Here is a 115,343-nt window from a genome sequence, read left to right as displayed (position 1 = left end):
GAGCAGGATGTCAGGAGTTCGAATCCCCTTACCCCGACCATATTAAAAATCCTCGTATCGAAAGATACGGGGATTTTTTTTGCCTGCGATAGCGGTAGGGCAGCTGGCGAATACCCTTTGGCGGGCAAGCCCGCTCACCACGGAGTAATGTTAGGCGCTCCATTCCCTTAACTCACCGGCAATAAGGCAAGCCCGGCTCCCACAGAAGCCGGGCACTCCACATCAAACTGCGCTGTTAGTGCAACTTGAGCCTCGGCTCCGTACCGCGCCCAATCTTGCTGCCCAGCATCAACATCATTGTGCGGAAGAAGCCATACAGCGCCATCTGGTGCATGCGATACAGCGACACATAAAACATCCGCGCCAACCAGCCTTCCAGCATCACGCTGCCGGTCAGGTTGCCCATCAAGTTACCCACCGCTGAAAAACGCGACAACGAGATCAGCGATCCATAGTCGGTGTACTTGTAGGTGGGCAACGCCTTGCCTTCAATGCGCAATTTCAGCGATTTTGCCAGCAACGACGCCTGCTGGTGAGCCGCCTGCGCCCGTGGTGGCACGTTGTGGTCGGTGCCCGGTTGTGGGCAGGCCGCGCAATCACCGAAGGCGAAGATGTTTTCGTCACGGGTGGTTTGCAGGGTCGGCAAGACCTGCAGTTGGTTGATGCGGTTGGTTTCCAGCCCGGCAATGTCCTTGAGAAAACCTGGTGCGCGAATCCCAGCAGCCCAGACCTTCAGGCTGGCAGGAATTACCTGGCCGCTGCTGGTGATCAGGCTGTCGGCGGTCACTTCACTGACTGCTGCATTGGTCAGCACCGTAACCCCGAGTTTCTCCAGGGTTTTATGCACCGGCCCGCCAATGCGCTCTGGCAGGGCAGGCAACACCCGTGGCCCGGCTTCGATCAGGGTGATGTGCATGTTTTCCGGTTTGATCCGGCCCAGGCCATAGGCTGCCAGTTCGTGGGCGGCGTTATGTAACTCGGCAGCCAGTTCAACACCGGTCGCGCCGGCGCCGACGATAGCCACGCTGATCTGTTCCACTGCATCGGTCTGCCCGGCGTGGGCGCGCAAATAGTGATTGAGCAGTTGCTGATGGAAGCGCTCGGCCTGTTTGCGGGTGTCGAGGAACAGGCAGTGTTGCGCTGCGCCCGCGGTGCCGAAGTCATTGGTCGTGCTGCCGACGGCGATGACCAGGCTGTCATAGCTCAGCTCACGGGCGGGCACCAATTCCAGGCCTTGTTCGTCGAGGGTGGCGGCCAGTTGGATTTTTTTCTGCTCGCGATCAAGCCCACTCATGCGCCCCAGCTGGAACTCGAAGTGGTTCCATTTTGCCTGGGCGACATAGTTGAGTTCATCTTCCGAAGAATTCAGCGAGCCCGCTGCCACCTCGTGCAGTAATGGTTTCCAGATGTGGGTGAGGTTGGCGTCCACCAGCGTGATGCTGGCTGTGCCGCGCTTGCCCAAAGTCTTACCCAGGTGGGTAGCCAACTCCAGGCCGCCGGCGCCGCCGCCGACGATAATAATACGATGGGTCATGGGGATATCTCGCAAGGCTAAAAGAAATCGGTGCAGTTACCCGAGCGAGCGCCAGGCAGCTCATAGCGTCAGGTAACTCAAAAGGCGGCTCAGCAGACCCAGCCCGATCACTATCACCAGGACCACACCAAGGAGCAGCCACGGCCGGAAAGGCTTGCGCTCGACCTGGTTCTGGGACAGTTGCAGGTACTCTTCGACATGTTGTTGGTCGTCGGGGTTCAAGCGGCTGGTCATAAGGGCCTCGTCAGGTAGACGTTGCAAAAGGGAGCCACATTACAGCCGTGCGATTGGCGGCATTGCCAGCAGCATAGTCGTTGATCGATTCACAGGCTGATGCCGACATCAAACACTATGCTGCGCCCCAGGTTGTTGCGCAAGAAATCCGGGGCCTCGGGGTGGGCGAACAGCACCCTGGCAAACGTTGGCCCCACCAATGACAAGGAACGCCAACCCTGGCGCAGGTATTCGGTGGGTGGGGGGAAGTGGCTGTTGAGGTCCAGCACCTCACGCTTGAGGCTGGCGAAGGCGATGATATCCAGCTCCCCCAGGTCCATCCCGCGCTCCTTGTAGTTATGGGCTTTCTTGCGCAGGGTCGGTGCCAGGCGCAGCAGGAACTCATGGGCGGGAATACGTTTGGGCTTGGCCTCGCGCCGCACCAATTGGCTCAGGGAGAATGCGCTGCGCCGGCGCAACAGCTCGTCGCGCCATTCGTCATTGAGGCGCCGGCCCTCGTCGAGGACAAAAAACACTTCAAAACTGGCGTCGCGAAACAGCACGTCTGGGGGCTCTTGCCCGGCGGCATGAAACTCTTCGGCACGGTAGGGCACGTTCAAGCCTTGCAGCAGGCGCTGGCAGACCCAACGCTCACGCTCCCATTTGCGGGCATTGGACAGGAACGCGTTGGCTTGTTCGGCCGCTATGGTGAGCAGGCGCAAATAATCTGAGTCATCCATGGCTAAAGCTTAGCGTTCAAATGATGACCGCAGGAAGTCCCGCGTCAAAAGGTCGGTGTAGACTGGCCACTTGATGGCTATCCCTGGCATGAGGAGTATGTGGTGAAGTTTTTTGTCGTGGTGTTCTTGAGCCTTTTTCCCCTTTGGGCCCAGGCCGTCGAAGTGGGCGAACAAGTGGCGCCCTGGACCCTGCTCGATCAATTCGACGTGGCCTACACCCTCGATAACCAAGCGAAAATCTTGCTGGTGGCGCGCAGTATGGACGCCGCCAAACGGGTAGATACGGCGCTGCAAGGCCGGCCCCAAGGCTATCTGGAGGCGCGGCATGTGGTGTTTGTTGCCGACATTCAGCGTATGCCCAGGCTGGTCGCCAAGTTGTTCGCGGTTCCGGCGATGCAGGCTTACAACTACCGCGTCATGCTCGATCGCGACGCGCGGATCGTTCCCCGTTATCCGGCGCCTGTGGATAAAGTGCTGTGGCTGCAACTGGACAACGGCAAGCTGGTGGCGCGACACGAATACAGCTCTGCCTGCGAACTGCGCCAAGCCCTGGAGCAGGTGAAGCCGTGATCAGCGCAGCCGTGCTTGCGCCAGAAACCCTTATCATCGGCTGGCTGCTGTACGCCCCGGTGGTGATGTGGGCGGTCCTGCGTGCGCCCTGGGTCGAGCTGTTTGCTGACCGGCGACGTCAGCACCTGCTGTTTGGCACGATGTTCGCGCTATTCATGTTGTGGCTGGTACGGCGGGATTTCGACACTGGCGTGTCTTACCACTTTATCGGCATGACCGCCGTGACCCTGTTGCTCGACTGGCCCCTGGCAATCGTCGCGGGGCTGATCGCGCAAGTCGGCCTGGTGCTGCTCGGCCGCCAAGACTTGGCGGCGGTCGGGGTCAACGGCATGTTGCTGGTCCTGTTGCCGGTGTTGGTCACCGAAGCCTGCGCGTTGCTGGTGGAGCGAGCCCGGCCGCGCAATCCATTTGTGTACATCTTCTGTTCCGGCTTTTTTGCGGCGGCTCTGTCGGCATTGCTGTGTCTGTTGGTAGGGTTGGGGCTGTTGTGGTTTGACGGGCGCTTTGCGATGCCTGAATGGCTGGAGGATTTCGTCGGTTACCTGTGGCTGATCATTTTCCCCGAAGCCTTTATCAACGGCATGGTAATCAGTGCGCTGGTGGTGTTTCGCCCAGAATGGCTGGAAACCTTCAACCGCACACGGTACCTCTCGGCGCCCTGGAAGGACGACGATTCGCGGTCTTGATCCAGGTCAAATCCTGGGCAGGCAAGTGGTCTCATGCTCTGCGAAACTTCCAGGAGCACGATCATGAGTGTGTACGAGTGGGCACGGCAGGAGTTACGCAGAAGCCAGGATGCGGCACAGGAAATCGGTTTTGATCCGGGTTTGAGCCTGCGCGCCCTGCTCAGTGCGGTGGTGCAGCAGAGCAAGGGCGTGCGCAGCGTCGAGGACCTGGCCGACGAGTTGCAATTTCTCGCGGAGAACCTCGACGATCAGCAGGATTACGGCTTTATGCGGCCTTAGTGTTTTGGTTGAAGGTCTTCAGAGAACAGCTCGTCCTCGGCGTCCGGGCTGAGCGCAATCTTGTGTTCTTCCGACGCCCAGGCACCCAGGTCGATCAGTTTGCAGCGGTCCGAGCAGAACGGCCGGTTGGTGTTGGTCTCTTTCCATTCCACGGGCGCGCCGCAGGTTGGGCATTCGACTGTCAAGGGTTGGCTCATGATCGGCCTCCACGCAAAGTAAGGTAAAAGTGGTGCAGTCGCTCGACCTCGCTGTGCAGCCAGGCCAGGTCTTGGTCATTGACCAGCACATCGTCGGCATGGCGCAAGCGGTCTTCCCGAGTGGCCTGGGCCTTGAGAATCGCCTGCACCTGTTCTTCGCTGATGCCGTCGCGCTGAAGGGTACGCTGAATCTGTAGCGATTGCGGCACGTCGATCACCAGGACTCGCTGAGTCATGGTGTACTGACCGGATTCGATCAGCAGCGGCGACACTAGGATCGCATAAGGCGATTGGGCTCGCGCCAAATGGCTGCGAATCTCTTCGTCAATCAGCGGATGCAGCAAAGCTTCCAGCCAGCGGCGTTCTTCGGGGACTTCGAAGATCCGCTTGCGCAGGGCTGCGCGGTCCAATTGGCCATCGGGCAGCAGAACATCAGCGCCAAAATGCTCGGCAATACTCGCCAGTGCCGGCCTTCCGGGTTCGACCACCCAGCGGGCAGCGTGGTCGGCGTCAATCAGGTCCACGCCAAGGTCGACAAAGTGCTGGGCCGCCGCGCTTTTGCCACTGCCGATGCCGCCAGTGAGGCCAAGAATCCAGGGTGTTGCAACAGGAGTGGTCATCTGAAACCGACAGACTGCAAATAGAAGTCGGTTATTTGACCACCCCAGAGCAATGCAATCCAGCCGGCAATGGCCAGATAAGGACCAAAAGGCATAGGTGTCGACGTCTGGGCGTTACGTAGCCGTAGCAGGATCAGGCCCGTTATCGCCCCGACCAACGAGGCGAGCAACAGCGTCATCGGCAGGATTTGCCAGCCGCCCCAGGCGCCGAGCATGGCCAGCAGCTTGAAATCGCCATGGCCCATGCCGTCCTTGCCGGTGATCAGTTTGAACAGCCAGAACACCGACCACAGGCTCATGTAGCCAGCAACCGCGCCCCATAGCGCGTCAGGCGGCGACACAAGCAGGCCAAACTGATTGACGATCAACCCGAGCCAGAGCAGGGGCAATACCAGCACATCTGGCAACAATTGATGATCAGCATCGATCAAGGTCATCGCAATCAGGCCCCAGCTCAACAGCAATACCCCACCGGCCTGCCAACCGAAGCCGTAATGCCAGGCAATGAACGCCGAGATTAGCCCGCATGCCAACTCGACGAGGGGGTAGCGTGCACTAATGGGGTTATGGCACCCCGCGCAGCGGCCTCTGAGCAGCAGGTAACTGAGCAGTGGAATGTTTTCCCAGGGGCGAATTGGCCGCGAGCAGTGCGGGCAACAGGAGTTGGGGTGCAGCAGGTTGTAGGTTGGGCCGCTTGGCTCCGGGGGCAGGCCCAGTACTTCATGGGCCTGCCCCCGCCATTCCCGCTCCAGCATCTTTGGCAGGCGCCACACCAGCACGTTGAGGAAACTTCCGATGATCAGGCCAAGCACCAGCGCGATCCATACGAACACCCATGGCTGATCGGTCAGCACTTCGTTCAGTGGCATGCTCAAAACGCCGCGCCGAGTTGGAAGATTGGCAGGTACATGGCCACCACCAGCGCCCCGACAATGCCGCCGAGCACTACCATTATCAGCGGCTCCATGAGGCTGGTGAGGCTGTCCACCATATTGTCGACGTCCGCTTCGTAATGGTTGGCAACTTTTTCCAGCATGCTGTCCAGGGTGCCCGACTCCTCACCGATGGCGGTCATCTGAATAGCCATGCCCGCAAATAGGCCACTGCAAGCCATGGTCTGGTTCAACTGCATCCCTGTTGATACATCCTGGCGCATACGATTGATTGCCTGTCTGAATAGTCCGTTGCCGGCGGTCCCTGCCACCGAATCCAATGCCTGCGCCAGCGGTACCCCGGCCGCGAAAGTGGTGGAGAGCGTACGGGCATAGCGGGCGACGGCCGACTTTTTCAGCAGTGTGCCTGTCAGTGGGATTTTCAACAAACTGGCATCCAGCCAGTGGCGAAAGCCGGGTGATCGGCGATGGATGTGGCGCAGGCCGAAAACACTGGTACCCAAGGCCAGTACGAGCATCCACCAGGCTTGTTGCATGAATTCGGACATCGCAATGACCATCAAGGTAAAAGCCGGCAACTGTGCATCAACCCCGGCAAAAAGCCCCTGGAACTGCGGCACGACATGGATCAACAGGATGGCGCTGACGACAGTGGCGACAACCAGCACTGCCAGCGGGTAGGTCATTGCCTTCTTGATCCTGGCCTTGAGTTGTTGGCTTTTTTCCAGATGGATTGCCACGCGCTCCAGAAGGGTTTCCAGGGCGCCAGCCTGTTCACCTGCTGCGATCAGGTTGCAGTACAGCTCGTCGAAATACTGCGGTTTTTTAAAAAGGGCGACGGCCAGGCTGCTGCCAGCGGCGATCTCTTGCTTCAGTCCATGCACCAGCGAGCGCATATGCCGATTGTCGAAGCCTTCGCAGATGATGTCGAAGGCCTGCAACATTGGAATGCCTGCTTTCAACAGAGTCGCCAGTTGGCGGGTGAACAGGGCGATGTCGGCGGGGCTGATGGGGTGTCGGATGTTCGCAAGAATGCGGGACCTTTTCCATACCCTACCGGGGCGGATTCCTTGCCGGCGCAGCTGCGCCTTGATCAGGGCGCGATTGTGGCCACTGGTTTCGCCGGACACCTTGCGGCCGTTCTGGTGGGTGCCTTCCCAAGCGTAGATCACGGATACATCATTCATTTCGCACTACCTCACTCGGACAGGTGAAGATCTACAGCTTAGTCACCAGTGTGTGTCCGGCAGGAAGGCGGTAACTGAAAAAATGTCAGATTGTGCGTCTTGTGCGCGATTGGCCGGACGCGGGTGAGTACACTGGCGCGGTTGCTGAGGACAGGGCACAGGATGTGCTTTGCTATGGGGGCGTGAGCCCCGTCTTATTCTGGAGAGTGAGTGTGATGCGTCAGAAAGGCTTTACCTTGATCGAGTTGTTGATCGTCGTGGCGATCATCGGCATCTTGGCCACTATCGGGCTGCCCATTTATACCAAGCACCAGGCCAAGGCCAAGTTCACGGCGGGCCTGGCGGAAATTTCCGCATTGAAAGCAGGCTTTGAGGACACCCTCAACCAGGGGGCTGCTCCGACCTTGGCATTGATCGGCGGCACCAGCCCGACGGCCAATTGCACGATCACCGTAACGGGTGACGTCGCCACGGGCGCCGGCTCGATGGCCTGTGAAATTATCAATGCTCCCGCGCCAGTCCTGGGCAAGACCATCACCTTGACCCGCGGTGCCACTACCGGCTGGAAATGTTCCACCACGTCCGATGATCAATACGCTGCAAAAGGTTGCACGGCTGGCGGTGCGTGACCATTAAGCCGGGCAGCATTTACACGGCAATATAGATCCAGTGCGGGAGCCCTGCTCCCACACAATCCACAAGGACGTAGAGGTTGCCCATGACGTTATCCGTGCAGCAACGAGGAAGCGTTTTCCTGGTGGTGGCGCTGTGTCTTCTGGCGCTGGGTATCTATCCCTCGTTCAGCACCCATGACTTGCAGCGTACGATACAAATTGTCGTGGGTTTTTGCGCGTTGATTTATGGGCTGTCGGTTTCCTCGCTGGCTTGCAGGCAACGACTGGTCGACAGGCCCGCCGCTATCGGTCTGGCGGTGATTGTTGGGCTTGGCCTGGTCTCGTCGTTGTTGGCCCATCAGCCGTCCTGGGCGCTGACTGAGCTGGCGCTGGTAATCACCTGTGGCGCCATTGCTGCTGCTCTCGCCACGCTTAGGCGCAATGGCGACGAGTCCCTTGATCGGGCATTGGTCCTCTTCGTGGTGCTGCTGTGCCTGATCAAAAGCAGTCAGTATCTATATGCTGGCGCTATCGCCTTTACCAGCGGCGAACCGGTGTTGAACACGGACCTGCTGCTGTCAGGATTTTCCAACAAGCGCTTTTATGGCCAGTTCCAGACGTTTACCTTGCCGTTGCTGGCACTTCCTCTGCTGGCCTCGGCTACCAGTCGTGCGGTACGAAGTTGTGTGTTCGCCTTGTTGTGTGTCTGGTGGCTGATCGCGATCAGTGGCGGCACCCGCGGAACCTGGCTCGGTTTGGGAACTGCCGGGATAGTCCTGGCGTTTTTGGGCCCTTGGGGGCGTCGCTGGCTGGCTTGGCAATTGGCTGCCCTGTGTTGCGCATTGCTGCTGTACTGGTTGTTGTTCGTCGCACTGACGGGGTATCTGGGGATTGAAATCGACAATATCGCCGGCGACCGCCTGACCACCTCTCTTTCCGGGCGTGGCCCCATCTGGTGGCAGGCTTGGGACATGATCCGCGAGCGCCCGTTGCTGGGCTTCGGGCCGATGCATTTTGCCGATATCGCCAACGACATTGCCGCTCACCCGCACCAGGCGATTCTGCAATGGGCCAGCGAGTGGGGCGTGCTGTCGACCTTGTGCGTGGCCGGGTTGGCTTTGCGGGGGATCTGGCCGACCTTGAATGTGCTGCGTCAGCAGCGCAGCGTTATTGCACCCGTAGACCTGCTGCGCCTGTGTCTATTTGCCGCGTTGATCGGCGCATTGACCCAAGCCATGGTTGACGGCGTGATAGTGATGCCAAACTCGCAACTGTGGCTGGCGCTGGTGGTTGGTTGGCTGATGGCCTTGCACCCGTGGCGAACGTGCCCAAGCGCCACGATGCCGCTGCTGTACTGGATGTGGACGGTGCTGATTGTCCTGTCTGTTGCATTGCTGGTGTTCGTCGCAATTAGAGACGTGCCTCACATCAATGAGCGTAACCAGCATTACGTGGGCGCCAGCAAAGTACATCTGCAGCCACGCTTCTGGGCCCAAGGGGTTATTGCACTCCCAAAGCAGTGAGTTGCCGGACGTCCAAGGCAGTGCTAGCTTTAGCCTACCGCCCGTGTAGCTCAGTTGGTAGAGCAGCGCACTCGTAACGCGAAGGTTACTTAAGAGGTCTAGAAAAATGCGATGATATAAATCATTGATTTTCTAGGAATTCCTTATCTTGTTCTACCGCATTTTTCAGAATGAAAAAATGCGTGACTGATTTTCCTATGTCCATCAGCAAGTCTTTATTATTTTGCTCTAAGGTGAGTAGCTAATTTTCTGGCTGGGCTTTTTCCTTTGCGGATGCTCATCCCGTGTGACTCAGCAGCCGTAAGTTGGCGGGCGTGATAAGCCATTCATCATTCAAGATGATTCAGGCGCAATTTTGACTTCATTATCTCGACTCAACGCACGTTTCCTCCACGTTCGCCTTTGTACTGCTCACCTATTCGTAATCAGTTGAGTGCAAAGAATCTCGCGCGAAATTGGAATTGCGAAAGCGCCAGCAACGTCACGCTCCCGCTCGCCGAAGCTGTGTTTGATGTTCTGACAGCTTTAAACGAGGTTTGGCAGCTCTGTCAGCTCTGTCAGCGCTGTCTTCAGCAGTTCAGCTGGCGTGACACCGTCTTTCAGCTCATAGCATGCTACTAGCAAGGTCAACGGATGAACGCCCATTCGCACAGCAATGCTGTCTATCTTTGCGAGCGAAGGATTTTTGACAGCCCTTTCAAGTTCGGAAATATATGTTCGACCACTGATACCCACAAAATCCTCTTGTGTCATGTTGCGTGCCAAGCGAATTTGTCTGATTGCTACGGCGAGCGCTTCTGAGATATCCATAAAATTCCCTCTAGACAACAAAAGGGAGATAGGGCAACAATGCACGCTAAAGCACTACACGCTATAGCGTGCAAGCGGTCGAGAATTTCCATGATCTTTATAGATTTTGGCGGACTCAGCTTTCCAAATTTTGATGATTTAATTTAACTAAAATATATAAGTGTCAATATAAATGACGTGATAGGTGAATAACTTGAAGCCAGAGCTGGAGCGAGACCTGCTGAAAAGGTTCCCAGAAATCTTCGGGGTGACTGAGAGTGATCCAGAGGATTATTTGTGGGGGATCGACTGCGGTGACGGGTGGTGGTTTTTGATCTATTCACTTTGCCGAGAGTTGCAAGTTCATGTTGCTCGGGCAGGTGTCGGTCAGATCGTGGCATGCCAGATAAAACAAAAAATGGGGATCCTCAGATGCACATTTTCCATAACAGACGAGTATTCACAGGGTGTGATCGCCGCAGTTGTAGCTATGTCTTACGGAGTATGTGAACTGTGCGGCAGCAGAGGGCAGTTAGCGCGAGGAAAGAAGGGATATATTCGAGTGTTGTGCCCAAGTTGCCGTGCCGCGAATCCTGATTGAATGCTGTTGGCCCGTCTACCAATGAGAGATACCTATGTTCCAGACTGATTACGATGACGCTATGAGCAGGGCAGAACGTTACGAAGACCGAAAGAGAAATTGGCATTGTGTCTCACATCCGATAGGTATGCCTTGGTTTTATGTAAGGGAGCACTTACCGGCCGAGCATTTTTTGGCTAAATCCACCTCCCAGATGATCATGACTTCCAGTATTGCGGGGCTCGACCGGACATTGAGTGGAAAAAATAAAGGTCGACGGATTGAGAAAATCCAGTTGATCACCGCTTGCATTAATAAGTCTCCACTTAAGCCCGATAGTGAGCTAGGGATCGTCACGCGAATAACACGCTTTAATAGTGGCCGCAAAGAAAAACCCAGGTATTTGGTAGAAAGTACGGAGGGGATCGTGTTAGAAGGTCCACTTGATGGTGCCTGGGGACGCTGTAAGCAAAAAGTGCTTATGGATGTCTTTAATTCGGGGTGCGATGCTACAGCCCCTACTGATGAGTGTCGTACCACACGAGAAATCCAGAGAAAAGTCATAATTAAGACAGTTGACCTTTTTCAAGACAACGTCGCGGCGGCTTCTGAATGGTGGGCGCGCAAAAATCCTCTGTTGGGTAATAAGGCACCCAAAGACCTCATAACTGAGGAAGAATATCTACTTCTCGCTGATCTCGTCGGTTGAATCGAATACAACGCATTTATCTAAGAGGACGGATTTACATGGTAGATTTTTCGACGCTGATCATGGCTAACCATCCCGATCTGATTTCGCGAATAAAACGACATTTTGAGGAAGAGTACGCACTAAACGACGGGCGTATTCCCATGCGAGTATTGAAAGCCTTGGTTTCGTCCCCCAGATTGGCAGACTTTTATGTGCGTGATTTTAGTAGCGATGGCTACATCTATGTTGGCGATAGCTTCCTCGACAGATTCACTATGCTTGCCGACATGCCGCAAAAGACTTATGGATTATCGTTGCATCGCTGGAATGAAATTTCATCCGAGTTAATAATCGTGTCGGATTACGATTTTCGAGACCCGACGATTACGCGGATTCAAGTATGGCCCTTTGATCCACGTGACTTACATTTAGACTCTTTAACGGTGGCGGTAGCAGTGTCGTATACGGCGCTGGAACTAGTACGTGAGCCTAGGATTGTCGGAGCGCTTAATGAGCTGCTACGGTTATATAACGTTCAAGCAGATCCGGACGAGCTACGTTGACTGTAAACGAGTCTAGTTTTATTTCGCGTGGACACTAGTTCTTGCCGCATGTGCCCTTTTTACTTAACGGGCGTAGCTCTACAGGCGCGGGTTGACAACGGTCCCAAACACTCAGTACTCCTAGATCATCTTCCTGATTGAAGGTAATGTGCAGATTTTGCACATTGCTCATCCGACAACCCTAAGTAAGCGTTCGGCCAGGTCATCTTCCAAACCTCCACGTCGCTCTCGCATTCGAGCTAATCAAGTGATAGACACTATATATATCCAAAGCCACAGCAAGCATTAGGCGATCAGATGGAGCGATTTTCGATTTATAGCGGATTGATTTTGGTTGGTTACTCGTCGCTGGAGAGGCAGCGGGCAACAGAGGTGTTTTCATCCATCATATTCGAGTGTTTGGGAAAAGCGACTTTTCAGCACAGTCGGCTAAAAGCAGTCTCAGGACTGCGTGTCAGTATCACGAATTGGCTTTAGCACTATCGATCCTTCGACCAACTCGATGCTCAGAGAATCACCAAGGCCGACGTTCGTTGCTGCTAGGACATCCGGAGGGAGGTCGATGATGATGTCCTTGCTGCCATCGGCTGGGTCCTGACAAATCACGGTCGTTTGCAATGAATCACTCATTAGACTCTAGCCCCACTCTCGATTGAAGTATTTAGACCATATCCTACGCCGACTAATGTGCGACTGGCAGCTATCGGCCGATTTCTGCCTGTCATGACTGGTAAAAATCGGCCAAGAGCGGACAGTTATAGAAAAATAATCTGTCCCCTTTTAGATGTTAATTTTCTGAACATCTCATGCAGGCATAAGATTAGAGAGGATTGAAACTATCCCACTCCACCAAAATGCGGTTTACAGTTTGAAATACTTGGGAAAGTTGATGCGGATCGATCGTTTCATTTGCGCCGTGGGCCAGACGGTTTCGCCTGTTCATGAAGTCTAGGAAAAGATCAACATCGTTAACGGATACTTCACCTTGTGAATACATGTGTTTTATCAGCATCGAAGCAGGGAGTCTCTCAACGGGAATACTTTGAATAATTGCCCTCTTGCGAAGTGCAGCTTCAAATATGCTCCAGAGGTACAATGTCGCGGGTTCGATGGCTCCAGATGCTATGAGGGCTTGAGCTTGCAACAACTTGCTTTGAAGCTGTGACCACGTAGGCAAGTCGTCTTCCGTAGTTGGAGTCATTGAGGAATCAACATCATCTAATGTAACAAGCAAGAACCTCCAGCCATCATGCTTTGAAATTTCTTGGGCAAGGGATTGAAACTTATCAACGGAGATGCGCGATGCCTTTGTCTTGACTTCAATTATTAAGTTCTTATCTCCTTTGCTGACTAGCAAATCCGGCCTATACCCACTTAGGTCAAAAGGAATTAATTCGACAGCCGGCTCCTTTACTACGGTAAATCCTTGCTGCAAATAGTCATGGGCCAATGAATCTATTTTTTTTTCGTGTGTGAATTTGGTCGGAATGTTCATAAATAACTCCTAAGGTCCTGCGCATCACTAACTCTAACGTAAACACATTCGTTGCCTTCAGCAACCCCACTCCTTAGAAGTGGTGGCAGGTTCGTTACGTCAATAGGTTCTTGTAGAAAACGACGATGACTGTCGACATCAGAAACCAAGAAATCATCCTCAAAGACAAGCCCGACAAGCGCATCCTGTATTGGCTTAATAATATTGTCTATGTCGGCTGGGGAATCGTCGCATAAATAGACAATCGTAAATCGGAGTGCAGGTGACGCCACTGGGGGCGAGCCACTGATCCATAGCTTGGACGCTTCTCCTCGCACAAAAGCTTTCCATGCTTGAAGATTCACCCTGTTTTTTGTTTGGAGGGACACAGGTCGCTTATGAATAATAAATTCAAAGGTTTGCATAGCCGCTTCTTATGGATTTTCAATTATTAGCTAACACTTTAGCTCAGGTCGTCGCCCTTCAGCGAATGGTTTGCATCTAGTAGCTGCTTTAATTCATGTCTTTCTAGCCATGGCCTGCACCGATGCAACATTCTATGGCAGTTGGAACACACCATGGCTAGATCATCAATCTGTGTCTTCTCGCCATCCTTGTGCAGTGTGCTAATGGGTTTTGTGTGATGTGCCTCAATAAAACCAACGCCAATACTCCCATAAACACTTTGGAAGTCCATGCCGCAGCACTCACATAACAAACAACCATACGTCTTCAAGGCGAGCAGTTTTGCTTGTCGAACAAGTTCCGAATTCCGCTCTCTCACCAAGTGCATCTTTTGCTTCATCTTTCCTTCAGGAAAACCATCACGGGCGCTTGGTCTGTTTGGGTCAAGGGAGTCTGCCTTTTGCCTGCTATTGGCGAGGGTGAACAGTTCATCAATAAAGTCATCAACCTCATCGGATCCAAATGGAATGGATATTGTGACGGAATCTGACAGCAGCGCTTCTATGAAGTATCGTTTCCTCTCCAAGTTCCTACCGTCTCTCTTAGTTGGGGCGTATTTCCAACTCAAAGAAATCTCGTCGCCTTCACCATGGATCTCATGTATTTCCGCTACAGGACCAACTCTAGACTGAGGAAAAATAACAACATAGAAATTATCGTCCTCTTTCCAATCTATAAGCAGTATCCATATCCCAACAGTCTGTTGGTCTATGAACAGAAAGGCGCCTTCACACGGCTTGCCGTCTGCCCACTGGTGGAAACCAGTCAAGCTTCCTGAGGCATACCAGCGCTCTAGCTTATATCTATTTCCACTTCCGACGACAGACAAAAGAGTAGAAATATTTTGCGCAATACTTTGCTCCACCGATCTCTCCCTGATAGCTAACGACATAATGTAACGAGGCCCGCGAAATGCTTTGGAATAATGTGCGCAAGACTAATCCCCGGAAGTTTCGCTCACAACCCCCGTGGCGCCAAGCAATCGCTACTGACTGCATTGACCGATTGCTGACTGTAACAAAGGGCAGCAAGCGGCCGATTGCGTTGAAAAAGTCGGTTTTCCCAAAACACTCGAATATTGATGGATGAAAACACTTCTGTTGCACGCTGCGTGAAATCCGAGTCCTGAACAGTCTGTCAGAAATTCAGATTTCAATCTCAGGAGTGTACTTTTCTGGCGTGAAATTCGAAGTCGAATTTTTCAACAGAATCGGCCAAAAGCGGCCTACCATTGAGGGTGGTTCCTCACTCGTTGAGCACCAGCGGATCGCTACAACCGTTAGGCCCTCGAAGGCTCGCCGCGTTGCTACTCTACCCTAAGCCCTGGCATCCTGAGTAGCCCGCGCAGGGATGCCAACCAGTCTCGAGCTAACATGCTAAATAGGACGAAGGGCACTCCTTTATTACCAAATCCTATCATGAATAACGGAAGTTCAACCATGAATGAAGAGTGGATTCTCCGAACCAAGGAAACTCGCGAGTATTTTCTAACTCGACATGGGTTCCTTTAAGAGCGTCTGTAGGAAACAAGAAAGGAGATTTGAAAGGGATAGGCCATGTCAATCGCCGTAATCGCAGAAGGGAGCTTGAAATTGACAAAAAGTTTTGGGTTGCACAACAAGCTGGGGCGCCAGACGCCATATAAGTATGTCTATTAGCTCCCCGAGGAAGTCTACTGGCATTAGTTTGCAATGACAGGAGCTAGACTATAAGATATCTAGAGTCCGTGACAATGCAAAGAGCTTGCAACAAGTAATCTCTATAAAATGAGGATTCAAGTAAAATGATATACGTTGACTCAACAGATGACATTCTCGATAAAAAAGTCAAAACTGTTTGCGCACCTATTTTTGCTAGCGACCAATTCTTGCAAAGTGGCCATAGTGTGCACACTACCAATGCAACAGTAACATTCATCCAGTTAGAGACACGTGTATATGCTGTCACCTGCCATCATGTCCTTGCTGCATTTTTGAGTGAAGCCTTAAAAACGGGGCATCGAATCGTCCCTTCGATTCATTCGGGGCGCGCCATCCATCAGTTCCATACCTATGGACCACAGGGGCAATACCGATGGTCATTTGCGAGCTGCCGCGACTTCCCATCGTTCGACATGATCAATGACGAGCAAGCGCTCGCCAATCTCGAAAGCCAGAATTCGGAACGACCTGACATTGCGATAGCGGATTTGAGCGATATCTGGCCAGTATTACGGGATGTTCGAGGTGCAGAAGCTATTAACTTGGATAATTGGGTGGATCCGGACTGGTCTGCTTCCCAACCTGTATGGCTCGCATTCGGATTTCCCGATGGGCACAAGTACAATGTAAACGACATGCTAGCCGCGCCGATGCCGCGTGTGGCCGTTGAACTTGCGTCCTCAGTTCCTTCACCAGAGAAGCCTACATACACACTATGCTCTACACTGGCGATTGAACACGGTTGGGGGTTTAGCGGACTTAGCGGAGGGCCTGTATTAGTTGCCCATGCAACCGAAGATCGTTATGCGTATGTAGGAATTACTTTTGAAGGAAGTCCGAGTGCAAAAGAGCTAGAAATTAATCCGGAATCCTTTCTGGGGAAGAGTGATATCCTCCTGATGGGCTATTATCTGACGCCGACTATTTTTCGTGACTGGCTCTCGCAACTTAAATTTGGTGTCGAGCTTCCCTAATATCAAACGTGCGTTCTCAGCTGCTGGAGAATGGCTACTTTTGGTCTTGATTGTGTAAAAATGCTTCGCCAAAATTGAGGTGTGTGCGCCTCCGATAAATCTGAAATTTATTGGCACGTCAGCAGATATGGATTTTGCTTAGAAGCGCGATTTTCAATCCGGTTTGAATCCCTGCCGCACTGAGTAACGTTTTTACACTGCCTCGGCCCTCTTCAGCCGGTCGCGACAGGCAGACATCGGCCAATTGCTGCCTGTCGCAGAGAGGCAGTATCCGCCCCATAAGCGACGTTGGTCGATTGAACAACGGCATCGATGGCGGGGCCTTTGAACGTCAGGTACCTGAAACCTGGGTCTAGAGCTACCCGCTATGATAGTTAGCTCTAGACCATAGCGGCATTTGTAACGGAAACCACTACCCCTCAACGGACGCAAACGGTGACTGCGCTTACCGCATTTAATGGTTTAACCCAAAACGACCTCAGAACCGAATGGCCTTTTTTCGCAGCCCGGAGCATGCACGCGTAGTTTAGAGATCTCTACGCTAGTGATTTTCCGCATGTACTCCCTTGGGGCCTAGTCAAGGTTCGCTACTGCTCATTCTAACAAAAAAGTGAGTGCCGCCCAGGCGCGCCGCTAACTCTCTGCTACGCTTGGTTGCGAAGGAAAAGGAGAGGGTAGTAACTTCCAGTGCACGGTCAGGAATCTTTCTAAAATGCTGAAGACTTGAAGTGCTTCTAGCCACAAAAACCATCCACATGAAGGAATTTGGCTATGAATAAACGGATATTAATTGCCGCGTCAACAATGCTCGTGCTTCAAGCCTGCGGAACTACAGATCCTGGAACTGCCGCTGCCATTTCATACACAATGCCTAAGACCACGGTAAAGACATCAGTAGCGATAGACATACTAACCTGCACTCCAGAGGTGGTCAGTGACTCGTTATTCACTGTCAACGCTGAAGCTGGAAGCCAGAACCAACCGTACGAGCTTTCAGGCTCATTACTATATGGCGGGATGGCTAAGCGGAATCTAACTATTACAACATTTGAAAACGGTGTTATCAGCGGGGTGAACTCAACAAATACGGATCAATCTTCTGTGGCGCTTGGATCAGTGATCAAGATTGTCGGTTCAGCCCTACCCTTTTTTGGAACGGAGGGAAGTAGAAAAGCTGTAACGCTAAGATGTCGACCAGAAATATTAGAAATTGCCAAATCTGTCAAAGTTTTAAAACAGCTAAATATTGCGGATCAAAAATCCATACTTACACAAGAAGCAGCCGCAGCAGATGGCATTCAGCAGTTACGCGACAATCTAACTAAACAAAATGCCAAGTCACCCAGCACTGATATTGCCAACTTACAGAAAAACATCGACGCAAGGGCGCTAAAAATTGCAAGCCTTAAGACAAGTCTTCATGCTGTATTAAATGCTGATATCAAACTAGAAGACAAGCAGCTGCGCACGGGAGGCTACCAAGTTTCATGGGATATTAAAGAAATAAAAAAATATTTCGATGTCGATTACGTTGGCCCAGGTGCCGCCCCACCTCAAGATCAGAGAGACAGCGATCTCTTACGTTTTTTTGAAACCACAGCGACTATTTCTGAAGCATCAGCCGTACCTGCGACGCTCGACAATACGTCAAAACAGCTTGCAGAGTGTAAGCAATCTATACTTATACCTAATGCAAAACCGATAAGTCTTGGCTTGACCGCAACAGGAAAACTTTTTTCCCCTATCGTGGGAGCGCCCCCCAAAACCTCCTCACAAATAATCTACGCTGCTCAGCTGTCGGAACCAACGACCTTATGCCTCTCAACAAGATTTGGAGAGTCAAGAACTGTAAACTTGAAATTCGATAAGTTTGGTAGAACCTCTGAATTTACTTGGAACGCTGAGTCCAAGGTAGCGAATTCACTATCCGCTGTCGCAGGCTATTCCACAGATACAACTGCTTCCGTGAAGGCATTCCGTGGTGCGGATTTAGCGAAAGACAAAATTGAACTTGACGAACTCACTACGAAGCGTGCATTACAAAAAGCAAAAATTTGTGACGCGGTGATTGAGGCAGGGGGCACAACATGCCCAAATTGACCAATACGGCAATTTCGTCTGTGCTTCCTTCTTCAAAAGGGCGAACATTCGGGTGGTTGCCACCTGAGCCGGTTATTAACAAGCAATTGGACATTGAATTTGACTTAGAACTAGGCGCGCTCCCGGAGTCTGTAGATCTCCGCTCTTTCGCTCCGCCCATATATAGCCAGGGCCCCTATAATACTTGCACCTCCAACGCCGTGGCCGCCTTAATTGAAATGTTAAGGAGAAAATTAACTTATCATAAAGTTAGCCCATCAAGGATGTTTATTTATTGGTACTCTCGGGTTATCTCGAACACTCAAAGTGGAGATAACGGCACCAGTGTCTCAGCAGCCATTCAGGCAATAGCTGAACGCGGATATTGTGATGAGCAACTTTGGCAGTATACTCGTAGCCATATTAACGAACCGCCTACAGCAGGTGTCATCGCAGAAGCAGATAGTTATAAAGCTAATACATCAAAGAGCCTCCAGACACTTGGAGGTATCAGGTCTTCGTTAGCTGACGGTTACGCCGTTGCATTTGGCCTCAGAATACATAATTCATTTTTTGATGCAGATTTAAATGGCGGTTTTGTACCAGTACCTGACCCAGATACGGCGAGCATTGGTCATGCCGGGTTGCTGGTAGGGTACGATGATATTTCAAGCCTTCTCATTATGAGAAACTCGTGGGGAACTCAAACGGCAGATGGGAATCCTTGCGGGGATGGAGGTTATTATTATCTACCCTATGAGTTTGTTACCAATGCTATTGCGTCTGATTTTTGGTCGATAGTATCCACTGAAAATGGCGCACCAAAAAATTGAGGCTGCAAAGTTTCACGGTTTGCTCATGGCCAAAATAGTCAATTAGCGAACACCAATAATGTCGTGCAGTCATTATCGATGTAATATTCCACTAGCAAATGGCAGGCCGTCTGTAGTGCAGACTCGGCTATCGCTTTTGCGAGTGATTATTTTGTGCTATTCATATTTCTCTTTCTTTATGGTTATCTGCTTTGCTAGAGCGCTGACTGGCCGACTTTGAGTTTGCCCATGGTCTGGTCACCTGCCACATATGGGCATCCGTGATCACACTCAGCACTCCAAGGCCCAAGTACGCGAAAGTCACCCCTCAGTCGTACCTGCATCACTTTGGGGATAGTATTCCATGCCGCCTGCTTAAACCTAGGGGAAAGCATTCCAGTCTTGGCCGAAAGCGACCTATCTAGAATGGCCGGTTTGGGTCGATTCTGTTGAAAAAGTCGGCTTCGAATTCCGCGCCAGAAAAGTACGCGCCTGAGATTGAAATCTGAATTTTTGGCAGAAAGCTCATGACTCGGATTTCGCGTACCCGCGTGCAACTGAGGTGTTTTCATCCCTCAATATTCGAGTGTTTCGGGAACGCCAACTTTTTCAACACAATCGGTCGATAGCTGCCGGTCGTAGATGGCTGCACCGCTCCGAAGCATGCAAGGTGTTTGCGATGCCCCCGCGTCGAAACGTGATGTGGGTCAGCAAGCAGCTTTTTTTAGCAAGCTGAACGAGACTACTGGCGGGTTGAAGGGGCGCGAAAGAGAACCCGCCCTCAGCACCACTAGGGCCGAGACGCGATTCAGTTGTGATCGAGACGCGGTTCAGGCGTGACCTAACTGAGCTGGCGCCTCTCCTCCTTTAAACAATGCTTCCTTCAGTGCTGTTACTTCGGGAGAGTCCAGCAGGTCAATAAACTCAAGGGAGGTCGACCGAGCTTTTAGATTGCCAATTTCTTCAAGGAGCCCCACTACATCATAAATTGAATCCAGCCGATCTACGTCACGATCGTCTCGTGAAATTTTACCGTATGAGCGACGTATCAATTCCTGGACAGTGTCAGAACCTTGGATGCTCTGAATGCGAATAACGTCCACCTTGTAATATTTACTAGCTTCGTCCACGCTATACATCATGCTGTAAATATCACCTTCTTGTTCAAGCCCATCGATCAGCTTGTTGAGAATATCCCTAAGCGCACGCTCTAATATTTCGAGATTTTCTTCATAGCGGGCATGAATCTTCCCGTTAAAGATGATGGATAAAACGTTCAGTCCGTTCAAAACCTCAAGGAAAGCGTAGGAAATAGCATGAGCATGAGACTTGCTGAAGCGCTTGAATTTTGACTTGGTGACCGGGAGGCTAAGCCTAGGGTTTCGTTCACGCAGACAGCTTTCGTATGTCACAGACTCATACCCACTCCCGTACCAGACTTCGGTGAGGTTTAAGTACTCTTTGAAGTAACTATTCAAATTTGACGCTAGGCTAGAGGCAGCTTTAACCCCTGAAGCAAAGGTTATCTTCTCGTCGACGAGAAGACTTCTTTCGCTAAGACTTTGAAAGTTTTCACTGAACGCACTGACATCAGCAAATAGCCCAGAAGTTTGTCGCTCAAGTACTTTGTCGAGTTTGCTATCTAGCGCAGACAAGGCCTGCATTCTCTCGTCGATATAGCTCCGAAGCTCGATAGAAACAGCAGTCATCGAAACAAATGAGTATTGCTGGAAGCTGACGAATATTTGAGGAGAGAAAAAGTTCTCTGGCGGGGTTTCTAGAGACTTAAGATTACCAACAATCCTTCCACGCCGGTCGCGTAGCTCTGAACCTCTGAGCTTGTAATCTCCACTTTCGATTTTCTGCTGTATTGCAGCAGGAATCTTAACCGTGATTTTCCTTTCGGCATCCATTCTGTAAGCTTCTCCGGTCGTGAGTCCAGCAAACGGCGCAGGCCATACGATCAGCATACCAGCACGGCGTGACAGATTGATACCGCACGCAACAGCTCGCCTGGAGCCTAAAGGTGCTGGGCCGAAAGGCGCCAAGCTGGTCGTCGTATCTACCGGATGGCGGCGGACTCTTCGCCAACCCTACTGTGGCCTTGGTGGGATCAAATCAGCACCATCCATGGGCGTATTAGACGTCTCAGTTTCTGGACGGTTGGACCCGTTCGCGGACGAAGCCAAAGCAGACGCGAGTTCATCTCCGCACAAGGTTTGCAACTGGCAGCTATCGGCCCAGAGTGTGTAAAAACGCTCAAGGCCTCATCGTCTTGGATCATTGACGTTCGTGGCTGAACGATCGCATGGCAAATGCTGCGTATTGCATCAGTCGCGACCTGGAACACTTCAACGCTGTTTTTACAGCCTCTGGGATGGGCCAAAATCAGCTTTTTTATGCCGATAGCGCCTTCATCAAACCGTGAGCACCGATGATTTTCATGACTCGTTTCATGTTGTAGGCGAGCACATTTAAACTCATCTCCGCGCCCACCCCGGCCAGCTTTCGCGTGAGGAAGTGCGTCGCACCCATCCATTGTTTGAGCGTCCCGAAGGGATGCTCAACCGTCCGCTTTCGGACTCGCATCATCTCCGGTGCTTTGCTCAGCCGAAGCTGCATCTCCTCCAATACGGCTTCATGCTCCCAGCGTCGAACCCGCCGTTGCGTGCTCGGTGTGCACTGCGGCTTCATTGCGCAGCCCCGGCATTTCGAACTCCAGTAACGGTGCAACGTCAGGCCTTTTTCAACGTTGGTATAGCGCCAGATCAGCGCCTCTCCAGCCGGGCAAATGTATTCGTTTTTTGCCGCGTCATAGATGAAGGCATCGTTATTTAAACGCCCGTCAGCCTTGGCTCCAGAGGTCATCGGCTTGGGCACATAGGCGGTGATACCTGCATCGTGACAAGCCAGGATTTGTTCGCTTTTGAAGTAACCTCGGTCAGCCACTACCGACAACTTATCTGACGTCATCGCCTCGCGGGCCTGCTTGGCCATTGAGCTGAGTTGATCCCGGTCGGAACCGACGTTGGTCACCTCATGTGCAACGATCAAATGGTGCTGAGTATCGACCGCTGTCTGCACGTTGTAGCTGACGATTCCTGTGCCGCGCGTCATCATGGAACGGGCGTCTGGTTCGGTCAGTGAGACCTGTTTATCCGGCGATTCATTGAGCTGGATTTCGATCGCTTGAAGCTCCTTCATTTGAGTTTTGAGCTTGGCGATTTTCTCTTCCAGCCGCCCGGCACTGGGCTCGGAAGCTATGGGTTCTTGCCGATCGGCAGCATCGAGTGCCGCTAGGTAACGGTTGATACTCGATTCAATTTCTTCCATGCGCCGCTTCAGTTTGGCGCTGGTGAAATTGCGGTCGCGGTTGTTGGCTGCTTTGAATTTACTGCCATCAATGGCGACCAGATGTTCTCCGAATAATCCCAACTGCTGACACAGCACAAAGAACTGGCGACAGACGCCTCGGATGGCCTTGCTGTTGTCTTTTCGGAAGTTGGCGATGGTCTTGAAGTCCGGCATCAAACGCCCGGTCAACCACATCAGTTCGACGTTGCGCTGGGCTTCTCGCTCCAAACGTCGGCTCGACTGGATGCGGTTGAGATAGCCGTAGATGTAGATCTTCAGCAGGATCGCGGGGTGGTAAGCCGGCCGGCCAGTATCAGCTGGAATGGCACCTTCAAAACCCAGATTGACCAGGTCGAGTTCGTCGACGAAGACGTCGACTACCCGCACCGGATTGGTATCGCTGACGTAGTCGTCGAGGCTCTCGGGAAGTAAGGTGCCTTGGCCTCGATGTTCACCTTGGATAAAGCGCTTCATGGGCGATCCCTGCGATGAAATCCTCAGAAATCATAGCAAGAGTTCGCGAAGGCGTTTTTACACACTCGGGGCCAAAAGCAGTCGTACCCGTTACCCGTGTCGCGTCAGCATCCAGGACCAGCGGTACGCTTCGAGAGCAGGCAATGACAATGTCAACTCCCTGACTACCCGGGATTATCAAGCTTACTAACCCACGATGAACTAACCTGATCGCAGATAGCCTCCACAAATTAGCCGTTATAGACCCAGAGAGCGAATATCGATGATCGAACTGCTGAATACGTTACGCTACAAGAGCGAAGGCCCTGACATTGACTTTAAGTCTGCGCAGTATCGCTTCAATGGTGCAACTGAACTCGATAAATCGGAGATGCTGAAAGACATACTAGCGATTGCCAATTCGTGGCGTGATAGCACAGGTTACATCCTTCTAGGGTTCAAGGATCAACGCCCCCACCCGGCAGAAGTCGTCGGTATTCTGGACAGTATCGATGATGCGCAGATACAGCAGTTCATTAACGCTAAAGTAAAACCGAAGTTGACATTTCGCTACGAAGAACACCTGTATGAAGGGAAGACCGTAGGTGCTATAACCATTCCGAAGCAAAAGCGTCCCTTCTATCTCGCCAATGCTTACGGGAAAATAAAGAGCAACGTTGTGTACGTGCGGCGGGGCAGCAGCACTGACGAAGCGGAGCCTACAGAAATCGCCGCGATGGTAAACGACGACAGCGGACGCGGTGATATACGAATAGGCCTTTCATTGATAGCGCCTAATAACGAGGCCCTACCCAGCACTTTCGCCCGAACATACTTGGAGTTTTCCGAGGAATTTCCAGACTATAAGAAATCCCGAAAACCCTCAACTCCATTTGAGTTCCGGACTGAATCCATCATGGAGCGAGATAATAGTTATTTCTGGAGAGAATACGCTGAGTACATGAAAGTAGATGAAGCGGTTATCGCTGTTCAGTTTTTACTGTTGAATCAATCTGGTGTTCAACTTACAAACGCGAAGCTTGAGGTAGTAATTGATGCGCTTGATGACCAGCGCTTTCGGTTGCTTGAAGCGAGTGAGGTGCCGACTATGCCGAAGCCACAATGGAATTTCGCCGATAGACTAGCCACTCCCCCGTATGTGTTGACAAGGCAGAACTCAAGCTTGTTGGTAGATGACGAGAACGAATCAAAACCTGTAGTTCACATACGTTTTGGCTCTTTATTGCCTGGTGAGCAAGGCAGATCCGAGACTTTAGCTATCGTCCCGCAGGGCATCGGCAGGCTCCGCCTACGCATGCGTATCTTGGGAAGCGAGATAGCCACACCGATTGCAGAAGAGCATTTTCTTGAAGCAACAGGCGAATCTCAATCGCTTGACTTCGAAGGATTTCGACAGTTCGTGCAAAAGAAGCTTGCGGGTTCCAAAGTGCGCACGACCGAGTAACGGCTGGCATATTCGTGGCAGAGCAGAAATTCGCTGCTACCGGCCAATAGCTGACCTTTAAGTTATCTACAAAATCAGTAGCGATTCAGATCAGACGGTGACAGACGCCATCGCTTGCCTCACTCCCGATGACAGCCGGATGTCACTACGACGGAGGCCCCACGATTCGACAGAAAATTTTAGCCTCAATGATTCTTTTTATTCCTGTGGCAATACGCCAGCGGACATGCTACCAAGTAGACTTCGCCGGGACATTCGGATAAACGCTATCTCGCAGCATTTTTACGCATCGTCGCAAGAGTCAACAAAAGGTCTAATTCGCGGCATGGAAAAAAGCAATATAGATGGGTGATTTGGCTGCGCTACCTAAACTATCAAGGATTGAAGAATGGAAACAGAAATTGCTTCCGAAAACAGTGGCGAAATCACCGTCACCTGTGAAAGCGATTCACTTCATATTGCGCTAGACTTATTGTTGTCAGAGATACAAAACAACAAAGCACTGCTTAAAGATAATATCTTTCGAAAAAAACTAAACATCCTATTAAAAGAATCAAACTCCAAAAAGCTCATAACCTTAGATGGTAAAGATCCCCTTGAGCTATTAGCATTCCCAATTGATATCGATGCAGTATTACAGCACTTAAACCAAGATATGCGCGATGACTGGTTCGTTGACGTACTACAGCACCAAGACTTATTTTCTAATAAGTTACAACTGCACGACACGTTAAAATCTCTATTGCTTGAAGAAAATGGACGTTACTTAGGATGTGAAAGACAGGCGTACGACATCCCAAAGAAAGGTCTAGGGATTCGTTATTCATTAGAAACGGACTTCTATGATCGCTTCATATATCAAGCTATTTGCTCTTATTTGATGCCATTTTATGATCCGCTATTATCTCATCGGGTGCTAGGTCATCGATATAACAAAAAGCGACTGTCCGAGAAATACATATTCAAAAGCCGAATCGACTTATGGAAAACCTTCGAGGGCGTAACGAAAACAGCACTTTCTAATGACCAATCGCTGCTAGTCACCGATCTAATTAACTATTTTGAAAATATTTCCCTATCGGCCATAAGTACATCGTTTGAAACAATGCTTGAACAAGTGAGCGCATCAGGACCTGAGAAGACTTTAATTCGAAATGCGATACATACGCTATGTACGCTTCTGGCAAGATGGGGATACAACGAGAGACATGGCCTCCCTCAAAATAGAGATGCTTCTTCCTTCATTGCCAACGTAGTACTCAACTCAGTTGACCAGAACATGGTTGCATTGGGATACGACTACTATCGGTATGTGGACGACATCAGGATCATTTGCTCTTCACCGCGAACAGCCAAAAAAGCGCTTACAGATTTAATAAATCAGCTCCGGAAACTCGGAATGAATATTAACTCAGGAAAAACCGCGATCCTTACAAAGGATACTCCAGACTCCGAAATCGCCGAAAATTTCCCGACTACCGACGATAGGACACTTACAATCGACAGCATGTGGCGCTCCAGGAGTAGGAGAGTTATAGCCCGATCAGCAAAGTACATATATCAGTTACTTAAAGACTGCATAGACAACAAACAAACTCAGTCACGACAGTTTCGATTTGCAGTGAACCGTCTAATTCAACTAAGTGAAGCGAAGATCTTTGATATCCATACAGAGATTTCAGACGATCTTAAAATTCTAATAATAGAAACTTTAGAAGATCACGCTGCCTCTACAGACCAGTACTGCCGCCTTCTTTCAGCCCTAAACTTAACAGAAGATGACCACGGAAAAATCACTCAATATTTGATGGATGATGAGAAATCCATTCATTCCTGGCAAAATTTTCATCTTTGGTTGTTGCTTGCAAAGAACCGCTACAAAAGTGAAAGAATTCTTCAGTATGCATCCGCCAAAATACAGGCGGACGTTCTTCAAGCAGAGGCATCCGCGATCTTCATATACCTCCGCTGCGTTGATGAAAGTGCTGCATTAATTCCAGTCATACCGCAATTCAAAAGTACATGGCCTTTTTACCACCAAAGAAATTTTTTACTTGCCACTAGCGAATTTGGCAGGGAAGACTTACGGCCTTTAATATCAGAGTTGAAAACAAAGATAAAAGGTACTGCAACGCGAGCAAGATCTCATTTCAAAGACGGACGGCCTCTTACAGAGCGCGAATCAAGAAGCCCAATGGAACTATACGAAGAGATAAGCCCATATGACTAAGAAGGCTATAATTTTCATTAGGGATTACACGGATCAAGGAAAAGACAGATTTTTTATTTGGTCTGAAAAAGTTCTGAAAGAGGCATCTGCTGAAGATATATCCTCCCAAACAGAAGAGCTGGTTTGCCATGATTACTGGCTTATAGCCCCAATACTTTTCAGGCTAACTGGGAGGCTTCCAAAACTAATTACAGACGTCGAAGAGCTAAGGATTTCCATCTCTGGAAAGAGATCTGAGAGAGAGAAAAAAGAAAAGATAGACATCACCAATTCGCTTCAAGGCCTTATACCCAAAGAGACCATACAAAAGTATCTCGCGATATTTAACAGAAAAGAAGAAATCTGCGAAGAAACTCTTTCCATGTTTGCCGATGCTCTCGTATCGTATTCTAACCAAGTTGAAGCTGAAGCAAAACACGAGCAGGAATGGGATAGACTAGTCCAAGTAGAACAGCCTGTCGCGCGCTACCTGATAAGTTCTGCTGCGGCTGGAATAAATATAAGCACGGAACTGCTCAGAGGCCACAAGGATAAAATAGAATTCGATTTTTACATGGCCCTAAAGCACTTTTCGTCCAAATACAGTGTTCCTCTAGAGGTTCCGTCGGATGAAGATGTCGTGGAATATTTAGAGCCTCGCGGCTTTGATTTTTCTGGCGTAAATGTAGATTACGTACTCAATTTCGTCCCAATGCAGGACGAATATGCTGACGACTTACTAAATCTAAGAAAAATTCATAAATCTAGGATGGTATTGGCGGCAATACCGCTCAGCCAGAAAAAAATCTTCCCGATAGTAGACTCGTTCGGTTCGATTACCTCGCGCATTTACTTCAAAGACCCATCATTGCAAAATCTTGCTAAGCAGCACCGAAACATACTGATCCCAGATGAAGGAAAACTCTTCTCCTACGTCGATTACGATCAGTATGAGGCTGGAATAATGGCCGCGCTATCCGGCGATTCATTACTTACGAAACTTTATGCAGAAGGTGATCTCTATGAAATAGCGGCGGAATCTATTTTTCGGGATGTAACAAAGCGAAAAGAGGCGAAGCGACTATTCCTATCTTACGCGTATGGAATGAGGCATCGTGATTTAATTGATGCGGCTTACGGGTACGGCGCAGACAGACAACATGCAAAAGTTTTTTTTAAACAGTTCTCTGAATTTGAGGGTTGGAAATCCAAAGTTTATACTCAGTTTGAAACAGACGGCAAAATCGGAACCGCTCTTGGCAACCACATTAAGCGAGAGCGAACGGGAACTCTAAGTGAAAAGGAGAAGAGGTCTTCAATCAGTCAGCAAGTCCAAGGTACCGCATCACTTATTTTTAAAAAGGCTTTAATCACGATGAGCGGCGATCCACGAATCGAACTAAAAGTGCCGATGCATGATGCCGTGCTTTTCCAGCACCAGGCAGGTTTTGACCCGCAAGTCGTAGTCAAAATTTTTGCAGAGGCTATGTCCAACCACTTTGAACACAAGGTGACAGGGAAAGCATCGTTGGCGCCGTTTTGTCCTCCTCCAGAAGCAGTCCAGATTGCCTAACGAATGAAAATAACTAAGCCTATGCTAGCCCCGATTTTTTTTGTGGCGCCAACAATCGACGTTTCTGGTTACTAGCGGTGTCAATCTCCCGTGTTTCGGAGACACTTCTGTTAGTCCGCTTATGGCCGATAACTGCTTGTCGTGAAGGGCTGCAATTGGCAGATCTCTGCCTGTTGCGAGGGCCGTAGTGGACCCAGAGCGGATGCCCAGACATTCAAACCAAACGAGTAGATAATCGACTGCTATTCCAGCCATTTCTAGCGCGTATGAACAACGAATCTTCCCAACGCGAATCTACCGGCAGTACAGCATATAACCTTGCGCAGGCCCACGGTGCCCGGCCCCTGTCCGTTGATGGCTATCATCAAACGGTAGAACTGTGCGGTCGCGTCGCCTGCGGCTGGCTGTTCCGCTACAGAATCATTTGCAGCCTGGACATCCCAGCGCATGACCAAGAGTCATTCGCTGGCACTGTAGGTTGTTTGGTTGCTGACGACGGAGAGATACGTGATCTCTCAGGTCGGATGTCCATGGACATGTTTCATATGCTGGCATAGCTCGAGGGACACCTTGGCCGACCTCTGCCGGTGACGATGGGCGGGAGTCGGCCAACAGCAGCCTGGCTTGGCGCCTGCTGGGAAACATGGTTTACATCGACTTGACCGATACCACTTCTACATACCGGAATTTTTTCCTGGCTGTTTTGGTGGCTTCCTGCTCTGCCAGCAGCGTACTCAGAGTATCGGCTTCATGGACGATCTCGAGCGTCCTTCCTTCAAACTCATTGCTCACACGGAGAGTCACCAGAAGCCGCGGGGTAAAGGTTTTGGGGACCTTCTTTTTCGCCACTTTTGAGACGGACACGGCAGCGACGTCCGGCTGGATTTCTTCTAGGAGCGCGGTGCTCACCGGCGCAGATATTTCAGCGTTGCCAAACAAAGCTTGGCGCATCTCTTCTTCGGTCCATTCTTCGTTCATGCTGCTTCTCAAGGGCCTGATTACTAAACCAGCGCAATTCTAACAGCTAGTCATGGCAAGATAGTTTCCAGCACCGGAATGTGTTCTTAGCGCTACTCTCCGGTGGGGAATAAGGCTGGTCAATTCGCATCGGTACTCTCCACATCTCAAACGATCAGATCCAGCGAATCGGGTGAAAGATTACAGGTTGATTCAGCAGAATCATTTCGGTACCTGTGCAAGGGCGCAGCGGGCGTGAGATGAGGCCTATAAATGGCGTAGGCGCATAATCGCATCGGTGATGGCTCGTGCATTGCTGTCCAGCGTTTCCATGGCCCCCATTGCGTTAGAGGCGACACTTTCCACTCCATTCTCTGAGATCCATTTGGCCACTTCTTCAAGGGCCGCTGCTAGGGCGTGCTGGTTGTGCAGTAGGAGTGTGAGAGCGTCCGCTGTGGCTACGTTGGCTTCAGAGTTATCTGGCATGGGGATCGTCCTTGAGTAACTGGTATGGGAAGACTAGCTGAACACGCTGCTAGTTGAAGTCACTTCCTAGACCCGCTGGCACCTGGGTATTAGCACTGATTTGAAGACTCATTTGCAATTGACCTAACCAACCATTTGCAACGGATTCCCCCTCTAGCAACCATAACCGGCAGTGAACGGCCAAAAGCGTTCTTTGAGTGGCTACGAAATTAGGGGCTATTCACTTAGGCTAGATATTGATCAATCTACACCAGATTTTTTGCCCTCTGTTGGGGTACAAACTATTGAAAAGAATCAATCTGTGAGGGAAATATGGATCCTGAATGTGCTGACCAAGGCGAGCTGTCTGAAAAGTTGATTTGCCATGGATGTGTCGGTGAAGCCTACCTCTCACCTGTGATTTTCAGAGATGGTCGATCAGGGCCATGCTCATATTGCAGCGATCAAGAGGCTGTCTGTATCACGATTTTCGATTTAGCCAATCGCGTCGAAAAAACGTTTTCCGAACACTATTCTCGTACCTCAGACGAACCCGATGACTATCAATACGCGATGCTCCGTGATCGGGAGTCGGACTATGACTGGGAGCGCGATGGTGAGCCAATTCATGATCTGCTCTGCGAGTTGCTTGTTGTTGAAATGGATGTAGCTTCGGACATCGTCGAAGTTCTTGCTGATCGGTTCGATTGCCGAGGGCCGGGAGATCCAGATGAAGGAGAATCTGATTTTTCACCAACCACCTACTACGAGTTGAATTCGCTCTCGCTCGGCTTTTGGAATCAAAAGTGGGAACGTCTTGAAGATGCTTTGAAGAATGAGTCGCGGTTCTTCAACCGAGAGGTCTTAGAGGTGCTGAAGTCAGTTTTTGCAGACCTTCATGATGTGCGGTCCAGGAGCCATGGCCTGGCAGTGGTGACTGTGGGGCCTGACACATTCCTTCCTGCATTATTTAGAGCAAGGGAATTTCAAAGCGAGGAGGGGCTGCAAGCTGCACTTTCGGATCCGGTCAGAGAGCTTGGTCCCCCTCCAGGGAAGTTTGCCCGTGCAGGGCGCATGAATGCGTCAGGGATATCTGTCTTCTATGGTGCCGAACAACCTCAAGCTGCGTTATCTGAAGTCCGGCCGGTTGTGGGCAGTAACGTCGTTGTGGCGAAGTTTTCGATTGTCCGTCCACTGAGTCTCCTGGACCTACGTGCACTGGAGACTGTTGTATTCACGCGTAGTGTATTTGATCCGATCTCCGCCGAGGAAAGAGTGCGCATGGGATTTTTACGTACCCTAACGAAACGACTTACCGTTCCCGTGATGCCCGGTGCTCAAGATAGAGAATATCTGACCACACAGGCTGTCGCCGATTACCTGTCGGGCTTTACTGAACCACAGTTGGATGGGATTCTTTTTCCATCCGTACAAAACGGTAGCGGCGTGAATGTTGTGCTCTTTCATAAAGCTTCGTGGGTGGAGCCGTTGGACAAACCCGAGGGTACGGAACTCTGCGCATCCATCAAAGAATATGACTACGAATCTGGCAGTGAATACGACTGGTACCAGATTTCATTACGGGCAGCACCGGAAGGTAATGATGAAAGGTCTGCGAACGCTTCGTCGTCAGATATTCATAGCTTCCTGATTCCACAGCATGAAGCAACTGAGCGAAGGCCGGCGCTTCGCCTCGAAATGAATTCTATAGATGTCCACAAAGTCGATGCTGTAAAGGTTAAGACCACTCCACATTCGGTGTATGTGTCCTTCCGGAAACCGAATTCATAGCAATGCAAGGGATCTATGACTAGCGACGATTTCTGAACACTGCCGTGAACGCATTTTCTGAGAGATGAAACAGTGAAATTTGATAAGCCTTTTCATTTAAATACAGGTAACCAATCTGTGATGATTGGAGGCAAACCTCCTGCAATAGTTAAGAGTGACCTTGAGGCAGGTGTGGCTCGATTAGGGGGCCTTGGGCGCCACCCCAGCTATTTCGAGTCTTACCTATATTCTGCGTCGGTATTGATCGAACGAGGTCGGGTAACGGGAAGCTTGGATGAAGTTGGGCTGCCCGGTTTCTACCTTCAGCGCCATTCCATTGAACTCCTACTGAAAGAGTTATTGGGTTGGTTAACCAGCATTTCAGAGCTTCGTAATCAGTTAGGTCGATCTGTCAGTAAGCCGAGTGACGAATTACTACGGGATATGCGTACCAGTCACGACCTAACTGAACTCTACGATCACGTGATTGAGCTTGCTAGTATGCTCAGTCTTTCACTCCCGCCCGACGAGCTTGGAAGCTTGATCAGGGATATGGAAATATTAGAGATAGCTGAAACCTGGTCTCGATATCGTTCGTCATCGAAAAAGCAAAAAAACAGCGGCGCTCGATTACATGTGGATCACATCCCAGACGAAGTCGTAATTCCCATTGTCGAATTTCAAGAGCGATTAGATGCAATTGCCTGCCTCACATCCTCGCGTGAAGCTTTCGGGGCCACCTACGAGGACGAGTTCGTAGAGGTTTGGTCAGAGCTGAACGCCGCAATCGAAAATTATTAAAAGAGTATTCTCCTAGGGGGCGGTATTTGCATGTTGCGGGTGCGATTAGCATAGCCCCTATGCGAACGGCTGACTATGTTTTGGCCATTAAACATGGCATGGATACGGTCACGCTGAGTTTTTCCAAGTGATGTGCTTCACTGGTAAGCGTCTGGTGAACACGCCTTGCGTAGTTAAACGAACGCCCACCTGTGCGGCAGCAACTGCGTAAGCCAGCCGCACATCATGGACGCAGCGCGAAGACTGCAATTTTAAAAGCGCGCGCTAAATTGCTTAGATAATGGCACTCTGCTAGCGTCTCCTTACTTATAATCAGAAGGGAATCTTATGGACGCGCAGGGACAGGTACGCATCTGGCTACTTGAGCAGCCGGACTGGCTTCAGGAGGCTGCTGATCGGCTGCTTAAAAATGGTGATCTCACCCAGGATGATATTTCCCAGATTGCCGCACTGTTAAAAACGCCGTCAGGGCAGGCCGTTTCGAAACATCGAACATTCGATGAGCTAACGCACGCTCCAGCTGGCTCTGTGCTCCGATTGCGAAGCATTGCAGACGTCACAGGGATTGAGAGCCTTGGTCCCAGGGCGCCTTTAGACTTTGGCACCGGCAATTTAACGGTTATCTACGGGCACAATGGCTCCGGCAAGTCCTGTTACACGAGGATTCTGAAAAAAGCGACAGGCAAAGCTCGCGCCAGTGATCTGAAACCAAACGTTTTCCAAGCGGCTCCAGCTTCCAGCAAATGCACCCTCAGCTTTGAACTGGATCAGTCATCGGAAAGCGTTGAATGGCATATCACCCACCCCGCGATTGAACAATTGCGGGAGATAGACATCTTCGATAGTGAAGAGGCGCTCCATTACCTGAAAAGCGAAAGCGCGGCCACGTACAGCCCGCCCATCATGGGGTTGTTTGAGAAGCTGGCCAATGCGACTGATTCGGTTAGGGACGCCTTGCAGGCTGAACAAGATCAGCTTGTGAGCCAGCTCCCGGCTATCCCCGCTACCCTCAAAGACACGAGCGTCGGTAGGAGCTATCAAGGCCTTGGCACGCTGGCACCATCTGCTGTCGATAATCTTTTACGCTGGACTCCAGATAACGCAGGTAGCTTAGAAGCGCTCAATGAACGACTGAAGACCAGTGATCCCTCATCGCTTGCGAAACAGAAGCGCGACACCTGCGTCCAAGTAAACAATATCGTCAAAGGCATCAAGATAGCCGTGGCGGCGTTCGGCGCTGAGCAGATCCAAACTATCCGCACTCAACGATCAAACGCCCGTGACAAACGACGTATTGCGATCGAAGGCGCGCAGGCAAAATCAGCGATTCTAGAAGGCGTCGGTACGCCGACATGGAAAGCAATGTGGGAGGCGGCTCGCGCATATTCCCAAACGCCGTATCCGGAGCAGCATTATCCAGTGACCGTGGACGGGCGCTGCGTCCTCTGCCATCAAGAACTATCGGCTGAAGCCCAAGATCGACTCAACGATTTCGAGCTGTTTGTACAAAGCCGCCTGGAAACAGATGCAAAGTCTGCCGAGCAAACGTACAGCGAAACTCTCCGTACGCTTCCTAACAGCCCGACGGAGGCCGAGGTACAGACTCAGTGCACTGCGGCAGCTTTGACCACGCCTGAGTGGATGGCAGCAGTGTGGGGCTTTTGGAGAGGTGTCGGAGAATCTAGGAAAGCCCTACTGGATCACGAGCAGTCAGGCTTGGCGGGTACGGTCCCCGATGTAGCCGCGAATCTCCTTGTACTTGAACAATTCGCGCAGCAGCTGACTTTGGAAGCAGACCAATTCGATCAAGATGCGCTTCAGTTCGACAGGCCGAAAGCTGTCGCTGATAAAACGGCATTGGAAGCTAGCCAATGGGTTTCGCAGCAAAGTGAAGCAGTCAGGAAGGAACAACAGAGGCTCAAGGACCACAAGCTGCTCGACAAGCTGAAGACTAGTGCAAGCTCTCGTCGTATCTCTAACAAGGCAACCGAAATCTCCGAAAGCGTGGTTACCGAGTTGTACGTCAAGCGCTTCAATGATGAGCTGCGTGCCCTAGGTGCCACCCGAATTCAGGTTGAGTTGATAAAGACCAGAACCACTCGGGGTAGAGTGCTTCATCAGCTCAAACTCAAAGCTCTCAAAAATGGTGATCACTCGCCTGACAAAGTGTTGAGCGAAGGTGAGCGTAGGATCATATCCCTTGCAGCTTTCCTGGCGGACGTTACCGACAAACCAGGTGTCGCCCCTTTCATTTTCGATGACCCAATCTCGTCGCTAGATCATGATTTTGAATGGAAAGTCGCATGCCGCTTAGCTGAATTGGCTAAAGAACGGCAGGTCCTTATTTTTACGCACAGGCTTTCGCTTTACGGAGCGATGGATGACGTTGCCAAGAAAGTTGGTGATTCTTGGAAGAAGGATAACTTCCAGCAAATGTGCATCGAGTCCTTTGGTGGAGCATCAGGACACCCTGCTGATCAAGCTGTGTGGAATAGCTCGACGAAGACCGCAAACAACATCCTGCTGACTCGCGTCAGGGACGCCAAGAAAGCGGGCGAAGATTCAGGTGCAGCTGCTTACTATGCGTTAGCTCAAGGTATCTGTAGCGATTTCAGGAAATTAATCGAAAGGTCGGTTGAAGATGACCTTCTATTTAAAATCGTCGTACGCCATCGGCGCGGCATTTCCACAGATGGTCGTCTGCCTGCCCTTCTCGGGATCACCCGTGAAGATCTTCAAAAAATTGACGAGTTGATGACCAAATACAGCTGCTTTGAGCACAGCCAGTCTGATGAGATGCCGGTACAAGCTCCAGAAGAGCCCGAACTGAAAGCCGACATTGAATCGCTCAAGCATTGGCGAGATGACTTGGAAGGCCGAAGGAAAAAGACAGCTTAAATTCAGAAACCACGCAGAACAATCATCTGATTGCGCCGCTTGGCGAGCGGCGCAATCAACACGATTAGCGGATTAACCGTTCGCAGATGAAGACTTGGCGTACCCAAGGCTAGATCTTTGGGTCTATTCCGAATTGTCTGGTTAAGGGGCGTGGTATCTCTGGACCCCCTCTGTTGACATATGATGCCAAAGCAATGGCGTTGCCCCGGTTTTTGGCGAATGATAGCGTCTTCACCACGTGGGGATACGCCGACAACTGGAGGGGTGCCCATAGCGATTTTCCTCGTATGACCGCTGGCAGGGAGGCCTATATGTGGGCTGACGTCGATACAAAACAAGATTTCCTAAACTACTCTGAGGTCGCAGATCTCGTCATCGATGTGATCCGTGATCCCAACATGAGGCCGGTGACGGTTGGTGTATTTGGGTCATGGGGCACCGGAAAGTCGACGCTATTGAACTTGATCGAAGATGGACTTAACCCTGACGAGGAACATCCTGAGTTCGTCATCGTTCGATTCGATGCTTGGTTGTATCAAGGATTTGATGATTCACGTGCGGCGCTTATGGAAGTGATCGCGTCCACGTTGATGGATGCTACTCGGTCATCTGAGTCGTTATTCGAGAAGGCTGGAAAGCTTTTTTCCCGAGTAAGGAAAATGCGGTTGCTGGGCCTCATGGTGGAAGGCGGGGCGCTTGCGGCAGGTGTGCCCGCTTTTGGGGTCGGCATGAAAGGTATGGAAGCTCTTGGTAAGCTTGTTTCAGGCGACGTTGATAGTGATTCTGTAACGGCATTGAAGGAGGGAGGGGCGAAGGCCAAAGAGCACTTTTCCGGTCTTCTAGAGGACGAAAAGCAAAATACGCCGCCCAAGCAGATCGCCGCTTTTAGGGCAGAGTTTGCGGATGTGCTCGAAGGACTCGACAAGACTTTGGTGGTATTCGTCGATAACTTGGATCGGTGCTTGCCCGCCCAAACCATTCACACCTTGGAGGCGCTTCGGCTATTTCTCTTCATGGGGCACACCGCTTTTGTGGTCGCTGCTGACGAGGACATGGTTCGGCATTCTGTAAGTCAGCACTTCAAAGATCCTGGTGATAGACATGTTACTGACTATCTCGACAAGCTAATTCAAGTACCGGTTCGAGTACCCAAACTCGGCGTTCAGGAGGTGCGAGCTTACCTTTTTCTGCTCTTTGCGTCTGCCGGTGGTCAAACCAACTCCGAAAGCCTTGAAAGGCTGAGAGCGGGGCTTGAGGCGAACCTTCGTGAGGCTTGGAAAGACGAACCGATCAGCACGGAAAAAGCCCTAAGCCTCCTCGGCTCTGATGTTCCTAAAGACGTTGCAGAGGCGTTTCCAATTGCAGATCGAATAGCTTCTATGCTCGCCAACTCGACTTCAATTTCGGGAAACCCTCGAATCGTAAAACGCATGCTCAACGTGATTCGTATGCGTTCTCGTGTTGCGAAAGTCAGAAAAATGCCTGTCAACGAAGCATTGATCGCAAAAGTTGCTTTGTTTGAGAGGTGCATGGAGGAAAAAGCGATTGCTCACCTTTACTCCATTATAAATACCGCAGCGGGCGGGAAGCCTGAGACTCTGGCTTTGTTGGAAACTCTTCTTGAAGATCCTGAAAAATTCAAGGCAGCCTGTCCTGACGTATGGAGAGAAAAGAGCGAGCTGTTGCGGGAGTGGCTGACTCTGGAACCTCCCCTAACGTCGAAAGATCTTCGTCCAATCGTCTACTTGAGCCGTGAAACGACTCCACTGAGGGTCTTGCGCGCAGGCTTGTCGGCGGACGCCGCAAATGCCCTTGGCGTTTTGAAACGAGCAACCAATACTTCGTCTCCAGTGGCAACCTCGGCCGTTAAATCTATACCCGCGCCGGAGCGCAGTCTTGTTATGGCCCAGCTTATTGAGTCGATGCGCTCCCATTCTGATTGGTCCTTGAGGGCACCAGGTTTTGAGGGCGCACAATTGCTCGCAGAGAACTCAGCGGATGCGGGAGGCCTTTTATCTGAATTCATTCATACGGTTATGCCAGGAAAACTCAAACCATGGCTAAGCGCCAAGGTAAAGGGCGCGACCTGGTTTAAACAAAAAGAGTCCAAGTAACATGGGCACATCGACTTCAAGTAAAGGGCCTGGGGGGAATTCGCCTTATGTTCCTGGCTGGGTAGACACAAACGGACTACCTCCAATACCCCCGGTCCCACCACAGCGATTCAAGGACTTCCGCACGAGCCTAGGAAAATTCGTCGCCAGTGGTGATGGTGATTACCTTCGTTCAGCAGTGAGCAGCTATGCAGGTGCTGCAACCGGTGGCAGCGTTGTCGGTTCCGCCAGATTTGGGTCAATGGCAGGGGCGGGCGGAGCGCTATTCGGAGCAATGGCGGCGATCCGTGAAGGGCAGTCGATTCCGGGCCTTGATTTGGCATCTCTGAACGGACAAGACACTGATCTTGCAATTAGCATTATCGTGCAGGCTCTGGCAATCGAGGACGGCGATTCTGATCGTGTACGCGTAGCAATGAACGAGGCACTTTCTGAGTGCCTTCAAGGTTACGACGAATTTGATTTTTCGAGAATCACGGACGAGATGCTTGTGCAAATGATGCTGATCTACGTGACGAACTGTGTGTTCGGTCAGGTTGTTCTGGATTCGAATGATGCCTTTGCTAAAGCCAAGTCGGCTGGTCAAGTGGAACAAGCGGAGAAGGACCTGCACTCGCTGGTTGAGTCAGTTACAGATAAACATATGCGCCCACTGTTGAGTGGCAGCCTGAAGTCGTTCACCTCCGCCAGAGTTGAGCAGGTTCAGCTACTCGCTATCAAGGAAGTGTGGAGTGAATGGGAGAGCTACGAACAGTGACTAATCTTATTTTTCAGCATGAACCCCATTTGCTACCACCACCGTCGAAGAATGTTATTCCTGTACTGATGTACGGCACCCGGCCTCCAGCTCGTGGTACTTGTTCTATAGGGGGGCCGGTCAGGGCTGAAGTACGGCGACTGGGGGCGCCGGTCAGTAGAGTTGGGTTCGATTTGTTGACCATCGCGATGGCTATCACCGCCGCAGACACGTTCGTTGATAAGGCGGAAGCCGACGATGGGTGGGCTCGGGATCTACGCTTGTCGATTCCCATTGCCGATCCAGATCTTTGGAAGCCTGCCATCCCGCTACTCCAGAGGACGCTGCATTTTCTGAGTGGGGACACTTGGGATATTACGCTGTTGCCAGATGGACCCCGTCAGCTACCGTCGCAGAAACGCGGTCATATAACGGTTATGGCAGGCCATGACTGTGTAAGCCTTTTCTCTGGCGGCATGGACAGCGGGATCGGTGCGCTAGACCTGTTAGCCAGTGGACGGCGCCCTCTGCTGATCAGTCATTCCTATAGAGGTGACTCAGAAAAGCAGATCGCGATTCGTGGCCAGCTTCCTATCAATGTCTCTAGATTTGCCGCCGTAGCGAATCCGATTTCTTGGCTGGGGACCCAGACCGATGTGCAAATGCGTACGCGTAGTTTTAACTTTCTCGCATACGGCACGCTTGTGGCATCGACACTTGCTCAACTCCGCGTCGCAGGCCCCCCTGTGGAGCTGTTCGTTCCAGAGAACGGGCTGATCGCGTTGAACCCTCCAATGACTCGAAGGCGTATCGGAGCACTGAGCACACGAACCACCCATCCTTACTATCTGGGGTTGTTTCAGCAGATTCTAGATATGGTTGGTCTTCCAGTAAAAATCGCTAATCCGTACTCGCTAAAGACTAAAGGTGAGATGCTGCTTGAATGTTTGGATCAAGCTACTCTTGGAAAGTTAGTCTCAGATACAGTCTCATGTGGTAAGTGGAAACGAACGCACGTGCAGTGCGGAAAGTGCGTTCCATGCATTATCCGCCGAGCTTCATTCCACGCAGCGAGAATGGTCGACGCGACCACTTATGGCTCTAAAGGACAGGATCTCGCTTCTGTTATGAGCGACAGAGCGGCGCGAGATGACCTCATGGCAATGATTTTAGCCGCAAAGAGGCTTCCACATGTAGATGTTAGGAGATGGGTTCCTCAAGCTGGGCCTCTCCCTACAGAGAGAAAAGAACGTGACGCTCTGATCTCTGTAGCGGATAGGGGAATGAAAGAGGTTGGAGCGTATTTAGCTACCCTTGGACTTCTTTGATGATTTTCAACGGCCAATATTAAGCTTGAACTCTCTATGCAGGAACAGAGTTTGCTTTATGTACGCCTCCATGTCCTGAAAAATGAGTATATACGCATGAATTTATGGGGTTGGAACTCCTTAGAATTGCCAAGCTTTAGTGGCCCGATTACGCTTAAGTCACACTCTTTATTGATGGCTGATATTAGTAACGTGGTCGTTGCAAGGGACGATAGTCACAGGATAATGCTCAGGGTTTTTGCTAAGCCGAGTGTACATATTCCAGAACAATTGCGTACTCTTGGTGATCCAAGAAAAAGTTGTGATCGGATCCTGTTTAGCAGTCCTCTCGGCGCTGGTGAATTGGGTGGTGTCCTTATGGGTGATAGCAAAACATCGTGGGGGTATGAAGAAAATCATTCAATCGTCGAATATGAAGTTGCGGAAGTGAAATTTCAAGCTTCAAACGAGTATCAACCCGCGTATATTGTTGAATATCTAGATAATCTACCTACAGAATTTGAGTGGCCAACAGGGTTTGACGACAACATTACCACCCGTGGAATGCGCACTTTTGATGGGGATGAACTATATCAGTTTCCTATAAAAAGTTTGCGCGAAAGAGCTTTGTGCTCAAGTTTAAAGCTGGATGTCGGTGAGTATACCTGCATTTTGACTGCTATCGAGGATGAAGGAGATGAGGGAAATAAGGAGCGCCGTGGATATTTAGTTTATACCGGCCTGCCAGATGCTTCGACACGTGAAAAAATACGTCATAGCTTATCCTATGCTATTGGTTTGCCATTGATTTATTGTGGCCATACTAATTATTCGGCAGCTGGAGAGCTTTGTGAATTTGTCGCGGTTACTCCTGAAATGATCAACGGCCGTGCTTGGAATATCACTAAAATGCCACCTGCACCTTTAACTATTACACGGCATGAAGATGATAAGTATATTGACCCAGATAAGGTTTCTAGAGTTGCAAGTGGTATATACAAAAATATGGGAAGTTATGGCTTAGATTCATTGCCTTGGCGGTTATGGTATGCCGATACGGCCCCGTATTTTATGCGCCCAGCATATTACGGAGCTATGATTGAAGGTTTACAAAAAAGCTATCTAAAAAACAATTCGAAAAAAATTGATGGCCTGATTATTTCAAAGCTGGAGTTCAAAAGGCACCGGGAAACTTTGCAGAAATATATAAAAAAACAAGGCTTCGAGCATTCAGTTGAGGAGATTTATCTCAAGGTATTAAGTAACTGTAACTCTGCGTCACAGGCAGTAAAGGCTAAGAGGTTTTATGAGGGGTTAGGTTTAAAACTTGGAGATCTGGAAGTTTCTGCCTGGCAAAGACGAAATGATGCGGCGCATGGTAATGAGATCCCTGCTTCGGAAATTGACAATTTTATTAGAGTTACCTGCATACTAAGGACTATGCTTAATCGAATCGTATTAAGTTTGACTGGCGGCAGTGAAAGGTATGTGGACTACTATAGTTATACACATCCTGATCGTGCGTTAACGGATCCTATAATTTAATGGGGTGGTGTTCTTGATTATTAAACTACTGATAACTAAAGATTTAGTTGGCTCCTATGAAGGTTGGTGCGCAGTGACTTTGAACAAGATGCAAGAGGCAGTCGCAGCGCGCACGCATACCTCATCCTAGCTACCATCAGTTGACCTGACTTGAAATAGGTCACTGACTGACTCCGCAAATTCCTTACGCTTTCAGCTGGTAGCCCTTCGTTGAAGGCTTCAAGGTAAGTTATATCCCTGTCCAATCGTTTAAACTCTACTGCGTTTTATAGCCCTCGTTACAGGTTCTTGGAGCTTGAGAGCAGCTCATTCGGATTTGCAAAAATGGTCCCGTGCAGCAATGTGCAAATTTTGCATTTTGCTTACCACGAATAAAGGCGACAGAGCCCTCATTTTTACGTTCATGTAAGTTGACGGCCAGTAGTCGAAGTAGGTATCGTGACACGTAATGGGAGAGGTACGCCGCTTTAGCTCAGTTGGTAGAGCAGTTCATTCGTAATGAAAAGGTCACCAGTTCGAATCCGGTAAGCGGCACCAGTCCTGTCCAGCAATAAAAGGCAGAAGTCAGTTCTGAAAGCCGACCGATTTGCCTTTACCTGTCAGCGTTTAGGGAAGTCGATAATATTTGACCGCTTGGCTAATATCTTTTCAAGTTCATTTAAGCGTTGAGCTAGCAAAACCTCGCGAGCCCAGGCCTCATTCAATTGCATCTGCAAACGTTTGTTTTTTTTGGTAAGTGACTCGCATTTGGATTTCCATTCAGTGATGTCGGGGCGCGGCTTCCATGAAAGTTGGCACTTCTTGATCGCTTCAAGTATTTCATGGTGCTCTCGTTTCTCTTTGCGAATAAATCCCTTTTTCGCTCCGGCTTCTATCGCTACCGAGTCATTGTTTATCCGGTATTCCCCTTTTTTAAGGATGATAGGAGCATTATTTTCGAGACGAGAAAGAGCTTCGAAGAGTGACATAATGGTGGTCATTGAATTACTCCGTCGGCACTGATCTTTGAAAAGTATTTTTCAGCCTGAGAAAGAATTAATTCGGCGGTTAATCGCTCAGGAGAGTTCAAAGTAAGCTCTGTAGTAAATTGTTCATATATGAATAGTGCTTTCCGCATTTTCAATGGGTTAATCACAGAGTTTGCGCAACCTTTAAATGAGCATGCTGCAATTGGGTCTATAATCCACAAGTTACATGATGGCTTCGTACAGCCTCCCGTGGGACGGGATACGAAGAAAATCTCACCACGTTTGAAACTTTCCAAAGTTTCTTCTTTTTTCGCTGCCACTTTTACCGGTCCCTGCGATTTAATAAAGTTTTCGATCCAGGTGCCATGGCCCCCTGATAAGTTAACTGTAGATTGGAATACGTCGCGAAAATAAGTTAGCGCTTGTACGGTAGGTTTGCATTCATGGTATTCGTACCTGAAGTGATCGGGATCGTCGCCAAAAAAAGAACCGTATTGTGTGAATCCTTTGGCGTAGTAAATTGTCATCAACAAAGATAAGTGTTGCAGTTGACGCTTCAGAGACGTTAATTGAACGAGGCCTCCGTCGATAGCATAGTAAGCAAGTGATCTTCTGAATTGATGACTGGTGAAATGCCAATGTTTTCCGACTGCTAACTTACGTTCATTTGCCCAATCACGACCGATTTCCGTTAGGTAAAGATCTTGCAAGTCTGCTTCGCTGATAACTGTTTCATCAGACCTCAAGAACTTAGCGAATTTGACATGGACTAGGTCGGCAGGAACGATTCTCGAATCACTATTTTTCGCAAATTTGCCATGTGATAGGGCGCTTACGTTGGGGAAAAGCATTTTTTCCTCAGTTGCAGAAACTATCGCGCTGTAGGTATAAATAAATTCAGAAATATCTGCCGCAATTTTGCAAGCTTTTACTCCCGGCGCTCCTATGATCCATTGCGTCTTTTTTCGTCCCTTTTCTAGTTTTGTAGTTGTACCAATGACCCAAGTAACATTATTCCCATCAATAAGTTCATAGGAAATAGGATTGATGCCAAGACTGTAGGCTTCATCATCACGCATACCAGAGTAAGCATGTATGAGAAGCTTGCAAGAGTACTGAATCTCACTTAAAAGCCTGCCCAATTGATTTGTTGATTTAACTCCGCAATTTAAAAGGTATTCTCGCAGACCATGTGCGGTAGCTTCTGCCTCAAAGTTAGAAAGGTCACTTTGCTTATTGCGAGACCTGCTTCGTGATGTGGCAAAGCTGGGAGTTTCCTGACGCTTAGACATGAAGCTTCGAATCAAACTCCATCGGCTTTCGAACTCACTAGTCTTGCGGACAAGTTCAGTAAGAATGTCAGTGTAAATTCGTTGAGGAATAACTGGTGTCTGCGAGTAAGTACTTCTGTTTTTGCGTTTCGTTATTTTCTTTGGTGGCTTTACAGATGTAAATGGGAGGATGTTGCCGAGCTTATACAGCCATCTTCCCAGCGCATACAACTCTTCTTTAAGACGCTTTGACAGAGTTATTGCGAAAGGAACGAACCACTCATGCGATGAGAAAATGTTATATATTGAGATGTCATGGAGTAGGGAGTATTTAGCGGCTTTGCTGAGTAGTGAGTGACGACGAATAATAGTATTAACACTCAGGTTGTTATTGAACCCCTGAGGTGGATGAAGGATCAGAAGTAGAAGAAGTCGGTGTTGATCAATTAGTTCACTATTGAGGTTTTTGATATTTGTATCAAAATTTATAGAAGTATAGGACCTTGTAGTTTGGGCGTAGGAGCCCAATTCCCAAGTCATATCTGTAAGGCGTGATGTAATGTTCCCTTGCTCGTCTCTTGAAATTACAAAGTCCTCACCGGGGAGGCGAATTTTGAGATCGGCTGTATTTGTTTTGAAAGGATGTGAGTCAGGTTCCGAAAATTGGTTGAACGTCGGCAGCGAAAAGGTGCGAGTCATTGAACTAGTCCCAACTTTATAAGGAGGTCGAGGTACTGTTGCCAATAGTCGCTTAAATAACCTTCCTCGATTAATGAACTGCACTCGTCGACAATTACTTTTGTTGTCATATCCGTTGCTAGCTCCGTTATTAGTGAGTCAATAGCAATTATAACGAGCCTGATTGTTTCTTCGTTGCCTAGCTGTGCAGACTTGGTAAGATCACTACAGATATGCTTAATGCTTAACAGTTTCCAAATATCTTCTTTGTTTCGGTGTACAAGGAAGTGTTCACAAAAAATACAGCATATGTGAGTTGAACAGGATGGGGGGATTTCATTAATAATCTTTATGGGGTTATTGATTTCTGCACATTCGCCAGCTGGGATTTTTGATGAAGGACGAGTATTCTCGATAACTCGGTTAGCAAGTGCAGTAAAATAGTCTGTAATTTCAGTTGCTTGAATCAACCTGTTTCCGCGTGAATACTTCTCAGAAAATACTTGCTCGGTGTTTTGCGCGAGCTTCGCGCCTTCTTCAATATTTAGATTGTTTGCGGACCATTCAGTCTTGTATTTTCTAAATTCACTGGCGTTTATTGGTTCAAGTTCAGGGTCAAGAATATCTCGTGCTAGCTTGAAATACACATATATAAAATCCTCAGTAATTTGGGTGGGGATTCCTTTTTTTATTGTAAAAAACAGAAATGGATAATCTTCTCCTTGTAGCAAAAAAGTCCTAAGCTCGATAAATTTTCGAAAGTAAGGTATGAATTTCGATTTTATTTCATAGCTAACGATATGTCCTGCTCTGTTTTTAAAGGCTCGAAATCCTTGGCGTATGGGTTGTAGAGTGATGTTATTGTTCCATGGTAGGTCGATGAAAACAGAAAGATTGGCCCCAGTTACTGCGAATAGCATTACCATGAAAGAGTTATAGGCCCAGCTTGCCAGTTTCAGTCGACGCGGGTGGTATGCATCATTGTTAGCTATGAGCAGACGATTCGCTACTTTGAAATGCTCAGATTTAGCTTTTGAAGGTTGATACCCATAAAAGTCCTGTATCCATTCTGAGTGTTGGATTTGTCCGTTTGAATAATCCCATATCCAATTGGCATTATGGTGGTTATACCTATCTAGTAGCCTGTGTTTAGTATAAATCCAGCGAGTTGCGGGTATAACCCACGCGCTTTCGTTTGGTAGTTTTAATAAAAAAGGGTAATCTAGGTTTTGGGTGACGAAATTTCCTAGCTGATTAAAAAGATGTAAGGCGAGATTGAGCGCTCTATCCACATTCTTTTTTAGCGGGGCTTCGCAGGAGCTTTGCGGCCGTGACAGCATGAATGCTCCCCTGCCAACATTCGTTTCAGTATCACCTGATGCCCATATAAGTAGCGCCTGCGCGGATAATTGCCTATTACATCCTGCTACTGGACCGAGTTGGCCGTTAGTAACGCAATAATGTAGGTAGAAGCTATATTCTCTGAATAGCAGTTCAAAGTCATTTTTTTTAAGGGTGAGTGGTGATTTTTTTTCATCATACCAATCAAAAAAGTAAATGCCTTCGTATATGCGAGTTCTTACTGATGCTGGTTTGACTACTTTTCTGGTAAGCAAGGAAGCCAAGTGCAAAATAATTTCTTTCGTAAGTAGCGCTCTCTCCGGACACAGAGAGCTAAGATTTACTTCATATCTTCTCCTGTGTCTTGTTCTTTTGATGTAAGAAATTCCGCCAATATCTATTATGGATTTCTTTTTTTCACTGTAAATTACTATGTTTTCAGGGGCGTTATTTTCTAACAGCCAATTTAAGTCGTTGGAGTTTTTGATTTCTTCTAAGTCTACGTATTGCAGGTTGCGCAGGCTCATTTAAAATCGTCCCATTCCTTAAATAAAAAAGTTTCCCACGCATCCTGAGTTTTTGACTCGATTTTGTGGTTGCAATTGTAGCCAAGGTACTGAAGTGCGACATTTATGCTGTTCAGATTGAGCTTTTTTCTGACCATGTTCAGTAGTCTATCTCTCGAGATTTCCCCGCTTTCTACCAGATGCAAATTTGCATTGATCATATTTATGCCACAGGTCGCACGGAGGTCATGGAAGCTGAATGAGCGATAAAAGCCTCTTTTATTCAAAAGCGGTTTTAAGGTCTCTCCAATAAATTTTCTAATCGTTCCGCCATTAAAGTTATGGAGCATACGATGGTCGCTACTTGAGTAGTAGGGATTCCCTTGGTCAGTCAGAAACACGTACTGCTCCCTAGCATCTTTGTAAATGGGGGCCTTAGATTCAAGCTCCTTATAGTCAGGAGAGTCTAGGTAAGTTTTAATTTTGTTGTATACAAGGCCAGATACCTCAAGTATTTGAGGTTTATCTCTTTTGGTATCTATCCCTGTTCCTGGCCCAGCAGCAATATGTACGTACTCGCCGTTATCCACTGCTTTCTTTTCAAAATGTTTTTTCTTCAGTGTAAATGTGGATTCGATCCGTGCACCACTAGATATGGAAAATTGGAAAGAAAGTCCTATCGAGTAGCGATTCGACTCTCTCAAGCTTTCAAACATTTGTATTTGCTCAGTAGGCTCTAATGGAGTTAGACGGCCACCGTCAATAATAGTAGTGTCATTTGAGCTGCCTTCATTTTCAGCTTGTAATAAAAGGGATTTAGACCTTTTGCGAAAATCCCAAATCAGATCAAATCGTTTTTTTTCAAGATAAATGGTTCTCCCAATGTCGTCGTCAATTGGAATAGTTATCTCTGTCTCTTTCCACAAAGGGTATTTAAAAGTGGCGTGCTTATTTTCTTGTAGCCACTCATAAAAGCTTATCGTATTTCGGATTATCCGAATGCAAGAATCTTTGGACCTCCCTAAGCCTAGTCTTTCCCCTAGACGTTCGCAAAGTACGTATGTCGGGCGTAGGACTTTGTGAAGCGAGTCCGATAGATAACTTGTTTCATCTTCGTCTAGAATATTCCGCATTTCTGCTAAGTCTTTTGACTTTGAGAGGATTGTCTCGGGTTCTAGTTCCGGCATGTTTACATTGAATGTTATATCGAAGAGGTAAAGATTAGCCTCCTTCCATAGTTCCCCAGTATCTTTGTTCGTAATAATGGGGTATGCATGGATGTCTGTCCTTTGTACCTCTGAGTTTTGGTGCCAGCAGAGCGTTGGGACGCCACCAACCATAGAAGGATTTGTAGTCTCGCCTAAAGATACTTCAGGACGAAGTGGAATAAAGTTTTTGATTATGGTGGTGTTCCACATGGGATAAATCTCACGAACAAGTTTCATGAGGTTTGCATGTAGCCTGTTTTTAAGTCAAGTGGGTGATTTTTATACTTGGTTGATTCTTTATATATTATATAGAATGGTTTAACAGTATCTATAATTTAACTAAGTTCTGTGCCGGCATTGGTTGTTGTTTCTTGTCTCTTTTGTATATTCTGTATTGGCGTATTTCAGATTTTTCTATTGTTTTGTGCGATCTGTAAGATCAGTGAACGTGTTTTTGTCCAATTGAACGTTTTTTTGTAAGAAAATACCGTTCGTCGGTTTTTTTAGACTTTATCTCTGACACATTTTTGACTACGCTCTCTGGTAGGAAAAAAGGTATCAAGCTCGCAGGTAGAAGGTCGCAGGTTCGATTCCTGTCTCGGGCAAAAAGGCAACACAGTTTTCAGATGATCCCAGAATGGTTCTGAAGGCCAGACGAACCGGTATTCATGCCTGTTCTTTTGTATCTGCGCAACCTTGATGACCCAGATGCATCCCCATTCCTAGATCAAAGAGAACGACATGACCATAAAAGAAGTGACCCAGGAAGTGCGGCACGAACAAGCTCTCAAAAAGTACGTCGCAGAGTCTCCGGAACTCCTTGATGAGATCAAGGACCTGAGTGCCGATGATCAGAAGGACCAGATCCAATGGTCATTTGAGGATGAGGCCGAGGCCCAGGGGCTCCAACCGTGGGAGTTGACCCTCAAGTACACCTCCACTCCTGAAGAGTTCGAAGTGGCGCGCCTGGCCCTGCACAAAGAGGCTGCCGAAGTGCTGGGCGTCGACTGGAACGAGTACTGCGGGATGAATAACCTGGCGATTTGAGACGCAGTGGTAGGAGCGAGCTTGCTCGCGAGAAACCTGAGCGCTACGCGGGGTGCCAAGCTTCCCGCGTCATCGTTAACGCCCATCGCGAGCAAGCTCGCTCCTACATTTTAAAGCGACTCAGAGACTGAGGCGCATCGACAAATCCACGGCCTTCACATCCTTGGTCATTGCGCCAATGGAAATGTAGTCCACCCCGGTTTTGGCGATGGGCAGCAATGTGCTTTCGTTGATCCCGCCGCTGGCTTCCAGTTTCGCCTTTCCGTCATTCAGGCGCACCGCTTCGCGCATGTCGTCTAGGCTCAATTCATCAAGCATGATGATATCGGCGCCAGCCGCCAGTGCTTCGCGCAACTCCTCCAGACTTTCCACTTCGATTTCCACCCGTTTGCCCGGGGCGATCTTGTGGGCGGCGCTGATGGCCTGGGCAATGCCACCGCAGGCGGCGATATGGTTTTCCTTGATCAGGAAGGCGTCATACAAACCGATGCGGTGATTGTGACAACCGCCGCAGGTCACGGCATATTTTTGCGCCAGGCGCAGCCCCGGCAGGGTCTTGCGGGTATCCAGCAGCTTGACCTGGGTGGTGGCGACAAAGTCCGCCAAGTATTGCGCACGGGTGGCAACGCCTGACAGCAGTTGCAGGAAATTCAGTGCGCAACGTTCACCGCTGAGCAGTGAACGGGCCGGGCCTTCGAGGTGAAACAGTACCTGGTTGGGGCTCACGCGCTCACCGTCGCGCACCTGCCAATGCACGGCGACACGCGGGTCCAACTGGCGGAACACCGCATCGACCCAGGCTGTGCCGCTGATGACTGCGGCATCGCGGGTGATGATCGTAGCCTTGGCCAGCCGTTCGGCCGGGATCAGTTGCGCGGTGATGTCGCCGCTGCCGATATCTTCCAGCAATGCGCGGCGCACGTTGGCTTCGATTTCGGCGGTCAGGTCGGCAAGACGAAGATTGGGCATAACGGGCTCCACAAACAAAGTGGCTCGATTATAGGGGTATGGCAGCGCCTAACCCAAGGTGCCAAACCGCTGTGCCACCGTTGCTGCCCTGCCTTATTACAAGGCAAGTACAGAGTTCGCTGGCGCAATAGTCCCCATTTGCAAGATAATCTTGCGCCTTTCAATTGGCGTCATAGCTTTGACGTCTCGGTGATGTCCCGATAATTGTAGTGCCCATGGGTCTTGATGCCCTTGGCTGTATCGATTTTTCACAAAACCGAACCCACCGTTTCAGGAGGCCAGGATGCACAATGACGGAAAGGTGGTGCCGATCAACAAGATCGCTGCGCAGGCGAAGCCTTCGCCGCTTGCCCGCCTGCCAGTGATTTTGCTTCAGGTTCGTGACAAGGCGGTCCAGCAACTCAAGCAGGGTTTGCAGGAACTGTTCGATAACGCCGACGACACCCTGTTCGAAATGGCCGACAAGGCCCGCAACAATGTTGACCAGAACATTTTCTTTGAAGCCATGCGAGACCTGCGCCTCAAGCGCAAGAACTTCGAGCGTGGCTTTGTGGAGCAGCTCTTTGCAGCATTCATCAACCTGGGGCAAGCCGGGCGGGGCGAGTTGCAATTGCTGCCGACGGTTTCCTACGATGCGGTGCCCGGTGTGTCTGCGGACGATCTGGAAAAAGCCGTGGCCCTGGAGGCCATGCTCGGCAGGGTCCAGCACCGTGACGGTTTGGCCCTTGGCCAATTGACTGCACGCCTGGGTGCGCTGTTGGGCAAGCATCTGGATGATCGTGAAAACCCCCTCGGCCCGGCGATGCTCTGCGAGTACTTCCTGCAGGCCGGGCGTAGTATGGGGGTGGAAATTCGGGTCAAGCTGATCATTCTCAAGCTGTTTGAAAAATACGTACTCAGTGATGCCGATCAGTTGTATGGCGAAGCCAATCAACTGCTGCTGGCAACGGGTGTGCTGCCCGAACTCAAGGCGGTGCCATCCCGGCGTCTTGGTGAGCGCACTGCTCGGGTCCTCCCGCCAGCGGACGCCACGCCTGCTGGCGATTTCCAGGCCGACGAAGGCGAGCAGCAGGCCTTCGTTGCGCTGCAAAAATTGCTATTCGCGGTGCGTGGCAGCGTCGCCCCGACCCTTGAAGCCAGCGCCCAGGCCCAACCGATTTCAACCCGTGACTTACTGCGCCTGCTCTCCCATTTGCAGCAATACGTTCCGGAGCCGGCGGTCGAGGACGATTTCGACCTGCGCAGCCAGTTGGAAGAGTTGCTGACCCGCGTCAGCGTCAAAAGTGGCAAATCGCGAGTGGTCGACGTCGCCGACGAGGACGTGATCAACCTGATCGCGATGCTCTTCGAGTTCATTCTCGACGACCGCACCTTACCCGACTCCCTCAAGGCATTGATTGCCCGCTTGCAGATTCCCATGCTTAAAGTGGCGGTGCTGGACAAGAGTTTTTTCAGTCGTGGCAGCCACCCGGCGCGACGGCTGCTCAATGAAATCGGCACGGCCGCCATGGGCTGGGGCAAGCGCGACGACTATCAGCGCGACAGCTTGTACTTGCGCATCGAACAAGTGGTGCAGCGGCTGTTGAATGATTTTGTCGATGACCCAGCGATTTTTTCCGAGTTGTTGCTGGAGTTCACCACCTTTACCAGCGATGAGCGACGTCGCAGCGAATTGCTCGAACAGCGTACCCGCGACGCCGAAGAAGGCCGGGCCCGCACCGAACAGGCCCGCCAGCGGGTGGCCTATGCCCTCAACCGCAGGCTGCTGGGCAAAGTCTTGCCGCAAGTAGTGGTGCAGTTCCTGCAACAGGCCTGGAGCCAGGTCCTGTTGCTGGCGTGCCTCAAGCACGGTGAACAGTCGCCGCAATGGCAGGCCGGGTTGCAGACCATGGACGAATTGATCTGGAGTGCTGGCCTTAGCGAAGACACCGAGGCCGGGCGCCATCTGCTGGAGCAATTGCCGGCGCTGCTCAAGGCCCTGCGCGATGGCTTGAGCGGGGCGGCGTTCGATCCCTTTATTACCCGTGAATTCTTCACTCAGTTGCAAGCGCTGCATGTGCAATCGTTCCAGGGCGTCGGGGCGGGGCAATCGCCGCAGCCGATTGGGACCCTGGTCGAGGTACGCGAAAAAGTTGTGCTGAGCCCTGTCTTGCCGATCGATACGGTGAGCCTGCCGGATGATGATCCCGATATGCTCAAGGTTCGCCAATTGCGCATCGGCAGTTGGGTCGAGTTCCAGGAAGATGAAGAAAACACCCTGAGTTGCAAGCTGACGGCGATTATTGCGCCTGCCAACAGCTACATTTTTGTCAATCGCGCGGGCCTCAAAGTGTTTGAGAAAACCTGCACGCAGTTGGCCCTGGAGTTCAAGCGTGGTGGGGTGCGGACCCTTGACGACGCGCTGTTGTTCGACCGGGCACTCGCCTCGGTGATTGGCAACCTGCGCCAACTCAATCGCGCCAAGTGATCGCAACCACAGGGTGGATCGCGGCATACTGGTCCATCCCAGCCTTGCTCAAGGAACCTGTATGCAGTTGGACCCCACCAGCGGTTGGTGCCAGGGTATTCGCCATTGCCCATCGCCCAACTTTAATGAGCGCCCCAGCGGCGAGATTTCCCTGTTGGTGGTGCATAACATCAGCTTGCCGCCGGCGCAGTTTGCCACCGGCAAAGTGCAGGAGTTTTTCCAGAATCGCCTAGATGTCACGGAACATCCCTACTTTGAAGGGATCGCCGATCTACGGGTTTCTGCGCACTTTCTGATTGAGCGCGATGGTGCGGTGACGCAGTTTGTCTCGTGTCTGGACCGTGCCTGGCATGCCGGGGTGTCGAGCTTCGAGGGGCGCGAGATTTGCAATGATTTTTCCCTGGGAATTGAACTGGAGGGGACGGACGATCTGCCCTTTAGCGATGCCCAGTACCAATCCTTGATCGAGCTGAGCCGTCAATTGCTGGTTGCCTACACGGGCATTACGCGCCAGCGCATTTGTGGTCACAGCGATATCGCCCCGGGACGCAAGACAGATCCAGGACCGGCTTTTGATTGGGCGCGTTTTCGCAGCGCCTTGCAGGATGGAGGACAAGCACAATGAGTTTTCTGGTGTTGGTGTTGGCTGTATGGATTGAGAAGTTCTCGGCCTTGCGCCAGCGAGTACAGCGTGACGGCGGTTGGTTGCGAGAGTTGGCCAAGCTGGAATCCAGTGCGCGATTGGGCAAACAGCCTTGGTTGATCCTGGCGTTGTTGGTGCTGTTACCCGTAGCGCTGCTGGGTTTGTTGCTGCTGATGCTGGAGCCGGTGGCCTATGGTTTGCTGGCGTTGCCGGTGCACCTGCTGGTGGTGATCTACAGCCTGGGGCGGGGCGACTTGCTCGCCGGGCTGGGGCCGTTTCGCGATGCCTGGCGCCGTGGCGACCTGCAAGCGGCTGAACATGTTGCCGAGCGTGACATGGGTGTTGGCGCGGACAGTGGCGAACAACTGCTGGAGCAGGTCCAGGGCCATTTGTTGTGGCAGGCCTATCAGAGTTTCTTCGCTGTTATTCTCTGGTACTTCCTTCTCGGCCCAGTGGCGGCGCTGGCCTATCGTTTGTTGGCGCTGACGACTGAGCACGGGAAAAATCCCCTGGTAGTGGAGCGTGCCGGGCAGTTGCGTCATGCCTTCGACTGGTTGCCGGTGCGCTTGCTGGCGGCGAGTTTCGCCCTGGTAGGCAATTTTGTCGCGGTCAGCAGGGTCATGCTCCATGAGCTGCTGAACTGGGACATCAGCGCCGCCCAACTGGTGGAGAAGGTCGGCCTGGTAGCCGGCGAAATCCCGCCGCCGGTGGTGGGCGCTGACGGCATCAACAGCCTGGACCGTATCTGGGAGCTGCTGCTACGCGCTGCCGTACTGTGGTATGCCGGGTTTGCCATCTGGATCGTGTTGCCCTGAGTTGATATTGAAGCGGGCAAGGTCAGTGTGAGAGCTGGCTTGCCTGCGATGGTCGTTAACCTTAAGTTACAAAACTCCCCTTCAAATTGAGCTATACAGATTGAGCGCCAAATAGTGGCTATCTGCCGCCGCCCTGCGCCTCAATAAAAATAAAAGAAAAGGGAGTTCACCTGTGAATAGCTTGCTCTATCCCGCCATCGCGTTGATGAACCGTTTGAGCTTCGGCATGAAGTTCAGCTTGATCAGCGTGCTGTTTTTCCTGCCCATGCTGGTGACCAACTATTACCTGGTGCGCGATTCCTGGCGCGAGTTTCAGGGCACGCAGATTGAGCTGCAAAGCCTGGACCTGTTGGGCAGCAGTCTGACCCTGCGCCGCGACCTGGAGACGCTGAACAACCAAGTGCAGATCAACGCGACGCTGGGTCAATCAGGCAAGGCCGGTGATATCGAAGGCAAAATCAGCGCCCTGGAACAGAGCGTGCTGGAACGCCTGCAAGGCTTTAAGGCCATGGCGGCCGATCCCGAGCAAGTCGCGGTGTTTGAAGGCAAGCGCGACGAGATGATCGCCGCTTTCAAGGCCCAGCAAACGGAATCCTCTCTGCTGAGCAAAAGCGCGCTGATCGGCAAACTCCTCAACAAGGCGCAGATGCTCAGCCAGATCATTGCCAGCCAGTCAGGCTTGAGTCGTGATCCGCAAAGCGACCTGCGCCAACTCAGCGAATTGATCACCAGCGTTACCCCGCAAGTCACCCAGACCCTGGGCGAAGGCCGGGCGATGGGCGCTTATTCCCTGGGCCAGGGCTTTCTCAATTCATCTTCCAGCACCCGCTTTGACGAGTTGTTGCAGCAGTTGGAAAAGCTCCAGGCCGAATACGGTTTGAAGCTGCAAGATGCCCTCGGTTCGAGCAAGGCCGCCCACGGTGCGCTGGATGCCTTGGCTAATGCCAGCCAGGCCAGCCTCAAGCAAGGCAGCGAACTGTTCGAAGAGCAGGTAGTGATGGCCGAAACCCTAGACGCGCCATGGCAGGGCTTTTATGACGAGGTCAGCAGCCTGATGGCCAAGACTTACCAGTTCGATGACGCAACCCTGACCTTCCTCGACCAGCAGTTGCAGGCGCGTCTTTCGCAGAACCGCACGCACATGGTGGTGCTGGTGTCAGCCCTGGCGGCGGTGTTTTTGCTGATTGTCTATTTGTATGGAGGTTTCTACGCTTCCACCCGCACTACATTGCGCCGCCTTGGGGCGATGATGGACAAGGTCGCGGCTGGCGACATGACGGTCACGTTTGTCGCCCAAAGCCGCGATGAGTTGGGGGATCTGGGCCAAGTGTTCAATGGCACGGTAGCGAAAATCCATGACCTGATCGAACGGGTAGGGCAGACCGTCAGTGAAGTTGAGCGCCAGGCCGGGCAAGTGGAATCGGTATCGGCCCGCAGCAACCAGGCCGTTTCCGGCCAACGCAGCCAGATCGAACAGGTGGCGACGGCCATGAACCAGATGTCCGCCACTGCTCAGGAAGTGGCCCGCAGCGCAGCGGCTGCGGTCAGCAGCGCCCACAGCGTTAACGATGAAACTCTCAGCGGCCGTGGCCTGGTGCAATCCCAGCAGGGCAGCATTGCACTGTTGGCGTCCGAGATCGATCAGTCAGTGCTGGTGATCAATCAACTGGCCATCGACAGCCAATCCATCAGCCGCGTGCTGGAAGTGATCAAAAGCATTGCCGAACAAACCAACCTGCTGGCACTGAACGCGGCCATCGAAGCGGCGCGGGCAGGTGAGCAAGGCCGCGGTTTCGCGGTGGTGGCCGATGAAGTGCGCACCCTGGCAAAGCGCACCCAGCACTCCACCGAAGAAATCGAACAGATGATTGCCAAGCTGCACAGCGGCGTCGGCGCGGCGGTGAAGGCTATGGGCAGCAGTCATCAGATGGCCAATGGCACGGTCGGGCAGTCGGAAAAGGTCCAGCAGGCCCTGGAAAATATCCTGGGTGCCGTGGGCATGATTGTCGATCAAAACCAACAGATCGCCGCCGCCGTGGAGCAGCAGACAGCCGTGGCCCATAATATCGACCAGAACATCGTCGAAATTAACCGTGCCGGTGAGCATGCGGCGCAGGGGGCGCATCAGACCGAAGAGGCTAGCCGACACTTGTCATTGCAGGTGATCGAGTTGAAGCAGTTGATCGGTGCGTTTCGGGTGTGAGATGAGGCAGTAGGAACTGTCCGTTGTAAGTGTGGTGTATGTCTTGCGCCACGCCCGCCACCGGCATCGCATGACCCTGAAGTTTCAGGCGGTCAATCCCGTCAGGGTGTTACCAATTGAAGAGTTCGCAGGCATTGCGGGTGCTCGCTTGCGCCAGTGTTGACGGGCTGATGGCCATTCGCTCGGCCAGGGCTGCGCAGATATCGGGCAGATGTTCGGGGCTGTTGCGCTGGCCGGGATACATGACGGGAGCCATGTCCGGTGAGTCGGTTTCCAGTACGACCGAATCCAGAGGCAGTTGGGCGATCACTTTGTGCATGCGCAACGCCTGGGGCCAGGTCGCCGCGCCGCCCAGGCCCAGCTTGAAACCGAGCTTGATGTACTCGCGGGCTTCTTCCAGGCTGCCGGCGAAGGCGTGGATGATGCCGCCCCGTGGCAAGCGAATACGTTTGAGGGTGGCAATCACCATGGCATGGCTGCGCCTTACATGCAGCAGCGCCGGGAGTTGGAAGTCTGCCGCCAGTTGCAATTGGGCTTCAAACAGCGATTGCTGGCGTTCACGGTCCAGTTGTTCAAGGAAATAATCCAGACCGATTTCGCCGACGGCACACAGCTGGCGGTGGCCCTTCAAGCGAGTCAACCAGTCGCCCATCTCGGTCAGGTCAGCGGGGCGATGCTCGTCCAGGTAAACCGGGTGCAGCCCGAAGGCTGCGTACAACTGCAAATCCTGTTGCACCAGATCCCACACCCGCTGCCAATTCTGCTGATAAACCCCCAACACCACCATTCGTCGCACGCCCAATTGGCGGCAGCGGTTCAGGACCTCAACGCGGTCTGCGTCGAAGTCCGCAAAGTCGAGGTGGGTATGGCTGTCGATCAGCTCCACGCTCAGGCCTCGTGAATGCGCTGCTTGAAGGTCCGGCCAATGGCGTGGACGCCCGGCTGATACTGCTGCTGCTCAATGGCCGCCAGTGCCAGGCGTAAGGCGGTGTCGGCAATCAGTTGGTGTTGTTGGGCCATGGCGTTTACCGGCAACGGCAGGAAGTCCAGCAACTGGGTGTCGCCAAAGGTGCCAAGGCGCAGCGGGCGGGACTTGAGCGGAAAGTCATGCAGTGCGTCGAACACCCCTTGCAGCAGGACGTAGGACGTTGTCACCAGCGCGTCAGGCAAATGCACCAGGCGCTGCAGCAATTCTTCCATCAGTTGTCGGCCACAGTCCCGACTGAAGGCTTCGCCGTGTTCGATGAGCACTTCACCGTCGAATCCTTTCAGCGCTTGCTTGAAACCGGCAGCTCGTTCCTGGCTGATGCTCAGCTCTGGCCGGGCGCCAATCAGCACGATTTGCCGAGGCACGGGTTGCAGCAGGCTGCTGGTTAATTGCTGGCAAGCCTGGCGGTCGTCGCTGACCACCGAGCAAAACTGCGTAGACTCCATTACCCGGTCGATGGCAATGACCGGCAAGCCTTTGGTTTGCAGTTCGCGGTAACTGTCGTCGCTGGCCGGTAGGCAACTGGCGACGAACAACGCATCACAGCGCCGGGCGCGGAACAGTTTCAGCAACTGGCGCTCGCTGTTGGCGTCGTCGTCGGAGCTGGCGATCAGCAGTTGGTAGCCGCGAGCTCGTGCGCCTTGTTCCAGCAGCTTGGCGATCCGCGCGTAACTGGGGTTTTCCAGGTCCGGCAGGATAAAGCCCAGGGTACGGGTGTGCCGGCTGCGCAGCCCGGCGGCCTGAGGGTTGGGTGTAAAGCCGTGTTCTTCAACCACAGCGCGCACTCGTTCGACGGTTGCGCTGCTGATCCGTTGCTGTGCGGCCTTGCCGTTGATGACGTAGCTGGCGGTGGTGACTGACACACCGGCCAGGCGAGCAATATCACTGAGTTTCAAACCGGGATTTCCTTGTTTTTTAGAGCTTGCCCCGACACTTTGTCCAATCGTAACCGATTCCAGCAGGTGACCATTGTCGCAGCTCATGCGCCGAGTGGCGCTTCAAGGATGCAGAATTAATGCGTAATCTGCCATAAATTCTAGATTAAACGTTTCAGCAGGCGTATTTTTACGATGTTCGCCGCTGAGTTGTCTCTGCTAACTGACAACTCAGTCAATTTTTTCGAACGCTTTTTCGCTGATTTATTCAAAACAATACCTAGTGCGCCTGATGCACTAACTAGGAGAAAGGCATGCTTGAGCTCACCGTAGAGCAGATATCCATGGGCCAGAGGGCTGTGGATAAGTCTGTTGCCTTGCAACTGCTCGCCGACAAACTGGTGGCCGACGGCCTGGTTGCCGAGGGTTACCTGAGCGGTTTGCAAGCCCGCGAAGCCCAGGGCTCGACCTTTCTCGGCCAAGGTATTGCGATCCCCCACGGTACTCCTGAAACCCGAGACCTGGTGTTCGCCACTGGCGTGCGTCTGCTGCAATTTCCCGATGGGGTGGATTGGGGTGATGGCCAGAGCGTCTACCTGGCGATTGGCATTGCCGCCAAGTCCGATGAACATCTGCGCCTGTTGCAACTGCTGACCCGCGCCCTCGGCGAAACCGATCTGGGCCAGGCACTGTGCCGCGCCAGTTCCGCTGAGGCCTTGCTGAAGCTGCTGCAAGGCGCACCGCAAGAACTGGCCTTGGATGCGCAAATGATTGGCCTCGGCGTGTCCGCCGACGATTTTGAAGAGCTGGTCTGGAGAGGCGCCCGTCTGTTGCGCCAGGCTGATTGCGTGAGCAACGGCTTTGCCGCCGTGCTGCAGCAAGTCGATGCACTGCCCCTGGGCGATGGCCTGTGGTGGCTGCACAGCGAGCAGACGGTCAAGCGTCCGGGCCTGGCCTTTGTCACCCCGGACAAACCCATGCGTTACCTCGGCCAACCGTTGAGTGGGCTGTTTTGCCTGGCCAGCCTCGGCGAAGCTCATCAAGCCTTGCTCGAACGCCTGTGCGCCTTGCTGATCGAGGGTCGTGGCCAGGAACTGGGCCGCGCCACCAGCAGCCGTGCAGTGCTGGAAGTGCTCGGCGGCGAACTGCCGGCCGATTGGCCGAGTGCGCACATCGCCCTGGCTAATGCCCACGGTCTGCACGCGCGGCCAGCAAAGATTCTTGCGCAACTGGCAAAAAGTTTTGACGGCGAAATCCGCGTACGTATTGTCGACGGGCAGGGCGGCGCGGTGTCGGTAAAAAGCCTGAGCAAACTACTCAGCCTCGGCGCCCGTCGTGGGCAAATGCTGGAATTTGTCGCCGAACCCGGTATCGCGTCCGATGCCTTGCCCGCCTTGTTGGCTGCGGTGGAAGAAGGTCTTGGCGAAGAAGTCGAACCGTTGCCCGCCGTGAGCGCTCTGCGTGAAGTCGTAGAGGTCGAACCGCTGATCAGCGCGCCCTTGTCCGGCAGCCTGATCCAGGCCATCGCCGCCGCACCTGGTATCGCCATCGGCCCGGCGCACATTCAAGTGCTGAAGCCCTTCGACTACCCGTTGCGAGGCGAGTCTGCCGCCATCGAGCGCGTACGCCTGCAAGCGGCGCTGACTGACGTGCGCCGGGATATCCAGGGCTTGATCGAGCGCAGCAAGTCCAAGGCCATTCGCGAGATTTTCATCACCCACCAGGAAATGCTCGACGACCCGGAACTGAGTGACGAAGTCGACACGCGCCTCAAGCAAGGCGAAAGCGCCGAAGCCGCGTGGATGAGCGTGATCGAAGCTGCGGCCAAACAGCAGGAATCCTTGCAGGACGCCTTGCTCGCCGAACGCGCCGCCGACCTGCGAGATATCGGTCGCCGGGTTCTGGCGCAACTGTGCGGCGTTGAAACTCCACAAGAGCCGGACGAACCCTACATCCTGGTGATGGACGAAGTTGGCCCCTCGGACGTGGCCCGCCTCGATCCTGCACGAGTTGCCGGAATTCTCACCGCCCGCGGCGGCGCCACCGCCCACAGCGCTATCGTCGCCCGCGCCTTGGGGATTCCGGCGTTGGTGGGCGCAGGCGCGGCGGTGTTGCTGCTGACCTCGGGTACCCCCTTGTTGCTCGACGGCCAGCGCGGCCGTTTGCATGTCGACGCCGATGCCGCCACCTTGCAGCGCGCCACCCAAGAGCGCGACACCCGCGAGCAACGCCTGCAAGCTGCAGCCGCCCAGCGCCACGAGCCGGCCCTGACCAAAGATGGCCATGGCGTCGAAGTGTTCGCCAACATCGGCGAAAGTGCCGGTGTCGCAGCAGCGGTGGAGCAGGGCGCCGAAGGCATTGGTCTTTTGCGTACCGAACTGATTTTCATGGCCCATCAGCAAGCGCCTGACGAAGCCACCCAAGAGGCTGAATACCGTCGCGTACTCGACGGCCTGGCGGGTCGGCCGCTGGTGGTGCGCACCCTCGATGTTGGCGGCGACAAACCGCTGCCGTACTGGCCGATCGCCAAGGAAGAAAACCCGTTCCTCGGTGTACGTGGCATTCGTCTGACCCTGCAACGCCCGCAGATCATGGAAGCGCAATTGCGCGCGTTGCTGCGTTCGGCAGATAACCGGCCGCTGCGCATCATGTTCCCCATGGTCGGCAGCGTTGATGAGTGGCACCAGGCTCGGGACATGACCGAGCGTCTGCGCCTGGAAATCCCGGTGGCCGACTTGCAACTGGGCATCATGATCGAAGTGCCGTCGGCTGCCTTGCTGGCGCCAGTGCTGGCCAAGGAAGTGGACTTTTTCAGCGTCGGCACCAATGACCTGACCCAATACACCCTGGCCATCGACCGTGGGCATCCGACCCTTTCGGCCCAGGCCGATGGCCTGCATCCGGCGGTGTTGCAACTGATCGACATCACCGTGCGTGCAGCCCATGCCCACGGCAAATGGGTAGGTGTGTGCGGTGAACTGGCCGCCGACCCGTTGGCGGTGCCGGTGTTGATCGGCCTGGGTGTCGATGAGCTGAGCGTCTCAGCCCGCAGCATCCCCGAGGTCAAGGCGCGGGTACGAGAATTTAGCATGAGCGAGGCCCGAGTCCTCGCGCAAAAGGCGCTGGCGTTGGGTTCTCCCGAGCAAGTGCGAGCCCTAGTGGAGGCCATGTAAATGGCAAGGATTTTAAGCCTGACGCTGAACCCGGCGTTGGACCTGACGGTGCAATTGGCGCGCCTGGAACCGGGTGAGGTCAATCGCAGCGAAGCCATGATTACCCATGCGGCGGGCAAGGGCGTCAACGTCGCTCAGGTGCTGGCGGACCTGGGGCATCAGGTGACGGTGGGCGGTTTTCTCGGGGAGGACAATCCCCAGGCCTTCGAGGCGCTGATCGCCCGACGTGGTTTTGTCGACGCGTTTATCCGCGTACCGGGGGAGACCCGCAGCAATATCAAGATTGCCGAACAGGACGGGCGCGTCACCGACGTCAATGGGCCGGGGCCGCTAGTCAGCGAGCAGGCGCAACAGGCGTTGCTCGATCAACTGCAGCGAATTGCCCCCGGCCATGATGCCGTGGTGGTAGCCGGTAGCCTGCCCCGTGGCATCAGCCCGCAGTGGTTGCAGGGTCTGTTGGTGCAGCTGAAAACGCTCGGTTTGAAAGTCGCCCTCGACACCAGCGGCGACGCTTTGCGTGCTGGGCTCAACGCCGGGCCGTGGTTGATCAAGCCCAATACCGAAGAGCTGGCCGATGCCCTGGATTGCCCGACAGACTCTGTCGCTCAACAGGCGCAAGTGGCCACTCGGCTGCACGCGCAAGGTGTCGAGCATGTGGTGATTTCCCACGGTGCTGATGGCGTTAACTGGTTCAGCCCCGGCACGGCGCTGCACGCCACGCCGCCCAAGGTCAGCGTCGCCAGCACGGTCGGTGCCGGGGATTCGCTGCTGGCCGGGATGCTCCACGGCTTGCTCTGCTTCGATACACCCGAGAAAACCCTGCGCCGGGCCACTGCCATTGCGGCGATGGCGGTGACGCAGATTGGTTTCGGTATCAGCGATGACGCGCAGTTGGCGCGCCTGCAAAGCGGCGTCCATGTACGCACGCTGACAGAAGAATAAGAGGGTTTGTCATGAAGTTAGCCATTGTTACCGCCTGCCCGAACGGCATGGTCACCAGTGTGCTGTGCGCCCGTTTGTTGGACGCCGCCGCGCAGCGCCAAGGCTGGAGCACCAGCGTCGAGGTGGTGGATAAGCAACACCCGGAGCGCCAGTTGTCGCAGTCGACCATTGAAGCTGCCGAATGGGTATTGCTGGTCAGCAGCACGGCCGTGGACATGCAGCGCTTCGTCGGCAAGCGGGTGTTCCAGAGCACTCCGGCCCAGGCGTTGCAGGATGTCGAAGCGGTGTTGCGCCGGGGCGCTGAAGAGGCCGAAGTGTATGTCGCGACCGACGTGCCAGTGGCGGCCAACAAGGTGCCACGCATCGTCGCCATCACCGCGTGCCCGACCGGCGTGGCTCATACCTTTATGGCCGCCGAGGCTTTGCAACAGGCAGCCAAGCGCCTGGGTTATGACCTGCACGTTGAAACCCAGGGCTCGGTGGGCGCCCGTACGCCGCTGAACCCAGCGGCCATTGCCGATGCCGACGTGGTGCTGCTGGCGGCGGATATCGAAGTGGCCACCGAGCGTTTCGCGGGCAAGAAAATCTACCGCTGCGGCACCGGCATCGCCTTGAAGCAGGCCGAAGCGACCCTCAACAAGGCGCTGGCCGAAGGCAAGCAGGAAAGTGCGGCCAGCGGCGCAACGGCCAAGTCCGAGAAAACCGGGGTCTACAAGCATCTGCTGACCGGAGTGTCGTTCATGTTGCCGATGGTGGTGGCAGGTGGTTTGTTGATCGCCTTGTCGTTCGTCTTCGGCATCCATGCCTTCGAGGAAAAGGGCACCCTGGCGGCGGCGTTGAAAACCGTCGGCGACCAGGCATTCATGCTGATGGTGCCGCTGCTGGCGGGCTACATCGCCTACTCGATTGCCGACCGTCCTGGCCTTGCCCCCGGTATGATCGGCGGCCTGCTGGCCAGCACCTTGGGCGCGGGCTTTATCGGCGGGATACTCGCTGGTTTCCTGGCCGGTTACTGCGTGAAGCTGATCAGCAATGCAGTGCGTTTGCCGCAAAGCCTTGAAGCCCTCAAGCCGATCTTGATCATTCCCTTGCTGGCGAGCCTGTTTACCGGCCTTGCGATGATTTACCTGGTGGGTCCGCCAGTGGCGCAAATGCTCACGGGCCTGACTGATTTCCTCAGCAACATGGGCACCGCCAATGCCGTGATGCTGGGCATCCTGCTAGGCGCCATGATGTGTGTTGACCTCGGCGGGCCGATCAACAAGGCGGCCTACGCCTTTTCGGTCGGACTGCTGGCCGCGCAAAGCGGCGCACCAATGGCTGCGACCATGGCCGCCGGCATGGTGCCGCCGATTGGCATGGGCATCGCCACCCTCCTGGCGCGGCGCAAGTTTGCCCAGACCGAGCGCGAGGCGGGCAAGGCCGCGTTGATCCTGGGGATGTGCTTTATCTCCGAAGGTGCGATTCCGTTTGCCGCCAAGGACCCGCTACGGGTGATCCCGGCGAGCATCGCCGGTGGTGCGCTGACAGGTGCCTTGTCGATGTACTTCGGTTGCAAGCTGATGGCGCCCCATGGCGGGTTTTTTGTGATGTTGATCCCCAATGCGATCAATCATGCGTTGCTGTATTTACTGGCGATTGTTGCCGGGAGCTTGCTGACCGGTCTGGTGTATGCGCTGATCAAACGTCCTGAGACGGTGGAGCTGACAGTCGCAGCAGCTAAAGCCTAAGGCGGTTCACATTTGAACTGTCACATCCCTTTCATGGCACCGTGCTTAAGTTTCCCTTTTGATCTTCGAGGGAACCTGCATGAGCCACTTCAATCTCGGTCGCCGTCGTGTGATGCAGGCTGTCGGTGCCGGTCTGTTGCTGCCCGGCCTGGCACCTGCGGTAATTGCGTCGGTCAAGGACCGTCCGCAGTTGACCGACGGCGTGCAGTCCGGCGACTTGCTGGGCGACCGGGCGATGATCTGGAGTCGCAGCGACCGCCCGGCGAGGATGGTGGTGGAGTGGGACACGCGCAGCCTGTTCAGTAACCCGCGCCGCTTCGTCTCGCCCCTGGCCGACAGCCGCACTGACTTCACCGCCCGCGTCGAGCTGAGCGGTTTACCTGCCGACCAGGCGATTTTCTACCGCGTGTACTTCGAAGATGCCCAGACCGGTGTCGCCAGCGAACCCTGGTTTGGCCACCTGCGCAGCGTGCCGCAACAGCGTCGCGATATTCGCTTCGTCTGGAGCGGTGACACCGTCGGCCAGGGCTTTGGCATCAACCCGGACATTGGCGGCATGCGCATCTACGAAGCCATGCGTCTGCGTTTGCCGGACTTCTTTATCCACAGCGGCGACACCATCTACGCCGACGGCCCGGTACCGGCGCAATTACCCACCGAAGGCGGGCGCATCTGGCGCAACCTCACCACCGAAGCAAAAAGCAAAGTCGCTGAAACCCTGGATGAGTATCGCGGCAACTACCGCTACAACTTGATGGACGAAAACATCCGCCGCTTCAACGCCGAGGTGCCGCAGATCTGGCAGTGGGACGATCACGAAGTGGTCAACAACTGGTCGCCAGGCAAGCAACTGGACGAGCGCTATAAAACCAAAGACATCAACACTCTCGTCGGCCGTGCGCGTCAGGCCTGGCTGGAATATGCGCCGATGCGCCTGCAAGGCGCCGACCAGGGCGGGCGCATCTATCGCAAGCTCAGCTACGGGCCGCTGCTGGATGTATTTGTGCTCGACATGCGCAGCTACCGCGAGGCCAACGATGACAACCTGGGGGGCGAGAAACCCTTCTTGGGGCGTGAGCAACTGGACTGGCTCAAACGTGAACTCAAGGCCTCGAAAGCCCAATGGAAAGTCATCGCCGCCGACATGCCCATCGGCCTCGGCGTGCCAGATGGCGAAGTCAGCCCCGGCGTACCGCGCTGGGAAGCCATCGCCAACGGTGATCCGGGGCAGGCCCAGGGCCGCGAGTTGGAAATCGCCGAACTGCTGGCGTTTCTGCGCGCGCAACAGGTGCGCAACTATGTGTGGCTGACGGCGGATGTGCATTACTGCGCGGCGCACCATTACCACCCGGACCGGGCGGCGTTTCAGGATTTCGAGCCGTTCTGGGAGTTTGTCGCTGGCCCCCTGAATGCCGGCAGTTTTGGTCCCAACCCGCTGGATAAAACCTTCGGTCCTGAAGTGGTGTTCGAAAAGGCGCCGCCGGCGCAAAACACCTCACCGTTCGCCGGGTTTCAGTTCTTCGGTGAAGTGCAGATTGATGGGCAGACGGCGGAGCTGACGGTCATCTTGCGGGACCTGGATGGGGTGTCGGTATTTGAGCAGAAGTTGCAGCCGGTTTAGCGGATTGCTCCCACGCACCCACGTGGGAGCATTCAGCTAGTAGACATCCCGGCGATAGCGGCCCTGTTCAATGAGCCGCTCTACTGCCTCACTGCCCAACACTTGCACCAACACCTGATCCACCCCGGCCGCCATCCCCTGCAAACTCCCACACACATAAATCGCCGCGCCGTCCGCCAGCCACTGGCGTAATACATTCGCCGATTCCCGCAGACGATCCTGAACGTAGATCTTCTCTTCCTGGTCCCGGCTAAACGCCAGGTCCAGCAAGGCCAGGTCACCGCTGGCCAGCCAGCCTTGCAGCTCTTTCTGGCAGAGGTAGTCGTGGGCGATATTGCGTTCGCCGAACAGCAGCCAGTTACGCTGTTGGCCGTCGGCGATCCGAGCCTTGAGCAGGCTGCGTAGCCCGGCCAGGCCGGTGCCGTTGCCCAACAGAATTAGCGGCACAGGTTCGCTCGGCAGGTGGAACCCACTGTTGCGCCGTAGACGCAGGCAGATGGCCGCCCCCAGCGGCGCGTGCTCCGTGAGCCAGCCGGAACCCAGGCTCAGGCGGCCATTGGGATGGTATTCCTGACGCACGATCAGCTCCAGCACGCCGTCGCTGGCAATCGAGGCAATGGAATACTCACGCATGCCCAGTGGCACCAGCGCATCCACCAGAGCCTGGGCATGCATGCCCACCAGATGGGCACGATTGTCCGGTAATTGACGGCTGGCCAGGGCGTGGTCGAGAGGTTGCGCCAGACCGTCCACCAACACGCTGCCGCTGCCGGCAAGTCCCAAGCCCTCAAGGAAATGTTCGATGGCCCATGGGCCGTTGCGCGGCAGCACCTCTACCAGATCGCCCGCCCGCCAGTCCCTTTGCTGCGGTGGGGTCAGTTCCAGCAAATAGACACCCGCGCCGCTGCTGTCAGGATTGAGCAGTGTGCGATCGCTCAAGCTCCAGTTTTCATAGCTGGCGGTGGGCCAGGCTGCGGTCGGTGCATGGCCGGTCAGTTCACCCAATTGGTGTTGCCAGCGCAGCAAGGCGTCCTGGTCGCCGCTGTCGACTTCAATCGGCGCGAACATCGGGGTGCCGCCCTGGTTGGTCAGCCAGAAGTGCAGGCGTCGGGCAAAGCCACAGAAATGTTCATATTGGCGGTCCCCAAGGGCCAGGACCGAGTATTTCAAGCCGTTGAGGGGCAGGTCCCGGCCCAGCACGATACGTTCAAAGCCACGGGCGTTGTCGGGCGCTTCGCCGTCGCCGAAGGTGCTGACGACAAACAGCGCATGCTCTGACTGGCGCAAGTCGTCTTCGCTGACGTTGCCAAGGGCCTGGACCTTCACCGGCAATCCGGCGGCTTGCAGTTGGCTGGCGGTTTGCCAGGCCAGTTGCTCGGCAAAGCCACTCTGGCTGGCAAAACCAATCAGCCAGGTCGGCGCGTCACTGCGGTTTTCTCCCAGGCCTTGACGGGCATCGCGCACTTGGCGTTTTTTGCGGCGACGGTCCAGGTACAACAGCCAGCCGGTGATAAAGAACAGCGGCATGCACAGCGCGGTAATGGTCAGGATGATCCGCCCCACCAGGCCAAAGTAACTGCCGACGTGCAGCGCATAAATGCTGGTCAGCAATTGAGCCTTGAAGCTTTTGCTGGCGTAGCGTTCGTGGCGCTGGACCTCGCCGGTGGCCGGGTTCAGGGTGATTTGGTTCAACGCGCGGTCATGGGGCGATGTGTTTAACAGGTAGTAGACAGTGGCCGGTTGGCCCGCAACGGCTGGCATTCGGATGTTGTAGGCGCTCAAGGCGGGGCCAGCGTTGCTGTAGATGCTGCTCCACATGGCCTCGTAGTTGGCCGTTGGTGCGGGACCTGCCGGCGCTGGGCCACGATTGCGCACCCGCTCGTTTTGCGGGGCGTCGGACAGCAGTTTGTTCAGGCCCTGGCTGTACCACTCGTAGGACCAGGACAAGCCGGTCAGCGCCGCCAATAAATAGAACAGCAAGCACCAGGTGCCGAACACCGAGTGCAGGTCCCAGTTAAAACTGCGACCCTTTTTTCGCCAGTCCAGGGTCAACCAGGCGCGCCAACTGGCTACCTGGCGCGGCCAGCGCAAGTACAGGCCTGAAAGGCAGAAGAAAATCAGGATCAGGGTGCAGGCGCCGGTGATTTGCCGACCGGTGTCGCCGATGGCCAGGAAACGGTGCAGTTGCAGCACAAAGCCGAAGAAGCCCTGGCCGACGGCGTCACCCATGTAGGCGCCGGTGTACGGGTCGAAGTAGCGCATTTGGCCACGGCGTTCGCCCGGCGGTGGCGTGAAGAACACTCGCGCGGCATTGCCGCTTTCGCTCTCCACCCAGAGCATGGACACGGTCTTGTTTTCAGTGGCTTCCAGCGTGCGCACCAGTTCAGCTGGTGGTAGCACCCCGGCTGGGCGCATCTCCACGGTCAGTACGGTCGGGTTGAGCGCCCGCAGGATTTCATCCTGGAACGACACCGTAGCGCCGGTGATCCCCATCAACGCCAACACCAGCCCGGCGGTAATGCCGAAGAACCAATGCAACTGGAACAGGGTTTTCTTCAACACGTGGGACTGCCTCGTTCATCTGAATAGGTTCATCACGGCGCGCATTATGCCGTGGGTTGTCGAGAAACATTCTGTTTCACACGCAAAAGCCCCACGCATCCGATGCGTGGGGCTCTGTGCAGATAGCTCTACCGGTTTAGAAGTGGAAGCTGGTGCTCAACAGCGCCGTACGCCCGGCCGCCTGGTTGGCGAAGTGCGAGCCATAAGCCTTGTCGTAGTAGGTCTTGTCGGTCAGGTTCTGCACGTTCAACTGCAGGTCGACGTTCTTGGTCAGCTTGTAGCTGGCCATGGCGTCGTAGCGGGTGTAGGACGGCACGTACACGGTGTTGCCCGCGTCGCCGTAGACTTCGTCGACATAAAACGCGCCGCCGCCGATGGTCAGCTTTGGCGTCAGGTCGTAAGTGGTCCACAGGCTGAAGGAGTTCTTCGGCGTGTTGGGCATCTGGTTGCCTTTGTTGGAACCGGCCGTTACCACACCCAGGCGGTTGCCGTTCTTGCCGGGGTCAACCAGCTCGCTTTTCAGATAGCTGTAGCCGGCGAACACTTGCCATTGATCGGTGAGCTTGCCGCTGGCCGACAATTCCAGGCCGTCGACCCGGGACTCACCTGCGGTTTCATAGGTATTGGAGTCCATCAGGATGCGGGTGTTTTGCTTCTCGGTACGGAACACGGCGGCCGTCAGGGACAGGCGGTTGTGGAACAGGTCCCACTTGGTGCCCAGCTCGTAGTTGACGGTTTCTTCGGGTTTCAGGTCGCTGGTGTTGATGCCGGTAGGGATCGCGTTGTTATCCACACCTTCGCCCACCAGGCCGCCCGCTGGCGATGCCGAGGTGGCGTAGGAGGCATAGATGCTGCCGTTATCCAGGGGCTTCCAGACCAGGCCGGCCTGCCAGTTGAAGAACTGGCTGTCGTCCTTGATCTTGCTGCGGGCCTGTACGGTGGCGCTTGGCACGGCGTTGGTGTTGGCAACTGTGTCAAAGGTGTCGTAGCGCAGGCCGACGTTGAGCAGCCACTTCGGGTCCAGCTCGATGGTGTCGAACACATACGCGGCGCGGCTGGTGGCCTTGGTGTTGGTGCCGTTGTAATTGCGCGCGATGCTGCCGGTCCAGGCGTCGTCCGGGTTCGGATTGCCCAGGGAGGTGCACTGGCCACCCTTGCTGCCACCGGCCACGGTGCAGGTCGGGTTGCTGTTGGGGCTGATGGTGTAGCCGCTGACGCGGGTTTCTTCACCGGTGAATTCCAGCCCGGTGGAGTAAGAGTGCTTAAAGCCCAGGGCCTGGAAGCTGCCAAACAGATCAGTCTGGTTGGTGGTGGTTTCGGTAGTGGACACTCGTGCGTTGGCGCGGCGCCACACGGTACCGAAGCGGTTGACGTTGCGCTGGCTGTCGTCAGGCTGCGTGAGGACGTAATCCTGCCCGGTGTTGCCATGACGCAGGGTGTTTTTCAGCGTCATGTTGTCGTTCAGGTCGTGCTCGATGGAGAACGTGCTGATGTCGGCGCGGGTTTTGCGGAAGTCGCGATCCTTCAAACCGTAGAAATTGTTGCTGTCACCGCCGTCGGTGGGCTTGTCATGGCCGTGGGCGGTTGCCGTGGGCGAGCTGTAGCCATACGGAATCCCCGAATCAGGCAGATCGTTGCTTTCCATGTGGTAGTAGCTGAAGTTGACACGGGTTGGCGTGCCCAGGCCGAAGGTCAGCGAGGGTGCCACGCCCCAACGGTCATAGTTGATGGTGTCGCGGCCGGCCACGTTCTGGTCGTGGGTCATCAGGTTCAGGCGGAACGCTGCGTTGTCGAGGAACTGACGGTTGACGTCGAGTACATAACGACGGGTCTGGTCGGAACCGTAGGTGAAGCCACCGTTGGTGAAGTCCCGCGCCTGTGGAGTCTTGCTCACCAGATTGAGGCTGCCACCGGCCGAACCGCGTCCCCCAAAGGACGAGTTGGGGCCTTTACTGACTTCGATGGACTCGATGTCGAAGATCTCGCGGCTCTGGCCGCCGGTATCGCGCACGCCATCGAGGTAGGTGTCGCCCTGGGCGTCAAAGCCGCGAATGAACGGACGGTCGCCCTGGGGATTACCGCCTTCACCAGCGCCGAAAGTAATTCCTGGCACGGTGCGCAAGGCATCCTGCAACGAGGTGGCGGCGGTGTCCTTGAGTACTTGCTGTGGCACCACGGTGACCGAGCGCGGGGTGTCCACCAGCGGCGCGGTGTACTTTTGCGAAGAGGCTTTTTCAACCTGGTAGGACGTCGCGTCCTGTTCCTGCCCGGTGATGCTGGTTGCACCCAGGGAGATGCTGTTGCGCTCGCCTTTCTGCTCGGTGTTTTCAGCCGCTTGCGCCAGATGGGCGACAGAGCTGGCACTGATGGCGACGCCGATGGCCGAGGCCAGTAAACGCGGTGAACTGGCAGGTATTTTTATAGACGTGCGGGACATGACGTGTCCTTTCCCCAAGGATGTGAGGTCGCGGAATATAATGCGAAAAAGACTTTCTATCAATTGCGATACATTACTATTCGCACTTAATTTACATTCTTTACACTTTATTTTTACGGTTTTTGCGATCTCGTTCGTCCCTGGGGTTGGAGTGGGGTTGTACATGGACAATAAGAATCACTACCATTGGTGATCCTCTGCTTTCAGGTATTGCCCCATGTTGCTGCACATTCCCGGCTTGTTCTCTCGCGAGGAAGTGCTGCGCATCCGCGAAGCCCTGGCACAAGCTGATTGGGCCGACGGGAAAGTCACTGCCGGGCATCAGTCGGCCAAGGCCAAACACAACCTGCAACTGCCGGAAGGCCACCCACTGGCGCAGGAAATCGGCGCGGCGATACTCGATCGTCTATGGAAAAATCCGCTGTTTATGTCTGCGGCGTTACCTCACAAAGTCTTCCCCCCGTTGCTCAACTGCTACACAGCTGGTGGCAGTTTCGACTTTCATATCGATAACGCCGTGCGCCAGCCCAAGGGCAGCCATGAGCGGGTGCGTACCGACCTGTCCTCCACAGTATTTTTCAGCGACCCTGACGAATACGACGGTGGGGAGTTGGAAATCCAGGACACCTTCGGTCTGCAGCGGGTCAAGCTGCCAGCCGGAGACATGGTGCTGTACCCCGGCTCCAGCCTGCACAAGGTCAACGCCGTGACCCGTGGCGCCCGCTACGCCTCGTTTTTCTGGACCCAAAGCCTGGTGCGCGAAGACAGCCAGCGCACCTTGCTGTTCGAAATGGACGGTGCGATCCAGCAACTGACCACGGATGTGCCCGATCACCCGGCGCTGATACAACTCACCGGTACCTATCACAATCTGTTGCGCCGCTGGGTTGAGGTATGACTATGGATTTTCAATTGCGCCGTGAAGAGGTCCTCGACGGTGAACAACTGCGGGCCATGCTCTACGAATCCCCGGTGCGCGCCGCCCAGGCGATTTTGATGGCGGCGAAGGAGGGCGTGGTGGATGCCCAGGCGTTGCTGGGGCAGATTCTCCTGGAAGGACGCGGCATTGAGCGCGATGAGGCACTGGCATTGCGCTGGTTTCAGATCGCGGCCCAAGGTGGGCATTTGATGGCGCACAATATGCTCGGTCGCTGTTTTGAGCATGGCTGGGGCTGCACGGCTGATGCCGTGGCGGCTGCGCGGGAATATCGCCAGGCCGCAGACGCCGGGCTTGATTGGGGTTTGTATAACTATGCCAACCTGCTGGCGACGGGTCGCGGTGAGGCCGAGGATCAGCAGCAAGCACTGGTGTGTTATCGACAGGCAGCGCAGTTGGGTCATGCCAAATCGATGAACCTACTTGGGCGTTATCTGGAAGAAGGGCAGTTCTGCCCCCGAGATTTGGATGCGGCGGTTGAGTGGTATCGACGATCAGCGCAAGGTGGGGATTTTCGTGGGCAGTTCAGTTACGCAGCGGTGTTGGCTGACCGAGGCCAGATCGATGCAGCGCTGGAATGGTTGCGCAAGGCACTGGCGGGCGGGAATCTGAAGTTTTTGCGGGTGGCTTACAAAGCATTGTCGGCCGCCAATGATCCGCAGATTCGGGCAATGGCTGTGGATTACCAGCGACGTTCGACAGAGCTTTCCTAGGCCCACAAAAAAGCCCATGACACGCATGGGCTTCCTCTTGCAGCTTAAAACTTGCCGCTGCTTCTCTTACAGGTAGAACGATTTCAACGGCGGGAACCCATTGAATTCCACTGCGCTGTAGCTGGTGGTGTACGCACCGGTCGACAACCAGTACATCCGATCACCAATCGCCAGGTTCAGCGGCAAACCGTACTTGTAGTTTTCGTACATGATGTCGGCGCTGTCGCAGGTAGGCCCGGCGATGACCACTTCTTCCATCTCGCCGTTCTTCTCGGTCCAGATCGGGAACTTGATGGCTTCGTCCATGGTTTCGATCAGGCCGGAGAACTTGCCCACATCCGTGTACACCCAACGCTCGACGGCGGTACGGGATTTACGGGCGACCAGTACCACTTCACTGACCAGGATCCCGGCGTTGGCGATCAACGAACGGCCTGGTTCCAGGATGATTTCCGGCAGTTCATCACCGAAGTCTTCCTTGAGGAAGCGGATGATTTCTTCTGCGTAGGTTTCCAGGCTGTTGGTGCGGGTGATGTAGTTGGCTGGGAAGCCACCGCCCATGTTGATCAGCTTCAGGTGGATGCCGTCTTCTTCCTTCAGGCGTTCGAAGATCACTTTGACCTTGGCGATCGCCGCGTCCCACACGCTGATGTCGCGCTGCTGCGAGCCGACGTGGAAAGAGATGCCGTACGGCACCAGGCCCAGGTCGCGGGCCAGGATCAGCAGGTCCATGGCCATGTCGGTCTGGCAGCCGAACTTGCGCGACAACGGCCAGTCAGCGGTGGTCGAGCCTTCGGTAAGGATACGCACATAGACTTTCGAACCCGGCGCGGCTTTGGCGATGTTGCGCAGGTCGGCTTCGGAATCGGTGGAAAACAGGCGCACGCCCTTCTCGTAGAAGTAGCGGATGTCCTTGGATTTCTTGATGGTGTTGCCATAGCTGATACGGTCGGCGCTGACGCCACGGGCGAGCACTTTATCCAGCTCGTAGATCGAAGCGATGTCGAAGCTGGAGCCTTTCTCTTTCAGCAGGTCGATGATTTCGACAGCCGGGTTGGCCTTGACTGCATAGTAGATCTTGGCGAACTCGAAGCCGGCGCGCAGGTTATCGTAGGCCTGGCTGATCATCGCGGTGTCGATCACCACGAACGGGGTTTCTTGCGTATCGGCGAAGGCCTTCATTTTCTGGAAGGTTTCGCGCGCGTAATAGTCTTCGACCTTAATCGACATGCTGGGAACTCCTACTGGCAAACTAGATTGATCAATGGGTGCAAATGAACGTCCTCCGTATCCCCACTTTGGTTCGCCTACTTCCCAAGGCATGTCGCCGAAAGCAAAAAAGGCCATGAGATCAACCGCTTCCCTTGGCCTTGCTGTCTCGTCGTCAGTACTTGAGCCGGATGGATCGTTTCCAGCATGGACGTTCGGCGCGAACTTTAGGACTTGAGGGGCTTGAGATCAACTAAAAATGTCGCGTTTTTACACGCGCTCGTCGTGTGGGCATGTGCAGCTACTTATGTAACCGACAGGCATGACGGATTGATGTTCCCCGGGAAGGGAGATTTGAAGGGGGAACCGCTGGCGAAAGGGCTGCTCCCCTGTGGCGAGGGGGCAAGCCCCCTCGCCACAGGGGAGCAGCCCCACCAAACTGGTTTCGGTCAGGCCAACGCAGCCTCGGCTGGCGAAACAATGCTGGTCTTGCCGCCACGAGACTTGCCGGAACTCAGGTACTCGGCAATCGACTCCTGAGTCACCTCACCAAGGAACACCCGCTCGGCATCCATCACCGGCAACCACGAGCGGTTGAACTCGTACATGCGCGACAGCAGGATGCGCAAATGCTCGTCGTACGCTGCGGTGGCGTTGAATTCCTGCAGGAATTGCGCGCAGGTGCCGGTCTTGCGGTGCAGGTCGCGACGACGCACAAAGCCCAGGGCTTTATTCTCGCCATCGGTCACCACCACGTAGCGACGGTCGTGTTCGTCCATCAATTCCAGGGCGTCGGCCACTGGCGTTTCCGGGCTTACCGACGGTGCGTTATCCGCTGCATCCTCGGCCTTCACCAGCAACAGGCGCTTGAGGGTGCTGTCCTGGCCGACAAAGCTGCTGACGAATTCGTCGGCAGGGTGGGCCAGCAGGGTGTCCGGGTGATCGATCTGCAACAGCTTGCCAGCGCGGAAGATGGCGATTTTGTCGCCCAGCTTGATGGCTTCGTCGATGTCGTGGCTGACCATGATCACGGTTTTGTTCAGCGCGCGTTGCATCTCGAAGAATTCGTTCTGGATCATCTCGCGGTTGATCGGGTCGACCGCGCCGAACGGCTCATCCATCAGCAGCAACGGCGCATCGGCCGCCAGGGCGCGGATCACGCCGATTCGCTGCTGCTGGCCTCCGGACAATTCACGCGGGTAGCGGTGCAGATACTGCTTGGGTTCGAGCTTGATCATGCTCATCAACTCGCGGGCGCGGTCATGGCATTTCTGCTTGTCCCAACCCAGGAGCTTGGGCACCACCACGATGTTTTCTTCGATGGTCATGTTGGGGAACAAGCCGATCTGCTGGATCACATAGCCGATGTTGCGACGCAGGGTCACTTCGTCCAGGTCGGTGGTGTCTTCGCCGTTGATCAAAATCTTGCCGGATGTGGGCTTGATCAGGCGGTTGATCATCTTCAACGTGGTGCTCTTGCCGCAGCCCGACGGGCCGAGGAATACGCAAATTTCGCCTTCGTTGACGGTCAGGCTCACGGAATCAACGGCGGTGATGGTCTTGCCGTTGCTTTGAAAGGTCTTGGTCAGGTTTTGAAGTTCGATCATTTGAGCAGTCCTTTTGGAGTCAGCGTGCGTTGCAGCCATTGCAGAAGCAGGTCGGCGAAGATGGCCAGGAGACTGACCAGTACGGCGCCAACGATCAGCATCGACATGTCGCTGCGGCTGATGGAAGCCAGAATAAGTACACCCAGGCCACCGGCGCCGATGGTGGCGGCAATGGTCATGACGCCAATGTTCATCACCACGGCGGTGCGCACGCCGGCGAGGATCACTGGCACGGCGATGGGCAGTTCGACCATGCGCAGGCGCTGGCTGAAGGTCATGCCGATGCCTTTGGCCGCCTCGCGGATGCCTGGCTCGACGCCGGTCAGGGCCAGGTAGGTGTTACGCATGATCGGCAGCAGGGAATAGAGGAACACGGCGGTGATCGCCGGCATCGGCCCCAGGCCCTGGCCGAACTTGGAGTAGAACGGCAGCAGCAGGCCGAACAGGGCGATGGACGGCACGGTCAGCAGCACCGTGGCGCTGGCTTGCAGTGGGCCGGCCAGTGTCGGGAAGCGGGTCATCAGCACGCCCAGGGGCACGCCCACGACGATCGCGAGAATGACCGCGATGCCGACTAGGGTGATGTGCTGCCAGGTCAGGTGCAGGACCTGTGTCCAATCAAGGTGGGAAAAGGCGTTCAGAAATTCCATATCTTCTCCTCAGTTGATGGGATGTTGGCGCAGGAAATCTGCGGCGACAGCGGACGGGCTTTCATGATCGACGTCGACCCGCGCATTCAACTGGCGCATGGTCTGGTCGTCGAACAGCGCTGCCAGCGGCTTGAGGTCTGCGGCCAGTTGCGGGTGGGCATCGAGATAAACCTGACGCACCACGGGCGCTGCTGTGTAGTCTGGGAAGTAATGCAGGTCGTCTTCCAGCAGCTTCAATTTGAAGGCATTGAGGCGACCATCGGTGGTGTAGACCAAACCGGCAAACACCTGGCCGTTACGCAGGGCGGTGTAAACCAGGCCCGCGTCCATCTGCCGGGTGTTTTTGCGGGTCAGGTTCATGCCGTAGAGCTTGACCATGCCGGCCATGCCGTCGGAACGGTTGGTGAACTCGGTGTCCAGGGCCACCAGGCGGTTTTCCCTGGTTTTTTCGGCGAGGGCTTTGGTCAGGTCGCTGATGGTGTTGATCTGCGGGTATTGCTTGGCCACGTTTTCTGGCAGCGACAGCGCATAGGTGTTGCTGAATTTCGACGGCGATAGCCAGACCAGGCCTTTTTTCGCATCGAGTTCTTTCACTCTGGCGTAGGACTGTTCGCTGTCGAGTTTCTCGTCAACGTGGTTGTAGGCTACGAGCGACACGCCGGTGTATTCCCATATCAGGTCCAGTTGCCCGCTTTCCTGGGCACTGCGTGCCAGGTTGCTGCCCAGGCCTCCGGTCACTCGGGTGTCGTAACCCTTGGTGCGCAGGTACTGGGAAGTTATTTCCGCAAGCAGGGTCTGTTCGGTGAACACCCGGGCGCCGATGCGGATCACTGGTTTTTCAGCGGCTTGCGCAATCCCTGCAAACAGCAGGAGGCAGCCTAGTATCAAAGTCAGTTTTTTCATGTTGGTTCCTTTGCCAAGCCTTAAGACGCACGCACTCCGCGTTCCAGCCAGAGGCGGCTAGCCATGGTCACCAGACCGTCGAGCAGCAATGCCAGTAGCGCGGTGCAGGCGGCGCCGAGCAGCAGTTGCGGCTGATTGTTCAAGGCGATGCCGGGGAAAATCAGGCTACCCAGGCTGTTGGCACCAATCAGGAAGGCCAGGGGCGCGGTACCGACGTTGATCGCCAGCGCTACGCGCACGCCGCCGATGATGATCGGCACGGCGTTGGGCAACTCGACGCGAAACAGCACCTGGCGCGGGGTCATGCCGATGCCGACGGCAGCTTCTTTCAGGGAGCCCTGGACGTTTTTCAGGCCTTCATAGGTGTTGCGCACAATGGGCAGCAATGAGGCGAGGAACAGGGCGAAGATAGCAGGACCGCTGCCGATGCCCAGCACGCCCAGGGCAATGGCCAGTACGGCGAGGGGTGGGACGGTGTTGCCGATGTTGAAGATCTGCATGAAGCGTTCTGCGCGCCCGACCATGTTCGGTCGGCTGAGCAGGATACCGGCGGGAATCCCTACAATCAGGGCGGCCAGCATGGAAACAAGGACGAGAATCAGGTGAGCTTGCAGATAAAACAACAAATCGTCGCGGTACAGTTCGATCGTGTTGATGCCAATCCAGTGGACCAGCAGGGCCAGGAGAGCGACGACAACCGCTCCTCCTATCAGCCCTTTGCCATAGCGAATAGCCACAGGCGGACTCCTTTATTTCAGTCGGCGCGCACATTACCGTGCGGCAATGCCATTCCTGGCTGCCGGTAATGTGCTCGCGAAAAGCAGCTCGCCAACGCCGGCAAAACGGCGTGAGGTCGAGCCATGAGCGCAGCCTCGTCAGGCTAACTTGATGATTTTTCAGGCCCTGGTAACGAGTGCGGTACAGGGGAGTGGACGTCTCTACCTTTTAAAAGGTTCCATATTTAGCAGTAATTAGCCACCCTTGAAGTCACTGCAACCGGGTGAGCGGTGGTCCGTGGGCCTAGGTTTGCGCTATACTCGCCGCCCTTTTTTGACTCACCTGCCAGGCGATTTCCCATGACCCACCAGGCCGCCGAAGTCGCGAAACGCCGCACTTTCGCTATTATTTCCCACCCCGATGCCGGTAAAACCACCATCACCGAGAAGCTGTTGCTGATGGGCAAGGCAATCGCAGTGGCCGGCACGGTGAAATCCCGCAAATCCGACCGCCATGCCACCTCAGACTGGATGGAAATGGAGAAGCAGCGTGGTATTTCCATTACCACGTCGGTCATGCAGTTCCCGTATCGCGACCACATGATCAACCTGCTCGACACCCCGGGCCACGAAGACTTCTCCGAAGACACCTACCGTACCCTGACCGCGGTCGACTCGGCACTGATGGTCCTCGACGGTGGTAAAGGTGTCGAGCCACGGACCATCGCCCTGATGGATGTCTGCCGTCTGCGTGATACGCCGATTATCAGCTTCATCAACAAACTCGACCGCGACATCCGCGACCCCATCGAGCTGCTGGACGAGATCGAAGCCGTCCTGAAGATCAAGGCTGCGCCGATCACCTGGCCGATTGGTTGCTACCGCGACTTCAAGGGCGTGTACCACCTGGCTGACGACTACATCCTTGTCTACACCGCCGGCCACGGCCACGAGCGCACCGATGTGAAAATCATCGAGAAGCTCGACTCCGATGAGGCCCGCGCCCACCTGGGTGACGAGTACGACCGCTTTGTCGATCAGTTGGAACTGGTGCAGGGCGCCTGCCATGAGTTCAACCAGCAGGAATTCCTCGACGGTCAGATGACCCCGGTGTTCTTTGGCACCGCCCTGGGCAACTTCGGCGTCGACCACGTGCTCGACGCTGTGGTCAACTGGGCGCCGTTGCCGCTGGCCCGAGTGGCCAACGAGCGCACCGTGGAACCGGTGGAAGAGAAGTTCGCCGGCTTCGTGTTCAAGATCCAGGCGAACATGGACCCAAAACACCGCGACCGTATTGCCTTTATGCGCATCTGCTCCGGCAAATACGAAAAAGGCATGAAGATGCGCCACGTGCGCACCGGCAAGGACGTGCGCATCGGCGACGCCCTGACGTTCTTCTCCTCCGAGCGTGAGCAACTGGAAGAAGCGTTCGCTGGCGACATCATCGGCTTGCACAACCACGGCACCATCCAGATCGGCGACACCTTCACCGAAGGCGAAGCGCTGAGCTTTACCGGCATCCCGCACTTTGCGCCGGAACTGTTCCGCCGCGTGCGCCTGCGCGACCCGCTCAAGTCCAAGCAACTGCGTCAGGGCTTGCAGCAGTTGGCGGAAGAAGGCGCGACCCAGGTGTTCTTCCCCGAGCGCAGCAACGACATCATTCTTGGCGCCGTCGGTGTGCTGCAGTTCGATGTGGTCGCCAGCCGCTTGAAAGAGGAATACAAGGTCGAGTGCTCCTACGAGCCAATCACCGTGTACTCGGCGCGCTGGATCGATTGCAGCGATAAGAAGAAGCTCGAAGAGTTCAGGATCAAGGCTGTGGAAAACCTCGCCATCGATGGCGGCGGTCACCTGACCTACCTGGCTCCGACCCGGGTCAACCTGGCGCTGATGGAAGAGCGCTGGCCGGATGTGAAATTCCGTGCGACCCGCGAACACCATTAAGGTCTGAGCGGTAAATGAAAGGGCGAAGCTGTCATGGCTTCGCCCTTTTTTTGCGCGCCTGCCGGGGCTCAATTATCTGGCGAAAACCTCATATTGGGACTAGCGTCAAAGCTTGCGGCGGTAAACGACTGTCGTGCGGGATTTACCTACTGACTGGACGGAATCGACCATGAGTATTTTTCAACGATTCGTGTTGTTGATCAAAGTGCTGGTGTTGTTGTGCCTCGGGATGTCGACGGCTTGGGCGCACAACCCGGTGCATGGAGGCAATGGAGGCTTCTCGGCGGTGCAGAATGAGCAGGGCAGTGGCTTGCAACTGGCCAAATCGGAGTCTGAAGGCGGAGATCAGGGCCAAGGTGGCAGTGCCGACGATGATGACACCACCACCGAAGAGCCGGATACCGATGACAGTTATGAGGGCGATAGCCAGACGTAGACGGCAGGCAAAAGAAAGCCCCCTCTCGCCGGGCTGATGCGCAATCCGACGAGAAGGGCTGTAAAATTCAAGCAATGCTCTGGACTGAACCCCAGGGCATGATCGTTCCCACGCCGGAGCGTGGGAACGATCAACATCTACCGGCTAGGCCACAAACTGCTCCGCGTAGTGGCAAGCCACCTGGCGATTATCGAGTTCGCGCAAGGCGGGCTCGTCGGTGCTGCACAGTTCGGTGGCGTACGGGCAGCGCTTGTGAAACGCGCAGCCGGACGGCGGGTTGAGCGGGTTGGGCAACTCGCCGACGATCTTGATCTTCGGCTTGTTCGGGTCCGGGTGGATGGTCGGTGTGGCCGACAACAGCGCCTGGGTGTAGGGGTGCAGCGGGCGCTCATAGATGTCGTTCTTCGCGCCCATTTCCACCGGGCGGCCGAGGTACATCACCATCACGTCGTCGGCGACGTGCTGCACCACCGCCAGGTTGTGGGAGATGAACACGTAGGCGGTGTTGAATTCCTGCTGCAGGTCCATGAACAGGTTAAGCACCTGGGCCTGGATCGACACGTCCAGTGCCGAGGTCGGTTCATCCGCCACCAGCACCTTGGGTTGCAGCATCATCGCCCGGGCCAGGGCGATCCGCTGGCGCTGACCACCAGAAAACATGTGTGGGTAGCGCTGATAGTGCTCAGGGCGCAGGCCCACTTGCTTCATCATTGCCTGGACTTTTTCACGACGCTCGGCGGCCGACAGGTTGGTGTTGATCAGCAGTGGCTCGCCGAGCTGATCACCGACCTTCTGCCGTGGGTTCAACGAGGCGTAAGGGCTCTGGAACACCATCTGCACGTCTTTGCGCAGCTGCTTGCGCTGGGCCTTGTCGGCGCCAGTGACTTCCTGGCCGGCAATTTTCAAGGAGCCGGAGGATGGTTCTTCAATCAACGTTAGGGCGCGAGCGAGGGTGGATTTGCCGCAACCGGATTCGCCCACTACGGCGAGAGTCTTGCCGGCTTCCAGCTCAAACGACACACCATTAAGGGCGCGCACCAGGGCGTGGCCCTTGAACAGGCCACGGGACACTTCGTAGTGACGGGTCAGGTCGCGGGCGGTAAGAACGACGGCCATTACGCCACCTCCTGGTTCAAGGGGTAGAAGCAGCGCGCAAGGCTGTGGGCTTTAGGGTCCAGACCTGGACGCGTCTGACGGCAGCTGTCCTGAACGTAAGGGCAGCGCGGCGACAGCAGGCAACCTTGGGGACGGTCATAACGACCGGGCACGATGCCCGGCAAGGTCGACAGCCGGGCGGCGCCCATGCTGTGTTCCGGAATCGCCGCCAGCAATGCTTCGCTGTACGGGTGGCCGGGTACGTCGAACAGGCCAGGCACTTGCCCGACTTCCACGGCTTGGCCGGCATACATCACACACACGCGCTGGGCGGTTTCGGCCACGACTGCGAGGTCGTGGGTGATCAGCACCAGGCCCATGTTCCTTTCTTTTTGCAGGGCCAGCAGCAGCTCCATGATCTGCGCCTGGATGGTCACGTCCAGCGCGGTGGTCGGCTCATCGGCGATCAGCAGTTTCGGCTCGCCGGCAATGGCCATGGCAATCGCCACACGCTGGCTCATGCCGCCGGACAGTTGGTGCGGGTAGGCGTTCATACGGCTGGCGGCGCCAGGGATTTCCACCTTTTCCAGCAGTTCGATGGCGCGCTTGCGGGCTTGTTTGCGGGACATCTTGAGGTGCAGACGCAGCACTTCTTCGATCTGGAAACCCACGGTGTAGCTGGGGTTCAGGGCGGTCATCGGGTCCTGGAACACCATGGCCAGATCTTTACCGACGATTTGCCGACGCTGGCGGTTGCTCAGCTTGAGCATGTCCTTGCCGTCGAAGTTCAGGGCGTCAGCGGTGACGATGCCAGGGTGCTCGATCAGGCCCATCAGCGCCATCATGGTCACGGATTTACCCGAACCCGACTCGCCAACGATGGCCAATACCTCACCTTTGTCGACGCTAATATCGAGGCCGTCGACCACTGGGACTGCGCTCTTGTCGCCGAAGCGGACATTGAGATTCTTGATTTCTAGCAGTGACATGGGAATCTCCTCAGGCGGCATTCTTGAGTTTCGGGTCCAGCGCATCGCGCAGGCCGTCGCCCATCAGGTTGATTGCCAGCACGCTGAGCAAAATGGTCAAGCCAGGCAGGCTCACGACCCACCAGGCGCGTTCGATGTAGTCGCGAGCCGAAGCCAGCATGGTGCCCCACTCAGGGGTTGGCGGTTGTACACCAAGGCCGAGGAAGCCTAACGCTGCGGCATCGAGAATCGCCGAGGAAAAGCTCAAGGTCGCCTGGACGATCAACGGTGCCATGCAGTTAGGCAGCACGGTGATGAACATCAGGCGTGGCAGGCCGGCGCCAGCGAGGCGGGCGGCGGTCACGTAGTCGCGGTGCAGTTCGCCCATCACTGCGGCGCGAGTCAGGCGGACATAGGACGGCAGGGACACGATGGCAATGGCGATCACGGTGTTGATCAAGCCAGGGCCAAGGATGGCGACAATGGCTACGGCCAGCAGCAGCGACGGCAGGGCGAGCATGATGTCCATCAAACGCATGATGGTCGGGCCCAGCAGGCGCGGGAAGAACCCGGCGAACAGCCCCATCAGGATCCCTGGGATCAGCGACATCACGACCGACGACAAGCCGATCAGCAAGGACAGGCGCGAACCCTGGATCAAGCGGGACAGCAAGTCACGGCCCAGTTCGTCGGTGCCCAGCAGGAACTGGATCTGCCCACCTTCGAGCCACGATGGCGGGGTCAGCAGGAAGTCGCGGTACTGCTCGCTCGGGTTGTGCGGTGCGACCCAAGGGGCGAACAGCGCGCAGAACACGATCACGATCATGAACATCAGGCCGGCGACGGCGCCCTTGTTCTGGGAGAAGGCTTGCCAGAATTCTTTGTACGGGGACGGATACAGCAGGCTTTGATCGACTGCTACCGATGGAGTTGGTGTGCTCATGGTCATGATCTCAGCGCTGGTGACGGATGCGTGGGTTGGCGAAGCCGTAGAGGATGTCCACTACGAAGTTCACCATAATCACCAGGCAGGCGATTAACAGGATGCCGTTTTGCACCACGGGATAGTCCCGTGCGCCAATGGCTTCGATCAGCCATTTGCCGATGCCGGGCCAGGAAAAGATGGTTTCGGTCAGGACCGCACCGGCCAGCAGGGTGCCGACTTGCAGGCCGACCACCGTCAGTACCGGGATCAGCGCGTTGCGCAGGCCGTGGACGAACACTACGCGCGCCGGCGACAGGCCTTTGGCCCTGGCGGTACGGATGTAGTCTTCGCGCAGAACTTCGAGCATCGAGGAGCGAGTCATCCGCGCGATCACCGCCAGCGGGATGGTGCCGAGCACGATGGCCGGCAGGATCAGGTGGTGCAGGGCGTCCCAGAACGCATCCGGTTCGTCCGCCAGCAGGGTGTCGATCAGCATGAAACCGGTGCGCGGCTCGATGTCGTAGAGCAGGTCGATACGCCCGGAAACCGGGGTCCAGCCCAGGCTCACCGAGAAGAACATGATCAGGATCAGGCCCCACCAGAAGATTGGCATCGAATATCCCGCGAGGGAGATGCCCATCACCCCGTGGTCGAACAGGGACCCTCGCTTCAAGGCCGCGATCACCCCGGCTAAAAGCCCAAGGATGCCGGCGAACAACAGGGCGGCCAGGGACAGTTCCAGGGTCGCAGGGAATAGGGCGGAGAACTCGGTCCACACGCTGGTACGGGTGCGCAGGGATTCGCCAAGGTCGCCTTGGGCGAGTTTGCCGACGTAGTCCAGGTATTGCGCATACAGCGGTTTATTCAAACCAAGGCGTTCCATTGCCTGAGCGTGCATTTCGGGGTCGACTCGTCGCTCGCCCATCATGACTTCCACGGGATCGCCAGGAATCATGCGAATCAACGCGAAAGTCAGCAAGGTGATGCCGAAGAACGTGGGGATCAACAACCCCAATCGGCGGGCAATAAAACTAAACATCTTGTTGTGTACCTCAATCAGCCGGTTAGGCAGGTTCGGCACCGTTAATATCGACGGTGCCGAGCGTTTCTCTTATTTACTTCACCAGGGTGGTGGCGAAGTTATTTGTAGTCAGAGGGCTTTGAACAAAACCTTCGACGTTCTTGCGCATGGCGGTGAACATTTTCGGGTAAGCCATGGGAAGCCATGGTTGGTCCTTGGCGAAAACGTCCAGTGCTTGTTCATAGAGTGCAGCCCGTGCCGCCGGCTCAGTGCCTGCGCGGGCCTTGTCGATCAAGTCTTGAAACTCCTGGTTACACCAGCGTGCGTAGTTTTCGCCGTTTTTCGCTGCTTCGCAACTCAGGTTTGGAGTGAGGAAGTTGTCCGGGTCGCCGTTATCACCTGCCCAGCCGGCCGACATCAGGTCATGTTCGCCGGCTTTGGAGCGTTTGAGCATCTCGCCCCACTCAAAAACGCGGATGTCGATCTTCAGGCCGATACGCGCCAGGTCCGACTGCATCATCTGCGCGCCGAGCAATGGGTTGGGATTGGTCGGGCCGCCGCCGTTGCGGGTGAACAGTGTCAGCACGGTGCCTTCAGGCACGCCAGCTTCCTTGAGTAAGGCGCGGGCCTTATCCAGCTCTGCGGGCGTGCGGGGAGGGTTTTTCAGTTTGTCGCTGAAGCCCAGCAGCGTGTTTGGGTAAGGCCCCGTGCCGACCACGGCGTTGCCTTTGCCATACAGCGCGTCGGTGTAGGCCTCTTTATCGAACGCAATGTTGATTGCGTGACGCACGCGCGCGTCGCTCAGGTATTTGTGGGTAGTGTTCATGGCGGTGTAGCTGGTGGTCATGGCCGCCAGTTCCGCGACTTTCAGGTTCGGGTCGGCCTTGGCATTCGGGACGTCATCGGGCTTGGGGTACAGCGCGATCTGGCACTCGTTGGCCTTGAGCTTTTGCAGGCGCACGTTGCTGTCGGTGGTGATGGCCAGGATCAGCGGGTCGGCCGGTGGCTTGCCACGGAAGTACTCCGGGTTGGCTTTGAAGCGCACCTGGGCGTCCTTGGCGTAGCGAGTAAAGATGAACGGCCCGGTGCCGATCGGCTTGCTGTTGAGGTCGGCGGTCTTGTCGGCCTTGAGCAGTTGGTCGGCGTATTCGGCGGAGTGAATCGAAGAGAAGGCCATGGCAATGTCAGCCAGGAACGGTGCTTCACGGCGGGTCAGGGTGAAGACCACGGTATGGTCGTCAGTCTTCTCTACGCTTTTGAGCAGATCCTTGAAACCCATGCTTTCGAAGTACGGATAACCCACGTTGGACTTGTTATGCCAAGGGTGTTTCGGGTCCAGCTGACGCTGGAAGCTCCAAAGCACGTCGTCGGCATTCATGTTGCGCGTGGGTTTGAAGTAGTCGGTGGTGTGGAACTTGATGTCGTCACGCAGGTGGAACGTGTAGGTCAGCCCATCAGCGCTGATTTCCGGCAGGTCTTTGGCGAGCGCCGGTATCACTTCGGTGGTGCCGGGCTTGAAGTCCACCAGGCGGTTGAACATGGTTTCAGCCGCGGCGTCAGCGGTGACGGCCGTGGTGTACAGGACCGGGTCGAAACCTTCCGGGCTGGCTTCGGTGCAGACCACCAGCGGTTTGGCCGAAACGCCGATCGCAACGCTCAACAGCGCAGCGGCAACGGCGGCTTGTAGCGGGAGCATTTTCATTCAGAGCCCTCCTGCAATCGATGGGACCAGACAAGCGTAAACGGCGGGCTCTTCGTGAGCCCGCCGTCGACCTGGTGCTAATTAGAGAATGTTGAACGGGATGGTGGTGACCAGACGGAACTCTTTGATGCTGCCGTCGGACTGGAACTCGCTGCCGCGGTGCTCAACGTAGGTCGCACGCACAGTAGTGGCCTTGAGCGCGCCGCTCTGAATGGCGTAAGAGGCGCCTACACCGTATTCCTGGTGTTTCTCGCCGTCTTGCTTCTGGATACCGTCGTAGGCGAATTTGGCCCGGCCACCGTTGCCGGTGTAGTGGGTGCCGTCGATGTCCCAGCCGCGTGCTGAGTAGGCGTTGAATTTCAGGCCTGGCACGCCGTATTCGGCCATGTTGATACCGTAGGCAATCTGGAAGGATTTCTCGTTCGGACCGTTGAAGTCGGACGTCAGGGAGTTGGCCAGGTAGATGCCGTTGGTTTCGTGCAGGTAGTCGAAGTACTCGTTACCGTTCACTTGCTGGTAGGAGAAGGTCAGGCTGTGAGCCTGGTGAGCCAGGCCCAGGGACAGGGAGAAGGTATCGTTGTCGATTTCCCCCATCTCTTTTTTGCCTTCATCGACGGTTTTGTAGTAATTGAAACCGGTGGTCAGCGCCAGTTGCTGAGCGTCCCCCAACTCGTGGGTTGCGCCGAAGTAGTACTGGTTCCAGAAGTCCTTCACGTTGGCGGCGAAGAAGCTGGTTTTCAGGCTTTTCAGTGGCTGGTAGTTGGCACCCAAGGTGTAGACCTTGTCGCTTTCTGCGCCATTGCCGTATTCGGTACGGAATTTCGACAGGCTCTGTTCGGTACGTGGCGATACGCGGTCAAACACGCCGCCCTGGAACGACAGGTTGCTGAACTCTTCGCTGTTGAAGCTCACACCTTCGAAGCTCGAAGGCAGCGCACGGTTGCCGATGGTGTCGACGATGCCGCTGCTGAAGTTCTGGCGACCGGCGGTCAGCGTGGTGTTGGACACACGGAACTGCACGTTGGCCAGGCCCAGTTTGCTCCACTGGTCTACGGCGTTGCCGTCGGAGTCAGCCAGGGTACGGTTGGAACCGCCCTTGATGTCACGCTTGCTGCGGTCCAAGACCAGCGCGTTGTAGACGGCCAATTCGGTTTTGACGCCTACAGTGCCCTGGGTGAAACCCGAGCTGGCGTTGATGATGGTGCCCTGTACCCAGTTAGTACGGTTACGGTCGGTCAGGGTTTGACCATGCTTCTGGTATTCGAAGATGCCCCCACGGTATTTGTGCTCGTTGGAGTACCAGTTGCGCGTGCTGCCGCCCAGGCTGAAGTCTTCGACAAAGCCTTTGGCCTCGCTTTGGGCGCTGGTGCCGGCCAGTGTGGTTGGAACGAAGTCCTGGCTTACAGGTTCAGCGTAGGCCGTGGCCGTGGCCGTGATGCTGCTGATGGCCAGGGCCAGTAGCGCGGTGCTGCTCAGTTTCATGGGTGAAGCTCCTTTGGTTCTCTTTTTTTGATGCCGGTCTTTTTAGGTGAACCGGCTATTGGGTGTGGAACTCGTTCAAGCCTTGCAAACGTTTGCCGAAGGGAAAAACCCGAATTCAGGCTGCACGTTTGCTGGAGAGCCACTTTCGCTCTCCACAATCCGGTTAGTTTCTTATGGGGTAATGCTGACGCCCGAGAACACGTTGCGGCCGAAGGGGCTCACCTTGAAACCTTCAACTTTGGCGCTTAACGGCTGGTTGACCGTCGAGTGGGCGACTGGCGTGATCGGCACCTGTGCTTTAAGCAGTTGCTGCGCCTGTTTGTACAGAACAGTCCTTTGTTCGCGGTCGGTAACGACCTTGGCTTGCTTGATCAGCTTGTCGTACGCCGGGTCACACCACATGGAGTAGTTGTTCCCGCCGATGGCGTCACAGCTGTAGAGGGTGCCCAGCCAGTTGTCCGGGTCACCGTTGTCGCCGGTCCAGCCAATCAGGCTGACATCGTGTTCGCCATTCTTGGTGCGCTTGATGTACTCGCCCCATTCATAGCTGACGATCTTGACCTTGAGGCCGATCTTCGCCCAGTCACTCTGCAGCATTTCTGCCATCAGCTTGGCGTTGGGGTTGTACGGGCGTTGCACTGGCATCGCCCATAGGGTGATCTCGGTGCCTTCCTTGACGCCGGCGGCCTTGAGCAACTCCTTGGCTTTTTCCGGGTTGTAGGCGGCGTCCTTGATGGTGTCGTCGTAGGACCATTGGGTCGGCGGCATGGCATTGACGGCCAGTTGGCCTGCGCCCTGGTACACCGCATTGAGAATGCTCTGCTTGTTCACCGCCATGTCCATGGCCTGGCGTACTTCGAGTTGGTCGAAAGGCTTGTGCTGCACGTTATAGGCGATGTAGCCGAGGTTGAAGCCAGGTTTGGTCAGCAGTTGCAGTTTCGGGTCGGCCTTGAGGGCGTCTACGTCGGCTGGCCGCGGATGCAGAGTGATCTGGCATTCGTTGGCCTTGAGTTTTTGCACCCGCACCGACGCATCGGTGTTGATGGCGAAAATCAGTTGGTCGAGCTTGACCCGGCTCGGGTCCCAGTACTGTTTGTTGCCGGTGTAGCGGATCTGCGAGTCTTTTTGATAGCGCTGGAACACGAACGGCCCGGTGCCGATCGGCTTCTGGTTGATCTCGCTGGGCTTGCCGATCTTGAGCAAATGGTCGGCGTATTCGGCCGAGAGGATCGAGGCGAAACTCATGGCGATGTTCTGGATAAACGCGGCGTCTACCGTATTCAGGGTCATGACCACGGTCAGCGGGTCGGTTTTCTCGACCTTGGCGATGTTCTTGTTCAGGCTCATCCCGTTGAAGTACGGAAACTCGGTGGGGTAGGCCTTGCGGAACGGGTATTCGGGGTCAAGCATGCGATTGAAGGTGAACAGCACGTCGTCGGCGTTGAAGTCACGCGTCGGCTTGAAGTCCTTGTTGCTGTGGAACTTGACGCCTTCACGCAGATGGAAGGTGTAGGTAAGGCCGTCCGGCGAAATATCCCACTTGGTTGCCAGCCCCGGTACTACGTTGGTGGCGCCTTTCTCGAACTCGGCCAAGCGGTTGTAAAGCGGTTCGGCGGCATCGTTGTCCGTGGCGGTGGTGTATTGCGCGGTATCAAACCCGGCCGGGCTGCCTTCGGAGCAAAACACTAGGCTCTTCTTGTCGGCGGCCTGGCCCATCGAGGCGATGGCCAACAGGCTGGTACCCAATATTGCGGATAGAACGGTTGTATGGCGCATGACGGTCCCTAATCCTTGTTTATTGTTGTCGTCAGTGAGCAATTGCCGTGCCCGTCAGGACATGGAAACAACACTGATCTTCGTTCAGCAGCTGCCCTACAGGTACTACGCCTCTGCCCTTGCGCGACGTTATGGGTCGGCAGTTGAGCAGTAAATGCGGCAAACCTGACAGACCTTGTAGGAATGGGACGGTACATTCGCAGTTCGATGCCGTAGGACGGCGGCGAGTGCGTTTGTAGTTCCATTTCAGCGGTCTTGGCGGATGCAATAACGGCGACGTTATGCAACGTCGCCGCCAGAGCTCCTTACTTGCTGATGCTCACCCCGTAGAAGGAATTCAAGCCAAATGGGCTGATCTTGAAATCCTGCACGGTGGTGCGCATGGGTTGATACACCGTCGAGTGCGCGATAGGTGTCATCGGGACTGCATCTTTGAGGATGTGCTGCGCCTGCTTGTACAGTTCGGTGCGCTTGGCGACGTCGGAAGTGGACTTGGCTTCCTTGACGATGCCGTCAAATTTCTTGTCGCACCATTTGGAGAAGTTGTTGCCGGCCAGGGAATCGCAGCCGAACAGCACGTTCAGCCAGTTGTCCGGGTCACCATTGTCGCCGCTCCAGCCAATGATCATGGCCTGGTTCTCGCCGCCTTTGGAACGCTTGATGTACTCGCCCCATTCGTAGCTGACGATGTTGACCTTCAGGCCGATCTTGGCCCAGTCGCTCTGTAGCATTTCAGCCATCAGCTTGGCGTTCGGGTTGTACGGACGCTGGACCGGCATGGCCCACAGGGTAATGGCGGTGCCTTCCTTGACGCCGGCTTCCTTGAGCAGCGCCTTGGCTTTCTCAGGGTCGTACTTGGCGTCCTTGATGGTGTCGTCATAGGACCATTGGGTTGGCGGCATGGCGTTGACCGCCAGTTGGCCTGCGCCCTGGTACACGGAGTCGATGATTTGCTGCTTGTTGACCGACATGTCCATGGCCTGACGGACTTTCAGGTTGGCCAGTGGGTTCTGGTCAGTCTGGCCCTTGAGCACCGGCATGACGTTGTAGGCGATGTAGCCCAGGTTGAAACCGGCCTGGTGCGGCAGTTTCAAGAACTTGTCTTCGCCCAGAGCCTTGAGGTCGGCCGGACGCGGGAAGAGGGTGACCTGGCATTCATTTTTCTTGAGCTTCTGGATGCGCACCGACGGGTCGGTGGTGATGGCGAAGATCAGGTTGTCGATCTTGACGTCTTCAGGCTTCCAGTAGTCCTTGTTGCCGGTGTAGCGGATGTTGGAGTCTTTCTGGTAACTCTTGAACACGAACGGACCAGTGCCGACTGGCTTCTGGTTGATGTCCTGGGCCTTGCCTTCCTTCAATAGTTGGGCGGCGTATTCTGCCGACTGTACGGAGGCGAAGCTCATGGCCAGGTTCTGGATGAAAGCCGCGTCCACGGTGCCAAGGGTGAACTTGACGGTGTGGTCATCGACTTTCTCGATGTTCTTGATGTTGGTGTCCATCCCCATGTCCGTGAAGTACGGGAACTCGGTGGGGTAGGCTTTACGGAACGGATCATCCTTGTTGATCATCCGGTTGAACGTGAACAGTACGTCGTCAGCCGTGAACTCACGAGTTGGCTTGAAGTACGAGGTGGTATGGAACTTGACGCCTTCGCGAAGGTGGAAGGTATAAGTCAGACCATCCGGGGAAACGTCCCAAGTGGTGGCCAGACCAGGAACAACGGCGGTGCCGCCGCGCTCAAACTGGGTCAGGCGGTTGAACATGGTTTCGGCCGAGGCATCGAAGTCTGTTCCGGTGGTGTACTGGCCTGGATCAAAACCGGCCGGGCTCCCTTCGGAGCAGAACACCAGGTTAGTCGCCGCTTGGGCGAAAGGTGCAGCGGCCATTAAACCGGCGCTGACTAAAAACGGAATGACTGCGTGTTTAAGCATGTTGGCCTCATGATTTGTTGTCATTTTTGGTAGTGAGGGCGACCTCGTGAGTCGACCTGCGGATACTTACGCAGGGCCCATACCCAATGCAAGATGCAGAGAGGCTACAAGGGCTAAAGAGTGGTACGAGCGTACAGGAATGTCGCATTGATGTAAGTCTTGACACGTTTCGGCATGTTGGAGGGGTTTTTTCGGTGCGTTAGGCGCACCAAATAGGCCCAATCGAGGCGTCTGGCGCACCCGATTGGAGCATGGCTGTTACTTATTTAAACCCACACCGTAGAAAGGCGTCAGGCCAAACGGACTGATCTTGAAATCCAGGACTTCCTTTCGAAGGGGCTGGAAAACCGTCGAGTTTGCGATAGGTGTTATAGGTACTTGTTCTTTAAGTATTTTCTGCGCTTGTTGATACCACTTGATGCGCTCGTCACGGTCACTGCTGACCTTGGCCTTCTGCACCAGTTTGTCGTACTGCGGGTTACACCATTTTGCGTAGTTGCTTCCCTTGACCGCAGCACAACTGTAGAGCACGCCGAGCCAGTTATCCGGGTCACCATTGTCGCCGGTCCAGCCGTAGATCATCACGTCGTGCTCGCCGTTTTTTGCCCGTTTGATGTACTCGCCCCATTCATAGCTGACGATATTGGCGGTGATCCCGACCTTGGCCCAATCCTGTTGGATCATCTGTGCCGACATCCGCGCATTCGGGTTGGAGGCTCGCTGTACAGTCATCGCCCACAAATTGATGGTGGTACCAGGTGCAACCCCTGCTTCTTTTAGTAGCGCGCGAGCCTTGGCTGGATCGTAGGGCGCGTCCTTGATAGACGGGTCATAAGACCACTGGGCAGGCGGCAGGGCGTTCTGCGCCAATTGTCCGGCGCTTTGGTAGACGGCCTTGATAATCGCTGGTTTATCGATGGCCATGTCCAGTGCCTGGCGCACCTTGAGCTGGTCCAGGGGCGGATGGGTCACGTTGTAGGCAAGAAAACCCAGGTTGAAGCCCGCTTGTTGAAGTACCCGCAAGCTGGGGTCTTGTTTCATCACTTCGATATCGGAGGGGCGTGGATAACCGCTGACCTGGCATTCGCCGGCCTTGAGTTTCTGCAGGCGCACGGCGGCATCCGGGGTAATGGAGAACACCAGATTGTCGAGCTTCACATCCTCGGGCTTCCAATATTGCTTATTGGCGCTGTAGCGAATCTGCGAATCCTTCTGGTAGCGCTTGAACACAAACGGCCCAGTACCGATGGGCTTCTGGTTGATGTCGGCGGCCTTGCCTTGCTTGAGCAACTGCGCCGCGTATTCGGCGGACTGCACCGAGGCGAAGCTCATGGCCAGGTTCTGCACGAACGAGGCATCAACGTTGTTGAGGCTGAAGCGCACGGTGTGCTCATCGAGCTTTTCGACACTTTTGATGGTGGTGTTCAGGCCCATGTCGGTGAAGTAAGGCGACTCAGACGGATAGGCTTTGCGAAACGGGCTGCCGGCATCCAGCAACCGCTGGAAGGTAAACAGCACATCGTCAGCGTTGAAGTCGCGGGTTGGGGTGAAGTAGTCGGTGGTATGGAACTTGACTCCTTCGCGCAGGTGGAAGGTGTAGGTCAGCCCGTCCGGGGACACGTCCCAGCGTGTGGCCAGGCCTGGCTCGACTTGCGTACCCCCGCGCTTGAACTGGGTAAGCCGGTTGAACACGGTTTCGGCGGAGGCATCGAAATCGGTGCCGCTGGTGTATTGGCTGGGGTCGAAGCCGGCGGGGCTGGCTTCGGAGCAGTACACCAGGGTGGTTGCAGCTTGGGCCATTGGCATAAACGCCAGCAGGCCGGCAGCGAGGAGCAGCGGTTTAAAGGCGATTCTTTCCATGGAGACCCCTGAAATGGCAGGTACAAACTGCCCAAACGAAAATGGCGGTCACCGAGGTTACCGCCGTTCAGGTTCATCAGGTAGGGGTCAAGGCATCGAGACTTCGATCACGCCATCCGCGCTCATGCTGACCTGGCTGGTGCCGGCCTCGACTTCAGGTGTAGGCGCCGAATCCATGGCCGCTGCTTTCATCATCATGCCGCCACGCGCATACGGTTGTGGATAACCATTGGTGTTGAAGTTCAGGTTGACGATCTTGTAGCCCTTGCCACCCAGTGCGTCGGTGGCCAGTTGGGCACGGGCCTTGAACGCGGCAACGGCTTCTTTCAGAAGGGCGTCTTCGCTGGCCTTGCGGGTCGGGTTGGCGATGGCGAAGTCCATGCTGTCCATTTTCAGGTTGGTCAGCATCTCGCCGGTCAGCTTCGACAAGGCAGCAAAGTCCGAACTTTCCATGCGCAGTTCGGCGCGTTCACGCCAGCCGGTGATCTTCTGGTTCTTGTTGTCGTAGATTGGGTAGCTGTTGCGGCTGCCCTGACGCAGGGTGACGCCTTTGACTTCGCGCGCCTGGGCCAGCGCCTTGTTCATGGTGGTGGTGATTTCGGCGGCCAACTTGCCCGGGTCGGTGTTCTGCGACTCGGTGTAGAGCGTGACGATCATCTGGTCACGGGCCACTTCCTGGCTGACTTCGGCACGCAGGGAAATCTGGTTGTAATGCAGCTCATCGGCGGCCAGTACGGGCAGGCTGGCAAGGGTGCTGGCGCTGAGGGTAATAGCGGCGGCACTGCGAGTGAAACGTGACATGGAAGCTCCTTGGGGGGTGATCGTATTCGGTAAGACTGTAGACGGTCCGTTCGGGTTCAGCGGGTTACACATTCTCTACAACTTTCAGGGGCGCCGACGAACGGTCAACTCACCCGGCTCGTTCGTTAAAGATGATCTGCGTCAAAGGGCCACACGCTCGCTGACTGTACTGTTGCTTCGTTTATACTCGATCCGATCCGCCTGGAGCGCTCATCAGGAGAGCTCATGCTCGCCCCCGTACAACTAACTTCCGCCACTCGCCAGAACCTCTGGCGCCTGACGTTTATCCGCACTCTGGTGCTGGCCGCACAGGCCGGTTCGGTGGGGCTCGCCTATTGGTTCGACCTGCTGGTGCTGCCTTGGCTGCAACTGGCGGTGACCCTGGGTGTCTCCACGGTGCTGTGCGTCTTTACCGCTATTCGCCTGCGCACCACGTGGCCGGTGACCGAGCTGGAATACGCCCTGCAACTGGCGTGTGATCTGTTTATCCACAGTGTGCTGCTGTATTTCTCCGGCGGTTCCACCAACCCCTTTGTCTCTTATTACCTGGTGCCGCTGACCATCGCCGCCGTGACCTTGCCGTGGCGTTATTCGGTAGTTTTGTCTGGCATTGCGTTGACGCTTTACACCCTGCTGCTGGCGCGGTTCTACCCGTTGCAGACGTTCCCCATCGCCCGGGAAAACCTGCAGGTCTACGGCATGTGGCTGAGCTTTGCCTTGGCGGCGGCGGTGATTACGTTCTTCGCCGCGCGCATGGCCGAAGAGTTGCGCCGTCAGGAAGAGCTGCGGGCCATTCGCCGCGAAGAAGGCCTGCGTGACCAGCAGTTGCTGGCAGTTGCCACCCAGGCGGCCGGCGCGGCCCATGAGTTGGGCACGCCGTTGGCCACCATGAGCGTATTGATCAAGGAGATGCGCCAGGATCATCACGACCCGGCGTTGCAGGATGATCTGAGCGTGCTGCAGGACCAGGTCAAACTGTGCAAGCAAACCTTGCAGCAGTTGGTGCGCGCTGCCGAAGCCAACCGTCGCCTGGCGGTGGAGATGCAAGACGTCACCCAGTGGCTGGACGAAGCGCTGAACCGCTGGCACTTGATGCGTCCCGAAGCCAGTTATCGCTTCCACTTGCTGGGGCAGGGCACGGTGCCACGCATGGCGCCACCGCCAGACCTGACCCAAGCGTTATTGAACTTGCTGAACAATGCCGCCGACGCCTGCCCGGAAGGGCTGGAAGTGCAGTTGGACTGGGATTATGAAAACCTCACCATCAGCATTCGCGATCACGGCGCCGGTGTGCCGCTGGCCATTGCCGAGCAGATTGGCAAGCCATTCTTTACCACCAAGGGCAAAGGTTTCGGCCTGGGCCTATTTTTGAGCAAGGCCAGCGTGACCCGCGCTGGTGGCTCAGTGAAACTCTACAGTCATGAGGAAGGTGGCACGCTCACCGAGCTGCGCCTGCCCCGTGTCGCACGAGGAGACACCAATGAGTGACGAGATTCAAGTCGAAGGCGAAGAACTGCCGCATCTGTTGCTGGTAGATGATGACGCTACCTTTACCCGCGTGATGGCCCGCGCCATGAGCCGGCGCGGTTTTCGCGTCAGCACCGCGGGGTCGGCCGAAGAAGGCCTGGCCATCGCCGCGGCGGACCTGCCGGACTATGCCGCTCTGGACCTGAAAATGGACGGTGACTCCGGCTTGGTGCTGTTGCCCAAGCTGCTGGAACTGGACCCGGAAATGCGCGTGCTGATACTCACCGGGTATTCCAGCATCGCCACCGCCGTGGAGGCCATCAAGCGCGGGGCCTGCAATTATCTGTGCAAACCAGCGGATGCTGACGACGTGCTGGCCGCCTTGCTTTCCGAGCACGCCGACCTCGACACGTTGGTGCCGGAAAATCCGATGTCGGTGGACCGCTTGCAGTGGGAACACATCCAGCGGGTACTGACCGAGCACGAAGGCAATATCTCCGCCACGGCCCGCGCCTTGGGCATGCATCGGCGCACCCTGCAACGCAAACTGCAAAAGCGTCCGGTACGACGCTGAACGGCGGCTGAACAACTCGCTTCAGGCAGCACGGAGTCCTGGGCCGATCCTCTATGATCGGTTCAACGCCTGTCCTCTCTCTCCAGTCGAGCCTGAACGATGAATCAGAACGCTGAGTATTCTGCGGTCAACGATGCGGTGCTTGGGCAATTCTTGCGGCGGGTATGGCGACTGATCACCCCTTACTGGCGCAGTGAGGAGAAGGGCAAGGCCTGGCTCTTGTTGCTGGTGGTGTTGGGGTTATCGCTGTTCAGCGTGGCGGTCTCAGTGTGGTTCAACAGTTGGAACCGCGACTTCTACAATGCCCTGGAAAAGAAAGACTACGACGCCTTCACCCATCTGCTGATGTACTTCAGCGTGATCGCTGTAGTGGCAATTGTCACCGGCGTATTTACTTCCTATCTGCAGCAAATGCTCACCATCCGCTGGCGGCGCTGGCTTACCGAAACCTATTTCGCCAAATGGTTGAGCCAGAAGAATTACTATCACCTGGAATACGGCGGTTACACCGATAACCCCGACCAGCGTATCTCCGAAGACCTCAACGCCTTTACCAGCAGCACCCTGAGCCTGGGGCTGGGTTTTATCAGCAACCTGGTGAGCCTGGTGTCGTTTTCGGTGATTTTGTGGGGCGTGTCCGGCAGCATCGAGGTGTGGGGTATCACCATTCCCGGTTACATGTTTTGGGCGGCCTTGGTGTACGCGGTGGTAGGCAGTTGGTTGACCCACCTGATCGGTCGACGGCTGATTGGCTTGAGCAACCGGCAGCAGCGCTTCGAGGCTGACCTGCGTTTCAGTTTGGTACGTGTGCGCGAGAACGCCGAAAGCATTGCCTTGTTCAATGGCGAGCCCAATGAGCACCAGCAACTGAGCGCGCGTTTCGGGCGGGTCTGGAGCAACTTCTGGAGCATCATGCAGCTCAAGAAGCGCCTGAGTTTCTTCACCAGCGGTTATTCGCAGATCGCCATTATCTTTCCCTTCGTGGTGGCGGCGCCGCGTTACTTTGCCGGCAAAATCGAGTTGGGCGTGCTGATGCAGGTCGCCCAGGCGTTTGGCAGTGTGCAGGGCAGCCTGAGCTGGTTTGTCGACGCGTACACCGTGCTGGCCAGTTGGCGTGCCACATGTGATCGTCTGCTCAGTTTCGGCCATGCCATGGACGATAACGAAGAGCGCGTGATGGGTATCGAGTTACAGCGCCAGGGCGGCGATTTGCAGATGAATAATCTGAGCCTGGATCTGGCGGACGGTCGTCATTTGCTTGATGGTGCCAACTTGACGGTCACGGCAGGCGATCGACTGATGCTCAGCGGTCGTTCTGGCAGCGGTAAAAGTACCTTGCTGCGGGCTATGGGCAACCTGTGGCCAAACGGCCATGGCAATATTCGCCTGCCGGCCGAGCGCTATCTGTTCCTGCCGCAAAAGCCGTATCTACCGATTGGCACTTTGCGCGAGGTGTTGAGTTATCCACAGCCTGACGGCGCCTATCCTGCTGAACGTTATGCACAGGTCCTGGAAACCTGCCGCCTGGGGCATTTGATTCCTCGCCTGGAGGAGGCCAATCATTGGCAGCGCATGCTTTCGCCGGGTGAGCAGCAGCGTTTGGCGTTTGCTCGGGCGTTGTTGTTTGAGCCGCAATGGCTGTACATGGATGAGGCCACTTCGGCGATGGACGAGGAAGATGAGGCGGCGCTGTATCAGGCGTTGATCGACCAGTTGCCGGGGTTGAGCATCGTCAGTGTCGGCCACCGCAGCAGCCTCAAGCGCTTCCATGGGCGGCATGTGCGGATCGAAGGCGGGCAGTTGCAAGAACAGGCGGTCTGAGACGCCCAACAAAAAGCCCGGCTGATCATCGATCAGCCGGGCTTTTTATATCGCTTGAAAATGACTTACTTCTTCAAGCCGTAATGCTCATCCAGCATGCCAGGGGCATTCGGCGTTTTTGGCGCGTAGTCCCGAGGTGGTTCCTGATTTTCCCGTGGAGGGGTCAGGCGTTCCCGTGGTGCTTGCACCGCATCGGGATGCAGTGCGGCCAGCAGACGCTGACGAGTGATGTCGTCCAGGGCCAGGCGGTTGGCGCCCTCGGCGAGGTGATCTTGCACTTCCTGATAGCTCTGAGTGAGCTTTTTTACCAGGGTCGCGGTGCTATTGAAGTGGGTAACCACCTCATTCTGATAACTGTCAAAACGTTCCTGAATGTCATCCAACTGACGCTGCGTGCGGTTAGGCGCCGCATTGGGCAGCAGGCGAGCAACCAGGAATCCAATGGCGACACCGGCAACCAGGGCAAGAGTCGGCAACAACCAAACTAAGAGCGAGTGTTCCACGAGTCCTTCCTCTATAAACGGCTTTGCTTTACGTTAACGGCTCGGACCTGCGCTGTATACCGCGATTAAGCTCGCAATGATGCCATGCACAGACTTTTAGCTAGACGAGTCGACCCTTTGAGAGGTCACGGAGTTCCTTCCTTGCTGATGCGTGAAACCCCCGTTTTGATCGATGGCCCGGTAGGCCAATTGGAAGCCTTGTATCTGGATCGCTCCGAGCCACGTGGCCTGGCGCTGATCTGCCACCCTAACCCGGTGCAGGGCGGCACCATGCTCAATAAAGTGGTTTCGACCCTGCAACGCACCGCCCGCGATGCCGGGTTGATCACCTTGCGCTTCAATTATCGCGGTGTCGGCGCCAGCGCCGGGACTCACGACATGGCCACCGGTGAAGTGGACGATGCCGAAGCGGCCGCCGCCTGGCTGCGTGAAAAGCATCCCGACCTGCCAATCACTCTGCTGGGGTTTTCCTTTGGCGGATTTGTTGCAGCAAGTCTCGGTGGCCGTCTGGAAGCCAAGGGCGAAAAACTTGCGCACTTGTTCATGGTGGCGGCAGCGGTCATGCGTCTACGCGATCAGGACGTGTTGCCACAGAACTGCCCATTGACCCTGATCCAGCCGGAAACCGACGAAGTGGTCGATCCACAGGCCGTCTACGACTGGTCAGCAGCCTTGAATCGCCCCCATGAGCTGCTGAAAGTGGCAGAATGCGGACACTTTTTCCATGGCAAGCTGACCGATCTCAAGGATCTGGTCCTGCCGCGCCTTTCGAATTGATAGCAGTCTGATAAGCGATTACCCATGACGACTCGTACCCGTATCCTCACCGGCATTACCACCACCGGCACGCCACACCTAGGCAACTACGCCGGCGCCATCCGCCCGGCGATCCTTGCCAGCCAGGACGCCAACGCCGACTCCTTCTACTTCCTGGCCGACTACCACGCCCTGATCAAATGCGATGACCCGCAGCGTATCCAACGCTCGCGTATGGAAATCGCCGCGACCTGGCTGGCGGGTGGCCTGGATGTAAACCGGGTGACTTTCTACCGTCAGTCCGACATCCCGGAAATTCCCGAGCTGACCTGGCTGCTGACCTGCGTCGCGGCCAAGGGCCTGCTCAACCGCGCCCACGCCTACAAGGCCTCGGTGGACAAGAACCTGGAAAACGGTGAAGACCCGGATGCCGGGATCACCATGGGTTTGTATAGCTACCCAGTGCTGATGGCTGCGGACATCCTGATGTTCAACGCCCACAAGGTGCCGGTGGGTCGTGACCAGATCCAGCACGTGGAAATGGCCCGTGATATTGGCCAGCGCTTCAATCACCTGTTTGGCAATGGCAAGGAGTTCTTCACCATGCCGGAGGCGCTGATCGAAGAAAGCGTCGCCACCTTGCCGGGCCTGGATGGCCGAAAAATGTCGAAAAGCTACGACAACACCATCCCGTTGTTCACCAGCGCCAAGGACATGAAGGACGCCATCTCGCGGATCATCACCGACTCCCGCGCGCCCGGCGAAGCCAAGGACCCGGATAATTCGCACCTGTTTACCTTGTATCAGGCGTTTGCCACCAAGGCCCAGGAAAGCGAGTTCCGTGACGAGTTGGTCAACGGCCTGGGCTGGGGCGAGGCGAAGAGCCGTCTGTTCCAGCTGTTGGACGGCCAGTTGGGCGAAGCCCGTGAGCGCTACCACCTGTTGATGTCCCGCCCTGCTGACATGGAAGACTTGCTGCTGATCGGCGCCAAGAAAGCCCGCTCCGTGGCCGCGCCGTTCCTCAGTGAGCTGCGTGAAGCTGTAGGCCTGCGTTCGTTTGTCGCCCAGGCCGCGGTTGCCGCCACCACCAAGAAGAAAGCCGTGAAAGCTGCACGCTTCGTCAGTTTTCGCGAAGACGGTAGCTTTCGCTTCCGTCTGCTGGCAGCCGATGGCGAGCAACTGTTGCTGTCGCGCAACTTTGCCGATGGCAAGGCGGCGGGTGCGGTGACCAAGCAACTGCAGTCGGGTGAAGCGTTGGACGTGCGCAGCGAGGCCACCAGCTTCAGCGTGTGGCTCGAAGACGCCTGCGTGGCTGACAGCCCGGCCTTCCCCGATGCCGCGTCGCGGGATGCCGCCATCGAAGCCTTGCGCATCGCGTTGACCCCTATCGAGGATTGACCCGACCAAGGGTTGATTGCCATTCTCCGGGGCCGTCGTTACAGTGACGGCCCGTTTTTGTTGCCTTGCTAACGAATTATGACGCCCCTAGAACGATATCAAGCTGATCTGAAACGCCCCGAATTCTTCCATGACGCCTCCCAGGAAACGGCGGTGCGTCATTTGCAGCGCTTGTACGACGATCTGGTCCAGGCCTCGGAGAACAAGCCAGGGATGTTCAGCAAGCTGTTTGGCAAGAAAGACCACGCGCCGGTCAAGGGCCTGTACTTCTGGGGCGGCGTAGGCCGTGGCAAGACCTACCTGGTGGATACTTTCTTCGAAGCGCTGCCCTTCAAGGAAAAGGTTCGGACTCACTTCCACCGCTTCATGAAGCGCGTGCACGAAGAGATGAGGACCCTGCCGGGCGAGAAAAACCCGCTGACTATCATCGCCAAACGCTTCTCCGACGAGGCGCGGGTGATCTGTTTTGATGAGTTTTTCGTTTCTGATATCACCGACGCCATGATCCTCGGCACGCTGATGGAAGAGCTGTTCAAGAACGGCGTGACCCTGGTCGCCACTTCGAACATCGTGCCTGACGGCCTGTACAAGGACGGTCTGCAGCGTGCGCGCTTCTTGCCGGCCATTGCGCTGATCAAGCAGAACACCGACATTGTCAACGTCGACAGTGGCGTTGACTATCGTTTGCGCCACCTCGAACAAGCGGAGCTGTTCCATTCTCCGCTTGACGATGCAGCCCAGGAAAGCCTGCGCAAAAGCTTCCGTGCTCTGACGCCGGAATGCACCCTGGCGGTCGAGAACGACGTACTGATGATTGAAAATCGCGAAATTCGTGCCCTGCGCACATGCGACGATGTGGCCTGGTTCGACTTCCGCGAGCTGTGCGACGGCCCCCGTAGCCAAAACGACTACATCGAGTTGGGCAAGATCTTCCACGCCGTGATCTTGAGCGGCGTCGAGCAAATGAGCGTCACCACCGACGACATTGCCCGACGCTTTATCAACATGGTCGACGAGTTCTACGACCGTAACGTCAAGCTGATCATCTCGGCCGAAGTCGAACTCAAGGACCTCTACACCGGCGGTCGCTTGAACTTCGAATTCCAACGGACGTTGAGCCGCTTGCTGGAAATGCAATCCCACGAGTTCCTGTCGCGGGCGCATAAGCCTTAAGGCGTGTGAGTGAAACATCAAAAGGCCTGCAGCGATGCGGGCCTTTTTAATGCGCTCCAGAAAACATTGCTGAGCAATGTGGGAGCCGGGCTCGGGTTTAGTTATGCAGCCTGCTGAAACTGCTGCCGATACTGGTTCGGCGACAGCTCCGTGTGCTGCCTGAACAACCGCGCAAAGAAGCTCGCATCGTCATAACCCACCTCGTAGCTGATGGTCTTGATGCTTTTGCGGCTGCCTGAAAGCAAACCTTTGGCGGTTTCGATGCGCAGGCGTTGCAGATAGTGCAGTGGCTTGTCGCCGGTGGCGGTCTGGAAGCGGCGCATGAAGTTGCGGATGCTCATGCCGTGTTCGCGGGAGACGTCTTCGAAGCGGAACTTGTCGCAGAAGTGTTCTTCGAGCCAGTGCTGGATCTGCAGGATGATCACGTCCTGGTGCAGTTTCTGGCCGCCGAAGCCGATGCGCCCCGGTGCGTAGCTGCGTTGTACTTCGTAGAGAATATCGCGGGCCACGGCCTGGGCGATGTTAGCGCCGCAGAAGCGTTCGATCAGGTAGATGTAGAGGTCGCATGCTGAGGTGGTGCCGCCGGCGCAGTACAGGTTGTCGGCGTCGGTCAGGTGTTTGTCCTGATTGAGCTGGACCTTGGGAAAGCGTTCGCTGAAGGTGTTGAAAAAGCGCCAGTAGGTGGTCGCTTCCTTGCCGTCCAACAGCCCGGCTTCAGCGAGCCAGAACACCCCGGTGGCTTCGCCGCAGAGCACGGCGCCGCGGGCGTGTTGTTCACGCAGCCATGGCAGCACTTGCGGGTAGCGCTTGCACAGCGAGTCGAAGTCGTCCCAGAAGGCCGGCAGGACGATGATGTCAGCGTTTTCCAGGCCGCCGTCCACCGGCATGATCACATCGCTGAAGCTGCACACGGGCAGCCCGTCGGGGCTGACCAGGCGGGTTTCAAAGACCGACGTGAGGCCCTGGCCCAGCTGTTTGCCGTAGCGCAGGCTGGCGAGGTGGAAGAAATCCTTGGCTTGCATGAGGGTTGAAGCGAATACCCGATCAATGGCCAAAATACTGACGCGCCGTAAGGGCGTGGAGATTTGGTTAGACATAATTTCATTTATTCTTATAGGGGAAAGTGGTCACCAGACGGCTGGATCGTCTTATTTTTTGTCGCATGTGTCCAGTGTCCTGTGACGTCCGCGCAGCTTAGGCTCTGTGATCTTGTTCTTGTCTGACAATCCACGCAGGTGACCCATGATCCCCAGAACCTTGTTCAGTTCGGAACACGAACTCTTTCGCCAGAGCGTGCGAACCTTCCTCGAAAAAGACGCTGCGCCTTTCCATGGGCAATGGGAGAAGCAGGGGCACATTGATCGCAGCCTGTGGAACAAGGCGGGGGAGGCGGGGATGCTCTGCTCGCATCTGCCGGAAGAGTACGGTGGGCTGGGGGCGGACTTTCTCTACAGCACGGTGGTGATCGAAGAGATCGGTCGCCTGGGGTTGACCGGGATTGGTTTCTCGCTGCATTCGGACATCGTCGCGCCGTATATTCTGCATTACGGCAGTGAGGCGCTGAAACACAAGTACCTGCCCAAGCTGATCTCTGGGGAGATGGTTACGGCCATCGCCATGACCGAGCCAGGAGCCGGGTCCGACCTGCAAGGGGTGAAGACCACGGCGGTGCTGGATGGCGATGAGTATGTGATCAACGGCTCCAAGACCTTTATTACCAATGGTTTCCTGGCAGACCTGGTGATTGTCGTTGCCAAGACCGATCCCAAGGCCGGCGCTAAGGGCACCAGTCTGTTTCTGGTGGAGGCCAATACGCCGGGCTTCGACAAGGGTAAACGCCTGGAGAAGGTCGGTATGAAGGCCCAGGACACTTCCGAGTTATTTTTCCAGGATGTGCGCGTGCCCAAGGAAAATCTGCTGGGCCAGGCAGGGGCGGGCTTCGCTTACCTGATGCAGGAGTTGCCCCAGGAACGGTTGACGGTCGCCATTGGCGCCTTGTCATCGGCCGAAGCGGCATTACAGTGGACTCTGGAATACACCCGCGAGCGCAAGGCGTTTGGCAAGGCAATTGCCGATTTCCAGAACACTCGCTTCAAGCTGGCAGAGATTGCCACTGAGGTGCAGATCGGCCGGGTGTTTGTCGACAAGTGCCTGGAGCTGCACCTGCAAGGCAAGCTCGACGTGCCTACAGCGGCGATGGCCAAATACTGGACCACTGACCTGCAATGCAAGGTACTCGACGAGTGCGTGCAGCTCCACGGCGGCTACGGCTACATGTGGGAGTACCCGATTGCCCGAGCCTGGGCAGATGCGCGGGTGCAGCGGATTTATGCGGGGACCAATGAAATCATGAAGGAGATTATTGCGCGGGCGCTTTGATCTTGCGGCGTCTCTGAGGGGCTCATCGCGGGCAAGCCCGCGATGGCGATCTACCTATGTATCAAGGTGCAGGATTCGGATGATCCTTCTGAATCGCCTCGATCCCTGCCAGCACGTCATCCGACAGCTTCAGATCGAAGCTGGCAATGTTGCTGTCCAGTTGCTCCAGCGTCGTGGCGCCAATGATGTTGCTGGTCACGAACGGTTGCTGTGTCACAAAGGCCAACGCCATTTGCGCCGGGTCCAGGTCGTGTTCCCGGGCCAGTGCGACATAACGACTGCACGCCGCTTCTGACTGGGCATTGAAGTAGCGGCTGAAGCGGCTGTACAGGCTCAGGCGACTGTTTGCCGGGCGCGCGCCACCTTCGTATTTGCCGCTGAGCATGCCGAATGCCAGGGGCGAGTAGGCCAACAGGCCGCATTGTCCGCGGATGGCGATTTCTGCCATGCCCACTTCAAAGCTGCGGTTGAGCAGGTTGTAGGGGTTCTGGATTGACACGGCGCGGGTCCAGCCACGGGCCTCGGCCAGGGCCAGGAACTTCATGGTGCCCCACGGCGTTTCGTTGGACAGGCCGATGTGACGGATCTTGCCGGCCTTGACCTGCTCGTCCAGGGCCTCGAGGGTTTCTTCCAGCGGCGTCAGGTCGTCTTCTTCCTTGTGCTTGTAGCTCAGTTGCCCGAAGAAGTTGGTGCTTCGCTCTGGCCAATGCAACTGATAAAGGTCGATCCAGTCGGTCTGCAAGCGCTTGAGGCTGGCGTCCAGGGCGTCGACGATGTGCTTGCGGTTATGCTTGAGCTTGCCGTCGCGGATGTAGTCGATAGTGTTGCCAGGGCCGGCGATCTTGCTGGCCAGGACCCAGTCGGCACGGTCGCCGCGGCTTTTGAAGTAATTACCGATATAGCGCTCGGTGCTGGCGTAGGTCTCAGGCTTGGGCGGTACCGGGTACATTTCCGCTGTATCGAGAAAATTTATTCCCGCGCTCTTGGCTCGTTCAATCTGTGCAAAGGCTTCTGCCTCGCTGTTTTGCTCGCCCCAGGTCATGGTCCCGAGGCAGATCGCGCTCACGTTCAGATCGGTTCGGCCCAGCTGTCGATAATCCATCGGGTGCTCCTTCGGGGAAAACAATCATAAAAGCAGGTTGAAATTTTTTTCGCAATCTGCATAATTGCCCACCTCTTTCTGCAGTGGAAGTGATGCGCCGCCTGCCGAAGAATCTTGCCGTTGAACGGACGCGCTGACCCGAGCCCCCGATAGCGTCTGTATCCGGCTGCCTTTGACTTGTCAAAGTACGCACTATTCAGTAAGATCTGCCGTCTAATTTACAGGGCGGCCCCTGAGGCTATTAAAGAATGACAACTTTTACTGCAAAACCGGAAACAGTTCAGCGCGACTGGTTTGTCGTCGACGCTGCTGGTCAGACCCTGGGTCGTCTGGCCACTGAAGTCGCCAGCCGTCTGCGTGGCAAGCACAAGCCTGAGTACACCCCTCACGTTGATACCGGTGACTACATTGTCATCATCAACGCTGAGCAGGTTCGTGTGACCGGCAAGAAAGCCCAAGACAAAATGTACTACCGTCACTCCGGTTTCCCGGGCGGTATCAAGTCTGCCAATTTCGAAGGCCTGATCGCTCGTAAGCCTGAAGCCCCGATTGAACTCGCGGTCAAAGGTATGCTGCCTAAGGGCCCACTGGGTCGCGACATGTATCGCAAGCTGAAAGTCTATGCGGGCGCTGCTCACCCTCATGCTGCTCAGCAGCCCCAAGAACTGAAGTTTTAACGGAATAGTTCATTATGTCGGCGACTCAAAATTACGGCACTGGCCGTCGCAAAACCGCAACCGCACGCGTTTTCCTGCGTCCGGGCACTGGTACCATCTCGATCAACAACCGCACTCTGGAAAATTTCTTCGGTCGCGAAACTGCCCGTATGGTAGTTCGTCAGCCGCTGGAATTGACCGAGACTGCTGAGAAGTTCGACATCTACGTCACCGTTATCGGTGGCGGTGTAAGTGGTCAAGCTGGCGCAATCCGCCACGGTATCACTCGCGCTCTGATGCAGTACGACGAAACCTTGCGTGGCGCTCTGCGCAAAGCTGGCTTCGTTACTCGCGATGCTCGTGAAGTTGAACGTAAGAAAGTCGGTCTGCGTAAAGCGCGTAAGCGTCCGCAGTACTCGAAGCGTTAATTCGCTTTACGTTCCAGAAAACGCCCAGCCTCCTCGCGGAGCTGGGCGTTTTTTATTGCTTACGTTTTATGTGCGTTTTTTCACTGTGACAACTTGCCACACCCGTAGACGCCCTATACTACAAGGCTTGGAGTTTGGGCTTGGGGTAATTACCTTGTCAGAGGTGGGGCTTTTCATTACCATTCGGCAAAATTTTTATAAGTTCAGATTTAATACTTAGTAGACGCCTGATTTAACAGGCCAAAAAGCTGATGGGAGAGGACTGAATGAGCAATGACGGCGTGAATGCAGGCCGGCGTCGCTTCTTGGTAGCAGCCACGTCCGTGGTGGGTGCTGCAGGAGCGGTGGGGGCTGCGGTCCCGTTCGTGGGGTCATGGTTTCCCAGTGCCAAGGCGAAAGCCGCAGGTGCACCGGTGAAGGTGAATGTTGGCAAGATCGAGCCAGGCCAGCAGATGATTGCTGAGTGGCGCGGTCAGCCAGTGTTCATCGTTCGTCGTACCGAGGAAATCCTGGGGAACCTGAAGAAGATCGAAGGCCAGTTGTCTGACCCCACATCCGAAAGTTCCGACCAACCCGCCTACGCCAAGAACGAAGCGCGCTCGATCAAGCCAGAGATTCTGCTGCTGGTCGGTCTGTGCACCCATCTGGGTTGCTCGCCTACCTTCCGCCCGGAAGTTGCGCCCGTGGATCTGGGCAAGGACTGGGTCGGGGGTTATTTCTGCCCGTGCCACGGCTCTCATTACGACTTGGCCGGTCGTGTCTACAAGTCGCAACCTGCGCCATTGAACCTGCCGGTTCCACCGCATAACTACGAGTCTGACGACGTCATTGTCATTGGTATCGATAAGGAGAGCGCGTGATGAGCAAGTTCATGGATTGGGTTGATGCGCGCTTCCCCGCGACCAAAATGTGGGAAGACCATCTCAGCAAGTACTACGCCCCGAAGAACTTCAACTTCTTCTACTTCTTTGGCTCCCTGGCACTGCTGGTGCTGGTCAACCAGATCGTTACCGGTGTCTGGCTGACCATGAGCTACACCCCGTCGGCGGAAGAAGCCTTTGCTTCCGTTGAAGGTATTATGAGGGACGTCAACCACGGCGCCATCTTGCGCTTGCTTCACGCCGTTGGCGCTTCGATGTTCTTCATCGTGGTCTACCTGCACATGTTCCGTGGCTTGCTCTACGGCTCGTACCAGAAGCCTCGTGAGCTGGTGTGGGTGTTTGGCATGCTGATCTACCTGGCGCTGATGGCAGAGGCCTTCATGGGCTACCTGCTGCCGTGGGGCCAGATGTCCTACTGGGGCGCCCAGGTGATCATCTCGCTGTTTGGTGCGATCCCGGTCATCGGCAACGACCTGACCCAGTGGATTCGTGGTGACTACCTGATTTCCGGGATCACCCTGAACCGCTTCTTTGCCCTGCACGTGGTGGCCTTGCCGATCGTTATTCTCGGCCTGGTGGTGCTGCACATCCTGGCGCTGCACGAAGTCGGCTCCAACAACCCCGACGGCGTGGACATCAAGAAGCACAAGGACGAGAACGGCATTCCGCTGGACGGCATTCCTTTCCACCCGTACTACACCGTGAAAGATATCGTCGGCGTAGTCGTGTTCCTGTTCGTCTTCTGCTCGATCGTGTTCTTCTTCCCCGAGATGGGCGGCTACTTCCTTGAGAAGCCGAACTTCGAACAGGCGAACGCCTTCAAGACCCCGGAACACATTGCCCCGGTCTGGTACTTCACCCCGTTCTACGCGATTTTGCGGGCGATCCCCGACAAGCTCATGGGTGTTATCGCCATGGGTGCGGCCATAGCTGTGCTGTTCGTGCTGCCGTGGCTCGATCGTAGTCCGGTCAAGTCCATGCGCTACAAGGGCTGGCTGAGCAAAATCTGGCTGTGGGTGTTCTGCATTTCGTTCGTGATCCTCGGCGTGCTGGGCGTATTGGCCCCGACTCCAGGCCGTACGTTGCTGTCGCAGATTTGCACCTTCCTGTATTTCGCCTACTTCATTCTGATGCCGTTCTACACCCGGCTAGAGAAGACCAAACCGGTTCCGGAAAGGGTGACTGGCTGATGAAAAAATTATTCGCTGCATTGATTCTTGTTGCCCTGCCAGTACTGTCCTTCGCGGCTGAGCACGGCGCGGAACTGGAAAAAGTCGACATCGACGTTTCTGACAAGGCTGCAATGCAAGATGGCGCACGTACCTTCGCCAACTACTGCATGGGCTGCCACAGCGCCAAGTTCCAGCGTTACGAGCGCGTGGCCGACGACTTGGGTATCCCCCATGACCTGATGCTCAGCAACCTGGTGCTCACCGGCGCCAAGATCGGCGACCATATGAACATCGGCATGCAGCCTGCCGACGCCAAGGCCTGGTTCGGTGCGGCACCGCCCGATTTGACCCTGGTGGCCCGTGTTCGTGGTACCGACTGGCTCTATGGCTACCTGAAATCCTTCTATGAAGACCCGACGCGTCCTTGGGGTGTGAACAACAAGGTGTTCCCGAATGTCGGTATGCCTAACGTTCTGGTCGGCCTGCAGGGTCGCCAAGTGGTAGGATGTAAGCAAGTTCAAATCGTCGAGAACGGCAAGAAGCAGTATGATCCGCTTACCGGTACGCCTTTGACTCATGAAGCGTGCGATCAGCTGACCATAGTGCCGAAGTCCGGTACGCTGAACGAAGAGCAGTTCGACGAGAAGGTCAAGAATCTGGTGACCTTCCTGGCCTACTCGGCCAACCCAGTGAAGCTGCAGCATCAGCGCATTGGTACCTATGTATTGCTGTACCTGGCCTTCTTCTTCGTATTCGCTTATCTGCTTAAGCGCGAATACTGGAAGGATGTGCATTGATCAAACTGTAAGCAATTGCTGTTAATCGTGCGCGCCCAAGGGCGTCTCTGGTAGCGGGTCCGGGTTTCATCCGGACGTTACGTGAGACACCCTTTGGGCGCGCTCGTTTTTGAGCTTCCGATAATTTCAACAAGCGAGGAGGACCGCCATGGGCGTGACCAATCGGTTGGCCTGTTACTCCGACCCCGCTGACCAATATTCCCACCGAGTACGCATCGTGCTCGCAGAGAAGGGTGTCAGCGCCGAGATCATTACTGTGGAGGCAGGTCGTCACCCGCCGAAACTGATCGAAGTGAACCCTTACGGCAGCTTGCCCACCCTGGTCGATCGTGACCTGGCGTTGTGGGAGTCAACCGTGGTGATGGAATATCTGGATGAGCGTTATCCCCATCCGCCGTTGCTGCCGGTATATCCGGTGGCGCGTGCCAACAGCCGCCTGCTGATCCATCGGATCCAGCGTGACTGGTGTGGCCTGGTGGACCTGATTCTGGATTCGCGCAGTAAAGAAGCCGCCCGTGTTCAGGCGCGCAAGGAATTGCGCGAGAGCCTGACCGGTGTTTCGCCGTTATTCGCGGACAAACCTTTTTTCCTCAGTGAGGAACAAAGTCTGGTGGATTGCTGCCTATTACCCATACTCTGGCGTTTGCCGATTCTGGGCATTGAGCTGCCGCGGCCTGCCAAGCCGCTGCTTGATTACATGGAGCGCCAGTTTGCGCGTGAGGCTTTCCAGGCGAGTCTGTCTGGTGTCGAACGCGATATGCGCTAAGGCTTAAGGAGCCGCTGATGAACTCCAGTCGACCGTACCTGGTCCGCGCGCTCTACGAGTGGATAGTGGACAACGATTGCACCCCGCACATGCTGGTCAATTCCGAGTTTCCTGCGGTTCAGGTACCGCAAGGTTTTGCCAGTGACGGACAGATCGTCCTGAACGTTTCACCCAGTGCCGTGCGACAGCTGCACATGGACAATGAAGCGGTCAGCTTCGAAGGGCGTTTCGGCGGTGTGCCGCATACGCTGTACGTGCCCATCGGCGCGATCCTGGGGATTTATGCCCGGGAGAATGGCCAGGGCATGGTGTTTGATCTGGAGTCGTCTCTTGATGATGACGAAGCGATCGAACTTGATGGCGATGATAATCTGCCGCCGCCGGATTCCGAGCCGCCACGCCCTACTGGCCGGCCGAGTCTGAAAGTGGTGAAGTAACAGAGCGCGAGCCTTCGGGCGAGTGTTTAAAAATGCCTCGGCTGTGCCGGGGCATTTTTTTGTCCGACACAACAGGCCGTGGGATGCACATGAAAGTCGTGGCTGGACGGTGATCGTACAACTGGCATGGGCTATGATGCCCCTTTAGTTCGCCGAGATAGATGATTGATCATGGAAAACTCCAACACAGCCCCTCGTCTTCCCCGCAAGCGCCGCAGCCTTGCCCAGGAACTGGTCACGGTGCTGTCCGAGCAAATCCGTGACGGTCAGCTCAAGCGTGGCGACAAGTTGCCCACCGAGTCGGCAATCATGAATGCCCATGGCGTCAGCCGTACCGTGGTGCGCGAAGCCATCTCCCGGTTGCAGGCTGCAGGGCAGGTGGAAACCCGCCACGGTATCGGCACCTTCGTGCTGGATACGCCAAGCCCCAGCGGTTTTCGTATCGACCCAGCCACCGTGGTGACCTTGCGCGATGTGCTGGCTATTCTGGAACTGCGTATTAGCCTGGAAGTGGAATCTGCCGGCCTCGCCGCCCAGCGTCGTAACGACGAGCAACTGGCAGGTATGCGCGCGGCCCTCGACGCCCTGAACGAAAGCGCGGCCCACGCGGGTGATGCAGTGGTGTCGGACTTCCAGTTTCACCTGCAGATTGCCCTGTCTACTGGCAACCGCTACTTCACCGATATCATGACTCACCTGGGTACCAGTATTATCCCGCGTACCCGTTTGAATTCGGCTCGCCTGGCTCATGACGACCAGCAGCACTATATGAGTCGCCTGAGCCGCGAACACGAAAAAATTTATGAGGCGATCGCTCGCCAGGATTCGGACGCGGCGCGGGCCGCGATGCGCCTGCACCTGACCAACAGCCGTGAGCGGCTGCGCCATGCCCATGAAGAGGCAGAGGCGCAGCGCGGTTAAAGGTATTCAATGTAGGAGCTGCCGAGCTTTAGCGAGGCTGCGAATGTATCGCCGGGGTGTACTTGAAACTGCGCGGTGTCTGCATCGCAGCCTCGCTGGTGCTCGACAGCTCCTACGGGTTTAACTTTGCGGCTGATCGCTTAACTGGCAGGCTGATTCGGCTTGTAGTCCTTGAGCAACAGATACGTACTCCAGCCCCACCAATCATTGGTCCACTGCTTGTCGTTCAGGTTGTTGACGTCCTTGCGTCGCAGCACCTTGTCGCCTTCAGCCTTGAACAGCGCAGAGAAGTTATTGGCCGGGTTTTGCGCGGCATTCAGGTCCGGCACATAAAGCGGCGCCTTGAAGTTGGCCGGGGAGGGTGCGATGCCGCTGATAAACGTTTCGAATACTTCGTCCGCCGAGGCCTGTACGGCGCGTTTGACCTGCGCACGGTTGGCCGCGTCGTTTGCATCGAAATAGCGTTTGTCACCGTAGGCGTGCCATTGATCGCCCAAGGCATTGCGCACATTGAGCCCGAACTTGCTGTCCTCGTCGTGCATGAAGCGGCTGATCAATGAGCCCAGTTCACCCGGCGTAACCACGGCTGCCAGTTGCTTGCGTGGTACCCGCAGGTGGCCGGCTGAAAACAGATCGGTCAAAAAGTGATCAGCAAAGCTGTTCATGGCGTAAGCCAGTTCCAATGCCTGGTCGGTGCCACTTTGATGCGCCACGACGGCTTGTTGCAGTGCCGCCGTATGGCCCGCCTGATAGGCCGACAATGCCCACTCGCCGAAGTGATCGGCATTGTCCGCAGCCAGTAGCAAATAGCGTCCCAGCGGAATCAGCGCCGACACGGCACTGCCGCCGCCGGTAATGCGGTTCCATTCCTCGGACAACGTATCACCCAGGGCATCGTAGGCTTCATGGGGTTGCTTGCCATCCCTGATCGCCTGGTTGACCGCGTTGATCTCCTTTTGCATCACCGCGAGGATCTTGCCCGCCTCATCTCGTGACGCCGGCAATACCGCCAGCGAGTTGAAGGCAGCAGTAAAGCGGCGCACCCGATCACCGGGCGACGCGCCATCGTTGATGGGCTGACCGGGGATGCCATAGAAATCACCGCCCAAGGAAATGATCTGGCCGTAGGTCAGCGCCAGGCCGTTGGGCAGGTGCAACTCGACCTGTCGGGCAGGAATCGCCGGGGCATCCTTGACGAAACGCAACAGTGTGTCATCGCCGATGGCCGTGTGTTCGCCCCCTTCGAAACGCAGGGTTGGCGGTTTTTTTTCAGTAGTAGCGAGTTCAAGGTCTGACATGTTAGCTCCTTGCTATGTCGTGGGAATCTTCCTTGGTAGCTGTATGTATATACAGCTATTGCGATAATAGCGGAATGATTTCCTACGTCAAGAAGGGCGTTCTCAACCCTCAACCCTTTCACAGGGCCGATGAATTGCAGTTGACGAATCTTTTTATAGTTGTACGATGACGTATGACGTCAAGCTAGCTCCCAGCAATCTCTCAACAGAAAGTCTTTACCCAGGGTGTTCGAATAATGAATCCACAAGAACTGAAGTCCATCCTTTCCTCCGGTCTGCTGTCTTTTCCCGTGACCGACTTCAACGCCCAAGGTGATTTCCACCAGGCCGGCTACGTCAAACGCCTGGAATGGCTGGCCCCTTATGGCGCCACTGCCTTGTTCGCCGCTGGTGGCACCGGTGAGTTTTTCTCCCTGGCGGCCAGCGAATATTCGCAAGTAGTAAAAACCGCCGTCGATACCTGCGTTAACAGCGTGCCGATCCTTGCTGGTGTCGGCGGTTCGACCCGCCAGGCCATCGAATACGCCCAGGAAGCCGAGCGTCTTGGTGCCAAAGGTTTGTTGCTGCTGCCGCACTACCTGACCGAAGCCAGCCAGGACGGCGTCGCCGCGCATGTTGAAGCCGTGTGCAAGTCGGTAAAAATCGGCGTGGTGATTTACAACCGCAACGTCTGCCGCCTGACCGCGCCACTGTTGGAGCGCTTGGCCGAACGCTGCCCGAACCTGATCGGCTACAAGGACGGCCTGGGTGACATTGAACTGATGGTGTCGATCCGACGTCGCCTCGGTGATCGTTTCAGCTACCTCGGCGGCCTGCCGACTGCAGAAGTCTACGCAGCAGCCTACAAGGCCCTGGGTGTGCCGGTGTATTCCTCGGCGGTGTTCAACTTCATTCCGAAAACCGCGATGGATTTTTATCACGCCGTTGCGCGCGAAGATCACGCCACCGTCGACAGGATCATCGACGACTTCTTCCTGCCGTATCTGGATATCCGTAACCGCAAGGCCGGTTACGCCGTGAGCATCGTCAAGGCCGGGGCAAAAATTGTCGGTTTCGACGCAGGTCCTGTGCGTACGCCGCTGACCGATCTGCTGCCGGAAGAATACGAAGCCCTGGCCGCGCTGATCGACAAGCAAGGCGCGCAATAACCCATCACCAAGGCCGCTGAGTAATCAGCGGCCTTTTGCGTCAGGAGAAGATTTGTGTCCCAAGCCAAGCGTTTTGAAAATTACATCGACGGCCAATGGGTGGCCGGCGTCGACTACTCGGCCAATATCAATCCGTCAGAGTTGTCTGATGTCATTGGTGAGTTTGCCAAGGCCGACCTGGCTCAGGTCAATGCCGCCATCGACGCCGCCCGCGCTGCTTTCCCGGCCTGGTCGACCTCCGGCATCCAGGCTCGTCATGATTCCCTGGATAAAGTCGGCAGCGAAATCCTCGCCCGTCGTGAAGAACTCGGCACATTATTGGCCCGGGAAGAGGGCAAGACTTTGCCCGAAGCCATCGGTGAAGTGACTCGCGCCGGTAACATCTTCAAGTTCTTCGCCGGCGAATGCCTGCGCCTGTCCGGCGATTACCTGCCGTCGGTGCGCCCGGGTGTCAACGTCGAAGTGACCCGCGAAGCCTTGGGTGTGGTCGGCTTGATCACCCCGTGGAACTTCCCGATTGCCATCCCTGCCTGGAAAATCGCTCCGGCCCTGGCCTACGGCAACTGCGTCGTGCTCAAACCGGCCGAACTGGTGCCGGGTTGTGCCTGGGCCCTGGCAGAAATCATCTCCCGCGCCGGTTTCCCTGCTGGCGTGTTCAATCTGGTGATGGGCAGCGGACGTGTTGTAGGCGATGTATTGGTCAACAGCCCGAAAGTCGATGGCATCAGCTTCACCGGTTCCGTGGGTGTCGGTCGGCAGATCGCTGTCAGTTGTGTGTCGCGCCAGGCCAAAGTACAGCTGGAGATGGGCGGCAAGAACCCGCAGGTCATCCTCGACGATGCCGATCTCAAGCAGGCCGTCGAGCTATCGGTGCAGAGCGCGTTCTACTCCACTGGCCAGCGTTGCACCGCGTCCAGCCGCTTTATTGTTACCGCCGGGATCCACGACCAGTTTGTCGCGGCCATGGTCGATCGCATGAAGTCGATCACGGTCGGCCATGCCCTGAAAAGCGGTACCGATATAGGCCCTGTGGTTTCCCAGGCCCAGTTGGACCAGGACTTGAAATACATCGACATCGGCCAAAGCGAAGGCGCGCGACTGGTGAGCGGTGGCGGCCTGGTGACCTGTGACACCGAAGGCTACTACCTGGCGCCGACATTGTTTGCCGACAGCGAGGCTGCCATGCGCATTAGTCGTGAAGAGATTTTTGGTCCGGTGGCCAACGTGGTTCGTGTCGCAGATTACGAGGCAGCGCTGGCCATGGCCAACGACACTGAGTTCGGCCTGTCGGCCGGTATCGCCACCACGTCGCTGAAGTACGCCAACCACTTCAAACGCCACTCCCAGGCCGGGATGGTAATGGTCAATCTGCCGACGGCAGGTGTGGATTATCACGTTCCTTTCGGTGGCCGTAAGGGCTCATCCTACGGTTCGCGTGAGCAGGGTCGCTATGCGCAAGAGTTCTATACGGTGGTGAAAACCAGCTACATCGGTTCGTAAACGCAATACCTCTGTAGGCGCGAGCAAGCTCGCTCCTACAGAAAACAAAGCCAAGACAATCACCCGCAAAAAAAAATAATTAGTGGGAGTACTTCTACATGCAAGCGACCAAGCCGACCCATGTCCGCTATTTGATCCTGCTCATGCTGTTTCTGGTGACCACGATCAACTACGCCGACCGCGCCACTATCGCCATCGCGGGCTCCAGCCTGCAAAAAGACCTCGGCATCGACGCGGTCACCCTCGGTTATATCTTCTCCGCATTCGGTTGGGCCTACGTGGCTGGGCAAATTCCCGGCGGCTGGCTGCTAGACCGTTTTGGCTCGAAAAAAGTTTACGCCTTGAGCATCTTCACCTGGTCGCTGTTCACCGTGCTGCAAGGCTATGTCGGTGAGTTCGGTATCTCGACTGCCGTGGTTGCGCTGTTCATGCTGCGCTTTCTGGTGGGCCTGGCTGAGGCGCCATCCTTTCCCGGTAACGCGCGCATTGTCGCTGCCTGGTTTCCCACCGCAGAGCGCGGTACCGCCTCGGCGATCTTCAATTCGGCGCAATACTTCGCCACTGTATTGTTTGCACCGTTGATGGGCTGGATCGTCTACAGCTTCGGCTGGCAGCACGTGTTTATCGTGATGGGCGTGATCGGCATCGTGTTCTCGCTGATCTGGCTGAAAGTTATCCACAGCCCGCGCCAGCACCCACTGATCAACGAAGCTGAGTTCAAGTACATCGCCGAAAACGGTGCCATGGTCGACATGGACCAGGACAAGGGCAAAGACAAAAAAACCGACGGTCCGAAGTGGGATTACATCCGCCAACTGTTGACCAACCGCATGATGATCGGCGTGTACCTAGGCCAATACTGCATCAACGGCATCACTTACTTCTTCCTCACCTGGTTCCCCGTGTACCTGGTCCAGGACCGTGGAATGACCATCCTCAAGGCCGGCTTCATCGCCTCGCTGCCGGCGATCTGCGGTTTTATCGGCGGCGTGTTGGGCGGGGTGATTTCCGATTACCTGCTGCGCAAGGGCCATTCGCTGACCTTCGCCCGCAAGGCGCCGATCATCGCTGGCCTGCTGATCTCCAGCAGCATCATTGCTTGTAACTACGTGGACGTTGAATGGATGGTGGTGGGCTTCATGGCCCTGGCTTTCTTCGGTAAAGGCGTTGGCGCACTGGGTTGGGCGGTGGTGTCTGACACCTCGCCGAAACAGATCGCGGGCTTGAGCGGTGGATTGTTCAATACCTTCGGCAACCTGGCTTCGATCACCACGCCGATTGTGATTGGCTACATCATCAGCACCACTGGCTCGTTCAAATGGGCGCTGGTGTTTGTTGGCGCCAATGCGCTGGTGGCGGTGTTCAGCTACCTGGTAATCGTCGGCCCGATCAAGCGTGTGGTGCTTAAAGAGCCGCCGAGCAAAGGCCCTGAGCTGACTAAACTTTCCCAAGCGCATTCCTGAAGGGGCCCGCGTCATGCAGTTGATTGAACATGCCGACTCGCCGCGCTCCATTCGTTTGCACGAGCGCGATAATGTGGTGATTGTGGTCAACGACCAGGGCGTGCCGGCCGGGACCGAGTTCCCGGACGGCCTGGTGACCATCGATTTCATCCCCCAAAGCCACAAGGTGACCCTGGAAGACATCCCCGTGGGCGGTCAGATCATTCGCTACGGACAGACCATCGGTTACGCCTTGCAGCCGATTCCACGGGGCAGTTGGGTCCAGGAAGATCAGTTGCGCATGCCGACAGCACCGCCCCTGGACAGCTTGCCGCTGTCCACCGAAGTGCCCGAGGCCCAGGCGCCGCTGGAAGGTTTTAGCTTCGAGGGCTACCGCAATGCCGACGGCACCGTCGGCACGCGCAATATCCTCGGTATCACCACCACGGTGCAGTGTGTGACGGGCGTGCTGGACCATGCGGTCAAGCGCATCAAGGACGAGTTGCTGCCCAAGTACCCGAATGTCGATGATGTAGTGGCGCTGACCCACAGCTACGGCTGTGGCGTGGCAATCACCGCGACGGATGCTTACATCCCGATCCGCACCGTGCGCAATCTGGCGCGCAACCCGAACCTGGGGGGCGAAGCCCTGGTCATCAGCCTGGGCTGCGAGAAACTGCAGGCCGGGCAGGTGATGCACGACAACGACAGCTCGGTCGACCTCAGTGAGCCATGGTTGTACCGGCTGCAGGATTCCAGCCACGGCTTTACCGA

96 protein-coding genes, 2 tRNA genes and 1 pseudogene (2 of these 99 cut by a window edge) are annotated in these 115,343 nt (G+C 55.2%); 56 read left to right on the top strand and 43 right to left on the bottom strand.

Translation table 11 applies throughout. From position 1 onward, the window contains the following. Positions 1-40, top strand: a tRNA-Pro gene (locus AAEZ06_RS01830); it begins 37 nt to the left of the window's first position. A gap of 195 nt (positions 41-235) precedes the next feature. On the opposite strand, the gene AAEZ06_RS01825 is transcribed toward AAEZ06_RS01830, so the two are convergent. The 3 genes from AAEZ06_RS01825 to AAEZ06_RS01815 form a co-directional block, all read right to left on the bottom strand. Further along, positions 236-1,534 (bottom strand): NAD(P)/FAD-dependent oxidoreductase, encoded by a 1,299-nt coding sequence (locus tag AAEZ06_RS01825; protein ID WP_350612626.1) that lies wholly within the window; start codon positions 1,532-1,534, stop codon positions 236-238. A gap of 60 nt (positions 1,535-1,594) precedes the next feature. Beyond that, entirely contained in the window at positions 1,595-1,768 is a 174-nt protein-coding gene (locus AAEZ06_RS01820; protein WP_149410815.1) for a DUF3094 family protein, read from the bottom strand. Positions 1,769-1,857: 89 nt separating this feature from the next. Continuing rightward, positions 1,858-2,487 (bottom strand): DUF1780 domain-containing protein, encoded by a 630-nt coding sequence (locus tag AAEZ06_RS01815; protein ID WP_149410816.1) that lies wholly within the window; start codon positions 2,485-2,487, stop codon positions 1,858-1,860. 102 nt (positions 2,488-2,589) lie between these two features. Between AAEZ06_RS01815 and AAEZ06_RS01810 the strand changes: the two genes are divergently transcribed. The 3 genes from AAEZ06_RS01810 to AAEZ06_RS01800 all read left to right on the top strand — a co-directional run bounded on the left by AAEZ06_RS01810 (position 2,590) and on the right by AAEZ06_RS01800 (position 4,022). Then, positions 2,590-3,057 carry an FAD/FMN-containing dehydrogenase gene (locus tag AAEZ06_RS01810; RefSeq protein ID WP_149410817.1) on the top strand — a complete coding sequence of 156 codons (468 nt, stop codon included), beginning with the start codon at positions 2,590-2,592 and terminating at the stop codon, positions 3,055-3,057. Continuing rightward, positions 3,054-3,743, top strand: a complete 690-nt coding sequence (locus AAEZ06_RS01805) for an energy-coupling factor ABC transporter permease (protein WP_133099960.1) — start codon at positions 3,054-3,056, stop codon at positions 3,741-3,743. The genes AAEZ06_RS01810 and AAEZ06_RS01805 overlap by 4 nt, the downstream gene beginning before the upstream one ends. Positions 3,744-3,806: 63 nt before the next feature. Next, complete coding sequence (locus tag AAEZ06_RS01800; protein WP_149410818.1) at positions 3,807-4,022, top strand: hypothetical protein; 216 nt, start codon at positions 3,807-3,809, stop codon at positions 4,020-4,022. Here the strand turns inward: AAEZ06_RS01800 and yacG are convergent. The 4 genes from yacG to AAEZ06_RS01780 are packed head-to-tail and all read right to left on the bottom strand — an operon-like array spanning position 4,019 to position 6,919. Then, positions 4,019-4,219, bottom strand: a complete 201-nt coding sequence (gene yacG, locus AAEZ06_RS01795) for a DNA gyrase inhibitor YacG (protein ID WP_149410819.1) — start codon at positions 4,217-4,219, stop codon at positions 4,019-4,021. The genes AAEZ06_RS01800 and yacG overlap by 4 nt on opposite strands. After that, positions 4,216-4,839, bottom strand: coding sequence for a dephospho-CoA kinase (gene coaE / locus AAEZ06_RS01790; RefSeq protein WP_133099958.1), 624 nt, complete (start codon positions 4,837-4,839; stop codon positions 4,216-4,218). The genes yacG and coaE overlap by 4 nt, the downstream gene beginning before the upstream one ends. Then, complete coding sequence (locus AAEZ06_RS01785; RefSeq protein ID WP_149410820.1) at positions 4,836-5,708, bottom strand: prepilin peptidase; 873 nt, start codon at positions 5,706-5,708, stop codon at positions 4,836-4,838. The genes coaE and AAEZ06_RS01785 overlap by 4 nt, the downstream gene beginning before the upstream one ends. 2 nt (positions 5,709-5,710) lie before the next feature. Beyond that, entirely contained in the window at positions 5,711-6,919 is a 1,209-nt protein-coding gene (locus tag AAEZ06_RS01780) for a type II secretion system F family protein (protein WP_350612621.1), read from the bottom strand. A 215-nt stretch (positions 6,920-7,134) separates the two neighbouring features. Between AAEZ06_RS01780 and AAEZ06_RS01775 the strand changes: the two genes are divergently transcribed. Beyond that, a complete protein-coding gene (locus AAEZ06_RS01775) occupies positions 7,135-7,548 on the top strand; it encodes a pilin (RefSeq protein ID WP_149411057.1) in 414 nt (137 codons plus the stop codon). 89 nt (positions 7,549-7,637) lie between these two features. Further along, positions 7,638-9,056 carry an O-antigen ligase family protein gene (locus AAEZ06_RS01770; RefSeq protein WP_149410822.1) on the top strand — a complete coding sequence of 473 codons (1,419 nt, stop codon included), beginning with the start codon at positions 7,638-7,640 and terminating at the stop codon, positions 9,054-9,056. Between the two features lie 525 nt (positions 9,057-9,581). On the opposite strand, the gene AAEZ06_RS01765 is transcribed toward AAEZ06_RS01770, so the two are convergent. Beyond that, positions 9,582-9,866, bottom strand: coding sequence for a helix-turn-helix domain-containing protein (locus tag AAEZ06_RS01765; protein ID WP_350612619.1), 285 nt, complete (start codon positions 9,864-9,866; stop codon positions 9,582-9,584). A gap of 184 nt (positions 9,867-10,050) precedes the next feature. On the opposite strand from AAEZ06_RS01765, the gene AAEZ06_RS01760 reads away from it, so the two are divergent. Genes AAEZ06_RS01760 through AAEZ06_RS01750 form a run of 3 tightly spaced genes read left to right on the top strand, consistent with a single transcriptional unit; the run spans position 10,051 to position 11,679 of the window. Then, complete coding sequence (locus AAEZ06_RS01760) at positions 10,051-10,446, top strand: hypothetical protein (protein ID WP_350612617.1); 396 nt, start codon at positions 10,051-10,053, stop codon at positions 10,444-10,446. A 34-nt stretch (positions 10,447-10,480) separates the two neighbouring features. Further along, positions 10,481-11,134: a hypothetical protein gene (locus tag AAEZ06_RS01755; RefSeq protein WP_350612615.1), complete on the top strand. Its 654-nt coding sequence runs from the start codon at positions 10,481-10,483 to the stop codon at positions 11,132-11,134. 38 nt (positions 11,135-11,172) lie between these two features. After that, the gene (locus tag AAEZ06_RS01750) at positions 11,173-11,679 is read left to right on the top strand and encodes a hypothetical protein (protein WP_350612613.1); all 507 of its coding nucleotides are present in this window, start codon (positions 11,173-11,175) and stop codon (positions 11,677-11,679) included. Positions 11,680-12,499: 820 nt separating this feature from the next. Here AAEZ06_RS01750 and AAEZ06_RS01745 read toward each other — a convergent pair. Genes AAEZ06_RS01745 through AAEZ06_RS01735 form a run of 3 tightly spaced genes read right to left on the bottom strand, consistent with a single transcriptional unit; the run spans position 12,500 to position 14,483 of the window. After that, entirely contained in the window at positions 12,500-13,174 is a 675-nt protein-coding gene (locus tag AAEZ06_RS01745; protein WP_350612611.1) for a hypothetical protein, read from the bottom strand. After that, positions 13,171-13,578: a RusA family crossover junction endodeoxyribonuclease gene (locus tag AAEZ06_RS01740; protein ID WP_350612609.1), complete on the bottom strand. Its 408-nt coding sequence runs from the start codon at positions 13,576-13,578 to the stop codon at positions 13,171-13,173. Before AAEZ06_RS01740 ends, AAEZ06_RS01745 begins: the two co-directional genes overlap by 4 nt. A gap of 38 nt (positions 13,579-13,616) precedes the next feature. Beyond that, entirely contained in the window at positions 13,617-14,483 is an 867-nt protein-coding gene (locus AAEZ06_RS01735) for an HNH endonuclease (protein ID WP_350612607.1), read from the bottom strand. 918 nt (positions 14,484-15,401) lie between these two features. Between AAEZ06_RS01735 and AAEZ06_RS01730 the strand changes: the two genes are divergently transcribed. The 3 genes from AAEZ06_RS01730 (at position 15,402) to AAEZ06_RS01720 (ending at position 19,204) form a co-directional block, all read left to right on the top strand. Beyond that, on the top strand, positions 15,402-16,292 hold the full coding sequence (locus AAEZ06_RS01730) for a hypothetical protein (protein ID WP_350612605.1): 891 nt from the start codon (positions 15,402-15,404) through the stop codon (positions 16,290-16,292). 771 nt (positions 16,293-17,063) lie between these two features. Beyond that, positions 17,064-18,392: a hypothetical protein gene (locus tag AAEZ06_RS01725; protein WP_350612603.1), complete on the top strand. Its 1,329-nt coding sequence runs from the start codon at positions 17,064-17,066 to the stop codon at positions 18,390-18,392. After that, a complete protein-coding gene (locus AAEZ06_RS01720) occupies positions 18,380-19,204 on the top strand; it encodes a C1 family peptidase (RefSeq protein WP_350612601.1) in 825 nt (274 codons plus the stop codon). Before AAEZ06_RS01725 ends, AAEZ06_RS01720 begins: the two co-directional genes overlap by 13 nt. Before the next feature lie 809 nt (positions 19,205-20,013). On the opposite strand, the gene AAEZ06_RS01715 is transcribed toward AAEZ06_RS01720, so the two are convergent. Continuing rightward, the gene (locus AAEZ06_RS01715; RefSeq protein WP_350612599.1) at positions 20,014-21,153 is read right to left on the bottom strand and encodes a hypothetical protein; all 1,140 of its coding nucleotides are present in this window, start codon (positions 21,151-21,153) and stop codon (positions 20,014-20,016) included. Between the two features lie 427 nt (positions 21,154-21,580). Further along, positions 21,581-23,011 carry an IS1182 family transposase gene (locus AAEZ06_RS01710; protein ID WP_350612597.1) on the bottom strand — a complete coding sequence of 477 codons (1,431 nt, stop codon included), beginning with the start codon at positions 23,009-23,011 and terminating at the stop codon, positions 21,581-21,583. A 262-nt stretch (positions 23,012-23,273) separates the two neighbouring features. Between AAEZ06_RS01710 and AAEZ06_RS01705 the strand changes: the two genes are divergently transcribed. The 3 genes from AAEZ06_RS01705 to AAEZ06_RS01695 all read left to right on the top strand — a co-directional run bounded on the left by AAEZ06_RS01705 (position 23,274) and on the right by AAEZ06_RS01695 (position 28,237). Beyond that, positions 23,274-24,455 (top strand): AlbA family DNA-binding domain-containing protein, encoded by a 1,182-nt coding sequence (locus AAEZ06_RS01705; protein WP_350612595.1) that lies wholly within the window; start codon positions 23,274-23,276, stop codon positions 24,453-24,455. A 388-nt stretch (positions 24,456-24,843) separates the two neighbouring features. Next, on the top strand, positions 24,844-26,685 hold the full coding sequence (locus tag AAEZ06_RS01700; RefSeq protein WP_350612593.1) for an RNA-directed DNA polymerase: 1,842 nt from the start codon (positions 24,844-24,846) through the stop codon (positions 26,683-26,685). Continuing rightward, positions 26,678-28,237, top strand: a complete 1,560-nt coding sequence (locus AAEZ06_RS01695) for a DNA polymerase (RefSeq protein WP_350612591.1) — start codon at positions 26,678-26,680, stop codon at positions 28,235-28,237. The genes AAEZ06_RS01700 and AAEZ06_RS01695 overlap by 8 nt, the downstream gene beginning before the upstream one ends. 648 nt (positions 28,238-28,885) lie before the next feature. On the opposite strand, the gene AAEZ06_RS01690 is transcribed toward AAEZ06_RS01695, so the two are convergent. Together AAEZ06_RS01690 and AAEZ06_RS01685 are read right to left on the bottom strand one after the other, a co-directional pair. Next, positions 28,886-29,215: a hypothetical protein gene (locus tag AAEZ06_RS01690; RefSeq protein WP_350612589.1), complete on the bottom strand. Its 330-nt coding sequence runs from the start codon at positions 29,213-29,215 to the stop codon at positions 28,886-28,888. Positions 29,216-29,461: 246 nt separating this feature from the next. Next, positions 29,462-29,680: a hypothetical protein gene (locus AAEZ06_RS01685; protein WP_350612587.1), complete on the bottom strand. Its 219-nt coding sequence runs from the start codon at positions 29,678-29,680 to the stop codon at positions 29,462-29,464. Positions 29,681-29,992: 312 nt separating this feature from the next. Here AAEZ06_RS01685 and AAEZ06_RS01680 point away from each other — a divergent pair, with 312 nt between their 5' ends. The 8 genes from AAEZ06_RS01680 (at position 29,993) to AAEZ06_RS01645 (ending at position 41,367) form a co-directional block, all read left to right on the top strand. After that, complete coding sequence (locus AAEZ06_RS01680) at positions 29,993-31,450, top strand: RES family NAD+ phosphorylase (RefSeq protein ID WP_350612585.1); 1,458 nt, start codon at positions 29,993-29,995, stop codon at positions 31,448-31,450. A 72-nt stretch (positions 31,451-31,522) separates the two neighbouring features. Further along, positions 31,523-32,230, top strand: a complete 708-nt coding sequence (locus AAEZ06_RS01675) for a hypothetical protein (protein WP_350612583.1) — start codon at positions 31,523-31,525, stop codon at positions 32,228-32,230. Between the two features lie 327 nt (positions 32,231-32,557). After that, the gene (locus AAEZ06_RS01670) at positions 32,558-35,128 is read left to right on the top strand and encodes an AAA family ATPase (RefSeq protein WP_350612581.1); all 2,571 of its coding nucleotides are present in this window, start codon (positions 32,558-32,560) and stop codon (positions 35,126-35,128) included. Positions 35,129-35,439: 311 nt separating this feature from the next. Continuing rightward, positions 35,440-37,242 (top strand): KAP family P-loop NTPase fold protein, encoded by a 1,803-nt coding sequence (locus tag AAEZ06_RS01665; protein ID WP_350612579.1) that lies wholly within the window; start codon positions 35,440-35,442, stop codon positions 37,240-37,242. Between the two features lies 1 nt (position 37,243). Next, entirely contained in the window at positions 37,244-37,999 is a 756-nt protein-coding gene (locus AAEZ06_RS01660) for a Qat anti-phage system associated protein QatB (protein WP_034136936.1), read from the top strand. Then, positions 37,978-39,306, top strand: a complete 1,329-nt coding sequence (qatC, locus tag AAEZ06_RS01655; RefSeq protein ID WP_350612577.1) for a Qat anti-phage system QueC-like protein QatC — start codon at positions 37,978-37,980, stop codon at positions 39,304-39,306. The genes AAEZ06_RS01660 and qatC overlap by 22 nt, the downstream gene beginning before the upstream one ends. A 96-nt stretch (positions 39,307-39,402) precedes the next feature. Continuing rightward, positions 39,403-40,830, top strand: a complete 1,428-nt coding sequence (locus tag AAEZ06_RS01650; RefSeq protein WP_350612575.1) for a hypothetical protein — start codon at positions 39,403-39,405, stop codon at positions 40,828-40,830. 461 nt (positions 40,831-41,291) lie between these two features. Further along, positions 41,292-41,367, top strand: a tRNA-Thr gene (locus AAEZ06_RS01645). Positions 41,368-41,429: 62 nt separating this feature from the next. On the opposite strand, the gene AAEZ06_RS01640 is transcribed toward AAEZ06_RS01645, so the two are convergent. The 4 genes from AAEZ06_RS01640 to AAEZ06_RS01625 are packed head-to-tail and all read right to left on the bottom strand — an operon-like array spanning position 41,430 to position 47,039. Beyond that, positions 41,430-41,810, bottom strand: coding sequence for a hypothetical protein (locus AAEZ06_RS01640; RefSeq protein ID WP_052198916.1), 381 nt, complete (start codon positions 41,808-41,810; stop codon positions 41,430-41,432). Then, positions 41,807-43,768 (bottom strand): site-specific integrase, encoded by a 1,962-nt coding sequence (locus tag AAEZ06_RS01635; protein WP_350612573.1) that lies wholly within the window; start codon positions 43,766-43,768, stop codon positions 41,807-41,809. The genes AAEZ06_RS01640 and AAEZ06_RS01635 overlap by 4 nt, the downstream gene beginning before the upstream one ends. Beyond that, a complete protein-coding gene (locus tag AAEZ06_RS01630) occupies positions 43,765-45,615 on the bottom strand; it encodes a hypothetical protein (protein WP_350612571.1) in 1,851 nt (616 codons plus the stop codon). Before AAEZ06_RS01630 ends, AAEZ06_RS01635 begins: the two co-directional genes overlap by 4 nt. After that, positions 45,612-47,039: a hypothetical protein gene (locus tag AAEZ06_RS01625; RefSeq protein WP_350612569.1), complete on the bottom strand. Its 1,428-nt coding sequence runs from the start codon at positions 47,037-47,039 to the stop codon at positions 45,612-45,614. The genes AAEZ06_RS01630 and AAEZ06_RS01625 overlap by 4 nt, the downstream gene beginning before the upstream one ends. 504 nt (positions 47,040-47,543) lie before the next feature. Between AAEZ06_RS01625 and AAEZ06_RS01620 the strand changes: the two genes are divergently transcribed. Continuing rightward, positions 47,544-47,849, top strand: coding sequence for a DUF6388 family protein (locus tag AAEZ06_RS01620; protein WP_149410823.1), 306 nt, complete (start codon positions 47,544-47,546; stop codon positions 47,847-47,849). 120 nt (positions 47,850-47,969) lie between these two features. Here AAEZ06_RS01620 and nadC read toward each other — a convergent pair whose 3' ends face one another. Beyond that, the gene (gene nadC / locus AAEZ06_RS01610) at positions 47,970-48,818 is read right to left on the bottom strand and encodes a carboxylating nicotinate-nucleotide diphosphorylase (protein ID WP_149410824.1); all 849 of its coding nucleotides are present in this window, start codon (positions 48,816-48,818) and stop codon (positions 47,970-47,972) included. 283 nt (positions 48,819-49,101) lie between these two features. Between nadC and AAEZ06_RS01605 the strand changes: the two genes are divergently transcribed. The 5 genes and pseudogenes from AAEZ06_RS01605 (at position 49,102) to AAEZ06_RS28500 (ending at position 54,946) form a co-directional block, all read left to right on the top strand. Then, the gene (locus AAEZ06_RS01605; protein ID WP_149410825.1) at positions 49,102-51,285 is read left to right on the top strand and encodes a DUF1631 domain-containing protein; all 2,184 of its coding nucleotides are present in this window, start codon (positions 49,102-49,104) and stop codon (positions 51,283-51,285) included. Between the two features lie 61 nt (positions 51,286-51,346). After that, positions 51,347-51,910, top strand: coding sequence for a 1,6-anhydro-N-acetylmuramyl-L-alanine amidase AmpD (gene ampD, locus AAEZ06_RS01600; RefSeq protein ID WP_133099951.1), 564 nt, complete (start codon positions 51,347-51,349; stop codon positions 51,908-51,910). Then, positions 51,907-52,743 carry a regulatory signaling modulator protein AmpE gene (ampE, locus tag AAEZ06_RS01595; RefSeq protein ID WP_149410826.1) on the top strand — a complete coding sequence of 279 codons (837 nt, stop codon included), beginning with the start codon at positions 51,907-51,909 and terminating at the stop codon, positions 52,741-52,743. Before ampD ends, ampE begins: the two co-directional genes overlap by 4 nt. A 205-nt stretch (positions 52,744-52,948) precedes the next feature. Then, positions 52,949-54,088 (top strand): annotated as a pseudogene (locus AAEZ06_RS28505) (HAMP domain-containing protein); the annotation flags it as partial. A gap of 144 nt (positions 54,089-54,232) precedes the next feature. Then, a complete protein-coding gene (locus AAEZ06_RS28500; protein ID WP_502948011.1) occupies positions 54,233-54,946 on the top strand; it encodes a methyl-accepting chemotaxis protein in 714 nt (237 codons plus the stop codon). Between the two features lie 109 nt (positions 54,947-55,055). Here AAEZ06_RS28500 and AAEZ06_RS01585 read toward each other — a convergent pair whose 3' ends face one another. Both AAEZ06_RS01585 and cra read right to left on the bottom strand, forming a co-directional pair. Then, the gene (locus tag AAEZ06_RS01585; protein ID WP_149410828.1) at positions 55,056-55,832 is read right to left on the bottom strand and encodes a TatD family hydrolase; all 777 of its coding nucleotides are present in this window, start codon (positions 55,830-55,832) and stop codon (positions 55,056-55,058) included. Between the two features lie 2 nt (positions 55,833-55,834). After that, positions 55,835-56,830 (bottom strand): catabolite repressor/activator, encoded by a 996-nt coding sequence (cra, locus tag AAEZ06_RS01580; protein ID WP_149410829.1) that lies wholly within the window; start codon positions 56,828-56,830, stop codon positions 55,835-55,837. A 293-nt stretch (positions 56,831-57,123) separates the two neighbouring features. On the opposite strand from cra, the gene ptsP reads away from it, so the two are divergent. The 4 genes from ptsP to AAEZ06_RS01560 all read left to right on the top strand — a co-directional run bounded on the left by ptsP (position 57,124) and on the right by AAEZ06_RS01560 (position 64,275). Then, positions 57,124-59,982, top strand: a complete 2,859-nt coding sequence (gene ptsP, locus AAEZ06_RS01575; RefSeq protein ID WP_350612563.1) for a phosphoenolpyruvate--protein phosphotransferase — start codon at positions 57,124-57,126, stop codon at positions 59,980-59,982. Beyond that, complete coding sequence (pfkB, locus tag AAEZ06_RS01570) at positions 59,983-60,924, top strand: 1-phosphofructokinase (RefSeq protein ID WP_149410831.1); 942 nt, start codon at positions 59,983-59,985, stop codon at positions 60,922-60,924. Positions 60,925-60,935: 11 nt separating this feature from the next. Further along, positions 60,936-62,654, top strand: coding sequence for a PTS fructose-like transporter subunit IIB (locus AAEZ06_RS01565; protein WP_149410832.1), 1,719 nt, complete (start codon positions 60,936-60,938; stop codon positions 62,652-62,654). A 79-nt stretch (positions 62,655-62,733) separates the two neighbouring features. Further along, positions 62,734-64,275 carry an alkaline phosphatase D family protein gene (locus AAEZ06_RS01560; RefSeq protein WP_350612561.1) on the top strand — a complete coding sequence of 514 codons (1,542 nt, stop codon included), beginning with the start codon at positions 62,734-62,736 and terminating at the stop codon, positions 64,273-64,275. Positions 64,276-64,311: 36 nt separating this feature from the next. Here AAEZ06_RS01560 and AAEZ06_RS01555 read toward each other — a convergent pair whose 3' ends face one another. Next, positions 64,312-66,837: a PepSY domain-containing protein gene (locus tag AAEZ06_RS01555; protein ID WP_350612559.1), complete on the bottom strand. Its 2,526-nt coding sequence runs from the start codon at positions 66,835-66,837 to the stop codon at positions 64,312-64,314. 136 nt (positions 66,838-66,973) lie between these two features. After that, entirely contained in the window at positions 66,974-69,274 is a 2,301-nt protein-coding gene (locus AAEZ06_RS01550; protein WP_350612557.1) for a TonB-dependent receptor, read from the bottom strand. A 217-nt stretch (positions 69,275-69,491) separates the two neighbouring features. Here AAEZ06_RS01550 and AAEZ06_RS01545 point away from each other — a divergent pair, with 217 nt between their 5' ends. Continuing rightward, the gene (locus AAEZ06_RS01545; protein WP_149410836.1) at positions 69,492-70,172 is read left to right on the top strand and encodes a Fe2+-dependent dioxygenase; all 681 of its coding nucleotides are present in this window, start codon (positions 69,492-69,494) and stop codon (positions 70,170-70,172) included. Between the two features lie 2 nt (positions 70,173-70,174). Next, entirely contained in the window at positions 70,175-70,924 is a 750-nt protein-coding gene (locus AAEZ06_RS01540) for a tetratricopeptide repeat protein (RefSeq protein ID WP_149411058.1), read from the top strand. A 66-nt stretch (positions 70,925-70,990) separates the two neighbouring features. Here the strand turns inward: AAEZ06_RS01540 and AAEZ06_RS01535 are convergent, their stop codons facing one another. The 5 genes from AAEZ06_RS01535 to AAEZ06_RS01515 all read right to left on the bottom strand — a co-directional run bounded on the left by AAEZ06_RS01535 (position 70,991) and on the right by AAEZ06_RS01515 (position 76,030). Continuing rightward, on the bottom strand, positions 70,991-72,154 hold the full coding sequence (locus tag AAEZ06_RS01535; protein ID WP_149410837.1) for a type III PLP-dependent enzyme: 1,164 nt from the start codon (positions 72,152-72,154) through the stop codon (positions 70,991-70,993). Positions 72,155-72,582: 428 nt separating this feature from the next. Continuing rightward, positions 72,583-73,740, bottom strand: a complete 1,158-nt coding sequence (locus AAEZ06_RS01530) for an osmoprotectant ABC transporter ATP-binding protein OsmV (protein ID WP_133099937.1) — start codon at positions 73,738-73,740, stop codon at positions 72,583-72,585. After that, positions 73,737-74,390, bottom strand: a complete 654-nt coding sequence (locus tag AAEZ06_RS01525) for an ABC transporter permease (protein WP_133099936.1) — start codon at positions 74,388-74,390, stop codon at positions 73,737-73,739. The genes AAEZ06_RS01530 and AAEZ06_RS01525 overlap by 4 nt, the downstream gene beginning before the upstream one ends. Positions 74,391-74,399: 9 nt before the next feature. Then, a complete protein-coding gene (locus AAEZ06_RS01520) occupies positions 74,400-75,293 on the bottom strand; it encodes a glycine betaine ABC transporter substrate-binding protein (protein WP_149410838.1) in 894 nt (297 codons plus the stop codon). A gap of 20 nt (positions 75,294-75,313) precedes the next feature. Then, complete coding sequence (locus AAEZ06_RS01515; protein ID WP_149410839.1) at positions 75,314-76,030, bottom strand: ABC transporter permease; 717 nt, start codon at positions 76,028-76,030, stop codon at positions 75,314-75,316. Between the two features lie 339 nt (positions 76,031-76,369). Here AAEZ06_RS01515 and AAEZ06_RS01510 point away from each other — a divergent pair, with 339 nt between their 5' ends. Together AAEZ06_RS01510 and AAEZ06_RS01505 are read left to right on the top strand one after the other, a co-directional pair. Beyond that, on the top strand, positions 76,370-77,953 hold the full coding sequence (locus AAEZ06_RS01510; protein ID WP_149410840.1) for a peptide chain release factor 3: 1,584 nt from the start codon (positions 76,370-76,372) through the stop codon (positions 77,951-77,953). Positions 77,954-78,122: 169 nt separating this feature from the next. Next, a complete protein-coding gene (locus AAEZ06_RS01505; protein WP_149410841.1) occupies positions 78,123-78,389 on the top strand; it encodes a hypothetical protein in 267 nt (88 codons plus the stop codon). Between the two features lie 144 nt (positions 78,390-78,533). Here the strand turns inward: AAEZ06_RS01505 and AAEZ06_RS01500 are convergent, their stop codons facing one another. From AAEZ06_RS01500 to AAEZ06_RS01455, 10 genes are all read right to left on the bottom strand, one after another. Continuing rightward, positions 78,534-79,505 (bottom strand): peptide ABC transporter ATP-binding protein, encoded by a 972-nt coding sequence (locus AAEZ06_RS01500; protein ID WP_149410842.1) that lies wholly within the window; start codon positions 79,503-79,505, stop codon positions 78,534-78,536. Beyond that, complete coding sequence (locus tag AAEZ06_RS01495; protein WP_149410843.1) at positions 79,505-80,473, bottom strand: ABC transporter ATP-binding protein; 969 nt, start codon at positions 80,471-80,473, stop codon at positions 79,505-79,507. The genes AAEZ06_RS01500 and AAEZ06_RS01495 overlap by 1 nt, the downstream gene beginning before the upstream one ends. A 10-nt stretch (positions 80,474-80,483) precedes the next feature. After that, the gene (locus AAEZ06_RS01490) at positions 80,484-81,395 is read right to left on the bottom strand and encodes an ABC transporter permease subunit (RefSeq protein WP_133099929.1); all 912 of its coding nucleotides are present in this window, start codon (positions 81,393-81,395) and stop codon (positions 80,484-80,486) included. Positions 81,396-81,405: 10 nt separating this feature from the next. Continuing rightward, positions 81,406-82,416 carry an ABC transporter permease subunit gene (locus tag AAEZ06_RS01485; RefSeq protein WP_149410844.1) on the bottom strand — a complete coding sequence of 337 codons (1,011 nt, stop codon included), beginning with the start codon at positions 82,414-82,416 and terminating at the stop codon, positions 81,406-81,408. 76 nt (positions 82,417-82,492) lie between these two features. After that, a complete protein-coding gene (locus tag AAEZ06_RS01480) occupies positions 82,493-84,100 on the bottom strand; it encodes an ABC transporter substrate-binding protein (protein WP_350612551.1) in 1,608 nt (535 codons plus the stop codon). A gap of 81 nt (positions 84,101-84,181) precedes the next feature. Further along, entirely contained in the window at positions 84,182-85,582 is a 1,401-nt protein-coding gene (locus tag AAEZ06_RS01475; protein WP_350612549.1) for an OprD family outer membrane porin, read from the bottom strand. A 171-nt stretch (positions 85,583-85,753) separates the two neighbouring features. Next, entirely contained in the window at positions 85,754-87,358 is a 1,605-nt protein-coding gene (locus AAEZ06_RS01470) for an ABC transporter substrate-binding protein (protein WP_149410847.1), read from the bottom strand. A 305-nt stretch (positions 87,359-87,663) separates the two neighbouring features. Then, complete coding sequence (locus AAEZ06_RS01465; protein ID WP_149410848.1) at positions 87,664-89,289, bottom strand: ABC transporter substrate-binding protein; 1,626 nt, start codon at positions 89,287-89,289, stop codon at positions 87,664-87,666. Positions 89,290-89,547: 258 nt separating this feature from the next. After that, on the bottom strand, positions 89,548-91,149 hold the full coding sequence (locus tag AAEZ06_RS01460; RefSeq protein ID WP_149410849.1) for an ABC transporter substrate-binding protein: 1,602 nt from the start codon (positions 91,147-91,149) through the stop codon (positions 89,548-89,550). A gap of 87 nt (positions 91,150-91,236) precedes the next feature. Continuing rightward, positions 91,237-91,950, bottom strand: a complete 714-nt coding sequence (locus tag AAEZ06_RS01455) for an SIMPL domain-containing protein (protein ID WP_149410850.1) — start codon at positions 91,948-91,950, stop codon at positions 91,237-91,239. Between the two features lie 225 nt (positions 91,951-92,175). On the opposite strand from AAEZ06_RS01455, the gene AAEZ06_RS01450 reads away from it, so the two are divergent. From AAEZ06_RS01450 to AAEZ06_RS01440, 3 genes are all read left to right on the top strand, one after another. Continuing rightward, the gene (locus AAEZ06_RS01450) at positions 92,176-93,438 is read left to right on the top strand and encodes an ATP-binding protein (protein WP_149410851.1); all 1,263 of its coding nucleotides are present in this window, start codon (positions 92,176-92,178) and stop codon (positions 93,436-93,438) included. Continuing rightward, positions 93,431-93,991 carry a response regulator transcription factor gene (locus tag AAEZ06_RS01445; RefSeq protein ID WP_133099920.1) on the top strand — a complete coding sequence of 187 codons (561 nt, stop codon included), beginning with the start codon at positions 93,431-93,433 and terminating at the stop codon, positions 93,989-93,991. The genes AAEZ06_RS01450 and AAEZ06_RS01445 overlap by 8 nt, the downstream gene beginning before the upstream one ends. 99 nt (positions 93,992-94,090) lie before the next feature. Further along, on the top strand, positions 94,091-95,812 hold the full coding sequence (locus AAEZ06_RS01440) for an ABC transporter ATP-binding protein/permease (RefSeq protein ID WP_350612545.1): 1,722 nt from the start codon (positions 94,091-94,093) through the stop codon (positions 95,810-95,812). A 65-nt stretch (positions 95,813-95,877) separates the two neighbouring features. Here AAEZ06_RS01440 and AAEZ06_RS01435 read toward each other — a convergent pair whose 3' ends face one another. Further along, positions 95,878-96,315: a Z-ring associated ZapG family protein gene (locus AAEZ06_RS01435; protein WP_133099918.1), complete on the bottom strand. Its 438-nt coding sequence runs from the start codon at positions 96,313-96,315 to the stop codon at positions 95,878-95,880. Positions 96,316-96,462: 147 nt separating this feature from the next. Between AAEZ06_RS01435 and AAEZ06_RS01430 the strand changes: the two genes are divergently transcribed. The 3 genes from AAEZ06_RS01430 (at position 96,463) to zapE (ending at position 99,642) form a co-directional block, all read left to right on the top strand. After that, positions 96,463-97,092: an alpha/beta hydrolase gene (locus tag AAEZ06_RS01430; protein ID WP_350612759.1), complete on the top strand. Its 630-nt coding sequence runs from the start codon at positions 96,463-96,465 to the stop codon at positions 97,090-97,092. Positions 97,093-97,116: 24 nt separating this feature from the next. Continuing rightward, on the top strand, positions 97,117-98,469 hold the full coding sequence (locus AAEZ06_RS01425) for a tryptophan--tRNA ligase (RefSeq protein WP_350612543.1): 1,353 nt from the start codon (positions 97,117-97,119) through the stop codon (positions 98,467-98,469). Between the two features lie 78 nt (positions 98,470-98,547). Then, positions 98,548-99,642 (top strand): cell division protein ZapE, encoded by a 1,095-nt coding sequence (gene zapE / locus AAEZ06_RS01420; RefSeq protein WP_149410854.1) that lies wholly within the window; start codon positions 98,548-98,550, stop codon positions 99,640-99,642. A 101-nt stretch (positions 99,643-99,743) separates the two neighbouring features. On the opposite strand, the gene AAEZ06_RS01415 is transcribed toward zapE, so the two are convergent. Further along, positions 99,744-100,664, bottom strand: coding sequence for a GlxA family transcriptional regulator (locus tag AAEZ06_RS01415; protein ID WP_178114385.1), 921 nt, complete (start codon positions 100,662-100,664; stop codon positions 99,744-99,746). A 220-nt stretch (positions 100,665-100,884) separates the two neighbouring features. Between AAEZ06_RS01415 and AAEZ06_RS01410 the strand changes: the two genes are divergently transcribed. Further along, on the top strand, positions 100,885-102,021 hold the full coding sequence (locus AAEZ06_RS01410) for an acyl-CoA dehydrogenase family protein (protein WP_149410856.1): 1,137 nt from the start codon (positions 100,885-100,887) through the stop codon (positions 102,019-102,021). Between the two features lie 61 nt (positions 102,022-102,082). Here the strand turns inward: AAEZ06_RS01410 and AAEZ06_RS01405 are convergent, their stop codons facing one another. Then, positions 102,083-103,123, bottom strand: coding sequence for an NADP(H)-dependent aldo-keto reductase (locus AAEZ06_RS01405; protein WP_350612540.1), 1,041 nt, complete (start codon positions 103,121-103,123; stop codon positions 102,083-102,085). A 248-nt stretch (positions 103,124-103,371) separates the two neighbouring features. Here AAEZ06_RS01405 and rplM point away from each other — a divergent pair, with 248 nt between their 5' ends. From rplM to AAEZ06_RS01365, 8 genes are all read left to right on the top strand, one after another. Next, positions 103,372-103,800: a 50S ribosomal protein L13 gene (gene rplM, locus AAEZ06_RS01400; protein ID WP_133099911.1), complete on the top strand. Its 429-nt coding sequence runs from the start codon at positions 103,372-103,374 to the stop codon at positions 103,798-103,800. A gap of 14 nt (positions 103,801-103,814) precedes the next feature. Next, positions 103,815-104,207: a 30S ribosomal protein S9 gene (rpsI, locus tag AAEZ06_RS01395; RefSeq protein ID WP_133099910.1), complete on the top strand. Its 393-nt coding sequence runs from the start codon at positions 103,815-103,817 to the stop codon at positions 104,205-104,207. 266 nt (positions 104,208-104,473) lie between these two features. Next, on the top strand, positions 104,474-105,067 hold the full coding sequence (gene petA, locus AAEZ06_RS01390; RefSeq protein WP_149410858.1) for a ubiquinol-cytochrome c reductase iron-sulfur subunit: 594 nt from the start codon (positions 104,474-104,476) through the stop codon (positions 105,065-105,067). Beyond that, on the top strand, positions 105,067-106,278 hold the full coding sequence (locus tag AAEZ06_RS01385; protein ID WP_133099908.1) for a cytochrome b: 1,212 nt from the start codon (positions 105,067-105,069) through the stop codon (positions 106,276-106,278). The genes petA and AAEZ06_RS01385 overlap by 1 nt, the downstream gene beginning before the upstream one ends. Then, positions 106,278-107,057, top strand: coding sequence for a cytochrome c1 (locus AAEZ06_RS01380; protein ID WP_350612537.1), 780 nt, complete (start codon positions 106,278-106,280; stop codon positions 107,055-107,057). Before AAEZ06_RS01385 ends, AAEZ06_RS01380 begins: the two co-directional genes overlap by 1 nt. A 148-nt stretch (positions 107,058-107,205) precedes the next feature. Further along, positions 107,206-107,823, top strand: a complete 618-nt coding sequence (locus tag AAEZ06_RS01375) for a glutathione S-transferase N-terminal domain-containing protein (RefSeq protein ID WP_133099906.1) — start codon at positions 107,206-107,208, stop codon at positions 107,821-107,823. Between the two features lie 17 nt (positions 107,824-107,840). Beyond that, complete coding sequence (locus AAEZ06_RS01370; protein ID WP_133099905.1) at positions 107,841-108,260, top strand: ClpXP protease specificity-enhancing factor; 420 nt, start codon at positions 107,841-107,843, stop codon at positions 108,258-108,260. Between the two features lie 171 nt (positions 108,261-108,431). Then, positions 108,432-109,181 carry a FadR/GntR family transcriptional regulator gene (locus AAEZ06_RS01365; protein WP_350612535.1) on the top strand — a complete coding sequence of 250 codons (750 nt, stop codon included), beginning with the start codon at positions 108,432-108,434 and terminating at the stop codon, positions 109,179-109,181. Positions 109,182-109,321: 140 nt separating this feature from the next. Here the strand turns inward: AAEZ06_RS01365 and AAEZ06_RS01360 are convergent, their stop codons facing one another. After that, positions 109,322-110,479: a phospholipase gene (locus AAEZ06_RS01360; RefSeq protein WP_149410861.1), complete on the bottom strand. Its 1,158-nt coding sequence runs from the start codon at positions 110,477-110,479 to the stop codon at positions 109,322-109,324. A gap of 236 nt (positions 110,480-110,715) precedes the next feature. Between AAEZ06_RS01360 and kdgD the strand changes: the two genes are divergently transcribed. The 4 genes from kdgD to garD form a co-directional block, all read left to right on the top strand. Next, on the top strand, positions 110,716-111,627 hold the full coding sequence (gene kdgD, locus AAEZ06_RS01355; RefSeq protein ID WP_149410862.1) for a 5-dehydro-4-deoxyglucarate dehydratase: 912 nt from the start codon (positions 110,716-110,718) through the stop codon (positions 111,625-111,627). Positions 111,628-111,681: 54 nt separating this feature from the next. Beyond that, on the top strand, positions 111,682-113,127 hold the full coding sequence (locus AAEZ06_RS01350; protein ID WP_350612532.1) for an aldehyde dehydrogenase family protein: 1,446 nt from the start codon (positions 111,682-111,684) through the stop codon (positions 113,125-113,127). Positions 113,128-113,225: 98 nt separating this feature from the next. Continuing rightward, a complete protein-coding gene (locus AAEZ06_RS01345) occupies positions 113,226-114,590 on the top strand; it encodes an MFS transporter (RefSeq protein ID WP_350612530.1) in 1,365 nt (454 codons plus the stop codon). Positions 114,591-114,603: 13 nt separating this feature from the next. Then, positions 114,604-115,343, top strand: partial view of a galactarate dehydratase gene (gene garD, locus AAEZ06_RS01340; protein WP_149410865.1) — the 5' end (the start) only. The gene runs 814 nt beyond the window's last position; the window shows 740 of its 1,554 coding nt (coding positions 1-740); its start codon is at positions 114,604-114,606; its stop codon lies off the right edge, out of view.

The sequence above is a fragment of the Pseudomonas sp. HY7a-MNA-CIBAN-0227 genome (assembly GCF_040310325.1).
Taxonomy (GTDB): Bacteria; Pseudomonadota; Gammaproteobacteria; order Pseudomonadales; family Pseudomonadaceae; genus Aquipseudomonas.
The sequence above is the reverse complement of the archived record's forward strand: the minus strand, read 5'-3'. Positions and strand labels throughout refer to the sequence as shown.

Bases quoted from the DNA above. Each gene is read 5' to 3' on its own strand.
- AAEZ06_RS01825 (WP_350612626.1), bottom strand. From the start codon at position 1,534: ATGACCCATCGTATTATTATCGTCGGCGGCGGCGCCGGCGGCCTGGAG.
- AAEZ06_RS01820 (WP_149410815.1), bottom strand. From the start codon at position 1,768: ATGACCAGCCGCTTGAACCCCGACGACCAACAACATGTCGAAGAGTAC.
- AAEZ06_RS01815 (WP_149410816.1), bottom strand. From the start codon at position 2,487: ATGGATGACTCAGATTATTTGCGCCTGCTCACCATAGCGGCCGAACAA.
- AAEZ06_RS01800 (WP_149410818.1), top strand. From the start codon at position 3,807: ATGAGTGTGTACGAGTGGGCACGGCAGGAGTTACGCAGAAGCCAGGAT.
- yacG (WP_149410819.1), bottom strand. From the start codon at position 4,219: ATGAGCCAACCCTTGACAGTCGAATGCCCAACCTGCGGCGCGCCCGTG.
- coaE (WP_133099958.1), bottom strand. From the start codon at position 4,839: ATGACCACTCCTGTTGCAACACCCTGGATTCTTGGCCTCACTGGCGGC.
- AAEZ06_RS01785 (WP_149410820.1), bottom strand. From the start codon at position 5,708: ATGCCACTGAACGAAGTGCTGACCGATCAGCCATGGGTGTTCGTATGG.
- AAEZ06_RS01780 (WP_350612621.1), bottom strand. From the start codon at position 6,919: ATGAATGATGTATCCGTGATCTACGCTTGGGAAGGCACCCACCAGAAC.
- AAEZ06_RS01775 (WP_149411057.1), top strand. From the start codon at position 7,135: ATGCGTCAGAAAGGCTTTACCTTGATCGAGTTGTTGATCGTCGTGGCG.
- AAEZ06_RS01770 (WP_149410822.1), top strand. From the start codon at position 7,638: ATGACGTTATCCGTGCAGCAACGAGGAAGCGTTTTCCTGGTGGTGGCG.
- AAEZ06_RS01765 (WP_350612619.1), bottom strand. From the start codon at position 9,866: ATGGATATCTCAGAAGCGCTCGCCGTAGCAATCAGACAAATTCGCTTG.
- AAEZ06_RS01755 (WP_350612615.1), top strand. From the start codon at position 10,481: ATGTTCCAGACTGATTACGATGACGCTATGAGCAGGGCAGAACGTTAC.
- AAEZ06_RS01750 (WP_350612613.1), top strand. From the start codon at position 11,173: ATGGTAGATTTTTCGACGCTGATCATGGCTAACCATCCCGATCTGATT.
- AAEZ06_RS01745 (WP_350612611.1), bottom strand. From the start codon at position 13,174: ATGAACATTCCGACCAAATTCACACACGAAAAAAAAATAGATTCATTG.
- AAEZ06_RS01740 (WP_350612609.1), bottom strand. From the start codon at position 13,578: ATGCAAACCTTTGAATTTATTATTCATAAGCGACCTGTGTCCCTCCAA.
- AAEZ06_RS01730 (WP_350612605.1), top strand. From the start codon at position 15,402: ATGATATACGTTGACTCAACAGATGACATTCTCGATAAAAAAGTCAAA.
- AAEZ06_RS01725 (WP_350612603.1), top strand. From the start codon at position 17,064: ATGAATAAACGGATATTAATTGCCGCGTCAACAATGCTCGTGCTTCAA.
- AAEZ06_RS01720 (WP_350612601.1), top strand. From the start codon at position 18,380: ATGCCCAAATTGACCAATACGGCAATTTCGTCTGTGCTTCCTTCTTCA.
- AAEZ06_RS01715 (WP_350612599.1), bottom strand. From the start codon at position 21,153: ATGCTGATCGTATGGCCTGCGCCGTTTGCTGGACTCACGACCGGAGAA.
- AAEZ06_RS01710 (WP_350612597.1), bottom strand. From the start codon at position 23,011: ATGAAGCGCTTTATCCAAGGTGAACATCGAGGCCAAGGCACCTTACTT.
- AAEZ06_RS01705 (WP_350612595.1), top strand. From the start codon at position 23,274: ATGATCGAACTGCTGAATACGTTACGCTACAAGAGCGAAGGCCCTGAC.
- AAEZ06_RS01700 (WP_350612593.1), top strand. From the start codon at position 24,844: ATGGAAACAGAAATTGCTTCCGAAAACAGTGGCGAAATCACCGTCACC.
- AAEZ06_RS01695 (WP_350612591.1), top strand. From the start codon at position 26,678: ATGACTAAGAAGGCTATAATTTTCATTAGGGATTACACGGATCAAGGA.
- AAEZ06_RS01690 (WP_350612589.1), bottom strand. From the start codon at position 29,215: ATGAACGAAGAATGGACCGAAGAAGAGATGCGCCAAGCTTTGTTTGGC.
- AAEZ06_RS01685 (WP_350612587.1), bottom strand. From the start codon at position 29,680: ATGCCAGATAACTCTGAAGCCAACGTAGCCACAGCGGACGCTCTCACA.
- AAEZ06_RS01680 (WP_350612585.1), top strand. From the start codon at position 29,993: ATGGATCCTGAATGTGCTGACCAAGGCGAGCTGTCTGAAAAGTTGATT.
- AAEZ06_RS01670 (WP_350612581.1), top strand. From the start codon at position 32,558: ATGGACGCGCAGGGACAGGTACGCATCTGGCTACTTGAGCAGCCGGAC.
- AAEZ06_RS01665 (WP_350612579.1), top strand. From the start codon at position 35,440: ATGTGGGCTGACGTCGATACAAAACAAGATTTCCTAAACTACTCTGAG.
- AAEZ06_RS01660 (WP_034136936.1), top strand. From the start codon at position 37,244: ATGGGCACATCGACTTCAAGTAAAGGGCCTGGGGGGAATTCGCCTTAT.
- qatC (WP_350612577.1), top strand. From the start codon at position 37,978: ATGGGAGAGCTACGAACAGTGACTAATCTTATTTTTCAGCATGAACCC.
- AAEZ06_RS01650 (WP_350612575.1), top strand. From the start codon at position 39,403: ATGAATTTATGGGGTTGGAACTCCTTAGAATTGCCAAGCTTTAGTGGC.
- AAEZ06_RS01640 (WP_052198916.1), bottom strand. From the start codon at position 41,810: ATGACCACCATTATGTCACTCTTCGAAGCTCTTTCTCGTCTCGAAAAT.
- AAEZ06_RS01635 (WP_350612573.1), bottom strand. From the start codon at position 43,768: ATGACTCGCACCTTTTCGCTGCCGACGTTCAACCAATTTTCGGAACCT.
- AAEZ06_RS01630 (WP_350612571.1), bottom strand. From the start codon at position 45,615: ATGAGCCTGCGCAACCTGCAATACGTAGACTTAGAAGAAATCAAAAAC.
- AAEZ06_RS01625 (WP_350612569.1), bottom strand. From the start codon at position 47,039: ATGAAACTTGTTCGTGAGATTTATCCCATGTGGAACACCACCATAATC.
- AAEZ06_RS01620 (WP_149410823.1), top strand. From the start codon at position 47,544: ATGACCATAAAAGAAGTGACCCAGGAAGTGCGGCACGAACAAGCTCTC.
- nadC (WP_149410824.1), bottom strand. From the start codon at position 48,818: ATGCCCAATCTTCGTCTTGCCGACCTGACCGCCGAAATCGAAGCCAAC.
- AAEZ06_RS01605 (WP_149410825.1), top strand. From the start codon at position 49,102: ATGCACAATGACGGAAAGGTGGTGCCGATCAACAAGATCGCTGCGCAG.
- ampD (WP_133099951.1), top strand. From the start codon at position 51,347: ATGCAGTTGGACCCCACCAGCGGTTGGTGCCAGGGTATTCGCCATTGC.
- ampE (WP_149410826.1), top strand. From the start codon at position 51,907: ATGAGTTTTCTGGTGTTGGTGTTGGCTGTATGGATTGAGAAGTTCTCG.
- AAEZ06_RS28500 (WP_502948011.1), top strand. From the start codon at position 54,233: ATGAACCAGATGTCCGCCACTGCTCAGGAAGTGGCCCGCAGCGCAGCG.
- ptsP (WP_350612563.1), top strand. From the start codon at position 57,124: ATGCTTGAGCTCACCGTAGAGCAGATATCCATGGGCCAGAGGGCTGTG.
- pfkB (WP_149410831.1), top strand. From the start codon at position 59,983: ATGGCAAGGATTTTAAGCCTGACGCTGAACCCGGCGTTGGACCTGACG.
- AAEZ06_RS01565 (WP_149410832.1), top strand. From the start codon at position 60,936: ATGAAGTTAGCCATTGTTACCGCCTGCCCGAACGGCATGGTCACCAGT.
- AAEZ06_RS01560 (WP_350612561.1), top strand. From the start codon at position 62,734: ATGAGCCACTTCAATCTCGGTCGCCGTCGTGTGATGCAGGCTGTCGGT.
- AAEZ06_RS01550 (WP_350612557.1), bottom strand. From the start codon at position 69,274: ATGTCCCGCACGTCTATAAAAATACCTGCCAGTTCACCGCGTTTACTG.
- AAEZ06_RS01545 (WP_149410836.1), top strand. From the start codon at position 69,492: ATGTTGCTGCACATTCCCGGCTTGTTCTCTCGCGAGGAAGTGCTGCGC.
- AAEZ06_RS01540 (WP_149411058.1), top strand. From the start codon at position 70,175: ATGGATTTTCAATTGCGCCGTGAAGAGGTCCTCGACGGTGAACAACTG.
- AAEZ06_RS01535 (WP_149410837.1), bottom strand. From the start codon at position 72,154: ATGTCGATTAAGGTCGAAGACTATTACGCGCGCGAAACCTTCCAGAAA.
- AAEZ06_RS01530 (WP_133099937.1), bottom strand. From the start codon at position 73,740: ATGATCGAACTTCAAAACCTGACCAAGACCTTTCAAAGCAACGGCAAG.
- AAEZ06_RS01525 (WP_133099936.1), bottom strand. From the start codon at position 74,390: ATGGAATTTCTGAACGCCTTTTCCCACCTTGATTGGACACAGGTCCTG.
- AAEZ06_RS01520 (WP_149410838.1), bottom strand. From the start codon at position 75,293: ATGAAAAAACTGACTTTGATACTAGGCTGCCTCCTGCTGTTTGCAGGG.
- AAEZ06_RS01510 (WP_149410840.1), top strand. From the start codon at position 76,370: ATGACCCACCAGGCCGCCGAAGTCGCGAAACGCCGCACTTTCGCTATT.
- AAEZ06_RS01505 (WP_149410841.1), top strand. From the start codon at position 78,123: ATGAGTATTTTTCAACGATTCGTGTTGTTGATCAAAGTGCTGGTGTTG.
- AAEZ06_RS01500 (WP_149410842.1), bottom strand. From the start codon at position 79,505: ATGGCCGTCGTTCTTACCGCCCGCGACCTGACCCGTCACTACGAAGTG.
- AAEZ06_RS01495 (WP_149410843.1), bottom strand. From the start codon at position 80,473: ATGTCACTGCTAGAAATCAAGAATCTCAATGTCCGCTTCGGCGACAAG.
- AAEZ06_RS01490 (WP_133099929.1), bottom strand. From the start codon at position 81,395: ATGAGCACACCAACTCCATCGGTAGCAGTCGATCAAAGCCTGCTGTAT.
- AAEZ06_RS01485 (WP_149410844.1), bottom strand. From the start codon at position 82,416: ATGTTTAGTTTTATTGCCCGCCGATTGGGGTTGTTGATCCCCACGTTC.
- AAEZ06_RS01480 (WP_350612551.1), bottom strand. From the start codon at position 84,100: ATGAAAATGCTCCCGCTACAAGCCGCCGTTGCCGCTGCGCTGTTGAGC.
- AAEZ06_RS01475 (WP_350612549.1), bottom strand. From the start codon at position 85,582: ATGAAACTGAGCAGCACCGCGCTACTGGCCCTGGCCATCAGCAGCATC.
- AAEZ06_RS01470 (WP_149410847.1), bottom strand. From the start codon at position 87,358: ATGCGCCATACAACCGTTCTATCCGCAATATTGGGTACCAGCCTGTTG.
- AAEZ06_RS01465 (WP_149410848.1), bottom strand. From the start codon at position 89,289: ATGCTTAAACACGCAGTCATTCCGTTTTTAGTCAGCGCCGGTTTAATG.
- AAEZ06_RS01460 (WP_149410849.1), bottom strand. From the start codon at position 91,149: ATGGAAAGAATCGCCTTTAAACCGCTGCTCCTCGCTGCCGGCCTGCTG.
- AAEZ06_RS01455 (WP_149410850.1), bottom strand. From the start codon at position 91,950: ATGTCACGTTTCACTCGCAGTGCCGCCGCTATTACCCTCAGCGCCAGC.
- AAEZ06_RS01450 (WP_149410851.1), top strand. From the start codon at position 92,176: ATGCTCGCCCCCGTACAACTAACTTCCGCCACTCGCCAGAACCTCTGG.
- AAEZ06_RS01445 (WP_133099920.1), top strand. From the start codon at position 93,431: ATGAGTGACGAGATTCAAGTCGAAGGCGAAGAACTGCCGCATCTGTTG.
- AAEZ06_RS01440 (WP_350612545.1), top strand. From the start codon at position 94,091: ATGAATCAGAACGCTGAGTATTCTGCGGTCAACGATGCGGTGCTTGGG.
- AAEZ06_RS01430 (WP_350612759.1), top strand. From the start codon at position 96,463: ATGCGTGAAACCCCCGTTTTGATCGATGGCCCGGTAGGCCAATTGGAA.
- AAEZ06_RS01425 (WP_350612543.1), top strand. From the start codon at position 97,117: ATGACGACTCGTACCCGTATCCTCACCGGCATTACCACCACCGGCACG.
- zapE (WP_149410854.1), top strand. From the start codon at position 98,548: ATGACGCCCCTAGAACGATATCAAGCTGATCTGAAACGCCCCGAATTC.
- AAEZ06_RS01415 (WP_178114385.1), bottom strand. From the start codon at position 100,664: ATGCAAGCCAAGGATTTCTTCCACCTCGCCAGCCTGCGCTACGGCAAA.
- AAEZ06_RS01410 (WP_149410856.1), top strand. From the start codon at position 100,885: ATGATCCCCAGAACCTTGTTCAGTTCGGAACACGAACTCTTTCGCCAG.
- AAEZ06_RS01405 (WP_350612540.1), bottom strand. From the start codon at position 103,123: ATGGATTATCGACAGCTGGGCCGAACCGATCTGAACGTGAGCGCGATC.
- rplM (WP_133099911.1), top strand. From the start codon at position 103,372: ATGACAACTTTTACTGCAAAACCGGAAACAGTTCAGCGCGACTGGTTT.
- rpsI (WP_133099910.1), top strand. From the start codon at position 103,815: ATGTCGGCGACTCAAAATTACGGCACTGGCCGTCGCAAAACCGCAACC.
- petA (WP_149410858.1), top strand. From the start codon at position 104,474: ATGAGCAATGACGGCGTGAATGCAGGCCGGCGTCGCTTCTTGGTAGCA.
- AAEZ06_RS01385 (WP_133099908.1), top strand. From the start codon at position 105,067: ATGAGCAAGTTCATGGATTGGGTTGATGCGCGCTTCCCCGCGACCAAA.
- AAEZ06_RS01380 (WP_350612537.1), top strand. From the start codon at position 106,278: ATGAAAAAATTATTCGCTGCATTGATTCTTGTTGCCCTGCCAGTACTG.
- AAEZ06_RS01375 (WP_133099906.1), top strand. From the start codon at position 107,206: ATGGGCGTGACCAATCGGTTGGCCTGTTACTCCGACCCCGCTGACCAA.
- AAEZ06_RS01370 (WP_133099905.1), top strand. From the start codon at position 107,841: ATGAACTCCAGTCGACCGTACCTGGTCCGCGCGCTCTACGAGTGGATA.
- AAEZ06_RS01365 (WP_350612535.1), top strand. From the start codon at position 108,432: ATGGAAAACTCCAACACAGCCCCTCGTCTTCCCCGCAAGCGCCGCAGC.
- AAEZ06_RS01360 (WP_149410861.1), bottom strand. From the start codon at position 110,479: ATGTCAGACCTTGAACTCGCTACTACTGAAAAAAAACCGCCAACCCTG.
- kdgD (WP_149410862.1), top strand. From the start codon at position 110,716: ATGAATCCACAAGAACTGAAGTCCATCCTTTCCTCCGGTCTGCTGTCT.
- AAEZ06_RS01345 (WP_350612530.1), top strand. From the start codon at position 113,226: ATGCAAGCGACCAAGCCGACCCATGTCCGCTATTTGATCCTGCTCATG.